The 115,343-nt window shown below is 34.8% G+C and carries 98 protein-coding genes and 2 riboswitches (1 of these 100 running past the window's edge); of the genes, 39 read left to right on the plus strand and 59 right to left on the minus strand.

Annotation, left to right across the window (positions count from 1 at the left end; genetic code table 11):
* Window positions 1-740 precede the first annotated feature (740 nt).
* Window positions 741-1,976: an ABC transporter permease gene (locus ACEN2F_RS08835; RefSeq protein ID WP_441738030.1), complete on the minus strand. Its 1,236-nt coding sequence runs from the start codon at window positions 1,974-1,976 to the stop codon at window positions 741-743.
* A gap of 5 nt (window positions 1,977-1,981) precedes the next feature.
* Between ACEN2F_RS08835 and ACEN2F_RS08840 the strand changes: the two genes are divergently transcribed.
* Window positions 1,982-3,313, plus strand: a complete 1,332-nt coding sequence (locus ACEN2F_RS08840) for an exo-beta-N-acetylmuramidase NamZ family protein (protein WP_441738032.1) — start codon at window positions 1,982-1,984, stop codon at window positions 3,311-3,313.
* 47 nt (window positions 3,314-3,360) lie between these two features.
* Here the strand turns inward: ACEN2F_RS08840 and ACEN2F_RS08845 are convergent, their stop codons facing one another.
* Window positions 3,361-3,855, minus strand: coding sequence for a YkgJ family cysteine cluster protein (locus ACEN2F_RS08845; protein ID WP_441738034.1), 495 nt, complete (start codon window positions 3,853-3,855; stop codon window positions 3,361-3,363).
* A gap of 73 nt (window positions 3,856-3,928) precedes the next feature.
* Here ACEN2F_RS08845 and ACEN2F_RS08850 point away from each other — a divergent pair, with 73 nt between their 5' ends.
* Both ACEN2F_RS08850 and ACEN2F_RS08855 read left to right on the plus strand, forming a co-directional pair.
* A complete protein-coding gene (locus tag ACEN2F_RS08850) occupies window positions 3,929-4,645 on the plus strand; it encodes a class I SAM-dependent methyltransferase (RefSeq protein ID WP_441738036.1) in 717 nt (238 codons plus the stop codon).
* 121 nt (window positions 4,646-4,766) lie between these two features.
* Entirely contained in the window at window positions 4,767-4,922 is a 156-nt protein-coding gene (locus tag ACEN2F_RS08855; RefSeq protein WP_441738038.1) for a hypothetical protein, read from the plus strand.
* A gap of 66 nt (window positions 4,923-4,988) precedes the next feature.
* Here ACEN2F_RS08855 and ACEN2F_RS08860 read toward each other — a convergent pair whose 3' ends face one another.
* The 7 genes from ACEN2F_RS08860 to ACEN2F_RS08890 form a co-directional block, all read right to left on the minus strand.
* Entirely contained in the window at window positions 4,989-5,621 is a 633-nt protein-coding gene (locus tag ACEN2F_RS08860; protein WP_441738040.1) for a 7-carboxy-7-deazaguanine synthase QueE, read from the minus strand.
* 220 nt (window positions 5,622-5,841) lie between these two features.
* The gene (locus ACEN2F_RS08865; RefSeq protein WP_441738042.1) at window positions 5,842-7,515 is read right to left on the minus strand and encodes a tetratricopeptide repeat protein; all 1,674 of its coding nucleotides are present in this window, start codon (window positions 7,513-7,515) and stop codon (window positions 5,842-5,844) included.
* A 16-nt stretch (window positions 7,516-7,531) separates the two neighbouring features.
* Window positions 7,532-8,458 carry a PstS family phosphate ABC transporter substrate-binding protein gene (locus ACEN2F_RS08870; protein WP_441738044.1) on the minus strand — a complete coding sequence of 309 codons (927 nt, stop codon included), beginning with the start codon at window positions 8,456-8,458 and terminating at the stop codon, window positions 7,532-7,534.
* 230 nt (window positions 8,459-8,688) lie between these two features.
* A complete protein-coding gene (locus ACEN2F_RS08875; RefSeq protein ID WP_441738046.1) occupies window positions 8,689-9,486 on the minus strand; it encodes an energy transducer TonB in 798 nt (265 codons plus the stop codon).
* 39 nt (window positions 9,487-9,525) lie between these two features.
* Entirely contained in the window at window positions 9,526-10,089 is a 564-nt protein-coding gene (locus ACEN2F_RS08880; protein WP_441738048.1) for an ExbD/TolR family protein, read from the minus strand.
* 19 nt (window positions 10,090-10,108) lie between these two features.
* The gene (locus ACEN2F_RS08885; protein WP_441738050.1) at window positions 10,109-10,720 is read right to left on the minus strand and encodes an ExbD/TolR family protein; all 612 of its coding nucleotides are present in this window, start codon (window positions 10,718-10,720) and stop codon (window positions 10,109-10,111) included.
* Between the two features lie 39 nt (window positions 10,721-10,759).
* On the minus strand, window positions 10,760-11,578 hold the full coding sequence (locus ACEN2F_RS08890; RefSeq protein WP_441738051.1) for a MotA/TolQ/ExbB proton channel family protein: 819 nt from the start codon (window positions 11,576-11,578) through the stop codon (window positions 10,760-10,762).
* 372 nt (window positions 11,579-11,950) lie between these two features.
* Between ACEN2F_RS08890 and ACEN2F_RS08895 the strand changes: the two genes are divergently transcribed.
* From ACEN2F_RS08895 to ACEN2F_RS08905, 3 genes are read left to right on the plus strand one after another with little or no spacing between them, the layout of a single operon-like run.
* The gene (locus tag ACEN2F_RS08895) at window positions 11,951-13,474 is read left to right on the plus strand and encodes a helicase HerA-like domain-containing protein (protein WP_441738053.1); all 1,524 of its coding nucleotides are present in this window, start codon (window positions 11,951-11,953) and stop codon (window positions 13,472-13,474) included.
* A 16-nt stretch (window positions 13,475-13,490) separates the two neighbouring features.
* Window positions 13,491-13,853 carry a cupin domain-containing protein gene (locus ACEN2F_RS08900; protein WP_441738054.1) on the plus strand — a complete coding sequence of 121 codons (363 nt, stop codon included), beginning with the start codon at window positions 13,491-13,493 and terminating at the stop codon, window positions 13,851-13,853.
* Between the two features lie 42 nt (window positions 13,854-13,895).
* Window positions 13,896-15,155, plus strand: a complete 1,260-nt coding sequence (locus ACEN2F_RS08905; RefSeq protein WP_441738056.1) for an NAD(P)/FAD-dependent oxidoreductase — start codon at window positions 13,896-13,898, stop codon at window positions 15,153-15,155.
* 31 nt (window positions 15,156-15,186) lie between these two features.
* Here the strand turns inward: ACEN2F_RS08905 and ACEN2F_RS08910 are convergent, their stop codons facing one another.
* Both ACEN2F_RS08910 and ACEN2F_RS08915 read right to left on the minus strand, forming a co-directional pair.
* Window positions 15,187-16,524: an FAD-dependent oxidoreductase gene (locus ACEN2F_RS08910; RefSeq protein WP_441738058.1), complete on the minus strand. Its 1,338-nt coding sequence runs from the start codon at window positions 16,522-16,524 to the stop codon at window positions 15,187-15,189.
* A 62-nt stretch (window positions 16,525-16,586) separates the two neighbouring features.
* Entirely contained in the window at window positions 16,587-18,977 is a 2,391-nt protein-coding gene (locus ACEN2F_RS08915) for a penicillin acylase family protein (RefSeq protein WP_441738060.1), read from the minus strand.
* A gap of 168 nt (window positions 18,978-19,145) precedes the next feature.
* On the opposite strand from ACEN2F_RS08915, the gene ACEN2F_RS08920 reads away from it, so the two are divergent.
* On the plus strand, window positions 19,146-19,787 hold the full coding sequence (locus tag ACEN2F_RS08920) for a flavin reductase family protein (protein ID WP_441738062.1): 642 nt from the start codon (window positions 19,146-19,148) through the stop codon (window positions 19,785-19,787).
* A gap of 3 nt (window positions 19,788-19,790) precedes the next feature.
* Window positions 19,791-21,323: a cryptochrome/photolyase family protein gene (locus tag ACEN2F_RS08925; protein WP_441738064.1), complete on the plus strand. Its 1,533-nt coding sequence runs from the start codon at window positions 19,791-19,793 to the stop codon at window positions 21,321-21,323.
* Between the two features lie 73 nt (window positions 21,324-21,396).
* Here ACEN2F_RS08925 and ACEN2F_RS08930 read toward each other — a convergent pair whose 3' ends face one another.
* The gene (locus tag ACEN2F_RS08930; protein ID WP_441738065.1) at window positions 21,397-21,813 is read right to left on the minus strand and encodes a glycine zipper family protein; all 417 of its coding nucleotides are present in this window, start codon (window positions 21,811-21,813) and stop codon (window positions 21,397-21,399) included.
* Window positions 21,814-21,906: 93 nt separating this feature from the next.
* Window positions 21,907-23,181 carry a kynureninase gene (kynU, locus tag ACEN2F_RS08935; RefSeq protein ID WP_441738067.1) on the minus strand — a complete coding sequence of 425 codons (1,275 nt, stop codon included), beginning with the start codon at window positions 23,179-23,181 and terminating at the stop codon, window positions 21,907-21,909.
* A gap of 391 nt (window positions 23,182-23,572) precedes the next feature.
* Between kynU and ACEN2F_RS08940 the strand changes: the two genes are divergently transcribed.
* Window positions 23,573-24,307, plus strand: coding sequence for an SIMPL domain-containing protein (locus tag ACEN2F_RS08940; protein WP_441738069.1), 735 nt, complete (start codon window positions 23,573-23,575; stop codon window positions 24,305-24,307).
* Between the two features lie 230 nt (window positions 24,308-24,537).
* Here ACEN2F_RS08940 and queA read toward each other — a convergent pair whose 3' ends face one another.
* The 11 genes from queA to ACEN2F_RS08995 form a co-directional block, all read right to left on the minus strand.
* Window positions 24,538-25,587 (minus strand): tRNA preQ1(34) S-adenosylmethionine ribosyltransferase-isomerase QueA, encoded by a 1,050-nt coding sequence (queA, locus tag ACEN2F_RS08945; RefSeq protein WP_441738071.1) that lies wholly within the window; start codon window positions 25,585-25,587, stop codon window positions 24,538-24,540.
* A gap of 199 nt (window positions 25,588-25,786) precedes the next feature.
* Window positions 25,787-27,010, minus strand: a complete 1,224-nt coding sequence (gene aroA, locus ACEN2F_RS08950) for a 3-phosphoshikimate 1-carboxyvinyltransferase (protein ID WP_441738073.1) — start codon at window positions 27,008-27,010, stop codon at window positions 25,787-25,789.
* Between the two features lie 100 nt (window positions 27,011-27,110).
* On the minus strand, window positions 27,111-27,437 hold the full coding sequence (locus ACEN2F_RS08955) for a nucleotide pyrophosphohydrolase (RefSeq protein WP_441738075.1): 327 nt from the start codon (window positions 27,435-27,437) through the stop codon (window positions 27,111-27,113).
* Window position 27,438: 1 nt separating this feature from the next.
* On the minus strand, window positions 27,439-27,891 hold the full coding sequence (gene dtd / locus ACEN2F_RS08960; protein WP_441738077.1) for a D-aminoacyl-tRNA deacylase: 453 nt from the start codon (window positions 27,889-27,891) through the stop codon (window positions 27,439-27,441).
* A gap of 132 nt (window positions 27,892-28,023) precedes the next feature.
* Entirely contained in the window at window positions 28,024-29,001 is a 978-nt protein-coding gene (gene rsgA, locus ACEN2F_RS08965) for a ribosome small subunit-dependent GTPase A (protein WP_441738078.1), read from the minus strand.
* 221 nt (window positions 29,002-29,222) lie between these two features.
* Window positions 29,223-29,873, minus strand: coding sequence for a hypothetical protein (locus tag ACEN2F_RS08970; RefSeq protein ID WP_441738080.1), 651 nt, complete (start codon window positions 29,871-29,873; stop codon window positions 29,223-29,225).
* 91 nt (window positions 29,874-29,964) lie between these two features.
* Window positions 29,965-31,047, minus strand: a complete 1,083-nt coding sequence (locus ACEN2F_RS08975) for a chorismate mutase (RefSeq protein ID WP_441738082.1) — start codon at window positions 31,045-31,047, stop codon at window positions 29,965-29,967.
* A gap of 78 nt (window positions 31,048-31,125) precedes the next feature.
* Window positions 31,126-31,983 carry a prephenate dehydrogenase gene (locus ACEN2F_RS08980; protein WP_441738084.1) on the minus strand — a complete coding sequence of 286 codons (858 nt, stop codon included), beginning with the start codon at window positions 31,981-31,983 and terminating at the stop codon, window positions 31,126-31,128.
* Between the two features lie 179 nt (window positions 31,984-32,162).
* Entirely contained in the window at window positions 32,163-33,332 is a 1,170-nt protein-coding gene (locus ACEN2F_RS08985; protein WP_441738086.1) for a pyridoxal phosphate-dependent aminotransferase, read from the minus strand.
* 64 nt (window positions 33,333-33,396) lie between these two features.
* Entirely contained in the window at window positions 33,397-34,224 is an 828-nt protein-coding gene (locus ACEN2F_RS08990) for a prephenate dehydratase (RefSeq protein WP_441738088.1), read from the minus strand.
* A gap of 375 nt (window positions 34,225-34,599) precedes the next feature.
* Window positions 34,600-35,847, minus strand: a complete 1,248-nt coding sequence (locus ACEN2F_RS08995; protein WP_441738090.1) for a dicarboxylate/amino acid:cation symporter — start codon at window positions 35,845-35,847, stop codon at window positions 34,600-34,602.
* Between the two features lie 200 nt (window positions 35,848-36,047).
* Between ACEN2F_RS08995 and gldA the strand changes: the two genes are divergently transcribed.
* Window positions 36,048-36,944 carry a gliding motility-associated ABC transporter ATP-binding subunit GldA gene (gldA, locus tag ACEN2F_RS09000; RefSeq protein WP_441738092.1) on the plus strand — a complete coding sequence of 299 codons (897 nt, stop codon included), beginning with the start codon at window positions 36,048-36,050 and terminating at the stop codon, window positions 36,942-36,944.
* Between the two features lie 170 nt (window positions 36,945-37,114).
* Here gldA and metF read toward each other — a convergent pair whose 3' ends face one another.
* The 18 genes from metF to ACEN2F_RS09090 all read right to left on the minus strand — a co-directional run bounded on the left by metF (window position 37,115) and on the right by ACEN2F_RS09090 (window position 58,337).
* Window positions 37,115-38,071, minus strand: a complete 957-nt coding sequence (gene metF, locus ACEN2F_RS09005) for a methylenetetrahydrofolate reductase [NAD(P)H] (RefSeq protein ID WP_441738094.1) — start codon at window positions 38,069-38,071, stop codon at window positions 37,115-37,117.
* Window positions 38,072-38,181: 110 nt separating this feature from the next.
* Window positions 38,182-40,863 (minus strand): methionine synthase, encoded by a 2,682-nt coding sequence (metH, locus tag ACEN2F_RS09010; protein ID WP_441738096.1) that lies wholly within the window; start codon window positions 40,861-40,863, stop codon window positions 38,182-38,184.
* Between the two features lie 169 nt (window positions 40,864-41,032).
* Window positions 41,033-42,034 (minus strand): homocysteine S-methyltransferase family protein, encoded by a 1,002-nt coding sequence (locus ACEN2F_RS09015; protein ID WP_441738098.1) that lies wholly within the window; start codon window positions 42,032-42,034, stop codon window positions 41,033-41,035.
* A gap of 271 nt (window positions 42,035-42,305) precedes the next feature.
* A riboswitch (SAM riboswitch) is annotated at window positions 42,306-42,425 on the minus strand.
* 92 nt (window positions 42,426-42,517) lie between these two features.
* Window positions 42,518-43,570 carry an NAD(P)/FAD-dependent oxidoreductase gene (locus tag ACEN2F_RS09020; protein WP_441738100.1) on the minus strand — a complete coding sequence of 351 codons (1,053 nt, stop codon included), beginning with the start codon at window positions 43,568-43,570 and terminating at the stop codon, window positions 42,518-42,520.
* A 150-nt stretch (window positions 43,571-43,720) separates the two neighbouring features.
* Window positions 43,721-44,311 (minus strand): precorrin-2 dehydrogenase/sirohydrochlorin ferrochelatase family protein, encoded by a 591-nt coding sequence (locus tag ACEN2F_RS09025; protein WP_441738102.1) that lies wholly within the window; start codon window positions 44,309-44,311, stop codon window positions 43,721-43,723.
* Window positions 44,312-44,313: 2 nt separating this feature from the next.
* Window positions 44,314-45,087, minus strand: coding sequence for a uroporphyrinogen-III C-methyltransferase (gene cobA, locus ACEN2F_RS09030; RefSeq protein WP_441738104.1), 774 nt, complete (start codon window positions 45,085-45,087; stop codon window positions 44,314-44,316).
* Window positions 45,077-47,170, minus strand: a complete 2,094-nt coding sequence (locus ACEN2F_RS09035; RefSeq protein ID WP_441738106.1) for a HEPN domain-containing protein — start codon at window positions 47,168-47,170, stop codon at window positions 45,077-45,079. The genes cobA and ACEN2F_RS09035 overlap by 11 nt, the downstream gene beginning before the upstream one ends.
* A 172-nt stretch (window positions 47,171-47,342) precedes the next feature.
* Window positions 47,343-48,587, minus strand: coding sequence for a sulfate adenylyltransferase subunit 1 (locus tag ACEN2F_RS09040; protein WP_441738108.1), 1,245 nt, complete (start codon window positions 48,585-48,587; stop codon window positions 47,343-47,345).
* Window positions 48,588-48,738: 151 nt separating this feature from the next.
* Window positions 48,739-49,638: a sulfate adenylyltransferase subunit CysD gene (gene cysD / locus ACEN2F_RS09045; RefSeq protein ID WP_113637736.1), complete on the minus strand. Its 900-nt coding sequence runs from the start codon at window positions 49,636-49,638 to the stop codon at window positions 48,739-48,741.
* A gap of 117 nt (window positions 49,639-49,755) precedes the next feature.
* Window positions 49,756-50,457, minus strand: a complete 702-nt coding sequence (locus tag ACEN2F_RS09050) for a phosphoadenylyl-sulfate reductase (protein ID WP_441738110.1) — start codon at window positions 50,455-50,457, stop codon at window positions 49,756-49,758.
* Between the two features lie 15 nt (window positions 50,458-50,472).
* Window positions 50,473-51,375, minus strand: a complete 903-nt coding sequence (locus tag ACEN2F_RS09055) for a sulfite exporter TauE/SafE family protein (protein WP_441738112.1) — start codon at window positions 51,373-51,375, stop codon at window positions 50,473-50,475.
* 117 nt (window positions 51,376-51,492) lie between these two features.
* A complete protein-coding gene (locus ACEN2F_RS09060) occupies window positions 51,493-51,903 on the minus strand; it encodes an RrF2 family transcriptional regulator (protein ID WP_113664375.1) in 411 nt (136 codons plus the stop codon).
* A gap of 192 nt (window positions 51,904-52,095) precedes the next feature.
* Window positions 52,096-53,268 (minus strand): trans-sulfuration enzyme family protein, encoded by a 1,173-nt coding sequence (locus tag ACEN2F_RS09065; protein WP_441738115.1) that lies wholly within the window; start codon window positions 53,266-53,268, stop codon window positions 52,096-52,098.
* A gap of 66 nt (window positions 53,269-53,334) precedes the next feature.
* Window positions 53,335-53,760, minus strand: coding sequence for an OsmC family protein (locus ACEN2F_RS09070; protein WP_441738117.1), 426 nt, complete (start codon window positions 53,758-53,760; stop codon window positions 53,335-53,337).
* A 145-nt stretch (window positions 53,761-53,905) separates the two neighbouring features.
* Window positions 53,906-54,262, minus strand: a complete 357-nt coding sequence (locus ACEN2F_RS09075; protein WP_441738119.1) for a hypothetical protein — start codon at window positions 54,260-54,262, stop codon at window positions 53,906-53,908.
* Between the two features lie 52 nt (window positions 54,263-54,314).
* A complete protein-coding gene (thrA, locus tag ACEN2F_RS09080) occupies window positions 54,315-56,729 on the minus strand; it encodes a bifunctional aspartate kinase/homoserine dehydrogenase I (protein WP_441738121.1) in 2,415 nt (804 codons plus the stop codon).
* 17 nt (window positions 56,730-56,746) lie between these two features.
* Window positions 56,747-57,709, minus strand: a complete 963-nt coding sequence (locus ACEN2F_RS09085; RefSeq protein ID WP_441738123.1) for an alpha/beta fold hydrolase — start codon at window positions 57,707-57,709, stop codon at window positions 56,747-56,749.
* 78 nt (window positions 57,710-57,787) lie between these two features.
* Window positions 57,788-57,895, minus strand: a riboswitch (SAM riboswitch).
* A 232-nt stretch (window positions 57,896-58,127) separates the two neighbouring features.
* Window positions 58,128-58,337: a hypothetical protein gene (locus ACEN2F_RS09090; RefSeq protein WP_441738124.1), complete on the minus strand. Its 210-nt coding sequence runs from the start codon at window positions 58,335-58,337 to the stop codon at window positions 58,128-58,130.
* A 759-nt stretch (window positions 58,338-59,096) separates the two neighbouring features.
* Here ACEN2F_RS09090 and metK point away from each other — a divergent pair.
* Window positions 59,097-60,347, plus strand: coding sequence for a methionine adenosyltransferase (gene metK, locus ACEN2F_RS09095; protein WP_441738126.1), 1,251 nt, complete (start codon window positions 59,097-59,099; stop codon window positions 60,345-60,347).
* 201 nt (window positions 60,348-60,548) lie between these two features.
* Here the strand turns inward: metK and ACEN2F_RS09100 are convergent, their stop codons facing one another.
* Together ACEN2F_RS09100 and ACEN2F_RS09105 are read right to left on the minus strand one after the other, a co-directional pair.
* Complete coding sequence (locus ACEN2F_RS09100; protein ID WP_441738128.1) at window positions 60,549-63,251, minus strand: carboxypeptidase-like regulatory domain-containing protein; 2,703 nt, start codon at window positions 63,249-63,251, stop codon at window positions 60,549-60,551.
* A gap of 60 nt (window positions 63,252-63,311) precedes the next feature.
* Window positions 63,312-64,160, minus strand: a complete 849-nt coding sequence (locus ACEN2F_RS09105; protein WP_441738130.1) for a GLPGLI family protein — start codon at window positions 64,158-64,160, stop codon at window positions 63,312-63,314.
* 117 nt (window positions 64,161-64,277) lie between these two features.
* On the opposite strand from ACEN2F_RS09105, the gene ACEN2F_RS09110 reads away from it, so the two are divergent.
* Both ACEN2F_RS09110 and ACEN2F_RS09115 read left to right on the plus strand, forming a co-directional pair.
* The gene (locus ACEN2F_RS09110) at window positions 64,278-65,867 is read left to right on the plus strand and encodes a sensor histidine kinase (RefSeq protein ID WP_441738132.1); all 1,590 of its coding nucleotides are present in this window, start codon (window positions 64,278-64,280) and stop codon (window positions 65,865-65,867) included.
* Window positions 65,860-66,540, plus strand: a complete 681-nt coding sequence (locus ACEN2F_RS09115; RefSeq protein ID WP_441738134.1) for a response regulator transcription factor — start codon at window positions 65,860-65,862, stop codon at window positions 66,538-66,540. The genes ACEN2F_RS09110 and ACEN2F_RS09115 overlap by 8 nt, the downstream gene beginning before the upstream one ends.
* Before the next feature lie 7 nt (window positions 66,541-66,547).
* On the opposite strand, the gene ACEN2F_RS09120 is transcribed toward ACEN2F_RS09115, so the two are convergent.
* Window positions 66,548-67,432, minus strand: coding sequence for a GLPGLI family protein (locus tag ACEN2F_RS09120; RefSeq protein ID WP_441738136.1), 885 nt, complete (start codon window positions 67,430-67,432; stop codon window positions 66,548-66,550).
* Between the two features lie 115 nt (window positions 67,433-67,547).
* Here ACEN2F_RS09120 and ACEN2F_RS09125 point away from each other — a divergent pair, with 115 nt between their 5' ends.
* Together ACEN2F_RS09125 and ACEN2F_RS09130 are read left to right on the plus strand one after the other, a co-directional pair.
* Complete coding sequence (locus ACEN2F_RS09125; RefSeq protein WP_441738138.1) at window positions 67,548-68,339, plus strand: hypothetical protein; 792 nt, start codon at window positions 67,548-67,550, stop codon at window positions 68,337-68,339.
* Window positions 68,339-68,953: a deoxynucleoside kinase gene (locus tag ACEN2F_RS09130; protein ID WP_441738140.1), complete on the plus strand. Its 615-nt coding sequence runs from the start codon at window positions 68,339-68,341 to the stop codon at window positions 68,951-68,953. The genes ACEN2F_RS09125 and ACEN2F_RS09130 overlap by 1 nt, the downstream gene beginning before the upstream one ends.
* Window positions 68,954-69,065: 112 nt before the next feature.
* On the opposite strand, the gene ACEN2F_RS09135 is transcribed toward ACEN2F_RS09130, so the two are convergent.
* From ACEN2F_RS09135 to ACEN2F_RS09155, 5 genes are all read right to left on the minus strand, one after another.
* On the minus strand, window positions 69,066-71,528 hold the full coding sequence (locus tag ACEN2F_RS09135; protein WP_441738142.1) for a sodium-translocating pyrophosphatase: 2,463 nt from the start codon (window positions 71,526-71,528) through the stop codon (window positions 69,066-69,068).
* Between the two features lie 111 nt (window positions 71,529-71,639).
* Window positions 71,640-72,170 (minus strand): inorganic diphosphatase, encoded by a 531-nt coding sequence (locus ACEN2F_RS09140; protein ID WP_441738144.1) that lies wholly within the window; start codon window positions 72,168-72,170, stop codon window positions 71,640-71,642.
* Between the two features lie 105 nt (window positions 72,171-72,275).
* Entirely contained in the window at window positions 72,276-72,878 is a 603-nt protein-coding gene (locus tag ACEN2F_RS09145; protein WP_441738146.1) for a DNA-3-methyladenine glycosylase family protein, read from the minus strand.
* A 98-nt stretch (window positions 72,879-72,976) separates the two neighbouring features.
* Window positions 72,977-75,463 carry a DUF5686 family protein gene (locus tag ACEN2F_RS09150; protein ID WP_441738148.1) on the minus strand — a complete coding sequence of 829 codons (2,487 nt, stop codon included), beginning with the start codon at window positions 75,461-75,463 and terminating at the stop codon, window positions 72,977-72,979.
* A gap of 132 nt (window positions 75,464-75,595) precedes the next feature.
* Entirely contained in the window at window positions 75,596-76,576 is a 981-nt protein-coding gene (locus ACEN2F_RS09155; RefSeq protein ID WP_066082989.1) for a pyruvate dehydrogenase complex E1 component subunit beta, read from the minus strand.
* Window positions 76,577-76,864: 288 nt separating this feature from the next.
* Between ACEN2F_RS09155 and ACEN2F_RS09160 the strand changes: the two genes are divergently transcribed.
* The 5 genes from ACEN2F_RS09160 (at window position 76,865) to ACEN2F_RS09180 (ending at window position 81,663) form a co-directional block, all read left to right on the plus strand.
* Window positions 76,865-77,611, plus strand: coding sequence for an electron transfer flavoprotein subunit beta/FixA family protein (locus ACEN2F_RS09160; RefSeq protein WP_441738151.1), 747 nt, complete (start codon window positions 76,865-76,867; stop codon window positions 77,609-77,611).
* Between the two features lie 73 nt (window positions 77,612-77,684).
* Entirely contained in the window at window positions 77,685-78,653 is a 969-nt protein-coding gene (locus ACEN2F_RS09165; protein WP_441738153.1) for an electron transfer flavoprotein subunit alpha/FixB family protein, read from the plus strand.
* A 137-nt stretch (window positions 78,654-78,790) separates the two neighbouring features.
* Window positions 78,791-79,420, plus strand: a complete 630-nt coding sequence (locus ACEN2F_RS09170) for a bifunctional nuclease domain-containing protein (protein ID WP_441738155.1) — start codon at window positions 78,791-78,793, stop codon at window positions 79,418-79,420.
* Window positions 79,421-79,524: 104 nt separating this feature from the next.
* The gene (locus ACEN2F_RS09175) at window positions 79,525-80,808 is read left to right on the plus strand and encodes an amidohydrolase family protein (protein WP_441738157.1); all 1,284 of its coding nucleotides are present in this window, start codon (window positions 79,525-79,527) and stop codon (window positions 80,806-80,808) included.
* Between the two features lie 30 nt (window positions 80,809-80,838).
* Complete coding sequence (locus ACEN2F_RS09180) at window positions 80,839-81,663, plus strand: thymidylate synthase (RefSeq protein ID WP_441738159.1); 825 nt, start codon at window positions 80,839-80,841, stop codon at window positions 81,661-81,663.
* A 23-nt stretch (window positions 81,664-81,686) separates the two neighbouring features.
* On the opposite strand, the gene ACEN2F_RS09185 is transcribed toward ACEN2F_RS09180, so the two are convergent.
* Complete coding sequence (locus tag ACEN2F_RS09185) at window positions 81,687-81,983, minus strand: isoamylase early set domain-containing protein (protein ID WP_441738160.1); 297 nt, start codon at window positions 81,981-81,983, stop codon at window positions 81,687-81,689.
* 236 nt (window positions 81,984-82,219) lie between these two features.
* On the opposite strand from ACEN2F_RS09185, the gene ACEN2F_RS09190 reads away from it, so the two are divergent.
* From ACEN2F_RS09190 to porT, 4 genes are all read left to right on the plus strand, one after another.
* Window positions 82,220-82,555, plus strand: a complete 336-nt coding sequence (locus ACEN2F_RS09190) for a 2TM domain-containing protein (protein WP_441738162.1) — start codon at window positions 82,220-82,222, stop codon at window positions 82,553-82,555.
* Window positions 82,556-82,567: 12 nt separating this feature from the next.
* Complete coding sequence (locus ACEN2F_RS09195; RefSeq protein WP_441738164.1) at window positions 82,568-83,050, plus strand: dihydrofolate reductase; 483 nt, start codon at window positions 82,568-82,570, stop codon at window positions 83,048-83,050.
* A 747-nt stretch (window positions 83,051-83,797) separates the two neighbouring features.
* The gene (ubiE, locus tag ACEN2F_RS09200) at window positions 83,798-84,529 is read left to right on the plus strand and encodes a bifunctional demethylmenaquinone methyltransferase/2-methoxy-6-polyprenyl-1,4-benzoquinol methylase UbiE (protein WP_441738167.1); all 732 of its coding nucleotides are present in this window, start codon (window positions 83,798-83,800) and stop codon (window positions 84,527-84,529) included.
* Between the two features lies 1 nt (window position 84,530).
* Complete coding sequence (porT, locus tag ACEN2F_RS09205) at window positions 84,531-85,235, plus strand: type IX secretion/gliding motility protein PorT/SprT (RefSeq protein WP_441738170.1); 705 nt, start codon at window positions 84,531-84,533, stop codon at window positions 85,233-85,235.
* Window positions 85,236-85,295: 60 nt separating this feature from the next.
* Here the strand turns inward: porT and ACEN2F_RS09210 are convergent, their stop codons facing one another.
* Window positions 85,296-86,021, minus strand: coding sequence for an RNA methyltransferase (locus ACEN2F_RS09210; protein WP_441738171.1), 726 nt, complete (start codon window positions 86,019-86,021; stop codon window positions 85,296-85,298).
* Window positions 86,022-86,058: 37 nt separating this feature from the next.
* Here ACEN2F_RS09210 and tamL point away from each other — a divergent pair, with 37 nt between their 5' ends.
* From tamL to accD, 3 genes are all read left to right on the plus strand, one after another.
* Window positions 86,059-88,626: a translocation and assembly module lipoprotein TamL gene (gene tamL, locus ACEN2F_RS09215; RefSeq protein ID WP_441738173.1), complete on the plus strand. Its 2,568-nt coding sequence runs from the start codon at window positions 86,059-86,061 to the stop codon at window positions 88,624-88,626.
* A 59-nt stretch (window positions 88,627-88,685) separates the two neighbouring features.
* Window positions 88,686-89,753, plus strand: coding sequence for a class II fructose-bisphosphate aldolase (gene fbaA, locus ACEN2F_RS09220; RefSeq protein ID WP_441738176.1), 1,068 nt, complete (start codon window positions 88,686-88,688; stop codon window positions 89,751-89,753).
* Between the two features lie 115 nt (window positions 89,754-89,868).
* Window positions 89,869-90,723 carry an acetyl-CoA carboxylase, carboxyltransferase subunit beta gene (accD, locus tag ACEN2F_RS09225; protein WP_441738179.1) on the plus strand — a complete coding sequence of 285 codons (855 nt, stop codon included), beginning with the start codon at window positions 89,869-89,871 and terminating at the stop codon, window positions 90,721-90,723.
* A 154-nt stretch (window positions 90,724-90,877) separates the two neighbouring features.
* Here accD and ACEN2F_RS09230 read toward each other — a convergent pair whose 3' ends face one another.
* Window positions 90,878-92,128: an ABC transporter permease gene (locus ACEN2F_RS09230; RefSeq protein WP_441738182.1), complete on the minus strand. Its 1,251-nt coding sequence runs from the start codon at window positions 92,126-92,128 to the stop codon at window positions 90,878-90,880.
* 195 nt (window positions 92,129-92,323) lie between these two features.
* On the opposite strand from ACEN2F_RS09230, the gene purH reads away from it, so the two are divergent.
* The 6 genes from purH to rodA all read left to right on the plus strand — a co-directional run bounded on the left by purH (window position 92,324) and on the right by rodA (window position 99,547).
* On the plus strand, window positions 92,324-93,850 hold the full coding sequence (gene purH / locus ACEN2F_RS09235) for a bifunctional phosphoribosylaminoimidazolecarboxamide formyltransferase/IMP cyclohydrolase (protein WP_441738185.1): 1,527 nt from the start codon (window positions 92,324-92,326) through the stop codon (window positions 93,848-93,850).
* 54 nt (window positions 93,851-93,904) lie between these two features.
* The gene (locus ACEN2F_RS09240) at window positions 93,905-94,933 is read left to right on the plus strand and encodes a rod shape-determining protein (RefSeq protein WP_126452939.1); all 1,029 of its coding nucleotides are present in this window, start codon (window positions 93,905-93,907) and stop codon (window positions 94,931-94,933) included.
* A gap of 103 nt (window positions 94,934-95,036) precedes the next feature.
* On the plus strand, window positions 95,037-95,861 hold the full coding sequence (gene mreC / locus ACEN2F_RS09245; protein ID WP_441738189.1) for a rod shape-determining protein MreC: 825 nt from the start codon (window positions 95,037-95,039) through the stop codon (window positions 95,859-95,861).
* Window positions 95,854-96,360 carry a rod shape-determining protein MreD gene (gene mreD, locus ACEN2F_RS09250; RefSeq protein WP_441738192.1) on the plus strand — a complete coding sequence of 169 codons (507 nt, stop codon included), beginning with the start codon at window positions 95,854-95,856 and terminating at the stop codon, window positions 96,358-96,360. The genes mreC and mreD overlap by 8 nt, the downstream gene beginning before the upstream one ends.
* On the plus strand, window positions 96,357-98,306 hold the full coding sequence (gene mrdA, locus ACEN2F_RS09255; RefSeq protein ID WP_441738193.1) for a penicillin-binding protein 2: 1,950 nt from the start codon (window positions 96,357-96,359) through the stop codon (window positions 98,304-98,306). The genes mreD and mrdA overlap by 4 nt, the downstream gene beginning before the upstream one ends.
* Window positions 98,307-98,311: 5 nt before the next feature.
* A complete protein-coding gene (gene rodA, locus ACEN2F_RS09260) occupies window positions 98,312-99,547 on the plus strand; it encodes a rod shape-determining protein RodA (RefSeq protein ID WP_441738196.1) in 1,236 nt (411 codons plus the stop codon).
* Window positions 99,548-99,710: 163 nt separating this feature from the next.
* Here the strand turns inward: rodA and ACEN2F_RS09265 are convergent, their stop codons facing one another.
* Together ACEN2F_RS09265 and ACEN2F_RS09270 are read right to left on the minus strand one after the other, a co-directional pair.
* Window positions 99,711-100,817, minus strand: coding sequence for an ABC transporter permease (locus ACEN2F_RS09265; RefSeq protein ID WP_441738198.1), 1,107 nt, complete (start codon window positions 100,815-100,817; stop codon window positions 99,711-99,713).
* A gap of 13 nt (window positions 100,818-100,830) precedes the next feature.
* On the minus strand, window positions 100,831-103,071 hold the full coding sequence (locus ACEN2F_RS09270) for a carboxy terminal-processing peptidase (protein WP_441738201.1): 2,241 nt from the start codon (window positions 103,069-103,071) through the stop codon (window positions 100,831-100,833).
* A 206-nt stretch (window positions 103,072-103,277) separates the two neighbouring features.
* On the opposite strand from ACEN2F_RS09270, the gene surE reads away from it, so the two are divergent.
* The 5 genes from surE to ACEN2F_RS09295 all read left to right on the plus strand — a co-directional run bounded on the left by surE (window position 103,278) and on the right by ACEN2F_RS09295 (window position 108,208).
* Window positions 103,278-104,057 (plus strand): 5'/3'-nucleotidase SurE, encoded by a 780-nt coding sequence (gene surE, locus ACEN2F_RS09275; protein WP_441738204.1) that lies wholly within the window; start codon window positions 103,278-103,280, stop codon window positions 104,055-104,057.
* On the plus strand, window positions 104,050-104,322 hold the full coding sequence (locus ACEN2F_RS09280) for a hypothetical protein (protein ID WP_441738207.1): 273 nt from the start codon (window positions 104,050-104,052) through the stop codon (window positions 104,320-104,322). Before surE ends, ACEN2F_RS09280 begins: the two co-directional genes overlap by 8 nt.
* Window positions 104,323-104,404: 82 nt before the next feature.
* Window positions 104,405-105,517: a lipid-A-disaccharide synthase gene (gene lpxB / locus ACEN2F_RS09285; RefSeq protein ID WP_441738210.1), complete on the plus strand. Its 1,113-nt coding sequence runs from the start codon at window positions 104,405-104,407 to the stop codon at window positions 105,515-105,517.
* Window positions 105,518-105,563: 46 nt separating this feature from the next.
* Complete coding sequence (locus ACEN2F_RS09290) at window positions 105,564-106,082, plus strand: C40 family peptidase (protein WP_441738212.1); 519 nt, start codon at window positions 105,564-105,566, stop codon at window positions 106,080-106,082.
* A gap of 89 nt (window positions 106,083-106,171) precedes the next feature.
* Window positions 106,172-108,208 (plus strand): ComEC/Rec2 family competence protein, encoded by a 2,037-nt coding sequence (locus tag ACEN2F_RS09295; protein WP_441738215.1) that lies wholly within the window; start codon window positions 106,172-106,174, stop codon window positions 108,206-108,208.
* A gap of 6 nt (window positions 108,209-108,214) precedes the next feature.
* On the opposite strand, the gene ACEN2F_RS09300 is transcribed toward ACEN2F_RS09295, so the two are convergent.
* Genes ACEN2F_RS09300 through ACEN2F_RS09315 form a run of 4 tightly spaced genes read right to left on the minus strand, consistent with a single transcriptional unit; the run spans window position 108,215 to window position 114,253 of the window.
* The gene (locus ACEN2F_RS09300) at window positions 108,215-108,673 is read right to left on the minus strand and encodes a thioredoxin family protein (RefSeq protein WP_441738217.1); all 459 of its coding nucleotides are present in this window, start codon (window positions 108,671-108,673) and stop codon (window positions 108,215-108,217) included.
* A gap of 44 nt (window positions 108,674-108,717) precedes the next feature.
* Window positions 108,718-110,523, minus strand: a complete 1,806-nt coding sequence (locus ACEN2F_RS09305) for a peptide MFS transporter (protein ID WP_441738220.1) — start codon at window positions 110,521-110,523, stop codon at window positions 108,718-108,720.
* A gap of 4 nt (window positions 110,524-110,527) precedes the next feature.
* Entirely contained in the window at window positions 110,528-112,072 is a 1,545-nt protein-coding gene (locus ACEN2F_RS09310) for a peptide MFS transporter (protein WP_441738222.1), read from the minus strand.
* Window positions 112,073-112,081: 9 nt separating this feature from the next.
* Entirely contained in the window at window positions 112,082-114,253 is a 2,172-nt protein-coding gene (locus ACEN2F_RS09315; protein ID WP_441738225.1) for a S9 family peptidase, read from the minus strand.
* A gap of 179 nt (window positions 114,254-114,432) precedes the next feature.
* On the opposite strand from ACEN2F_RS09315, the gene ACEN2F_RS09320 reads away from it, so the two are divergent.
* On the plus strand, window positions 114,433-115,343 hold the 5' portion of the coding sequence (locus ACEN2F_RS09320; RefSeq protein ID WP_441738228.1) for a hydroxymethylglutaryl-CoA reductase, degradative. 406 nt of this gene lie beyond the right edge of the window; only the first 911 of its 1,317 coding nucleotides appear in the window; its start codon is at window positions 114,433-114,435; its stop codon lies off the right edge, out of view.

A 115,343-nucleotide genomic window follows, 5' to 3' on the forward strand; every position in this document is an offset into this window, starting at 1 on the left:
GAACTTTGCGCGTTTTGCGGGGTGCAAAGATAACATCCGTTTTATAATCTCACAAGCTTTTTTTAATCTTTTTTTAGAAAATAAATTCCCTTTTCGATTTCTATGACTTGCCAGCATTTTAATGAACGTATGCCCTATTGCGGGTGCAAAACTACTGCGTTTATTCGCTTTTACAAGCTTTTTTTTTACTTTTATTTAACCTTTTCATGACTTTCTCTTTAAGTCGCTGGAAACATGATTCTTGAAGCGCTAAGTTTTTTACAATAAACAGCAATCTACATGCCGATCAATACAATTTTAAGTCAAAATCCCCTATTTCAGTATGATTGGACCATGTCAGCTACCCTTCTTTATTTATTAAAGCTTTCGAAATTCAATCTTTGTTGCTTTTTTTGTCATCCAATTGCATTTACCATCGTAAAAAGTTATCGCCTTCTATCATAAAAACAAAAAAGTCAAACCAGATAAAACATTTCATCCCTTGTCGTATATATAGTAAGCCAATGCTTTTCTAATTCCTACTTGATATAAGTAATATACCGTTCGTAGAAACAACAATATGCTCTGGGTACCGTGGTTCGCGTTAGGGATAGCAGCGAAAAGCCCGCAGGAAAGTGAAGTGAAACGCAACTTTTCGAGGACTTGTAGCGTATAGCCCGACCGTTTATAAAAAAGAGAGGCCATTACCTTTTCTGATAATCGCCTCTCTTTTTTATAAACGGGAACGCACTAATGAAAATCTAATCGAAACGAATGGCTTTGACCGGTGAAATTTTAGTTATTATGTAGGATGGAATTAATAATACAAGAAAACAAACGGTCACAGTAAGTAGATTTAATAAAAGTATATATCCCCAATTTAAATAAACAGGTGCTTGGTTCACGTAATAGTTTTCAGGTGGAAGTTGGATTACGCCAAATTGTTGCTGGATTAATAATAATGTAATTCCTATTAGATTTCCCCAGAAGAGTCCACGCACTATGAGATAAAACGCATTATAGAGAAATATTTTTCTAACCAACCAATTATTGGCTCCTATTGCTTTTAAAATTCCAATCATTTGAGTTCGCTCGAGAATCAGCACTAATAAAGCGACTACCATATTGATTGTAGCCACAAGTATCATGACAACTAATATAATGACGATATTGAAATCAAACAGTTGTAGCCACTCAAATATGTAACTATATTTCTCGATGATGGTTTTACTATCTAATGTTGATGCTGTTTGTGCGTACACCTGCTCTCCAGTTGATTCTATAGCATTAAAATCACTGACAAAAACCTCAAAAGCTCCTACTTGATCCGAGGTCCATTTATTGATCCGCTGCATATGACGTATATCTCCAATTATGTAGGTCGCATCAAATTCTTGAAAACCAGAATTGAAAATTCCGGTAATTTTAAATCTTCGAATGTTAGGCAACTTATTTTGACTTTCTTTGATGAAGAACGTATTGAATAAATCTCCTACCTTCAAATTTAATCGATTGGCCAGGAATTGAGATATTACTACTTCTTGACTAACATTTTTTGAAAAATCAGGTAGTTTCCCTGAAACTAGGTACTCCTTTATATTGTCCCACTTATAATCAGTCCCCACTCCTTTAAAAATAATTCCTTCAAAAGCAGTTTCAGTTCTAATAATTCCTGCTTTACTGGCAATGGCTTGAATATGATCCACTCCCGAAACTGAGGTAAACTTTGGATAAAAATCCTGCTTTTTAGAAATTGGAACTAAAGTAACTTCGGATTGATTATTATCATAATTCGAGATAATGATATGTCCGTTGAAAGCAGCAACTTTCTCTCGGATTTTTTGTTGCAGTCCAATTCCAGTCGCTACTGAAATAATCATCATAATCATACCAATAGCAATTGCTGAAATAGCAATTTTTATAATTGGAGCAGAAATGCTACTTTTATAATCTTTAGCAGTAATGAGACGTTTGGCTATAAAATATTCTAAATTCAATTTATATGGTATCTAATTTTGTTCTACTTCGCTTTTTTGCTTTTGCTAGTGTCAAAAATACGTTTTTATTATTGGTTTTGATCGTTTTATCAACGGCTTGTTCCACTTCTTTGAGCAAGAAAAAAGAATCGAATTGGGATTGGTCCCGCGACACCATTGCAACTGCAGTGTATTCCAATCAGGAGTTATTAAAATACGAATCAAACTTTACATTGAGTAGCAAAACGGGTGCAGATAATTCAGAAGCCTATTTATCAGTATTAAAAGACAAAAAAATTGGTATCGTAACCAATCAATCAGGAGTAGTTATAAATATTGAATATGGAAAAAATATATTTGATTATAAAAAGTCTCAAACGCATGTAGTCGATTTTCTATTAGAAAAAAACATTGCCATCCAGAAAATATTTGCCCCGGAACACGGTTTTCGAGGAACTGCTGATGCGGGGGAACATGTGGTTGATGGAAAAGATTCTAAAACAGGACTGCCAATTATTTCCCTTTATGGTGACAATAAAAAACCAAAACCACAACAACTCGCAGGAATCGACATCATGGTTTTTGATTTACAGGATGTAGGCGCTCGATTTTATACGTACATTTCTTCGTTACATTATATAATGGAAGCCTGTGCCGAAAATAACATTCCGCTTTTACTCCTTGACCGACCAAATCCGAATGGAAGTATTGTTGACGGTCCAATTCTTGAGCCAGAATTTACCAGTTTTGTGGGCATGCACCCAATTCCTTTGCTACATGGAATGACAATTGGTGAATATGCAAAAATGATCAATGGAGAGCATTGGCTGAAAAATGGTATACAATGCAAATTGACAGTAATTCCATGTATTTATTACAATCGAAAAATGGAATATAGCATACCTGTAAAACCATCACCGAATCTGCCAAATGATCAAGCTGTGAATCTATATGCCAGCTTATGCCTTTTTGAAGGTACAAATGTAAGCGTGGGAAGAGGAACTGAAAAGCAATTTCAAATTTATGGCTCTCCTTATTTACCGAAAAGTAATTTTAGTTTTATTCCAAAACCAAATTTTGGCGCACAAAATCCCGTTTACAATGGGACAGCATGTTACGGAGAAGATTTATCTGCAGTTACAAAGGTAAATCGACTGGAATTAAAATGGTTAATTAAAGCCTATGAAACTACTGCTGACCAATCCAAATTCTTCAATCCTTTTTTTACAAAGCTCGCAGGAACAAAAATTTTACAACAGCAAATAGAAAATGGAACTTCGGAAACAGAAATAAGAGAAAGTTGGAAGAAAGGCTTGGTTGAGTTTAATGAAATGAGATCGAACTATTTGATATATTAGTCCTCACCCCAGCCCTCTCCGAAATAGAGGGAAGTGGATGGAAAATTTTAAAGAGGCAATTTTTTCTTCATTTCTTCAACAATGTTAAATGCTGCGGGACAAATAGCCACGTTCTTTAAAGTTAGGTCTGAGATTTGTTGGAACTTTTTTCTATCCGTATGAGGGAATTCTCTACACGCTTTTGGACGAACATCATAAATCATACATACATTTTCATTATCAAGAAAAGTACACGGGACGCTTTGCAATACGTAATCTTTGTCTTCGTCAATACGAAGATATTGCTCGATAAACTGTTGAGGCTTTTGTCGTAAATACTTTGAAACACGCTCAATATCCGCATCCGTGAATAATGGACCAGTGGTTTTACAACAATTGGCACACGTTAAACAATCCGTTTTCTTGAATTCGGCATCATGCAAATCCTGCATCACATAATCTAAATTCTTTGGCGTCTTCTTTTTCAGCTTATCAAAATACTTTTTATTTTCGATATGCTTATCTTTGGCTTCTTTAGGAAGATTGTTTAAAATATGTTTCAAGTTTAAAATTTAAAGTTGGAATCACAAAAGTAACAAACTTGAATCCTGAAACCTTAAACTTTAAACAAAAAAGATGAAAGACCTTTTTGGCAAAGCCATACTTGATTTTCAAACGAATAATTCTCCGGAAGATTTAATTACAGAAACCTCAATTTCTGACGAGGACGAAATGAGTGTTGAGTATTTATTTCGTTCCTACGGCGAAATGCCAAAACTAGAACAGAAAGCTTTACAACTTGCTAAAGGAAAAGTTCTCGATGTAGGTTGTGGCGCTGGAAGTCATAGTTTGTGTTTACAAAACGAAAGAAATCTGAATGTTTACTCGATTGACATTTCTCAGAATGCAGTGGAGGCCTGCAAACTTCGCGGATTAATAAATGTTCAAGTTCAAAATATTCTTGACATGGACTCTAATAATCCTGAAAATAAATTTGACACCATTTTATTATTGATGAACGGAACCGGTATTTTTGGAACTCTGAACGAAACGACTAAATTTTTACAAAAACTACGAACTTTACTTAATCCGAACGGACAAATTTTAATTGATTCTTCGGATATTATTTATATGTTTGATAATGATGAAGATGGTGGAAAATGGATTCCAGGTAAAGGATATTACGGCGAATTGACTTTTACGATACGTTATAAAAATGAAAAAGAAGACGAATTTCCTTGGCTATACATGGATTATAACACTTTACAAAATGCGGCTTTCGCCAATGGATTACAAAGCGAATTAATTCTTGAAGGGGAACATTATGATTATTTAGCGAAGCTTTCGATTTAAAAGGAACACGATAATTTGGAAAACTCAACATTAAAAATTACGTTATTTTTTCTGAAAATTTGTCGACCAAAAATTTAGTATTCCTTTTTTGGAAGGTTTACAATTTCGCTTGGCATATTTAATGAATAGTTTATCTAAATCAGATTTAGATAAAACTTTTATTCATCCTGAAGATAACAAGCAATTTGTAATTAAGGAAATAAAAGGAACTTATGCTTGGCATGGAAGCCATCATATAGAACATATTACGGAATTAAAAAAGAAAAATGGTTGGTAGTGGGACGCTTACACTCTCTTTTTGAAATATTTAAAATGCCAAATACAAACAGTATTTGGCATTTTTCTATGGAATATTCAAATATTTATGGGTCTGCAAAGAAATTCGCCATTTAGGATTATTCATTACATACTCTACAATAAGTGGTGTCATTTCTTCATTTTTACTCCATTCAGGCTGAAGAAATAAAATTGCTTTACCATTTACTTTTTCAGCCTGCTCTTCGGCAAAAACAAAGTCATGTTTATTGTAAATAATTACTTTTAACTCTTGAGCATTATCGTAAACCGTTTGTGTTGGTAATTTATTTTTTTTTGGGGACAAACAAATCCAATCCCAATCCCCGGTAAGTGGATACGCGCCTGAAGTTTCAATATGCACTTTTCTATTATTTTCTTTTAACTTTTGCGTTAGCAAGGACATATCCCACATCAAAGGTTCACCTCCGGTAACAACAACAGTTTCTGAAAATTTGCTTGCATTAGAAACAATTTGGTCAATACTTGTAGGAGGATGTAATTCCGCATTCCAACTTTCTTTGACATCACACCAGTGACAACCTACATCACAACCGCCTATTCTAATGAAATAGGCTGCTGTGCCTGTATGAAAACCTTCTCCTTGAATCGTGTAGAACTCCTCCATCAATGGCAACATAGCGCCTTTATTAACTTCTAGTTGTATTTCTTTTGATAACATTATTTAATTTTAAAGTGCAAAGATAGCTAATTAGAAAAGGACTAGATTTGAAAACGCAGACTAAAATGATAAACTTTCAACGCGATTAACTAGTAGAAATCCCATTTCACTGAATAGCGACATATATTAGACCCTTGTTTCTAAATAAAAATCTAAACGTATATAACAAAAAAACCGATGGCCAAGAGACCATCGGTTTTTGATATAAAACAAAACTATATTATTTTAAAATCTTTATTGATTCCGTTGCATAATTGTTAGCAGGATCCAAAGTAAGCGTTTTCTTGAAAAATTCAATAGCTTTAAGTTTGTCAGTATTAGCATAGCTAGCCGCTATATTATTGTAACATTCAATAATTTTTGCTTTTACTGCAGGTTTTGCCATTTCTTCAGCTCCTAATTCCATTGTTTTAGAAACATAATCTTCATAATTCTTAACCATTAAGTCATCTCTTTCACGTAACCTATTGTTTCTTGCCTTGTACAAATACGCTTCTAAGTAAGAAGGAGAAGCAACTAAAATTTTATCAAAAGCTGCATCTGCATTTTGCAAAGCAATGGCATCAACTTTTTCACCTTCAGCTTTGTTAATATTAGCGTAATAATTAGCTAAACCATAATAAACATTGTCATCAAGGAAATTTGTTGATTCTGGTGATTTTGCTCCAAATTCAAATATCGCTGCAGCTTCTTTGTACAATTTTTGAGAAAAAAGCTTCTTAGCTACATCACTCAAATCTTGAACAGCTAAAGGTTCCATTTCAATTGCAGTTTTTAAGCTCTTCATTCCTGATACAAAAGCTAAAGAGTCAATCGCTAATCCATCAGCGCTTGTTCCTTTTTTGATTTTAGTCAAAGCCAAATACAAATGATCTTTTGCAATTACTTTATTTGTTGGTGTATTGATAAAACCTTCTAATGATTTCAAAGCTAAGTCAACATTACCGTTTTCATAAGCCGCATATCCTAGATAACGATATATTCTTGGATTGACTTTATCCAATTCTGTCATTTTGTTAGCTTCTGCTTCAAGAGCTGCATAATCTTCTATTAAAATAAGAAAATCGGCACGACGCATTCTAGAATTAATAGAATAATCTGTTAATGACATATATTTGTCATAATATCCCATTGCTTTTTTATAATTTTCTGGAGCTTGAGAAGGTTTGTTACGAGCAATTTTATAATACGTCTCGGCTAATTCTCTATATACCGGACCATAATTCGGATTTAAAGCAATAACTTCATCATACGCTTTTAAGGCCTCATCATAGGATTTTGCTCCTTTTAATAAAACACCTAACTGCATTTTTGCTCTTAGTAACGAATTATCGGCTTGAAAAGCACTTCTATACGCAACATAAGCTTCATTTTGCTTCCCATCACCGTAGTAAGCATCCCCCAAGGAAAGTTGCAATTGAGCATCATCCCCATTTTTAATCGCCGCACGAGTCAAAACAGCAATTGCTTTTTTGTAGTCAGGATTATCAGCATTCATATAAGCTCTTGCTTGATACACATACTCCTCAAAATCTTTTCTTCTCATGTCATTAGTCGCTAAGACGAATTTTGCTTCAGCGGCAGCAACATCTTTCTTATCTAAATCAAGTTGACCTAAACCAATATAATTCAAATTAGCATCATCAGAAGCTGAAAGTCCATTTTGAAAATAAACCTTTGCTGAATCATCAACATTTTGCGTTAAATATACATTTCCCAAAGTAAAATAAGCAGCTCCTTCAGAAGGCTTATTTTTTATGATTGATTTTAAAATTGATTTGGCACTTTCAAACTGTTCTGCATCGATCGCCTTTTTTGCTTGATCTAAATCTTGAGCTTGAGCACTAAAAGCCGAAGCTACTAATACAACACTAAAAGTTTTTAATTTATTCATTTTCATTATAGTTAATTTAATTTTTATTATTTTTTGTTTTTGTTCTTATCTGAATCAATCTACTTGGTGTTCTAACAGGTAGTAATCCAGATTTAAGAATTATCCGCTGCCCTCTTTCGCCTGCTATAAAAGAAGCAAACCCCATTCCTAATCCAGAAGATCCTTGACAATTAATTATAAACAAATCACGTGCCAAAGGATACTTTCCTTCTGCTATATTATTTTGTGTTGGTGCATAAAATTCCTTTCCTGCCTCACTTTTCACACTTAGAACGTTAACTTTTTTTACAATCTCCTTCATATTTCCAGATGGTTGATATAGCCAATTTACACCAACCACACCAATCATACCTTCATTTTCTGCGACGTATTTGATAACTTCTTCATTTGTTTTAAAAGAAAATACGCCCTTTTCAGGAAGTTGCAAAATGCCTGCAAGCTCATTCATGAAACGCACTGTACTAGAATTGGGATTGTCAAAAACCAACCCCTTTATCGTAGTCTGTGATTTGCCTTTCATCAAGTCAAGTACATCCGTTAAAGCTATTAATGTATCCCTACTTTTTCCATTTGATATTAATGCAATCCCGTCCGTAGCGAAAGGCGTAACTTTTGGGATAATTTTTTTCTCCTCAAAAATCTTATTTTCCAAAACGGTTAATTTTCTGGACAAGATCGCTATACTCAACGTATCATTTATCAGCGAACGAATGACCTCTTTTTCAGATTTGGCTTTCATAGTTATTTTGGCTGGGTAAACACTTTCAAAAACTGCAATCTGATCCTCAATCACAGGCTCCAATGTCTCATCAACAAGAATAACTGTTGCGCCTTTCAAAATAGTGTCTTTCTTGCTCTTGGACCCATCGGCATCTTTGCAAGCAAAAACTACTGCAAATAAGGAAAGAAAAACAACATACGGAAATATACTTAATTTTTTCATAATCTAGTTGTTACTATTAATAAGTCTAATGAATCTAAAAAACGAATATACAATAAGGATTACACCAAATCCAATTCTGTATTGGATGTCCATCCTGATTGGAAATTCTTTCATAAAGATAATAAATAAACCTAAAATAAGATAAACTAAAAAAAACAAAATTCCTAAAACGAGAAAAAATCGCTCTTTGAGCGATTTTTTCTGTATGCTAATTAGTATGCTCTTTAACATTAATTTGCTGTTTGGATTGTAATTGGTAAAGAATAAAGTACTCTGACTTTTTTACCGTTTTGTTCTCCAGGACTCCATCGCGGTGACTTTTTCAATACACGAATGGCCTCTTTACCTGTGCCATAACCAATGTCTCTTATCACTTTGATATCAGTTAGACTACCATCCTTTTCAACAACAAAGGTTACGTAAACTTTACCATTCAATCCGTCTTCTTCTGGTGTTTGATAATTATCCCCTACGTATTTGTAAAATTTGTTAATTCCACCTGGAAAATCTGGTTTAACTTCAATTCCAGCGGTGTTGTAAATCTGATTATCAACCTCTTCAACTACTGCGGCAGTACCAGTTCCTACTGGTTCAACAGTCAGTACTGCATCTGGATCTCCTTTGATAGTAACTGCACCTAATTTTTTGTCTTTAATTTCAACAATTTTTGGTGGTTCCTCTGTAACCTCCGCTGCTTTAGCCACAACAGGTTTGACAAACTTAACTTGGTCTACCTTTGGTGGCGGTGGCGGTGGTGGTGGAAGGTTTTTAATTGGCTCTTCTTTTTTAGGCGGCAATTTTATAGCAGTGATTTTTATATCTCTGTCTATTTCTTCCTCTTCGCCTGAAGGAATTAAATTTATGATAAGCGGAGCCGCAACAGCTAAACTAAAAAATAGTGCTCCAAGAATAAGCGCTTTTATAGTAGTCTTTCTATTTGACTTTCTTAATTCATAAGCTCCGTAAGTTTTATTACGTCCTTCGAATACGATTTCAAGCCATCGGTTTTTTAATATGTCTAATTTCATTTTTCTTAATTATTAGGTTATTGGGGAATAAGCATTGACTTATTTTCCTTCTAACAATTTTTGTTCTTCAGCAGAAAACTCAGGAACGATAGCGTAATTACCAAAATCCCCTACCCCAACAATTGCCATTTCATCAAGTATGTCAATTAAATTTTTATAATTTGATTTTTTACTTGGTTTGATGATTACAATTAATCCGTTTTTAGGCTTCCCTTTTGCTGCAGAATATGCTAAAACAGATTTTTGTCTAGACAATAATTCTTTACGTATACCATCTTTTCCATAAGCAAGATCTTTCGGTCCAGCTATTGGTGTAGCAAGCAAACCAACATAATAAACTAACTTATTATTATCACCTAACATAACTGTCATCGTACGATTTTCGTCAACTTTCATATCGACATTATCTTTGTTAGGATCCTTGTCTGGCAACCCCAAGCTCATCGATTGTGGTTTTGACAACGTCGTGGTCAACATGAAAAATGTGATCAATAAGAAAGCCAAATCCACCATAGCAGTTAAATCTACTTTTGCATTTGATTTTTTACTTCTTACTTTACCACCTTTTCCGCCTCCACCGTCGCCGGTATTTAATTCAGCCATTATAGTGTATGTTTTTTAATTAAAAATCTTCTCCTCTTAATCCAGTAACTAAACTAAAGCTATTGATTTTTTGCTCTTGCAAAATATCCATCACTTTTCTTATGGCTGGATACTCTTCTTTTGCATCTCCTTTTATGGCGATTTGCAATTCTTTATCGTTAACTTCAATATTTGCCTTACGAGCGTTGTAAACCCACTCTTTCAACTGATTGTCTAGTGAATCTGTAGGAATACCTGGCTGTCCTGCTTTACTTCTATCTGACGCTTTCATCTCAATGATTTGCTTCAAACTTTGAATAGGCACACCAAAATCATCCATCAAAGAGAAAGTCTTTTTGTCAACATCACTAAAATTAACGTTGTATTTCTCTGACATCAATTCTAACGTTCTCATTCTAACTTCTCTTCCTTTTAAATCGAAGAATACCTTCCCTTTTCCAACCGTTAACGTAGCTAAATCCGTTGCTGGCAATTTAGTTTGTACTGTTGAACTAGGAGTATCCACAGGCAATGCTTCCGGAATTTTGGCTGTAGAAGTCATTACAAAAAAGGTAAGCAAAAGAAATGCAACGTCACACATCGCAGTCATGTCTGTAGACCCTGGATTTTTATTTATTTTTATTTTAGCCATTCTTTTTGTTTTTTATTTGATATAAAAATCAACCTAATATTATTGCTTCAAACTACCTCTGAATCTTCTGTAAGAATTTACGATAGAAACGGCAGCTTCGTCAATTGAATAGGTTAAATCATCAATTTTTGAAGTAAAGAAATTGTAAGAGATAATCGCTACAGCTGAAGTTCCAATACCTGTTGCTGTGTTAATAAGCGCTTCAGAAATACCACTTGCAAGTGCAGCCTGATCTGGTGTTCCAGCAGAAGCCAACGCACCAAAGGCTTTAATCATACCTGATACAGTCCCTAATAAACCAATAAGAGTACCCAAAGAAACCAAAGACGAAATAATAGTCATGTTCTTTTGTAACATTGGCATTTCAAGTGAAGTAGCTTCTTCTATTTCTTTGTGAATAGTCTCTGATGCTTCTTCGCTATTGAATCCTTCTTTCTTAACCTCCTGATATTTTACTAACGCAGATTTAATTGCATTTGCTACTGAACCTTGTTGCTTATCGCAAGAAGTAATAGCTTCTTCAATTTCACCTGATTTAATACTTGCTTGAATTTTTGTCATAAAAGTATCTAAGTTACCTTTACCAGCTGCTTTTGATATTACAAAATATCTTTCAATAGAAAAAACAAGTACCATCAATAACATCCCCAATAATACTGGAACAATTGCTCCTCCATGATACACCTGTCCTAAAGCATTCAATGGGTGTCCTGTTTCAGGATTTCCTCCTTCAAAATTCGTAGGAGAACCCATAATGAATTTCCAGATCAAGATACCAACAAATACGCATGCAACAATAATGATACCTGAAACCATTCCTCCACCGTTTGAACTGCTTTCTTTTTTAACGTTTGCCATTTTTTTTAATTTTAATAGTTTTAAATAATTTATTTTAGTTGTAATAAACTTGTAGTGGAGCAAATTTATATTTTTAGTTCAAATAAAAAAACTTTTTTTAATTTTATTGTAATTAATTTTATTTCCAGCTGTCATTTACGAATTCACTTATTACACATAAATCAAAATCTACCAGCAAATCATTGGTTTTACAAAAAAAAATCTATATTTTTATGAAAAATTAACATAATATTTCAACAACCATTTAAAAGTAGTTGAAAATATTTTTTTTTGTTATTAACAATAAAAAAGCAGGAAAACTGCATTATACACCATAATTTTATGTTTTACAATAGTAATAACTTCGTTTAATAATTTTAATTTAAACTTATCATGACTAGGAAAGAAGAGTTCACAAAACACGTAACTGATGGTTACCTTTCAAAAGGAGCGAGTATTACTATAGGAGGCGCAATATTAGACGGTAAAGCTGTAGCAAATACGCACATAAAAATCCCATTAAAAACTTTAAATCGTCACGGATTAATTGCTGGAGCTACCGGAACTGGAAAAACCAAAACGATCCAAGTCCTTTCAGAACAATTATCCACCTTTGGGATTCCTGTTCTAATGATGGATATAAAAGGGGATTTTAGTGGAATTGCAAAAAAAGGGGAAGAAAAACCGTTTATAACGGAACGACATGCCAAAATTAGCATTCCCTATGCAACTGCGGGCTTTCCAGTTGAGTTACTAACTTTATCAGAACAAAATGGTGTGCGGCTTCGGGCAACAATTTCTGAATTTGGACCTGTTTTATTTTCTAGAATTCTGAACCTAAACGATACACAAGGCGGAGTTGTGTCCGTAATCTTCAAGTTTTGTGATGACAACAAAATCCCACTTTTGGATTTAAAGGACATTAAAAAAGTAATACATTATATAACTGAAGAGGGAAAAGATGAAATCGAAAAACACTACGGTAAAATTTCGACCGCAACAACAGGAACTATTCTTAGAAAAATAATAGAACTTGAACAACAAGGAGCGGATCTTTTTTTTGGTGAAATGTCTTTTGACATTGGTGATCTAATGCGGATAGACGAAAATGGGCAAGGATACATTAATATCTTGCGATTGACCGACATTCAAGACAAACCAAAACTGTTTTCAACATTTATGTTAAGCTTACTCGCCGAAATCTATCAGCAAATGCCTGAAAAAGGAGATTTAGAGCAACCGGAATTAGTTATATTTATCGATGAGGCTCATTTAATTTTTAATGAAGCTAGCAAAAACTTGTTGGAACAAATAGAAACTATTGTAAAACTAATTCGTTCTAAAGGTGTTGGAATTTACTTTATCACTCAGAATCCAATGGATGTCCCAAGTGGCATTTTGGCACAATTAGGTTTAAAAATCCAACATGCTTTAAGAGCCTTTACGGCCAATGATCGAAAAGCAATTAGACAAACGGCTGACAATTATCCTAGTTCCGATTATTACAAAACGGATGAAGTTTTGACCAGCCTTGGAATTGGCGAAGCGCTAGTCACCGCATTAAATGAGAAAGGAATCCCAACGCCACTTGTTGCAACAATGATGCGTGCGCCAATGAGCCGAATGGACATCCTTACCGAAAGTGAAATTCAGGAAATTAATTCTACATCAAAATTGGTAAAAAAGTACAGTGAATTAATTGATCGTGAAAGTGCCTATGAGATGCTAAATCAAAAAATAAGTGTTGCAGAACAAGAAGCTACACGTCAAACCCAAGAAAAAACAACTGAGAAAGAGTATCAAAAACAAACGGACACAGCCAGCATGATAGGAAAATCAGTTATGAAAGTCCTAACTAGTGCCACTTTCATAAGAGGTGCTTTTGGAGTTTTAACAAAAATGTTTAAAAATAAATAATTCAAACAACAACAAAATGAAAAAATATTTTATTCAAAATTCTCCTTTTATCGTTCCTACCACCGACGGAAAACTAATAGAAGAGCATCATGGATTAGCCGCTACAAACAATCCTGAAATTTCAATTGCACACATGATTGCCCCGCCACAGTGGAGCGAACCGTTTCAAACACCAACTTTTGATGAGTACACTTACATCATTAAAGGCAAAAAGCAATTTATAATTGATGGTGAAATTGTACTTCTTTCAGAAGGACAGTCCATAAAAATAGAAAAAAACACTCGCGTTCAATATTCTAACCCTTTTGAGGAACCTTGTGAGTATTTAGCTATCTGCAAACCTGCATTTTCTATAGAAAAAGTTAATAGAGAAGACTAACCATTTTATAATTTGTACCTTTAAACTTTCAATAAAAAAAGTATGAAAGTTCAAAAAAAAATTATAATAGTTGGTGCCGGATTTGCAGGATTACGCTTGGCTCAGGATTTGGAAAACACCGATTTTGATGTATTACTAATTGACAAAAATAACTACCATCAATTTCAACCTTTGATGTACCAAGTAGCAACAGCAAGGCTAGAACCTGCGAGCATTTCATTTCCATTAAGAAAAGTGTTTCAACACTCAAAAAATGTTCGCATACGAATTGCTGATGTACTAAAAATAGATTCTGCACACAAAACAGTGAAAACATCAATTGCTGATTTTGATTACGATCATTTGATCATTGCGTTTGGATGTACGACCAATTATTTTGGAAATGCTGAAATAGAAAAATTTGCTTTTCCCATGAAATCGGTGCCGGAGGCGATCCAACTTCGCAACCAGATTCTACAAACTTTTGAAGATGCCTTGATCGCTTCGCCAGAAGAGTTGCAAGCACTTATGACTTTTGTAATCGTTGGAGGTGGACCTACCGGAGTGGAACTTGCTGGTGCTTTGGCCGAAATGAAAAAAAATATTTTGCCAAAGGATTATCCAGATAAAGATTTTTCTAAACTAACTATTCATCTGCTCGAAGGATCTCCAAATGTATTAAATCCAATGAGCGAAGAATCCCAAAAAACGTCACAAAAATATTTAGAAGAATTAGGCGTTGTTGTAAAAACCAACACAATAGTAAGTGCGTATAATGGCACAACTGTTACGCTGAAAAATGGAGATACAATTGCCTCTAAAAATGTGATTTGGGCCGCTGGAATAACTGGAAATTCTCTAGAGGGAATTCCTAAAGAAAGCATAACCAGAGGGAATCGCTATATTGTTGACAGATACAATAAAATAGAACACCTCGAGAACATATATGCGTTAGGTGATATTGCTTTCATGACCACCCCCAAATATCCAAATGGTCACCCACAAGTAGCTAGTGTAGCCATTGAGCAAGGAAAAGTATTGGCTACAAACTTCAAACTTAGCTTAAAGAACAAACCTAAAATTGAATACGAATACCACAATAAGGGTTCCATGGCCACCGTAGGAAAACGGAAGGCAGTAGTTGATTTGCCAAAGTTTAGTTTTCAAGGAAGATTAGCTTGGTTTACTTGGATGTTTATCCACTTAATGTTGATATTGAGCGTCAAAAATAAACTATCTATTTTTGTCAATTGGATGTTTAGTTATTTCAACAATGACAGTACTTTACGAGTATTATTGAAACCGGCAACAAAAGACAAATAAAACTAAAAAGGACTCTAATCAGAGTCCTTTTTTATTTCAATAAACTTAAAATCTTATTTTCAACTTTTGCTGAATCCCAGATTTCTTTAATGTTGTCTATTTTTAAAATTTCTTCCATAATTGCATTTTGATAATCTCCTATAGCTAGTGCTTCCGAATAAGGTCGATCACTAAAAGTTACTCTACTATAAAGAGGAATCCATTTGTCAGGGTGTTTATCTGAAAATGATTTTTCAATTTTCTTTTGCAAAAGGAAATTTTCATCGGCAGTCTTGGAACTCATTTCAACAAAATTTCGATACGACAGTTCCGCTATTGCATCAGCATCAGGTTTACGCGATTTTTGATATTCAGAGAAAATAGTTTTCCAGTCATCCCCATACTTTTCAATCATTTCATACAAAACAGAAATATCTTCAAAACCGGCATTCATTCCTTGTCCGTAAAAAGGAACAATAGCATGACTGGCATCACCAATCAAGGCTACCTTATCCTCATAAGTCCATGGAAAACACTTCATGGTTACCAATGTACTGGTTGGATTCTTGAAGAAATCCTCTGCTAGTTTAGGAATAACATCAATAGTATCTGGTAAATTCTTTTCAAAAAAAGCTTCTACTGTCTTTCTATCTTTTAAGGAGTCAAAAGAATTTTCTCCTTCAAATGGCATAAACAAAGTACAGGTAAAACTACCGTCTAAATTAGGCAAAGCAATCAACATGTATTCACCTCGTGGCCAAATATGAAAGGAATTTTTATCTAATTTATGACTTGCATCCGGATTTGCAGGAATATTTAATTCTTTGTAACCAATGGGCAAAAATTCTTGCGAATAATCAAACATACTTTGGCGTTGCATACGGTGTCTAATTCTTGAAAAAGCACCATCTGCACCAAAAACTAGATCGTATTTTTTATCTTCCCATGCACCTCTTTCCGTTTCGCCTATATGTAAGGTAGCATCTTCAAGTGTTACATCCCAGATTTTGTGTTCAAAGAAGAACTCCGCTCCTGCGGCTTCGGCCAAATCAATCATTTTTCGATTTAAGATTCCTCTCGAAATTGAATCAATTGATTCGCCTTCCTGACCGTAATTCTGAAAATTAAGTTTGTCAACTAAATGAATCGCTCGTTTTCCCATGGGGATTGCAATCTCTCGAATTGCATTTCCTATTCCCACACCATCTAAGGCTTTCCAACCTCGATTAGACATTGCTAAATTAATAGAGCGTCCTGAAAACTGTATCTTTCTGATATCCGGACTTCTATCGTAAATATGAACGGTGTGACCCGCTTTGCGAAGGTAAATAGCCAATAAAGATCCAACTAGTCCAGAGCCTACAATTGCTATTGTTTTGGGAGTTTGCATTAATTTTCTATAAAAAGTTAAGCAAAATTACTGATTTAATATTTTAGTAACTTTAAAAAAGATCATTTTTTAAGGGGTACAAATAGCAACTTTGTCGAAGTCCTTATAATTTCTTTTTCGTTCAGTTTCATTCTTCTGAATTTTCCCGAATTATACAGCTCAGCCTGATCTTTATAATGTGCGCTGAATGGATTTCCGGATTGTCCTGTAGGCAGGATGGCCCAGCTATTTTCAATATCGGAGAAATCAATGATTCTTCTTGTTGAAGGACCTCCTTTTACTTGATATTGACCAGTTGCCGTATAATCAAAAAACAAATTATTAATAACTTCTGTTGAGCCGGAAACCTCAAAAGGCCCAACGTTAAAAATTGTTCTTAATGCCGCAATTTTACCCAACGGATGCTCATGTTCCAGGGTGTGTACTTTGTTCCAAGTCCACTCTGGAACTGAATTGCCTAATTGTTTTTCTAAAGCTGTAATTGATTCTTGGAACGATTGAGAAATAATTTCACCTCTTGTCTCCTTATGATTTTTTGTATTTATATTATCCCACCAAAGTGAGTTTTCTTTTTTAAGATGTTTAGCGATCATTTGCTTCATGATATGAGTGCCTAAAAACTGCTTAAAATTATCGGCTCCCAATTCATCTTCAAAAGTATTTTTTAAATAATTAAAAATCCATTTATTGTAGATTGTGGGCGCCACATCATCAAGATTATTAGAACCTTTCCATTTTTTTAAGATAGCAAATGCTTCTTTTTCATTTTTCGAAAGCGAACTGTACTCCAGATTCATAAGTAAACTTGCAACAACATCAGGTGCAACAGCTGATGTATTATCAAAAATCATACTGCCCACAGTTGCCTTATTCCATTTTATTCTTCTGTTCAATAACTGTGTGATTCGTTTGGCTCTGTCTTCGGGAAGGTAATACCCTGGATACAAAAATCCGTCTATAGCTTCGGGCTGATTATTGGCGGAATACACGTAGTTCCATTTTGGATTGACAGCCGAAGGATTTTTGGAGAAATCCAAATATTCTTTGATATCGTCTTTCCCGCTCGCACCATCTAAAATAAAATTAGGATTTACGCCCTCATTATGCTTGTATAATTTTCCCGTTGCCCACCAAGCGATATTTCCTTTAGCATCACCATACATGACATTCAATCCCGGTGCGGCTATCAGTGCCACTCCTTTTTGAAAATCTTCCTTGTTTTTGGCATGTGAAAGCCTATAAACGGCATCCAGAATTTGAATGGGTTGTTGCGTATAAATCCATGACATTGCCACCGGTTTATCAGCATCTAAACCCACAAGCAAGTCATTCATGATTGGACCGTGACGACTGACTTTTACATTCAAAACCACATCGGTAGAATCTTTTACTTTTATTATTTTTTGGCGAACTTCAAACGCTCTAAAACCAGTTGGTGTTTTATAAAGGGAAGCATTTCCGGGATTACTCACCTCTTGGTATAAATCAATATCGTCATTTTCAAACATGGTCAATCCGTAGGCATATTTTCGGTTATGCCCTAATAATGGAAACGGCGTTCCGGCTAAATAGCAGCCGTACAATTCAAAATCTGGCGTTACTACATGCGCTTCATACCAAGTTCCAGGTTGCGAAAACCCAATATGTGGATCATTGGCAAAAATAACTTTCCCTTTTTTAGTTTTCTTTGGAGAAAGAACCCAACTGTTACTTCCTATAAAAGGCGGAATTGGAGATTGGTCTAAAAGAGAAGCTACTGCTTTTGCAATTGCAGCGTATTCTTGTGGCCTATGTTTTGCATTTTTAATTTTTGTGGTGTTGAACGAACCGTCAATTCCAAAATCCTTGAGATACTCCATTCCGTACTTGTTCCTAATATCTGTCAACAATGGATCTGATTTATGTGCCATTGCAAAACTAAAAGACATGTATCCAAAGATGTTATAGACGTCTTTTATAGTGAATTTCTCTTTTTTAACACCAACCAAAGTAAATTCTATTGGCGTGGTTCCTTCTGCCATATATTGATTAATCCCGTCTAAATAAGACATAGTCAATTGATAGCTAGGGCCATTTTTATCTAGGGCTGCAATCGCTTTTGCAGAAGCTTCCTCAATTCCCAATCCAGCAAAAAACGTATCATTCTTTAAGGCAACTGAACCAAAAATTTCCGATAACCGGCCAGGAGCAATACGTCGCATCAACTCCATTTGCCACAATCGTTCCTGCGCATGTACATAACCCAGCGCAACCATGGCGTCCTTTGAGTTTGTAGCATAAATATGAGGCACTCCAAATTCATCAAAATAAACTGCAGTTTCTTTTTCTATGTTTTTAAGTTCCAGTTTTCCTTCATATTTTGGTTTTAAATAAAATCCGTAAACAACAAGAGTTATTGCTAATACAACCAGAATCGAAAGTATACCTAAAAGAACTTTATTTAGTATTTTCATCAGTAAATAAATTAGAAACAAATATATGGGATTTGAAAGTTAATTCTAGTTTTATTCTAGTAATGAATTTATTCCAAATTAAAACAAACGAACGACTGCGTTAAATTTTTGTTTGATTTATTCTGAAATTAATTAAACAAAAAGTATATTTGTTTAAAATTAAAAAAGATGAAACACATTTCTAAAGATGATATTTCCCAAATGGAAAAAATTGAAAGACTGAATTTAATCAATTCATGTACCGGCTATAAATCAGCTAATCTTCTTGCTACAAAATCAATAGACGGAAACGCTAATGTAGCTATTTTTAGTAGTGTCACACATTTAGGAAGTAATCCCGCTATGATTGGATTCATAATGAGACCTACAACGGTTACCAGAGACACCTATAAAAACATAAAAGAGACCGGATATTTTACCGTAAACCATATAACTGCTGACATGATTGCCGATGCTCATCATACCTCCGCAAATTATGATATAGGTATATCTGAATTTGACAAGACAAACTTGCAAGAAGAGTATAAAAATGACATTGCCATCCCATTTGTCAAGGGTAGTCCTGTTCAATTGTACTGCAAATATTTGAATGAATATTATATCAAAGAAAACGAGACAATTCATATCATTGCATCGATAGAAAATTTGTTTTTTGATGAAGAGTTAGAACATAAAGATGGATGGTTACAAATTGACAAAGGCAATGTTGTTGCGCTAAATGGGCTTGACGGCTATTGTTTACCTAAACTGATTGACCGTTTTGAATATGCCCGACAAGAAGTTCCCACTACTTCCTTTTACAAAAAATAAAACATGAAAAAGCTTCGATTAATCCTTGGGGATCAACTAAATTTAGAACACACTTGGCTTCAGGAAAAGGATGAAAACACAATTTACCTACTTGCCGAAATGCGTCAGGAGACAGATTATGTAAAACATCACATCCAAAAAGTAGTAGCATTTTTTATGTCGATGCGCAACTTTCATGCAACAATTCAATCACTGGGGCATCAAACCATCTATTTTCAAATTACCGACAAAGAGAATCAACAAGATTTAGAAAAACTCATTGCTGCTAGTCTCGAAAAATATAATATCGAAAAATTTGAATATCAATTACCCGACGAATACAGACTGGATCAGCAGCTAAAAACGATTTGTTCCAATCTGAAAATTGAATCAGAAGCTTTTGACTCCGAACATTTTTATACCACGCGAAGCGAACTTTCTGATTTTTTTCAAGGCAAGAAGTTGTTTTTGATGGAGAATTTTTATCGCAGCATGCGTAAAAAACATCATTTATTAATGGATGGATCAACACCGTTAGGAAACCAATGGAATTTTGATGCCGATAATCGCAAAAAATACAAAGGAGAAGTCCCAGTTCCTATTGAAAAAAATTTTCACACTAATGTTGCTGAAGTTGTTGCACAAATAAAAGATGCTGGTATAACAACTTTTGGAAATATCGATGTCAATAATTTTAGTTGGCCCACTTCACGTGAGCAATCTTTGGAGGTACTAAATTATTTCTGTACTCATCTGCTGAAACATTTTGGGGATTACGAGGATGCGATGCATACTGATGAAAAATTTCTTTTCCATTCCCGTTTGTCTTTTGCTATGAATAGTAAAATGCTTTCGCCAAAAGAAGTAATCGATACCGTGATTACTTTTTACCACGCTAATGAAACTGAAATATCGATCTCACAAGTAGAAGGATTTGTAAGACAAATTCTAGGTTGGCGCGAATACATACGAGGAATTTATTGGAAAGAAATGCCTAATTATGCCCAAATGAATGCCTTGGAAAACACCAATAAGTTACCTGATTTTTTCTGGACAGGTCAAACCAAAATGAATTGCCTGAGCCACGCGATAAATCAAAGTTTAGATGAAGCTTACGCCCACCACATACAGCGACTGATGATTATTGGGAATTTTACATTACTGACACAAATTCATCCTGATGAAGTAGATGCTTGGTATCTTGGGGTATATATTGATGCGATTGAATGGGTCGAAATGCCCAATACCCGCGGCATGTCACAATATGCCGATGGTGGAATTATTGCTACAAAGCCCTATGTTTCTTCCGGGAGTTACATTAATAAAATGAGTAATAATTGTACCAAATGCCACTACAATGTGAAAGAGAAATTTGGAGATAAAGCGTGCCCCTTTAATACGCTATACTGGAATTTTCTGGATGAGAAAAAAGAGTATTTCAAAGGAAACCAACGCATGGGAATGATGATGAATTTATTAAAAAAGATGAATCCTGAAGAATTATATAAAATCAAAGTTAAAGCAAACGAAATCATAACGGATATAAATTCGTATTAACGAAATTAATCAAAAAAAAGAGTAGTTAAATTCTACTGGAACTTAAACACTCTTTTTCATCTCAATACTATATTTATTGTTTTTTGTTTCCGTCAATAATTGCCCCGGTTCCGGCTCCTATACCAGCTCCAGCTACTCCGCCTATTATTGCTCCTTGTACTTTTTTCTTGCTAATAATTGCTCCTGTCGCAGCTCCTACTCCTGCTCCAATCACAGCTCCTTTAGCCGTACTGCTCCAACCTTTCTTCTTCGCAGTTGTCGTCGTACTAGCTCCCTGTTGATCACCGGCTGAAACTTCCTTTTGAGTTTCTAATTTAGTCTCTTCAATTTTAACCATTTCTACCTGCATAGAATCTATAACTCGTTGCTTCTCCATTGCAACTTTCATAGAATCTATGGTGGCTAATTTAGCTTTTTCAATTTCCATCTTGCCTTGGTTTTGACAAGACACCATCACTAAAGATAGTAGTATAAAATATAGTGCTTTCATAATTTGTTTTTTTAATTTGTAATAATCTAAAAGGCTTAAACCGTAAAATCTAGTTAAAAATAAAAACTTTTTCTAACTAAATTACAGAAAATTCTAACTTAAAATTCCTGCTTTTAAAATTTGACCAAATTCGTACATATCTTCAAAAGAGCTGTATAAAGGAACGGGGGCTAGTCGGATAACATTTGGTTCCCGCCAATCTGTGATAACACCATGCTTCATCAAATAATCAAATAAACTGCGGCCTTCTCCATGAAGTAATACAGATAATTGTGATGCTCTTTCTGATGGATTTGATGGCGTTATAATCTCAAAACTACTATCCACTTCTTTATCTATTTCATACAGAACGAATTCTAAATAGGAGGTAATTGCATCTCTTTTTTGAATTAAAGCATTCATTCCAATTTCATCAAACATTTCTACAGACGCTAAATATGGTGCCAAAGAGAGTATTGGAAGATTACTAATTTGCCATCCATCAGCTCCTTGAACAGGATCAAAAGTTTGCTCCATCTTGAAACGACGTTCTTTATTATGTCCCCACCAACCCGCAAACCTTGGCAATTGTGGATTGTTATGGTGTTTTTCGTGAATAAAACATCCTGATGCATTTCCTGGCCCAGAGTTCATGTATTTATAACTACACCAAGCTGCAAAATCCGCATTCCAATCGTGTAATTCAAGCTTGACATTTCCTGCAGCATGCGCTAAATCCCAACCTACATAGGCACCCGCTTTATGACCAGCGGCAGTAATGGTTTTCATATCAAATACTTGTCCCGTGTAATAATTGACACCGCCAATTAAAACTAACGCTAGCTCATTGCCTACTTCTTCAATTTTGGCCAAAACATCTTCTAAACGGATGTTGTGTTCACCATCACGACGCTTAATTTCAACAATTGCATCTTCTGGTTTGTATCCATGAAAATGAACCTGACTTTGAAACATATATTGATCCGAAGGAAATGCTTTTTCTTCGCAAATAATTTTATATCTTGTTTTTGTAGGTTGGTAAAAAGAGACCATCAACAAATGGAGATTCACCGTTAACGTATTCATAACCGTAACTTCGCTTGGAAGCGCACCCACAACCTTACTCAACGGAATAGCAAATCGTTCGTGGTAATCCCACCATGGTTTTTCGCTATAAAAATGTCCTTCAACTGCAAGATTTGCCCAATCATTCATAATTTCATCTACAAAGGCTTTCGTGCGTTTGGGTTGTAATCCCAAAGAGTTTCCAGTGAAATAAATTACCTTTTTACCATTTACCTGCGGAAAAATAAATTCTTCCTGGTATTTATGTAAAGGATCTTGTGCATCTAGTTGTTTTGCAAATTCAAGCGTATTTTTAAAAGTCATGTTTTGTATTTTGTTTTGTAAAAGTAATAAAAAATGACTGATTGCTAATAATCATTTAGCCAATAAAGACCCAATATTTACACTTACTTGCCACTGACTCCTTGATTTAAAGCCGTATTACTATCTAAAAACAGTCGCTTCCTGTTTCTATGTTGCAAGTATTGCTCGCTAATTAACAAAACTTTTTTAGCTCTCCATTACCAATAATTTCAGGTCTTACACCAATTCTCAAAAACTCTTTTTCTGTTTTTACAGTAGTACTAAACTGAGTCATTTAGACATTAAACAGTCAAAAAAACTACTGAACTATGAAATGACATAAGTAATCTATACCAAATTCCTATAAAATCCGTTAATGCCGTATATTTGACAGATCAAAAAAATTAAAGACATGATTAAAAACAGTTTAAATGTTATTATTATCGCTGTCGCAGTGGTAATTTCCTCGTATTTATTTTCAAATGCTTTCCAAAATCGAAATAAAAGTAGTGACACGATAAGTGTTACTGGATCCGGAAAAAAGGATTTTGTATCGGATTTGATTGTTTGGAGCGGTTCTTTTTCTAAAAAAAGTGCCACACTAAAAGAGGCATACGCTGCTTTAGATGCAGACAGAGAGAAAATTAAAAGTTACTTATCCGGCAAAGGAATTGCACCGAATGAAATGGTATTTTCAGCAGTAAATTTTAATAAAGATTTTGAAATAATCTACAACGAAAACGGAACAACCAAACAACAAACTTTTACTGGATTTAACTTGACCCAAAGCGTCAGTATTCAATCTAAGGAAGTAAATAAAATTGAAGAATTATCCAGACAATCTAGTGAATTGATTAACTCTGGTGTAGAATTTTATTCAACGCCACCAGAATATTATTATACAAAACTGGCGGAACTAAAAATAAAGATGATTGCTGAAGCTACAAAAGATGCTAGTATCAGGGCCAAAAGTATTGCTGAAAATGCTGACTCTGGTTTAGGAAATCTAAAAAAAGCAGATATGGGCGTTTTTCAAATTACGGGTCAAAACTCCTCGGAAGATTTTTCGTATGGTGGATTGTTTAACACGGAATCCAAAAACAAAACAGCTAATATTACAGTACGACTGGTGTACCAAGTGAATTAGAATTGATTTCCAATGCAGTATAGTTTAGACTAAAATACTTGATATACAAAATATCGTGTGAGGGATGGAAGCGGCATCCTTTATTTTCCTTTAAGAAAATAAAGATACAGCGCACAGCCCGACCCTTGGGGCACACCCTAAGAAAACTGTGCTAGAATAAAACAAAAAATCTCGCCATTACTGACGAGATTTTGTTATTTAGAATCTAATTTTCAAAATTCCAGAGCGCATTAGATGATCAACATTGCATCACCGTAAGAATAAAATTTATATTCTTTTTCGATTGCTTCTGCGTATGCTTTTTTCATTAAATCATGACCACAAAAAGCAGAAACCATCATTAATAAAGTTGATTTAGGCGTATGAAAATTAGTAATCATACAGGTTGGAATTGTAAATTCATGAGGCGGAAAGACAAATTTATTGGTCCATCCATCAAAAGGATTCAGCGTATTATGTGAACTAACTGAACTTTCTACAGCGCGCATGGATGTTGTTCCTACAGTACAAATTCTTTTCTTCAAAACCTTAGCGTTGTTAACGATATCACATGCTTCTTGAGAGATTTTTAATTCTTCAGAATCCATTTTGTGTTTAGATAAATCCTCAACCTCAACCGGATTAAAAGTTCCCAATCCTACGTGAAGCGTTACTTCGGCAAATTTGATTCCTTTGATTTCCAGTTTTTTCATTAAGTGTTTGGAGAAGTGCAATCCTGCAGTTGGTGCTGCAACAGCACCTTCTTCTTTAGCATAAATGGTTTGGTAACGTTCTGCATCTTCTGGAGTGACATCTCTTGAGATGTATTTTGGAATTGGAGTTTCTCCAAGTTCTGTTAATTTATTTCTGAATTCTTCATAGGAACCGTCGTAAAGGAAACGCAATGTTCTACCGCGAGACGTAGTATTATCAATAACCTCAGCGACTAATGAATCGTCATCTCCAAAATACAATTTGTTTCCAATTCTAATTTTTCGGGCTGGATCAACTAAAACATCCCAAAGTCTTTGTTCTGCATTTAGTTCTCTGAGTAAAAAAACTTCGATTCTTGCTCCTGTTTTTTCTTTATTTCCATACAAACGCGCTGGAAATACTTTGGTATTATTCAGAATTAAAACATCGCCTTCGTCAAAATAATCGATAACATCTTTGAACATTTTATGCTCTATAGTTCCTTTCTTGCGATCAATAACCATTAGACGCGCTTCGTCTCTGTTTTCAGCTGGATATTCGGCAAGAAGTTCTTTTGGTAAATCGAATTGGAAATGTGATAATTTCATCTTAAAAAGTTATAAGTTATGAATTATGAGTTATGTCCTTCGTCTGAGCTTAGGATGACAATCTTAATTCGAGAGTACAAATATACGATTGTGAGATAGGCGTTGTCAAGTGTTTTGCTATTTATTTTTCCTCAGCCCAGCACTCTCCAAAGGAGAGGGAGAAGGAAAACATCTTTTCGCCCAATGAATTATGGAGATGTTACGAAATTTTGAAGCCTAAACTTTTTAAGTCATCCCAAAAATCAGGATAGGATTTAGATACTACTTCGGCGTTTTCGATAATTATTGGCACTTTTAGCGCTAATGGTGCAAATGCCATCGCCATTCTGTGGTCGTTGTAGGTTGCAATTTTAATATTAGGATTAATTTTATTTGAAGCCACAAGCGTCAGGCTATCATTAGTAACTACAATATTTGCCCCTAGTTTTGTGAGCTCAATATTGAGTGCTTCTAACCTATCGGTTTCTTTAATTTTCAAGGTATGCAAACCTGTTAGATGGCAACCTATTCCTAACCCTAGGCAAGTAACTACAATGGTTTGGGCAATATCTGGCGTGTTGTTTAACTCAAGGTTTAAAGTTTCAGGTTTAAAGTTACTATCCTTTGTAAGTGTTAACGAGTTATTTTCGAATCGAGAATCAACACCCATTTGTTTGTATATTTCCACCAAAGCAGAATCACCTTGTAGGCTGTTTTCTTTGTAACTATTTATAGTAACCGAAGCTGTATCGGCAAGGGCTACCAAACTAAAAAAGTATGAAGCCGAACTCCAATCGGATTCTACGGTCATTACTTTTGATACTACTGCTTGTTTTGGATAAACGGTAATTACATTTCCTTCAAAACTAGTTTTAATATCCAAATCATTCAACAAAGCCAGGGTCATTTTGATATAAGGAACCGAAGTAATTTCGCCTATTAAGGTAATTTCAATACCGTTTTCTAATTTCGGCGCTACTAATAACAATGCAGATATGTATTGACTACTTACATTTGCAGGAATACTCACTTTATGATTCGTTATTTTTTGTCCTTTGATCCGTATTGGAGGATATCCAACTTCTTTTTCATACGAGATTTTTGCCCCTAATTGTTCTAAGGCCTCCACTAAAACTTGTATGGGACGCTCGGTCATTCGTTGGGAGCCAGTCAATACTACTTCGCGACCTTCATTTACAGCAAAATAAGCTGTCAAGAAACGCATTGCTGTTCCCGCATGATGAATATCAACTATTTGCTCGTTCCCTTTCAATGCTTTTTGCATGACTTCACTGTCGTCCGAGTTGGAAGTATTGGCCAATGCAATATTTGGAAACAAAGCTTGTAATAAAAGTAGTCGGTTAGTTTCGCTTTTTGAACCTGTAATATTTAGTTGTGAATTATCAATTGTGAATTGTGAATTCGTGCTTAATTTTAAATTCATGTGATGAATTATGAGTTGTGAATTATGAATTATCAGTAGTTTAATTCAAGTGCGCAATTTAGCACTCCGCATTTATAATTCATAATTTAAAATTCACAAATTATTTGAGTTTTTCATTGTTTTTGTGACGATCTTTATCTCGAATGGATTTCAGATCCATTTTTTTATCAAAAGCGTCTTGTAAATCGATTCCGGTTTGGTTAGCCAAACACATCACTACAAAAACTACATCGGCTAATTCTTCGCCAAGATCTTTGTTTTTATCGCTTTCCTTCTCAGATTGCTCGCCATAACGACGGGCTATGATTCTGGCAACTTCGCCTACTTCTTCCGTAAGTTGTGCCATATTGGTCAATTCGTTAAAATAACGAACGCCATGTTCTTTGATCCAAGTGTCAACGTCTTTTTGGGAATTTTTTAAGTTCATTTTACTCTTTATTTTTACTGTCAATTACTATTGTTACAGGACCATCATTTAATAAAAGTACTTTCATATCAGCACCAAATATGCCTGTTTGCACTTTTTTACCCAATTCTTTTTCTAACTGAAGTACAAAATTTTCATACAACGGAATGGCGGTTTCCGGTTTAGAGGATTTGATATAGGATGGGCGATTTCCTTTTTTGGTAGCGGCGTGCAGTGTAAATTGACTTACCACAATGATATCGCCATTTATATCTTTGACAGATAAATTCATCACGTCATTTTCATCACCAAAAATGCGAATATTGGCTATTTTTGTTGCTAACCAATTAATATCTTCTTGATTATCTATATCTTCAATTCCAACCAAGACCAATAATCCTTTCTGAATATCGGCTACGATTTTAGTATCTATAGTTACGGAAGCGGAAGAAACTCTTTGAATTACAACCTTCATAGCCCTCTAATCCCCGAAGGGAAAATTACAACGTGAATAAAAAAACCAATCATATTTCAAAAATTAAGAAAGTCATTAAATGCCAACCTATTTAATCACTACTTTTAGAGTTCTCCCTTCGGGGGTTAAGGCTTATTCCCTCGTTTTATCGCTGATTATACGATCCTCATTATAAATATCTGTACGGTAATTTTCATCATCTCCTTCCAGAATTTTGAGGTAACTTTTATAACGTGACCAAGCTATTTCATCTTTTTCTAAAGCTGATTTTATAGCACAATGTGGCTCGTCTTTATGTAAACAATTGTTGAACTTACATTGGTCTTTCAATTTAAAAAATTCAGGAAAATAGCCACTGATTTCTTCTTTTTCCATATCTACAATTCCAAAACCTTTGATACCTGGAGTATCAATAATTTTAGCGTCAAAAGACAAATCGTACATTTCAGCAAAAGTTGTCGTGTGTTGCCCTTGTTTGCTGGCTTCTGAAATTGTTTTAGTTTTTAAATGCAAAGAAGGCTCCATTGCGTTTACCAATGTTGATTTCCCCACACCAGAATGTCCAGAGAACATGCTCACTTTTCCAATCATCATTGCTTTCAATTCTTCAATTCCTTTCATTTCAGTCGAAGAAACACGCAAACATTGATACCCAATTTCTTGATAGACATGTTGCATGTACAATTGTTCGTCTAGCGTAGCATCATCAAAAGTATCAATTTTATTAAAAACTAATATTGTTTCAATGCCATACGCTTCGGCTGTAACCAGAAAACGGTCAATAAAATTAAAAGTTGTAGGCGGATTATTTATTGTAACCAACAAGAAAACACGATCAATATTAGACGCAATAATATGCATCTGATGCGATAAATTCACTGATTTCCGAACGATATAATTCTTCCTATCATGAATTTTATTAATCGTTCCCGTCACAGTATCGGATGATTCTTCTAGTTCATAATCCACAACATCGCCTACAGCAATAGGATTGGTACTTTTGATCCCTTTAATACGAAACTTCCCTTTCATACGGCATTCAATAAAATCACCTTGTTCGGATTTTACGGTGTACCAACTTCCTGTAGATTTATAAACGAGTCCTGTCATAGAGGATTAATTGATTGAAGATTAACGTATTTAAATTTCTGAATATAAATCTAATACTTTGCAAAGATAATTCTTTGTTTTAGGTTTTTCCTGCAGCTTTCATATAAAGTTTATTATTTTTTACTACCAACAAAATGACGCCCTTTAAAACAGAAAAAATCCCCATAACTTGAAAAATCATGGGGATTTATACTTAGAGAAACACTCTAATAATTTTCTTTTTATTTTTTTATTCCATAAGGAAAATTGCGACCTACTTTTCGCATCATTCTTTCCATGACAGCATTTGCAGAACTCATTACGTCTTCATTCATTTCTTTGTAAAACCTCCATAGTAGATCTCCATCAGCTCCATTGTAAACATTCATTGTCATTTCTCCACTGGCAACTTTTCCCGTTCCAAAACCAATTAAAAGTGTTTTTGCTATTGCTAATCCCTCACTACTAGTTTTTTCATAAGCATAACCACATTTTATTACTGCATCAACGCCCAGGATTTTAGCAAGTGCATCCGGAGTCATTTCGTCTATTTTATCAAAAACTTCGCTTTGTTTCAACAGTACATTTGTTCTTTCTACATCCTGAACGGTAACCGTATAGTCAGCAGATTTTCTCAAAAGATAGGTGTACATTCCTGATTGTAGGTTGGAACCTAATTTTCTTTCTTCGTCTCTGTTTGTTTGCGCATCGAAATTTTTAGGCAATCGTTTGTACGAAATTGATGCTTTAAATGGCAAAATTGCAACCGTTTTATGTTCTGACGTTAACTGAACTAATTTAGGAGATTCAAAAATTTGTTTTGAGCCTTCAAATTGCGCTAACATTAGGGTTGTAGTCAACAAGCAGCTAAGTAATAATGTGATTTTTTTCATAATAGTAAATTGGTTTAAGGTTACCACAATACTACAAAAAAACCTACAAACATTTGTAGGTTTTAATAAAAAATTATTTACTTAAATTTTTTTACGAATTCAATACTTTTTCTTGATGTCCAATACTTTCCTGGTGGATCGCTTTGAACATTTTAAGTACAAACTCCTCTGTCAAGCCTTTTTTCTCACCCTCTAAAATCATTTTTCCTAAGATTTCGTTCCAGCGATTGTTTTGCAACACAGCAACATTCGCCTCTTTTTTCACCTGTCCTATTTGATCCGCAACTTTCATTCGTTTGCCCAACAGTTCTACTAAGTTAGAATCTAAAACATCAATATTTGCTCTCAATTTTGTCATTTTTTTGGCAAATTCATCCGTTTCATCATTTACTTTTCTCACTTTCAAATCTTTGAAAATTTGTTTCAAAGCATCTGGTGTTACTTGTTGCGCTGCATCACTCCAAGCATTATCTGGATCAATATGAGTCTCGATGATCATTCCATCATAGTTCAAATCTAATGCTTCCTGAGTCACTTCAAGAATCATATCACGGTTCCCTGTAATATGGGATGGATCAATGATCAAAGGTAAATCAGGAAATTTATTTTGTAATTCGATCGCAATCTGCCATTCAGGAATATTTCTATATTTTGTTTTTTCGTAGGTAGAAAAACCTCTGTGAATAACACCTAAATTTTTAATTCCTGCAGCATGCAAACGCTCCACACCACCCAGCCACAAAGCCATATCTGGATTTACCGGATTCTTAACCAATACAATTTTATCAGTTCCTTTTAATGTATCTGCAATTTCCTGAACTGCAAACGGATTTGCTGTAGTACGAGCACCAACCCACAAAACATCAATATCATGCTCCAAAGCCAATTTACAATGAGCTGCAGTAGCCACTTCAGTTCCCATTAGCAATCCAGTTTCTGCTTTTGCTTTTTGCAACCATTTCAATCCTATTGCTCCTACTCCCTCAAATCCTCCCGGACGCGTTCTTGGTTTCCAAATTCCTGCTCTAAAAACACTCACATCAGAGTCTTTCAATTCATGTGCAATTTTCAGCACTTGGTCTTCTGTTTCAGCACTACATGGCCCTGCGATCACAAATGGATGAGTCAAATTGAATTCATTCAACCAATTTCTCATTTCTTTCTTATTTTCCATCTTTTCTAATTTTATTGTTTTATTGTGTGTTGTTCTTTTTGCTGTTCACTGTTCCCAAAACTTCGGGATAAACATTGATTACTTGTTTATATTAATTCCGTTTAATATTTCCTTTATTTTATTGACACTTTCCATTTCATTGTAAATTGCCTCGTAATCTTCTTTTTCTAATAAATCCTTAAATTTTGACAAATTCAAAATATATTCTTCTAATGTTTTTACCACCTGTTTCCTGTTTTGTCTAAAAATAGGCGTCCACATGGCAGGAGAACTTTTAGCCAAACGAACGGTACTTTCAAAACCAGAACCTGCCATATCAAAAATATCTTGCTCATCCTTCTCTTTGTCAATTACCGTTTTTCCTAACATAAAAGCACTAATGTGCGATAAATGTGATACGTAAGCAATGTGTTTGTCATGTGATTTTGGATCCATATATCGAATCCGCATTCCCATTGCCTTAAATAATTCCAGCGCTTTTTCTTGTAATTTGAAAGTCGTTTTTTCAACCTCACAAATAATATTCGTTTTTCCCTGAAACAAACCTTTGATTGCGGCCGCAGGTCCTGAAAATTCTGTTCCCGCGATAGGATGCGTCGCTATAAAATTTCTTCTTTTGGGATGATTAGCAACAACCTCACAAACAGGAATTTTAGTCGAACCTACCTCAAAAACAATCGTTTGATCCCCAATAACATCCAACACTTTTGGTAAAACCATCAACGTTGCATCCACCGGAACCGAGACGATCACAAAATCCGCGTCAGATAAATCTTCAATTGTAGCGGCTTCATCTACAACTCCTAACGCAATGGCTTCTGCTAAATGACTTTCGTTACTGTCAATCCCATATATTGTGGCTTCCGGATACAGCGCTTTAATGTCCAAAACCATCGAACCACCTATTAATCCTATTCCTATTACGTATATTTTCATTTCTTATTTTTTGTAGCTAATCCTGCTATTCGTTGCAATCTTTTACTTTTTAAGGAAAAAGTAAAAGGATTTCCACTGCTATCAGGGCTAGGCATCTCGTGATCCTGAAATTTATTTTTCTTTAAACGATTTCACTTTTCTTGAACTATAATAAAACACCATACAATCACGTCTCTATCTCATTCCCCGTCGGGAGTCAGCGGGCTAAATCTATCAATTGCCTCTTGCACTTTTTCCTCTTTTACGCACAACGCAAATCGAACGTAACCTTCCCCATTAGAACCAAAAATAGTCCCCGGTGCAATAAATAGATGTTTTTCATATAATATTTCATTAATAAACTCCTCCGAAGATGTAATGCCCTCTGGCAATTTTGCCCAAACGAACAATCCAACGCCTTCCTTATATACTTTACATCCCAATTTTTCAGCTAATAGTTCCGTCAAAATCCTGCGTTTTTTATAAATCACATTCATTGAATCAAACCAAGTCGTGTCACTTTTCAAGGCTGCAATCGCTCCTTTTTGAATTCCATAAAACATGCCGCTGTCCATATTGCTTTTCACCTTCAAAACAGCATCAATACAAGCAGCATTTCCTAACAACATTCCTACTCTCCAGCCCGCCATATTAAAGGTCTTGCTCAATGAATTCAATTCTAATGCCACGTCTTTTGCTCCTGCAACCTGCAACAAACTCATCGGATTGTCATTCAAAACAAAACTATACGGATTATCATTAATTAATAGTATCTGATTTTTTTTGGCGAAAGCCACCAAAGTTGAAAATAACTCTAAACTTCCTCTGGCTCCCGTTGGCATGTGCGGATAGCCAATCCACATAATTTTCACTTTAGACAAATCTAATTTTTCTAAAGCTTCAAAATCTGGCTCCCAGTTATTTTCTTCTTTTAAATCATAATAAACAGGTACTGCTCCCACTAAATTTGTCACCGAAGTATACGTTGGATATCCTGGATTTGGAATTAAGACCTGATCTCCTTCGTTCAAAAAAGCCATCGAAACATGCATAATCCCTTCTTTGGAACCCATTAAAGGCAGAATTTCATTGACTGGATTTAGTGCTACATGATAATTATTTTGATAAAAATCAGCAACCCCTTGTCGCAATTCCGGCAACCCCTGATAACTCTGATATTGATGTGCATTTTCATCCTGCATACCCAAAACCAATGCCTCAATCACGGCTTGGGATGGATGCAAATCCGGACTTCCAATCCCCATATTGATAATTGGTTTCCCCTCGGAGGCCAGTTGTCTTACCTCTCTCAATTTAGAGGAGAAATAGTATTCTTCAATTGTATCGAGACGTTTTGCTGTTGTAATCATTATTTTATTTTAAATTTCATCTAAATCAGCCTTACCCTAATGCTCCATTCGGAGGTTACGGGCCTTATAATTTGGTGTTTTTATATTCGCCTAATACTTTGAAATATTCGGCCATAATAATTAATAACGACTTTGCTTTTGCATAATCCTCATACTTCTCAAAAGTAATATCTACAAAAAAGGAATATTTCCAAGGTGTTTCTATTTTTGGCAACGACTGTATTTTGGTTAAATTCAATTTACAATCGCTCATTACATTCAATACGGCCGCAAGACTCCCGCGCTTGTGATCCAATTCAAATTTAATAGACGCTCTGTTAATTTCTTTTTCGGGCACAAAAGAATTCTCTTTTTTGATCACCACAAAACGTGTCATATTGTTTTTTATGGTTTGAATATCAGGTGATAAAATTTCTAGATCATACATAGCAGCAGCTGTCACACTTGCTATTGCAGCAATTCCTTTCAATTGTTTTTCCTGAATTCTACGTGCTGTTTCGGCAGTATCTTTATCTTCAACTAATTTTATATTTGGATATTTTTTCAGGAATTCCATACATTGCAAAATAGCCATAGGATGTGAATGTACTTCTTGAATATCTTCTATTTTTTGACCTTTTAAGGCCATTAAATTTTGATGAATTGTTAGATAATGCTCTCCTATTATGTGCAAATTATTCTTGTCAATTAATGCATAATTTGGAATAATTGGACCTGCAATAGAATTTTCTATCGCCATAACTGCCTGATCTGATTTGCCAGAGAGCAAATTATCTACTAATTCTTCAAAGGATAAACATTCGTCAATAGCAACCGCCTGACTGAAATATTCCTGTGCCACCTGATGGTGAAATGAGCCTATTATACCTTGTATTCCAATTATCTCATTCATTCTTTACCCTTTTAAACAAAAAAAATCCCGATTCACATCGGGATTGTATATTTATAGTATCAATTTAATTTTATAATCAAATAACCATACAACAATCCCTTTCAACTTTCCAGAAGAAATAATAAGAGTTGCTAAAATAAAATCGGTTACTCAACATGCTGTTGCTTTTTTGGTATTATTTACTATGCGAATGTATACATAATTTCCAGCTATCCAAAAAAAAAAGCTGATTTTATTAAACAAAAAAAGGATTCGCTAAAAAACTGGTTATTAATTATGTAATAATTAAAAAAAGACTATTAAAATACCGATTAGTTGTTGCCGTATTACTGTTTTTAGAACTGTACCATTGAAACCAGCCAAAAAAGAATGGTTTTATAAAACTACTTTTTCAGTAAGCCATTTTTTTCCTTCCGAAATTCGGGCAACCATCATTGCCGAAACTAAATCACCATTCGCATTCAGCAATGTCGCCATTGGATCTACCAAGGTTCCTACAATCATTGCAGCCGGAAGCGCCTGTTCCATTGGAAAACCATAAACGGTAATCGCAAGAATTTCCCCTATGTACCCTCCGTTTGGAATTCCGCCCTCAACCACTGAAACAATTACTGTAATTCCCAACGCCATTAGTAACATATTCGGATCCGTTAAATCTTTCCCGAACATGGCGAAAATTACCGCAATTTTCACAATAGACGACATACTCGATCCGTCTTTATGCAACGGCGCTCCCAGTGGAATCACTACATTTCTGATGTGAGCCGGAATATTCATTTTTTCGGCACCTTCCAGATTGGCAGGAATTGTTGCAATGCTACTACAAGTTCCTAACGCCGTTAATGAAGGTGTAATATTATTTTTCCAAAACACTTTAAATCCTAATTTTCCTCCAGCGATAAAAGCATAAAGACTAAAAAACACGACAAAATAAAACGCACAAACCGCATAGTAAAGTCCCAAAGGTTTTGCATAAGCGCCAAATAATTGCGGTCCAAATATTCCAACCTGATACGCAAAATAAGCACCCAATCCTATGGGAGCCGTTTTCATGATCAGATGCAGCAGTTGTTTCATCACTTCATTGCCTGAATTTAAAAACCGACTGAAATCTTTTCCTTTTTCTCCAGAACGCAGGGCAGCAAATCCTATCAGAAAGGAAAAAATGATTAAGGCCAACATACTTTTTCGAGAAAGCAACTCATAAAAATCACCCGCTGTAACTAATTGCGCAATTTGCGAACCTGTAGAGGCAGTTTGTATACTTTCCAAAGGCATTTTTGAAATAATGACGTCTTGATGAATGGGAAATAACAGCACGCTAATTAGCATCAAAATGGCAGATATCAAGACGGTGCTTAAAAACACGCCCATGACAATTACAAATAACTTTCCCAGTTTCTCTGATTTTTCTAAACTAGCAATCGATGATGCAATCGTGAAAAACACCAAAGGAATAATGGCGGTAAACAATAAATTCAGAAATATATCGCCCAAAGGTTTAATCACTTCTACTCCTTCTCCAAAAACTAAACCCAATATACTTCCTGCCAAAATCCCGCCAAGCAGCAATAAAATACTTTTGTAGTTTTTCAAGAAACTGCCCGATTGTAAATTTGCCATACTGTATCTTTTGGTGTAAATATATAAATCTATCCAACCAATACTAAAATATTTTTTATCGTCAAACAAGCAAATCAACGAAAGCAGAAAAAACAAGGATTGAAATTATTTATAAAAACCCTCAGAAACCTTTAAATCTGTGGCAAAAGAAATAACAAATCAATCCTTTTTCTGTTTACTTTTGTAACAAATAAAATTCCATGTCAATAGAAGTTACTAACATCTCCAAAAGCTACGGTGCACAAAAGGCACTCGATAATATTTCATTTTCCATTAATAAAGGAGAAATCGTTGGCTTTTTAGGTCCAAACGGAGCCGGAAAATCGACTTTGATGAAAATATTGACTACCTATATCAATGCCGATGAAGGCTCCGCAATTGTAAATGGATATGATGTAAACAGCCAACAAAAAGCCGTTCAGCTTTCTATTGGTTATTTACCGGAACACAATCCGTTGTACCTGGATTTGTATGTACGTGAATATTTAGCTTTTAACGCTGATGTATATAAAGTAGCTAAATCCAGAATTGATGAAGTAATTCAATTGACTGGTTTAACCTCTGAAAGTCATAAAAAAATTGGACAATTGTCCAAAGGATACCGGCAACGTGTAGGCCTTGCCAATGCTTTATTGCACAATCCCGATGTTTTGATTTTGGACGAACCAACCACTGGCTTAGATCCCAACCAATTGATGGAAATTCGTAATGTGATTAAAAACGTGGGGAAAGACAAAACCGTTTTCCTGTCTACGCACATTATGCAGGAAGTCGAAGCCATTTGTGACCGCGTTATTATCATCAATAACGGTAAAATTGTTACCGATAAAAAACTGGATAATTTAATTTCTGAAGACAAAGAGCAAGTTATCGAAGTAGAATTTGATTTTAAAATAGAGGAACAAGCCATTGCCAAAATCGAAAATCTTGTTTCTTATAAAAACATACATGATATGATTTGGGAATTGACTTTCAAAGCCGATAAAGACATGCGACCAACAGTTTTTGATTTTGCCAATGCAAATGGTTTGAAAACATTGCAACTGAATCAGAAGAATAAAAACTTGGAGGCGGTATTTAGAGAGATAACGAAGTAGTTGGCAGTGTTCCGTTTGTAGTGTTCAGTTAAGTTTTCGAATAAAACACAAACTGTTTTAAAATACAAACCCTCATTTTTTTCCTAACCTCCTTCGTCGGAATGACAAAACAATAAAAAAGCTTCCAGGCTTTGGAAGACTGGAAGCTTTGGATATAATAGTATAAATTTCTAAAAAACCTTACTCGCTATTTGTTTGATATTTTCCGATTTTCCCATAGAATAATAGTGCAACACAGGGACTCCGGCTGCTTTCAACTCTAATGATTGTTGAATTGCCCACTCGATTCCTACTTGTCTGATATCCGCATTATTTTTACACTGATAAACGGCATGAATTAAATCTTCCGGCAAATCAATTCTAAAAATTTGAGGCAAAACTTGCAAGTGTCTTTGCACGGCAATGGGTTTGATTCCCGGAATAATAGGAACGGTGATTCCCATTTCTCTGGCTTTCAGAACAAACTCAAAGTATTTTGCATTGTCAAAAAACATTTGCGTCACCACATAATCCGCTCCTGCATCTACCTTTTCTTTCAGTCTTTTCAAATCTGAAATTAAGGATGGCGACTCCAAATGTTTCTCCGGATACCCTGCAACACCAATACAAAAATTAGCTTTATTATCAACATCCATAACCTCATGCAAGTACTTTCCGCAATTCAGCTGGTCAATTTGTTTGACTAAATCCACGGCAAAATCATTTCCCCCTATTTTAGGAACAAAAGACTGTTCGTCTTTCATCGCATCACCACGCAAAGCCATCACATTATCAATTCCCAGATAATGACAATCGACTAATAAATACTCGGTTTCTTCTTTCGTAAAGCCACCGCAAAGAACATGAGGGACCGTATCTACGTTGTATTTATGCTTGATCGAAGCACAAATCCCAAGCGTTCCGGGACGCATTCTGGTTAGTTTTTTTTCCAATAAACCATTGCCTTTATCCACATAAATAAATTCCTCGCGAGAAGTGGTTACGTCAATAAATGGTGGTTTGAACTCCATCAACGGATCAATATTATCGTATAATTCCTGAATGCTTTTTCCTTTTTGAGGCGGAATAATTTCGAAGGAGAATAACGTCTCTCCTTTTGCAGCTTCTATATGTTGTGTTACTTTCATGATCCTCCCCCGACCCCTCCAAAGGAGGGGAGAACTCGGGTAATTTTAATTGAACAATATTTTTTTCTTCCTTTTCGGTTCCTCCCCTTCGCGGAGGCGGAGTGGGGATTTTAATCTGCAATATTCGGGTTCAGCCATTTCGTTGCTATTTCGGTAGAAACACTTCTGCGTTTGGCGTAATCAATAACCTGATCTTCTTTTATTTTTCCAAGTCCAAAATACTTGCTTTCCGGATTCCCAAAATAATATCCTGAAACCGATGAAGCCGGCCACATTGCCATACTTTCGGTCAAAGTCACTCCTATTTCTTGCTCTACATTTAGTAATTTCCAGATCGTAGGTTTTTCTAAATGGTCTGGACATGCCGGATATCCAGGTGCAGGACGAATCCCTTTATACTCTTCGGCAATCATTGCCTCGGCACTGATATTTTCATCAGATGCATACCCCCAAATTTCTTTACGGATTTTTTCGTGCAAATATTCGGCAAAAGCTTCTGCAAAACGATCTGCTAATGCTTTTACCATTATCGAATTATAATCGTCTAAATCTTTTTCGAATTCAGCAGCCCATTCATCCACACCAAAACCGGTCGTTACACAAAAAGCACCCATATAATCCGTTTTACCGCTGTCTTTTGGAGCAATAAAATCAGACAATGCGATATTTGGAGCCCCTTTTGTCTTTTGTGATTGCTGACGCAAAGTCAAAAAAGTTTGTAATGGCTTTCCGTTTTCGTCACTTAATTCGATGTCATCATCATTGACTTGATTCGCCGGAAAAATGCCATAAATTCCTTTGGCCGTCAGTTTCTTTTCTTTCAAAATAACATCCAACATTCCTTTTGCATCTGCAAAAACAGCAGTCGCCTGTTCCCCAACTACCTCATCCGTTAAAATCGCTGGGTATTTCCCGAACAATTCCCAAGTTCTAAAAAATGGTGTCCAATCAATATAGGGAACCAAAACATCTAGGTCCACCTCGATCACTTGTTCGCCTATTATCCTTGGCTTTACAGGAGTAAAATTCCCCCAATCCAACTGCAATTTATTTTTGCGTGCTTGCTCAATAGTCAGGAAATTTTTATCTCGTGAACGATTCAAAAACGTTTCTCTAAAGGCATCATATTCCGCTCTAATGTCGCTTGCGTAGAGTTTTTTATCCTTGTTTAATAAACTTCCAGCTACCGTTACAGCTCTTGAAGCATCATTTACATGAATAACCGTTTCTCTATATTGTGGTGCAATCTTTACGGCTGTATGCGCTCGTGAAGTAGTCGCTCCACCAATCATTATTGGGATTTTAAGTCCTCTTTTGTCTAGTTCTTTAGCAAGAAAAACCATTTCGTCCAGTGATGGTGTTATTAATCCGCTTAGTCCAATAATATCTACATTATGTTCAATAGCCGCTGCAATAATTTTTTCAGGAGGTACCATTACCCCTAAATCCACGATCTCATAATTATTGCACGCCAATACCACACTTACTATATTTTTTCCAATATCATGTACGTCTCCTTTTACGGTCGCCATCAGGATTTTTCCGTTCCCTTGCTTGTCCCCGGCTTGCTTCGATGCTTCGATGTAAGGCAGAAGATACGCCACCGCTTTTTTCATCACCCGCGCTGATTTTACCACCTGAGGCAAAAACATTTTACCCGAACCAAATAAATCACCCACCACATTCATTCCTGCCATTAAGTTGATTTCGATTACTTCGATAGGCTTCGTGGCTGCCAGTCGTGCTTCCTCAATATCCAGAAGAATAAATTCGTCAACCCCTTTTACTAAGGAATGTGTCAATCGCTCCTGAATAGTTCCTGAACGCCATTCCTGAATCGCTTTTTCATTACTCTTTAGATCTCCTTTTACATTCTCGGCAAAGTCCAGTAATCGCTCTGTAGCATCCTCTCGTCTGTTCAGAATTACATCTTCCACGCGCTCTAAAAGATCTTTTGGAATCTCGTCATAGATAGAAAGCATTTCCGGATTCACAATTCCCATGGTCATTCCGTGTTGGATGGCATGATATAAAAACACGGAGTGCATCGCCTCCCTGACCGTGTCATTTCCTCTAAACGAAAACGAAACATTACTCACGCCGCCACTAATGTGTGCGTGAGGAAGATTTTCTCTTACCCATTTAGTTCCTCTGAAAAAATCCAATGCATTCAGACGGTGTTCTTCCATTCCTGTTGCTACTGGAAAAACATTTAAATCGAAAATGATATCCTGCGGAGGAAAACCAACTTTGTTTACCAAAATATCGTATGATCGCTTGCAAATTTCTACTCGACGATCGTAATTATCCGCTTGCCCTACCTCGTCAAAAGCCATGATAATAGCCGCCGCTCCGTAGCGCTTAATCAATTTAGCGTGATGAATAAATTGTTCTTCTCCTTCTTTCAACGAGATAGAATTTACCACACTTTTTCCTTGCACCACTTTTAGTCCTGCCTCAATAATATCCCATTTTGAGCTATCAATCATGATTGGCACTCTGGAAATATCCGGTTCAGCAGCAATTAGATTCAGGAATTTTGTCATGGCATATTCGCCATCAAGCATTCCTTCATCCATATTAATATCAATGATTTGCGCACCACCCTCGACTTGCTCTTTTGCAATACTTAGTGCTTCTTCGTATTTTTCTTCCTTGATTAATCGAAGGAATTTTCTAGAACCGGTAACATTCGTTCGTTCTCCAATATTCACAAATACGCTTTCCGGCGTAATGATCAAAGGCTCTAATCCTGATAATACAAGGTTTCTTCTGGTTTCTGCTTGTGCCATTTTTATTTTGTTTGATCCTTCACGATTTCAGTAAACGTTCAGGTTTCGTATATCTTATTATTATTTTGGGCGTGACCCAAAAAGGGTCGGGCTATTCGTTGCAAGTCCTCGCTCTTCCTTCGTCAGGCTGTGGGCTTTTCACTGCTATCCCTCACGCTGGCATTCTTGGTTACATCGTCGCCGTTGAAACTCTTGGTTTATAATCCTTTGCGATATCCGCAATCAACTTGATATGTTCCGGGGTTGTTCCACAACAACCGCCTATGATATTGACTAAATTATCGTCTAAATATTCTTTGATGAAAGCTTGCATCTGTTCTGGTGTTTCATCGTACTCTCCAAAAGCATTTGGCAATCCTGCATTAGGATGCGCCGATACATTGAATGAAGTATTTTGTGACAACGTTTGCAAATAAGGCTTTAGTAAATCAGCTCCTAAAGCGCAATTGAAACCTACACTCAACAATGGAATGTGCGAAACCGAAACCAAAAAAGCTTCTACGGTTTGACCTGAAAGTGTTCTTCCTGATGCATCCGTAATCGTTCCGGAAACCATGATTGGAATATCGATATTGCGTTCGTCTTTGACTTCTTCGATGGCAAAAAGTGCTGCTTTAGCATTTAGAGTGTCGAAAATAGTTTCTACTAAAAGCAAATCACTTCCTCCGTCAATCAACGCTTCTACTTGTTGTTTGTAAGCAATACGCAAATCATCAAATGTAACAGCTCTGTAGCCAGGATCATTTACATCTGGTGACATGCTTGCCGTACGGTTTGTTGGTCCTATTGAACCCGCTACAAAACGAGGTTTTTCTGGATTTTTGGCTGTGAATTCATCGGCTACTTCACGGGCAATTCGTGCCGATTCGTAGTTGAGTTCATACACCAAATCTTCAAGATGGTAATCAGCCATTCCAATTGTGGTTCCTGAGAACGTATTGGTTTCTACAATGTCTGCTCCTGCTTCAAAATAAGCGGCGTAAACGGCACGAATTGATTGTGGTTGCGTCAATGACAATAAATCATTGTTTCCCTTTAAGGAATGTGGAAAATCTTTGAAACGTTCGCCTCTAAAATCTTCTTCGGAAAAATTATAGCGTTGCAACATGGTTCCCATAGCTCCATCGAGTACGAGTATTCTTTTTTTAATGGCTTCTTGAATGCTTGACATATCTATTTTTTTGCTCGCAAAGACGCAAAGGCGCAAAGCTTTTTTATGGATTAAATAATTTAAAAAGTTCAATATAGTAGCTCTTTAGCCCCGATTACTTCACTTAATTTCTATTCTCATAGGGGTTCAGTGAACTTCGTTTGCAACGGAAAGCGGGAACAGTATTGGCAAAAAAACGCCAATTGTCCGCTCCTGATACTGAAATTAATTCAGCAGGCTAAAAATATATGTTGTCAAGAAAAGATTTGAGAAATACTAAGTGAGTATTCGTGTGTTATCTATCTTAAATACAGAAACTGGTTCAGTATAAAGTAGAATGTAGCACCTTCTTTAAAGATAAAGGGTTGCTAAGGTTTCGTTGGGTCTTTCCCTCCGCCTTTCGTGATAACTTTCAATAAAATTATGAACACTGCAAAGTAAAGAAATAGCGCTAAAACTTGCAAGTTTTAGCGCTTTATTTTTTAACTAGTTTGTAGTAAGTTGTTAAACAATGGCTTTCACCACCGCTTTTGGAGCCTCTTTACGAGTTCCGTCAAATCCATCAACACCAGCAACTGTAGTGTATTTCAACACATATTTTTTACCTGGATTGATGATTTGATAGGCTGCCTGACACATTAAAGTGGCTTCATGGAAACCACAAAGAATCAATTTAAGTTTCCCTGGATACGTATTTACGTCGCCAATGGCAAAAATTCCTGGGATATTGGTTTGGTAATCCAGTGCATTATCTACTTTGATGGCATTTTTTTCAATTTCTAATCCCCAGTTTCCTATGGGACCTAATTTTGGCGTTAAACCAAAAAGAGGAATGAAATAATCAGTATCGATAGTTCTGTTGGCTCCATTTTCATCGATAACTATCGATTCAATGTGTTCTGCACCATTTAATCCGACAACCTCCGCTGGGGTAATCATACGGATTTTTCCCGAGTCTTTTAGTTCTTGAACTTTTTCAACAGAATCTAAGGCGCCACGGAATTCGTTTCTACGATGTATCAAAGTCACCTCAGAAGCAACATTCGATAAGAAAATACTCCAGTCCAATGCTGAATCTCCTCCACCAGCAATTACAACTCTTTTATTTCTAAACTCTTCTGGATCTTTTATGAAATATTTAATTCCTTTGTTTTCGTAGAAATTAATTCCATCAATTAGTGGTTTTCTAGGTTCAAAACTTCCTAATCCGCCAGCAATAGCAACAACTTTAGCATTAAATTGGGTTCCCTCGTTTGAAGTTATTATAAAACTTCCGTCTTCTTGTTTTTCAATAGTTTCCGCGCGTTCTCCAAGCGTGAATCCAGGTTCGAATTGCTTGATTTGTTCCATCAAGTTATTCACTAAATCTCCAGCTAATACTTCGGGGAAACCCGGAATATCATAAATTGGTTTTTTAGGATATAATTCGGATAATTGTCCTCCCGCCTGTGGCAAGGCATCTAAAATATGGCATTTCAATTTTAATAATCCCGCTTCAAAAACGGCAAATAAACCAGTAGGTCCGGCTCCTATTATAAGGATGTCTGTTTGAATCATTTTTTTATTCTTTTATTCTTCCCGCCAACCCCATTATTTGGAAGGACTTGGGAGCGTTTTTTTATACTTGTTCTTACTTCTTATTCTTTTCACAAAGGAACGAATGATTCTCTCAAAAATAAATGATAAATATCAGTCGAATTCTTTATTTTATTCTCTTGGTTCTTTATGCTTCAACGACTCGGTAATTTCGTTCATTTTCTGCACTTTTTCTTCGAAATTCCCTTTTAGCGTTTTGCGATATTCATTCAGGTTTTCGACCATTTTATTGATATCGTCCGGGATTATTTCTTCAAAAAACTCCCGTAATCTTTTAGCAGTTGTCGGTGATTTCCCATTGGTTGAGATAGCAATTTTTACATTCCCTTTGGTTACAATTCCACCTAAATAGTAATCACATAATGGCGGCGTATCCGCAATATTGCAAATCAAATATCTTTTTCGGGACAAATCATATATCCTTTTATTCACTTTCAGATCATCGGTGCAAGCAATAACCATGTGGCGTTTGCGGAGCATCCAGCGATTGAATTTTCTAAAAGTCAATTGAACCGAAGGATGTTTTGCAGCCAAGCTTTCCAGTTCTGGTAAAAACTTTGGTGCAACAACCTCAACATTGGCATTTGGACTTGATTTCAAAAGAAATGATAACTTTTCTAAACCCACATTTCCTCCGCCTACAATAAGTACATTGAGGTTGTGTAATTTTAAAAATATTGGATATAATTCGTTCCTTTCCACAATTACTTTATTTCTTTGGCTATGAATTCTTCGTAAAATCCTTTTAATTTATTGCTTTCTTTGACCACTTCCCCAATGACAATAATCGCAGGCGAACTTAATTTATTTTCCGCCACAACTTGTTGAATTGTATTGATTGTTCCAACACCAATTTTCTCGTGTACAGTAGTTCCGTTTTGAATAATTGCAACAGGAGTTTCTCCTTTGGATTCTTTTTGGAATAAATCAATAATCTGCGACAGTTTGCTCATACCCATCAAAATGACAACAGTTGCGGATGATTGTGCTGCTAAAGCCACATCATTTGATAATTTTCTGTCAGAGGTTGTACCCGTAATTACCCAAAAACTTTCCGAAACACCTCTTTTGGTCAACGAAATTCCCTGATAAGCGGGAACGGCAATCGACGATGAAATTCCAGGCACTACAAATGTAGGTATCCCAAAACTTTCTACAAAGTCTATTTCCTCACCGCCTCGACCAAAAATAAATGGATCGCCACCTTTTAACCGAACTACATGTCCGTAAGTAAGCGCATTATCTACAATTAATTGATTGATTTGATCTTGCGTATACTCATGACAGCCTTTGCGTTTACCAACGAATATTTTAATTGCTTTTTTGGGAGCATAACTTAAAATTTCTTCATTTGCCAGAGCGTCATACAAAACAACGTTGGCCTCAGCAAGTGCCTTTGCCCCTTTGATTGTCAGTAAATCCGGATCACCTGGACCCGCACCTACTAGTGTTACTATTGGTTCAATTTTATTTTGCATCCGCTAAATCTTTAGTTCTATAGTCTTCTATAATTTCAAAAAATGAAATCGCATCTTGAAGGTACTTTTGGGCAAACTCCTCAGAAGGTTCATTTTGATTAATTTGAAACACTTTATCTTTTAAAGTCGATTTTAAATCTATTTTATTCGTTTCGGTAAAAACGGTGTCAAACAAATCAATAATTCCAGCTTGATTGTTTGTTTTTTGATTTTCAGAAAGTAATAAAGCTTTTGCGCCATTTACATAACCTGCATAAGCATGATAAATCGCATCTGACCATTTTTTCTCTTCGAAAGCTTCTTGCGCAAACGTTAATTTGTCTTTTGCCTCGAGCAATAATGTAGCTACTAAATCAATTACAACCCCAGCACATTCACCGATACCGACAGCTTTTACATAATTATCAGCATTTCCCCAATCAACAAAATCAGCTTCGCTAAGATTAGTCGTATCTGCTAAAGGTTTCAGGAATTCGTAGAAATACTTTTCTCCTTTGGCATCGTAATAGTTTAAAAAACTAAGTCCGTTTGCATTCGCTTCAAAATCATTTAAAATATATCGCAAAGCATCAGGACCTCTTCTACTTGGAATTTTAATCACTTTGTCTGAAAATCGTCCGCTTCCGTTTCCTAATATTCCACCACCCAATAATACTTGAAGTGCCGGTGCTACTAATTTTCCTGCATTAATCGACATCCCTTGAAAACCAATTTCGGACATATTGTGTTGACCGCAAGCATTCATACAACCACTAATTTTAATCGAAATTTCTTTCTTATTCACATATTGTGGGTATTCTGCTTTTAAAACCCTTTCAAGCTCTTCCGCAATACCAGTACTGCTTGCAATTCCTAAATTACAAGTATCTGTTCCCGGACAAGCCGTAATATCTAAAGTGGAATTATAACCTGGATCTACAAAACCTAGCTTTGCTAACTCTTGATAGAAAAAAGCTAAGTTTTCTTCCTTGATATGACGAAGAAGAATGTTTTGCCTTAGTGAAAAACGCAATTCATCTGCCGCATAATTCTTAATTAAATCGGCTAATGGTTTTGCCTTATCCGTATAGAAGTCTCCTAAATGTACTTTGATTCCAATGGCTACATAACCCGCTTGTTTTTGTGTAAGTACATTTGTTTTTTTCCAAGCTTCAAAAGCCTCTTGGTCTTCAATAACTACTTTTGGAGCAACCAATAAAGGTTCTGGAATAGGACCATCAAATGCTGTTGTATCAATTTCGATGATATGATTTGCAACCGCGTTTTTCTCTTCTTCTACTAATTTCAAAAAAGCTTCGGCACCAATGTCCTTAATTAAAAACTTCATCCGTGCTTTTAACCTTTTAGCTCGTTCTCCATAACGGTCAAAAACTCTTAAAATCCCTTCTGCTGTTGGGATGATTTGGTTAACCGGAATGAATTCTGAAAGCAATTCAGCATGACTGGGTTGAGAACCCAATCCTCCACCTAACATTACTTTGAATCCTCTTTCACCATTTACAATTTTCGGAATAAATCCTAAATCATGGATGTAACTCAAGGCGGTATCTTTATCCGAAGAAGAAAACGAAATTTTAAATTTTCGTCCCATTTCTTGACAAATAGGGTTTCTCAATAAGAATTCAAACATCGCATGGGCATAAGGCGAGACATCAAAAGGTTCATCAGGATCGATACCCGCAGTTTCACTTGCCGTAATATTTCGAACCGTGTTTCCGCAAGCTTCCCTTAACGTGATATCATCTATAGCCAATTGTGCCCAAAGTTCTGGAGTCCTGTCCAAACTCACGTAATGAATTTGAATATCCTGACGCGTGGTAATATGCAAACGTCCCGTTGAATATTCATCGGAAACTTTTGACACCCGCAACAATTGCTCGCCAGTAACTCTTCCGAAAGGTAATTTAATACGGATCATTTGTACACCTTCCTGACGCTGACCGTAAACACCACGCGCTAAACGAAGGCTACGAAAACGCTCATCATCAATTTTTCCGTCACGGAATAATGCAATTTTTTTCTCTAAATCGATTATCTCTTTTTGAACAATCGGATCTTCTATTTCGGTTCTAAAACTTTCCATATAAACTATTTTTATCCTCCCCTCCCAGCCCCCTCCAAAGGAGGGGGAGCCGAAACTGGGAATATTATTGTATTGTTGTTTTACTCTTTTATCAAGGATTAACCTGTTAACTCTTAGAAAACTTACTATCCATTATGTCACCCTTCCTTTCGGGGAGGGCTGGGATCGGGGTTTAATTTATAAATCCAACTCCTGCAGTTGTGTTTGTAGCGACATCAATTAAAATAAAAGCACCATTGGATTTATTGTCGTTGTAGGCATCAAAATACAACGCCTTACTCAATTTAATATTCACTTCGCCTATCTCATTAATGCTTAATTGTGTCGCTGGTGTTATCCCTGAATAATCAGTAGCGATTACATTTTTCACGCTTTCAATTTTTGCCAAAACTCTGTTGGTATTGTGTTGTACCAAATATTTAGCTCCTGGAACTAACTTTTTGTTGTCCATCCAACAGATCGTTGTATTGATATCCTTTTCAATTTTAGGAAGCTCATTCGATTTTACAATCATGTCCCCTCTTGTTACGTTGATATCATTTTCCAGTTCCAAAGTAATAGAAGAACCGGCAGTTGCTTCATCAAATTGCTGATCAAAAAAGTGAATATTAGCCACTTTCGATGCTGTCAAAGAAGGAAGAACTGTCACTGCATCGCCAACTTTAATAGTGTTACCGTATAATTTTCCGGCATATCCCCTAAAATCATGATAATCATCCGTTTTTGGTCTGATTACCGTTTGAACTGGGAAACGGGCTTGTCCTTTTTCATATACATCTGCAGGCTCTAAAGCTTCTAAATGTTCCAAAACCGTTTGTCCTGTGTACCAAGGCATATCCTCTGATTTATCAGCAACATTTCCCCCATTAATAGCACTCAACGGAATGTAACTTACGTTTTGCTCTTTGAAGGAGCTTTTGCTGTTCAAAGCCTGAAAATCAGCTTTGATTTTGTTGTAAACTTCTTCGGAATAATCAACCAAATCCATTTTGTTTACCGCAACAATCACTTCTTTTACACGCAATAAATTATTGATGAAAAAGTGACGGTACGTTTGCTCAATAACTCCTTTACGGGCATCAATCAAAATGATCGAAACCTGCGAAGTCGAAGCTCCCGTAACCATATTCCGTGTATATTCTACGTGACCTGGAGTATCGGCAATAATGTAACTTTTCTTGGCTGTCGAAAAATAAATATGCGCCACATCAATCGTAATTCCTTGTTCTCTCTCTGCAACCAAACCATCAGTAGCCAATGAGAAATCTAAATAATCGTATCCTTTTTGTTTGCTGCTTTTTTCTATTGCTTCAATCTTATCTGTAGTCAACGATTTTGTATCGTATAATAATCTCCCGATTAAGGTACTCTTTCCGTCATCTACACTTCCTGCTGTTGCTATTTTTAAAACTTCCATCTGAATTTTGTTTAAAGTTTAAAAGTTTAAGGTTTTCAAAAAGACCTACATAAACTTCTAAATTTGATTTTTTTATTTTAAATGTTGAATTTTAAATTTTAAATGTCTCGGAACAATTCATAATTTATAATTCATAACTTATAATTGTTTTCTAAAAGTACCCTTGTTGTTTTCTTTTCTCCATCGCAGCTTCAGAACGTTTGTCATCAATTCTGGCTCCTCTTTCTGAAATAGTCGAAGATCTGATTTCGCCGACAACTTCCTGAATTGTTGCTGCGTAAGAATCAACAGCTGCCGTACAACTCATATCTCCAACGGTTCTAAAACGAACAATTCTTTCTTCAATTTCTTCATCTTCTTCTTGGTACACAAAAGGAGAATGTGACCAAATCATACCGTCTCTCAAGAATACTTTACGTTTGTGCGAAAAGTAAATCGATGGAATTTCTATTTGCTCTTGCTCAATATAACTCCAAACATCAAGCTCAGTCCAGTTTGAAATTGGGAAAACACGAACGTTTTGACCATTTTCAATTTTTCCGTTCAAAATATCAAATAATTCCGGACGTTGGTTTTTCTCATCCCATTGACCAAAATCATCACGAACAGAGAAAATACGTTCTTTGGCTCTTGCTTTTTCTTCGTCACGACGCGCACCACCAATACAAGCATCAAATTTAAATTCTTCGATTGCATCCAAAAGTGTAGTTGTTTGCAAACTGTTTCTGCTAGAATACTTCCCTGATTCTTCCACCACTTTACCTTCGTCAATAGCATCCTGAACATTACGAACGATTAGTTCCAACCCTAATTCAGCAACCAATTTATCTCTGAAAGCAATAGTTTCTGGAAAGTTATGTCCCGTGTCTACATGCAACAATGGAAAAGGAATTTTAGCAGGGAAAAATGCTTTTTGTGCTAAACGCACCAATGTAATCGAATCTTTCCCACCAGAAAAAAGCAATACTGGTTTGTCAAATTGAGAAATGACTTCTCTAAAAATGTATATCGCTTCGCTTTCTAAAGCATTTGTTTTTAAAATGGTACTCATTATTATTAGTTTAAAAGTTTAAAGTTTAAAGTTTAAAGTTTAAGGTTATTGGAACCTCATTTAAAATCTCTTAACTATTATTATTTTTTCTTTTCTCTTTATTCTAACTTCTGTTTTCTATTTTTGGTGTAAACCACATTCTTTATGACTGGATTCCCACCACCATCTTCCCGCTCTTATATCTTCGCCAGGTGTAATGGCTCTTGTACAAGGCGCACAACCTATACTCACAAAACCTTGTTTATGTAGTACGTTTTGCGGCACATTATTATCATCTATATATTTTTGAACCTCTTCTAAAGTCCATTTTAACAATGGATTAAATTTAATAATGTCAAAATGAGCATCATATTCAAGAAAGGCTAAGTCACTTCTGTTCTCTGATTGTTCCGCTCTCAAACCGGTAATCCAAATCGCATTTCCTTTCAAAGCTTTAGTCAATGGTGCTACTTTTCGAATGAAACAACATTCTTTTCTATTTTCCACCGATTCGTAAAAGCTGTTTGGACCTTTTTTATTCAATAATTCCTCGACAGCTGTTGTGTCCGGAAAATAAGTTTTAATATCGATTTGATACTTTTTCAAGGTCTTTTGAAAAACATCATACGTTTCCTGAAACAGTCTTCCGGTATCTAAAGTAAAAATGGTAATTGGTAAATCATTTTGGCCAATTAAAGCCGTAATCACTTGGTCTTCTTGTCCAAAAGAAGTCGAAAAAACCACTTTATCTTTGTATTCATTAGCTAAAAACGAAAGTGTTTCCACGATGGTTAAGCTTCTTGTTTTTTCTAATAAAGTATTTGTTATCGTTATGCTCATAATTTCGTTTCTCTTTTATAATAATTTAGACAGTGTTTTTAAACTCAAAATAATAATTAAAATCCCTACCAAAATCATCATAGGTTGTCTCTTTATTCTATTGACTAAAATAGCGGCAATTGGAGCAGCAATAACACCTCCCAAAATCAACCCTATAATCACTTGCCATCCTTGTATTCCTCCAAAAAGCATGAACGTTACACCACTCGCAAAAGCTACCGCAAACTCCGCTGCATTAACAGAACCAATAGTATATCTTGGATTTCTACCACGCCCTAATAAAGTCGAAGTCACAATTGGTCCCCATCCACCACCACCAACAGCATCCATAAAACCTCCAAAAGAAGCTAAAATATTTAATCGCTTGGTTTTCTTTTTAATGATGTTTTTCTGCATTGCTTTTCTGATTATTATAATTGCCAACCCTATCATATACACCGCAATAAAAGGCTTTATTGCATCCCCATCAATTACATCCGACAATAAATAAGCACCTGCAATAGAACCTAAAACACCCGGAATCAATAGATGTCTTACTAGCTTTTTATTGATGTTCCCAAAGCGATGATGCGAAATCGCCGAAGCTCCTGTTGTGAACATTTCAGCAACATGAACTCCTGTGCTACTTATCGCTGGTGGAATACCATACGCCAATAAAAAAGAAGTAGAAGTTGCTCCATAGCCCATTCCTAATGTCCCGTCGACTAATTGTGCAAAAACACCAATACAGAAAAAGATTAAAAATTCCTGATTAAAGCCTGATATTAGGCCATTCCACGAAAATTCAGCATGATGATTGTATACCAATGTAGAAATTAATCCTACCAATAAAACAACAGGGATAACAACCCATAAGCGTTCTTTAAAAGTCGTTTCCGATTTTTCATTGATAGTAATGGCTTTCAATTCTTTGCTCATGCTTTAAAATTCAACAGTTTTTTTATCATTAAATCTACTACCCTATCGGAATAGTAGATTATTACGCAAAAATAAAACTTTTAGCGTAACTACAAAATTTATTTTGTGATTTCTTTTTTAAAATGCAATGTCGGCCAAAGTATTGCTCTCTAAAATTTTCAGAGTATTATCGCGCACTTCGATCATTAGTTTCCGAACGGCGCAAGTAGCTTCATCAGAACAGTCTACGCAAGGCTCATAAAAATTATGGCTCGCACAAGGAAGTAGTGCTATTGGCCCTTCAAGAATGCGGTATACATGGGCCATATTAATGTCTTTGGGATCTTTTATCAAATAATAGCCACCGCCTTTTCCTTTTTTGGCGCCTAAAAAACCGGAATGGCGCAGTAATAATAAAATACTTTCTAAAAACTTGATCGAAATAGTCTCACTCTTGGCGATCTCTGCTATTTGCACAGGAGAATTATCTTTTTGGCGTGCCAAGAAAGTAAGTGCTTTTATTCCGTATTTTGTTTTTTTAGACAGCATTTAAAAATATATAAGATTGAAGATTAACGATTTTTGATTTTACACAATCAGAAATCTATTTGTCTTTTATTGTAGCAACAAAAATATACTTTTTGAATGAAAAATGGCGCAAGGAGATTAACGATTATTGTTAGATTGGAAATCTGCTCCCGAAACTTCGAGACAAAATCGTTAATCTCAAATCAAAAATCATTAAGACAAAGCCTGCTCTAAATCAGCAATAACATCTTTTACAGTTTCCAATCCAACGGAGACACGTACCAAACCATCCGTAATACTCACTGCCAAACGCTCTTCAACTGATAACTTACTATGTGTAGTTGAGGCTGGATGTGTAACAATAGTTCTGGTGTCGCCCAAATTTGGTGATAAAGAACATAATTTTATTTTGTCTAAAAAAGCCCTTCCAGCCTCAAGACCGCCTTTTATTTCAAAAGCTACAATGTTTCCGCCCAACTTCATTTGCTTTTGAGCAATTTCGTATTGCGGATGCGATTTCAAGAATGGATATTTCACTTTATTAACCTGAGGATGCTGCTCTAAAAACTCCGCTACTTTCATGGCATTTTCGCAATGTCTATCTAAACGAATCGCCAACGTTTCAAGGCTTTTTGACAACACCCAAGCGTTAAAAGGTGACAAAGCAGGCCCTGTCAATCGAGAAAACAAATAAATTTTCTGCATCAATTCAGCATTACCCACAGTGATTCCGCCCAAAACACGACCTTGACCATCCATTAGTTTGGTCGCTGAATGGATTACCAAATCAGCTCCCCATTTTATAGGTTGTTGTAGATACGGCGTTGCAAAACAGTTGTCAATAATTAAAATCAAATCGTGCTTTTTGGCAATTGTACCAAGCAATTCCAAATCGATAATATCTACCGCTGGATTGGTAGGCGATTCGGCAAATAGAATTTTAGTATTTGGTTTTATAAAATTCTCGATAGTTTCGGGTTTATTAATGTCGAAATACGTAGTTTCAATATTCCATTTCGGAAAATAATTAATGAACAACGAATGTGTGGCCCCAAAAACACTGCTGGAAGAAACGATATGATCTCCCGATTTCAATAAAGCTGCCATGGTTGAATACACCGCAGCCATTCCGGATGCAAAGGCGAAACCAGCTGCTGCACCTTCCATAGCACAAACTTTATCAACAAACTCGTTGGTATTTGGGTTGCTATAACGGCTGTAAATATTTCTGTCTTTTTCTTCGGCAAAAGAAGCACGCATGTCTTCGGCATCCTCAAATACAAAACTGGAAGTTAAGTACAAAGGAACTGAGTGCTCTAAATATTGCGTTCTTTCTAGTTGGTTGCGTATGGCTTGGGTTTCAAAACCTAATTCTTGATCGTTCATTTTTTTATCGTTTAAGGTTTAAAGCTTAAAGTTGTTGGAATATTAAATCCAATCACTTTGCTTAAACTACAATGGTTTATTATTCAAAACTACTTTGTAATGTATCGTTGCTGTTGGTTCTAATGTTTTAGAAACCGAACAGTATTTTTCGAAAGAAAGTTGTGCCGCTCTGGCTGCTTTTTCTTCATTAATTGGCCCTTCCAAATAAAACACAAGGTGAATATCTTTGAATGGTTTCGCTTCTCCAACTTGTACACGTTCTCCTTCTACCTCCGCTTTGAAAGAAGTGATTTCCTGACGCTGTTTTTTCAAAATCGAAATCATATCAATAGCGCTACAACCTGCAACTCCCATCAATACTAATTCCATAGGACTTGCGCCCATATCGTTTCCACCAAATTCTGGTCGGCTATCAACATTTACTAAATGTCCTCTTTCGTTTTTTAATTCGAAATGGAAATTGTCGTTTACTCTGTTTAATGTTATTTTCATATTATTCCCCTCCCCAACCCTTCCCGAAGGGAAGGGAGCCAAGACTGGAGGCAGTCCCTTTTTAATTAATTATGTTATTGGACACAGATGAAACGGATTTGCTATCGCAAAACACAGATTTTTATTTTTTTATTTTAATTATTCGTCACAATACAAGCAAAAACAGTAAAATTGAAACCACCCAAAATATATAATTGAACCATCCATCTATAAATAAAGACCTATCCATTGTCCAAAAAGTATCAACACTGTTTCTTTTATATTTTACGTAGAATAATTTACTTAAAACATAATATAAAAACTGTGCAATCAATGGTATAAATAATGAATTAATAGCTGTATTTATTCCAACACCTACTAAAACACTTGTCAAAGCAATTAAAAACAAGATACCATTGAAAATTAATAGTTTATAAAACCATTCTTTATCATCTAATTTACTTTTATCAAATAAAAATAGAATTGAAACATTCATTCCAATAATAATAAAGATAACATTCATATTAATTGTTGTTTTTTACTGATCACTCAAAACTGATCACTGAACACTATCATTACCCTTTATCCGACAACCTTAAAATATCTCCAAAAACCCCTCTCGCTGTTACTGCTGATCCTGCTCCTGCACCTTGAATCACAATTGGTCTGTCACCGTACGATTCTGTGTAAATTTCGAAGAAAGAATCAGAACCTTTCAATCCTCCCAGCGCCGTATCAGATGGTACAGAAACTAATTTCACTTCCAGATTTCCTTTGTCATTTTGCAAATCGCCTGACAATTCACCTATATAACGCAACACATGATTTGGCTTTTGCTCTGCTTTTATTTTAGCATAAATCGGATCAAACTCCGTCAATTTATTTAGAAAGTCAGACACATCTCCTTCACGTAAATGTTCTGGAATTAAATTTTGAATGTTAATTTCTTCAAACTCATTTTGCAAATCTAATTCTCTGGCCAAAATCAATAATTTCCTGCCTACATCATTCCCGCACAAATCCTCTCTTGCATCTGGTTCGGTATAACCGTTGTCAATTGCTTCCTTTAATATTTCGCTGAACGGCGCATCATTTGCAGAAAAATTATTGAACAAATAACTTAATGTCCCAGAGAAAACGCCCTTAATTTTCGTGATATTTTCACCTGAAAGGTGCAATAACTTAATTGTATCAATCAACGGCAATCCGGCTCCAACATTAGTTTCATAAAGATAACTCTTTTGATTAACCGCTAATACTTTTCGTAATTTTTTATAAAAACTATAACTTAATGTATTGGCAACTTTATTAGAAGAAATCAAATCAAAACCATTTTCGGCTAATTTTATATAATTTCCAACAAATTCAGCACTTGCCGTATTATCAATTGCAATCAAATTTTCTAAGTGATGCTCATTTGCGTAAGCAATTACATCATCGATAGTGTAAGAAAATCCATTGTTTTGAATTTCATTTTTCCAGTTTGGAGTAACGCCGTTCTTATTTAAAAGTACATTACTGGAATTGGCAATCGCAAAAACATTCAACTTAATGTCTTTTCTTTTTTCGATGGTTGCAGCTGATTCCAATATCTGGTTGATCAACGTTCCACCAACTAATCCATGTCCAAAAATAGCGATATTGATTTTCTTGGATACTCCAAAAATCTCCCCGTGAATCACGTTTAAGGCTTTGTTCAGTTGCGATTTTTTTACTACCAAACTCACGTTTTTACCTGTAACCGTATTATTGAAAAGAATCGGGACAATTTTATTTTTTATCAACGCAGTGTATGGCTTGTGAAATGTACTCAAATCTTGGCCAATGATAGAAATCACCGAAACATCGTCCGTCACCGTGATTTTATTCACATCTTTCGAATAGAAATCATTCTCAAATTCTTTCTCTAGTTCAATCATGGCTTTAGTCGCTTTATCAGCAGCTACCACTAAACCAATTCCTCGTTCTGAAGAACCTTGAGAAATAATACTTACACTGATATCATTGTCACCCATCACTCTGAAAATACGGGCATCAACGCCAGTTTTTCCCAGTAATCCCCTTCCTTCCAGATTAACTAACGATACATTTTCAAGTACGGAAAGTGTTTTAATTCCTTCTTTATTAGAATTGGATGTTATTAAGGTTCCTTTATTTTCGTGGTTGAACGTATTCAAAATACGAAGCGGAATGTTTTTTTCCAATAAAGGAATAATCGTTTTGGCATGAAGAATCGTCGCACCAAAATTGGCTATTTCATTGGCTTCGTTAAACGACAAATGGTCAATTTTTTTGGCATCAAGCACTAAGTCAGGATTAGCGGTATAAATTCCGTCTACGTGTGTGTAATTCTGTAATTCGTCCGCATTTAAGTAATTCGCAATCAACGAAGCGGTGTAATTACTGCCGTTTCTTCCTAAAGTGGTTGTGTCATTATTATTGTTCGAACCGATGAAACCTGTAATAATATTCACGGTAGTCCCGCTACTTTGCTTGAAATAATTGATGACATTTTTCTTTGATATTTGTTCCAAAGGTTGGGCATCACCAAATTTAGAATCGGTTTTAATCAATTCTCTGGTATCTGCAAAACGGGCATTTATTCCGTTTTCAACCAAAATAGCTGTCAATAATTTGGCAGAAAGCAATTCTCCTTTTGACAAAACCTGATCTTTTATTTTGTTGCTGTAATCGCCAATTAAACTGACACCTTCAAATAATTTCTCCAAAACATTAAATTCCACTGACAAATCCACGTTTTGATAATCGCCTTGTTGGTATTTTTTGAAATTCTCAAAAAGTGGTTTATAATCTTTGTTAATAGCCGCAGTCTTTAAAATTTCTTCCAGTTCATCCGTGGCATTCCCTCTTGCCGAAACCACAATTGCAATTTCCTCGCCTTGATTTACTTTATCAGTAATAATTGCAACCACTTTATTTATTCCATCGCCATTTGATAACGATTTACCTCCAAATTTTAATATTTTCATTGTATTGTTTTTTTGGCTTAGAATATATCCTGAAGCAAATTGTGTAATTGTTTGTATTCTATCAAAAAAGCATCGTGTCCGTGAATGGAAACAATTTCCTGATAGCTGACCTTATTTTTATATCTTTTTAATTCCTCGTAGGTTGCTTTATTTTCATTTGCCGTAAAAAACAAGTCTGAATTGATTCCGATAATATGAATATCAGCTTCAATTTTTGACGTTATTTCTTCGAATGAACCACGATTTCTGGTAATATCTATCGTCTTCAATAATTGATTCATCATTTTGTACGATGAAATTTGAAAGCGTTTCTGCAATTTTTCACCATGATGCAACAACCAACTTTCTACATTAAAAATAGATAATTCTTCATTGGTGGTTCGCTGAAATTTAGAAGCAAAAGATTCCGGAGTTCTATAACATAACATTGCATGAGTACGGGCGTCTTCAATAGGTTTTGAAGAATTTTTCAAAATTTGCTCTTGTAAAAAGCAATTGGCAATAAGCCAGTCTGTGGATTTCCAATCGGTTGCAATAGGAATTAAATGTTGTGTAATCTTTGGCTCCAATGCAACCATTTCCCAAGCAATTCCTCCGCCAACAGAACCGCCAATAATGGCGTGTAGTTTTTTAATTTCAAGAAACCAAATCCCTTCAATAAAAATTCTAGCAATATCTCTGGCATTAAAGTCCGAATAATTTTCGATGCTAAAACCATCAAAGCCATTTCCGGGAACATTAAAAGCGAGTATCGTATATTTTGTAGTATCTATAGTTTTATTAGCGCCAATTAAATCATTCCACCAACCATTTTCTCCCACAACTTGTGAATTTCCGGTTAATGCATGATTGACCAAAACGATTGGAGCAGTATGCAATTCAGGTCCAAAAACTTGAAAACTTAAGTTTAAGACAGCATAAAAAGCGCCACTTTCGGTGGTGAAATTTTGTAATGTAATGGATGTTGATTTATTTTCCAATTTCAAATCTTTTATGATTTTTGACTTGTGTTTGGAAATATTAGAAAGAAAGCTAGGAGTTATCTAGACAAATTCTTAGTGTTATCTTTCCACGATGAGCGTGGTAGAATGCAGCACCTTCTTCGATAAATCGAAGGGTTGCTAAGGCTTCATCGGGTCTAATCCCTCTGCCTTTCTTTATAACATTTCAATACGGTTGTGAACTTATAATTGCAAATTAAGGACTATTTTTTGTAACAACCAAATTTTTATGCGCAATCGATTATTTGTGTGGTTCCAATAAAAACCTGAAAACAATAAACATACAATTGCTGTTTTGACGAAGTATCATAAAACTAATTATAGTTATTACCTCGTCAAAACAACAATTTTAAATACCTTTTTGAGAATCTCAAAACCGAAAATAAATTCGGATTTCTTAAATAAAAAGGGCTTCATTCTCTTGTGAATACATTAAAAAAAGCAAAGAATTAGGCACTGTTTTTTGTGCCAATGCATCGTTTTTTGAAATTTCAAATCTAGGATGAATCAATTCGTTTTTAGAATCGTTTTGCTTTTCTTTTCTGTTGTTAAAACTAATACGTTCTAATAACGCTACTGTCTTTGGGAAATGCTTTGTCGTGCTCATGATTTTTGGGTGTTGGGTGTTGGGTTTTTGGTGTTACACTTCATTTATGAAATTATTTACATGCTACTTTTTAAATAAGGGCTTAAAACAAAAAACCCTTTTAGATACATATCCAAAAGAGTTTTCAAGTTGTTTGTAAACTTATACTTTTGGAATCAACAGACGTACATAAACGTAATCGCAATGACGCACATCACCTTATTAACTGTTGAATTATTTGAATGCTGGAATTTTAGGTTATTCATTTATGCTTTTATTTCTGTAAAATTTATTATTGATATTCAAAAAAAAAGCTTCCCGTTATCTGGGAAGCTTTTGCTATATAATTTAATTTAAAAATTATGCAATACACTGCCCTTAGGAATTATCCTTTGTGACTTTAAACATATTACAAATATCAAATCTCATTTTTTACTTTTTTATTGAAACTCAAATTTCTAAATTATTTTTTAAATATCCAAATAAGTTTCAAAAATAATAGTAAAAACAGTTTCACACTTAATTTTTAAATTGATTAAACCCACAAAAAGATTTATCAGCAAAAAAAAGTTAAGATTAATTTGCAATTCAAAATGGTTTCATACATTTGCATCCGAATATAAGAGGAAAAATTTGAACTGATTGCAACCTCTTCATAATGAAACAAATTCATTATGGATGCTGAAAAATTTTCAGTAGAAAAAATGCTAAAGCAGGAACCCTCCTTTAGTCCTTTTCAGCAATTATTTTTTCTCACTTAATTTTAAAATAATAATTATTATGGCCTATTTATTTACGTCAGAATCTGTAAGCGAAGGACATCCAGACAAAATTGCAGATCAAATATCAGACGCATTAATTGATAATTTTTTGGCATTTGATGCTGACTCAAAAGTAGCTTGCGAAACCTTAGTGACTACAGGTCAAGTAATTTTAGCGGGTGAAGTAAAATCAAATACCTATTTAGATGTACAGCAAATCGCTCGCGATGTAATCAAAAGAATTGGTTACACCAAAAGCGCCTATATGTTTGAAGCGGATTCTTGTGGTATTCTTTCTGCCATTCACGAACAATCAGCTGACATCAATCAAGGTGTTGACAGAGCAAATCCTGAAGAACAAGGGGCCGGTGACCAAGGAATGATGTTTGGTTACGCGACAAATGAAACTGAAAATTATATGCCTTTGGCACTTGATTTATCTCATAAATTATTAAAGGAATTAGCGGTTTTAAGACGTGAAAATAACGAAATCACCTATTTACGTCCTGATGCTAAATCTCAAGTAACATTAGAATACAGTGATGATAACAAGCCAACTCGAATTGAAGCTATTGTAATTTCGACACAGCATGATGACTTTGAGGAAGAAGCAACAATGCTTGCAAAAATCAAAAAAGACATCATCGAAATTTTGATTCCAAGAATCATTGCAAAAAATCCAACGAGTGCTCATTTATTTAATGATCAAATTAAATACCACATCAATCCAACTGGAAAATTTGTAATTGGAGGACCTCACGGCGATACTGGACTTACTGGAAGAAAAATCATCGTAGATACTTACGGTGGAAAAGGCGCTCACGGTGGTGGTGCATTCTCTGGTAAAGATCCAAGTAAAGTAGACAGAAGTGCGGCTTATGCTACTCGTCACATTGCTAAAAACTTAGTTGCAGCAGGTGTTGCTGACGAGATTTTAGTGCAGGTTTCGTATGCTATTGGTGTTGCTAAACCAATGGGAATTTTTATAGAAACTTATGGCACTTCAAAAGTAGAATTAACTGATGGAGAAATTGCTAAAAAAGTAGAAGCTATTTTTGACATGCGTCCTTACTTTATCGAGCAACGTTTGAAATTAAGAAATCCAATCTATAGCGAAACTGCTGCGTACGGACACATGGGACGTACTCCAGAAACCGTTACTAAAACTTTTACTGCACCAGGCGGCTTAACAAAAACGGTTACTGTTGATTTATTCACTTGGGAAAAATTAGATTTTGTTGACCAAGTTAAAACAGCTTTTGGATTGTAATCCTCTAAAAATACTTATTTCTAAAACCCGCAATTCAATTGGATTGCGGGTTTTTTTTAGCCCTGATAGAAATGGAAATCCTTTGCTGAAAAAAAATTAATTTTTTCTTATAAAAAAAGAGCGACCAGCGGAAGCTCCTTTATTTATTTAGAAAAATATTTTTTTTTTGGCAAAGATTGAAATGTATAGCAGGATTAGCTCCTACAAATTATACTTTAAAGAGAAAATCACATAACGCGGTTGTACTGTATATTGTGAAGTTCTGGTGGCAAACTGACTGAAATTATCGTCATTTAATGAGGTGGTGTTCAACAAATTTGTTCCGCTTACTTTGTATTCTAACTTACTGCCTTTCTTTTGATAAATCAAACTGGCAGTCAGGAAATCATATTCATTATTGACCGTTTTAGTGTCGTTATAATAATGATAGAATTCATACTCCGCTACGAAAGAAAAACTATTCAAAAAGAAATAATCCAACTTAGCGAAGGGTCTTTCTGTGTAAAAAATAGCGTTATTGTAATCATTCGTAACCACATTATATCCTATTTCCAGATTAGGCATTTTCTTGTAATTTGTTGACGCTTTTAAGGTATAGTTTTGGGTAAAACTCTCATTTGCGGACAACACATTATTTTGGATGTTATTGAATTTGGACCAATTTAGAGAAGCTGCCAAAGATGCTTTGTAATTCTTTAAGAAAGAACGTCCGTACGAACCGTTTCCGGATAAGGTCTCATCTGCAAAATCAGAATTGAAAGGCGATGAGGTTTGATTGACTCCGTTGAATACGGCACTAGTTTTTATTGCATCCACCCTTTTTGAGTAGGAAGCTACCGCAGAAATATTTTCAAAATTAAACATGTTGTATTTAAAATAACGCAACGAATGTACTTGAGCTGTAGCGTTCTCTAAAAATCGGTTTCCTCTAATCAGGCTGTTGTAATTGGAAAAAATAAACCCTTCAGCAAGTTGATTTATATCAGTAAAATTATTGGTATACGAAAAATTATAGGTTAATGTTTCCGATTTTTTTAATTGGTAAATTGCCAAGAAATCCGGCAATGCTCGGAGGAAATTTTGACTGTTACTGGTCGCTAATTGCTCATTTGTCGTATTGTAACTGTGCAGACTTACTCCAAGAGTAAACGTGAATTTTCCAGTCAAAATCTTATAATGCAATCCTAAAAACGTGTCGTTGAAATTGTAAGTTACATCATTGGTATTGGCAGTATTAGTCAGATTATTAACTGTTTCATTATCCAGAATTTGAAAAATACCGGAATTGAAATTTTGATGGGAATACGTATTTCCTAACGTCACATTGATATTGCTTTTTGGTGTAATCATGTAATAATAATCCAATTTGGAGTCTATTTTATTGGTTTTTACAAAACGACTCTGATTGATGTTATTTCTGTTTTGTCCAGTAACATATCCGGCCAAACTAAAAGGTTGAAATCTTAGATTCGCATTATAAAAAGGATCTTCCTCTTGGTACAAATGCTGCATTTCAAAAGCAAAAATATTCTTGTCGCTTTGCGTAAAATACAAACTCAAGTTTTGATTTACTGAAATTGGATCTTGATTTTTTATCGAATTAATATTTTCAAGTGCTGAGTTATTCCCCACAATAGATTCTCTTAATAAAGAATTGCTCTCGTCTTGTTTGGATAATTTAGTCAAAACATCATAATCAAATTGAAACCGCGCATTGGGTTTATAACTGGAGCTCAATTTGAATAATCCCAGGTTACTTTTTTGGTTTGCCATTTCCTGACGGTTCTCGGTCGAAAAAATTTCAGAGGAATTAGGCTGTAAAATATTTGTTTGTGACTTTGTTTCTAAATCCGTTAGCGAAGAAGAAAGAATCCCAAAACCGCTTAAAGTCCATACTTTATTCACATTGTAGGAGAAATTTGTAGCTCCAAATTTAGTTTCAATTTCCTTGGCGCGATTATTTCTAAGCAGTGAAATTCCTAAATCGTTTGAAGACACATTAAAACTGGAACCGCCTTTTTGCATCATCCCGCGAAAACCACCTGTGAATTTAAAATAATCCTGAATTGTCAACGGTAGTTCGCCAATATTATTAAAATTCGTGATTATGTTAATGCTGTATTTTGGATTATAATAAAATAATTTCGGGTTTATCAAATAACGGCTTTCCTCGTGTGCTACTCCAATTCCAGCGGTCATATCGCCAAACCAGAAATTTTTCTTTCCTGATTTGAGTTTGATATTCATTGCAATATTATCCTGATTATTCTCTACTCCTTTTAGGATTGAATTTTCGTTATAGTTTCGCAACACTTGGATTTTGTCAATGGCATCAGCCGGAATATTTTTGACTCCTAACTTCGTATCCCCATCAAAAAAGTCTTTTCCTTCTACCATTAATTTAGTTACTCGTTTCCCCTCCACTTCAATTTCGCCATCGGCATTGACCTCAACTCCTGGTAATTTTTTCAGAATATCTTCAAGTTTTCGCTCGGTTCCAGATTTAAAAGAATCCGCATTATAAACAATAGTATCTCCTTTTATCGAAACTGGCATTTCCCGAACAATTTCAACTCCGTCGAGTTCAATTCCACCTTCTTCAAGCGCAATATTTTTAATGCTATTTTCTGAAGTTGTGGTAATTTCCAATTCTTTATTCTGCATTCCCAAATAACTGATTTTGATATTATACGCTGTATTTGGTTTTAGATTAAGAAGAAATTTTCCTTTGTCATTTGTTATGGCGTAAGAATCCATTGCTTTTGTAGTTTTGTTTACCGCCATTACATTGGCCATTTCGAGACCTGTAACTTTTGAATCGGTTATGAGACCTTCTAATTTAACGGATTGAGCAAAGGAAAATGAAGTAATTAAGAAAAATAAAAAAAGGTACTGTTTTTTCATTGAATGGGTTTGTGAGTGTGACTAGTTAGTCATAAAAAGGTTTAATTCGTTACAAAACAACTAATTCGTGAAGGTTCTAAAAATGATATTTCCATCCTTATCCTTCATGCTGTCCATTTTCTTTTTTTCTTCTTTATCGAATTCTTTTTGAGTTAACACTTTTCCTTCCTTTGGAACTTTAATTTTTTCTTTATCCTCACTATTTAAAACTACTTTAGAGCATAAAAATGTAACTTCTCCATCATTTAATTCCAAAATTAAACCTGGTAGACCTGAATATTTATCTGGTCCATGATTAACCGGGATTTCTAATGTATACCAAGCAATAACAATGTTGTTTTTGGGCTCATCCATTTCAAATAAATTTGTTTTCTGTTTAAATTTATTTTTTAAATAATCCTGATACTCTTCTTTTTGAGCAGCAGTAACCTGAATTACAATCTCAGCTTTATAACATAGGTAATCGCCTATTTTTTTAGTTTCTTCTTTTAATTTCCAATCCCAATTCGTTAATTCATCAGTAATAAGATATTTTTTTTCGAAAATTTCGCCTTCAAAAATTTGTTTTTGCACCTTCCGATTCATGTACTTCTTTCCATCTCCTGAAATGGTAATACTAATAGTCATTCCGCTATCACTTTGTCCCACAGGCTCAAGCTTTTGTTCTTCTTCAAATAAAGATTCTGTTTTATTAAAACTTAATGAATATGTTTTTTGTGAAACTTTCTCCCATTCTTTTTGCAATGCCTTGTCAAATTCTGCATCTTTTTCAGACTTGATCTCAACGACAGTTTCCTCGGATTTGATTTTAGATTGATAAATTGCTTTGCCTTTAAAGTTTTGAGCAACGGTTAAATTGACAGTAGTTAAAATTATTGTTAAATAAATTACTTTGAATAAATTTTTCATTTTATAGCTTTTAGGTTAGATGACAAATAAAGTTCTAAATAACCACAATAATAGTTAACCAAAGTTAACGATTGTTAATGGGTCAATTCAAAAGCATTTAGTTCTTATATTTGAAAAATGAAAGTGAAAAATTACACCGCTATTATTTTTTTTGTAAGCCTAACTATTTTGGCGACCATCAGTTTACAAGTATATTGGAATATTAAAAACTGCAAAGAAAACAAACAACGATTAATTAATGATGTACAAATTGCTTTTGACAATAGTACTGAATACTATTATATCGAACAGTCGAAAGAAAATTATATCGCTTTTGTAAACCGAGATGATTCCATATCCGACGAGCAATTTATGGATGACTTAAAACTTGATACCGTTTTTAAAAATTATAAAGCAAAAAGAAATCATCATAAAATTTCAAAAGTTGATTCAATAAAATCTACAAAAAAATCATCTGTAACTACATCTTTAAAAATTTCAGAATCCAAAATTCGTTCGGTACCAGATACAAATAATTTAATGAAATTGGATTCAAAAATCATTAAAAACGAGAAAGAAAATGACAATAAAACAGTTACCTACACTAAATCAAAGTCTAAAACGAATTCCTCAGTATTAATATTACGAGGAAAAAAAGCAACAGATAGCCTCTTACAAATAAAAGATTCTAGAAGTAGAATTGTAATATCTATGAATAAAGATTCCGTTGCATTCAATAAATTGAGTAAAATTTTAGATAACGAACTTTCACGAAAAAAAATTGTTGTTGATTATACTTTAGAGCATTTCAAATTAAACACTCTTTTTGATAAATTTAAAAAAAACACTTCAGTCAAATTAGTAAAACTACCTCTTTCTACTTTTTCAAAATCAGTCTATCTTCCCATTAACGACAAACTGAAAATTTCATTTTCTGATCCTACAGTACTACTTTTAAAAAGAAGCATGATTGAAATAATTCTTTCGTTACTGTTATCGTTTTCCATTGTCGGTTCTTTATTTTATCTTTTGAGAATTATAAACCGTCAGAAAAAAATTGATGAAATCAAAAACGATTTAATCAGCAATATTACTCATGAATTTAAAACACCGATCACCACCATTTCATCGGCAATAGAGGGAATCAAGAATTTTAATTCCGTTAATGATCCTAAAAAAACACATCGCTATTTGGAAATAGCAAGCCAGCAATTAGAAAAATTAGCCATTATGGTTGAAAAACTTTTGGAAACTGCTTCGTTAGAATCTGATAATCTTGCGCTAAACAAAGAACCGATTGATATAGTTCAATTATTGAAGAAAAATGTTGAGAAACACCAATTGAACACCTCAAACAAAACCATTGATTTTATTTCTAATCAGGAAGAATTAATATTGGACGTAGATACATTTCATTTTGAAAATGCAATTTCAAATCTAATCGACAATGCTATAAAATATGGAGGTCCTCAAATTGAAGTTTGCTTAAAATCAGATAAAAAAAGGATAGAAATAACAGTTCAAGATAATGGAACTGAAATTGATAAAAATCAACATGAAAAGATTTTCGAAAAGTTTTACAGAATTCCAAAAGGAAATATCCATGATGTAAAAGGCTTTGGAATAGGTTTATATTATTCCAAAAAAATCATAGAGAAACATCAGGGAACACTTGAACTAATCGTAAACTCAAAAAACATCTTTAAAATCACATTAGCTCATGTCTAAAAAAATAAAAATAATCCTAGCCGAAGACGAACCTGCATTAGCACAAATCATTAAAGAAAGTTTAGAAACTAGAAATTTTGAGGTCATTCATTGTAAAGATGGCGAAGAAGCTATTGAAGTTTTTAAAAATGAAAAAATAGAATTACTTGTTTTAGATGTCATGATGCCTAAAAAAGATGGTTTTTCAGTAGCTAAAGACATTCGGAAATTAGATAATAAAACTCCGATAATTTTCCTTACTGCTAAATCACAAACACAAGATGTGGTCGATGGATTTAATTCTGGAGGCAATGACTATCTAAAAAAACCTTTTAGCATGGAGGAGCTAATCGTTAGAATCCACTCTCTTCTTGGCAGAAAAACTGCTATTAAAAACGAGGATAACATTACGATTGGCATTTATATTTTTAATCTTACTAAACAAACCTTACAGTACCTTGATACTACAATCTCCTTAACGCATCGTGAAGCAATTCTATTAAATATAATGTCTGAAAATAAAAATAAAATAGTTGAACGTTCCTTAATTTTAAATAAAATTTGGGGAGAAGATGATTTTTTTAATGGTAGGAGTATGGATGTTTTTATTACAAAGTTGAGGAAAAAATTAAGCCTTGATCCCAACATTCAAATTATAAATGTTCGTGGTCAAGGCTGCAAATTAATTTGTTAAAATTAGTTTACCCTCCAATTCTCATTCGCATTCCTCCATTTCCACCACGTCCTTGGTTCATGTCTCTGAATTCCTCCATTTTTTTCAAAACAGTTTCATCAAATTCTTTTTGAGATGTTAATTTTCCTTTAGTTGCCGCTTCTATTTCGGTTTTAACTTTCGGATTCAGAACCACTTTCGAACATAAAATAACTGTTTTACCGTCATTCACTTCCAATATTAAACCCGGTAATCCCCAATAGTTTTCTGGCCCTTGACTCACCGGGATTTCCGGAGTATACCAAGCCGTAATTACCGTTTCTTTCGGCATATCCAGTTCATCTAGAATACTTGTTTTCTTGGCCGCATCCGCTGGCTTTGTTGTTGCATCTTCTTTTTTAGGTCTGATGTTTCTAAAATCTGTTTTACTCGCAGGACGTACGGCAGTTGCTTTGAAACAATTGTAACCACCAATAACTCGGGTTTCTCCTTCCATTTTCCATTGTAAATTAGGGAGCGAATCTTTTACCAGAAACTCTTTGCCCATAAATTCCTTATCAACGGTATACGATTTCTCTTTTACGTTTTTATAATACGTTCCGCCACCGCCAGTCATAGACATCATCATTCGCATTCCACCACCTTGACCTGGAGCATCGAGTTTTTCTTCTTCTTTGTATATCGATGCCGATTTATCAAAATTAAGAATGAATGTTTTTTCGAACATTTTCTTCATTCTTTCCTCAATCATTTTTTGCATATCTGGAGTCATATCCTTATTGCCCTCCATTCGTGTTTTGAAATCAGAGGTACTTGTTTTCGATTCATATACTGCCATTCCTTGGAATTCCTGAGCTTGCAGTCCCAAAAATGATGCGATTGTTACTATTATTGCGAAAATTACTTTGTACATAACTATTGGATTTTATTAAATAAGAGTGAAAAATACTATTTTTGTTACAAGTAATCTGTTAAAATAATAATAAAACAATCAAAATTATATACCGTTTAATTGTAATTTCGCTTTTATGAAGAAATTAGTGCTTTTGCTATTTATTATGTCGTTTTCAGTTGCTTTTAGTCAGAACCAAAAACTGACGGCTGTTAAAATCGATTCTATTCGTTTTGATGGAGATGCATTTTTAGGTTATGATTCATTTGGTTTTTATTACACCATCAAAAACAATGTTTTTTCTAAAATTGGAAAGCAGGATACTTTAGAATATAAGAATATTTCATTGGGCAAAATCACCAAAGTTGACTTCCAAAACCCCCTTAAAATTGTATTATTTTACGAAAATTTCAATACTGTTGTTATTTTGGACAATCAACTGAATGAGACCCAAAAAATAAATTTTTCAGAAAGTCTAATTCCAATTGTAGCCACTGCAGTTGGAATTGCTTCTCAAAATCAGTTGTGGGTTCATAACAGTATGAATCAGCAATTGGGATTATATGATTATTTAAACAACCTTTTAAAGACGATTTCAGTTCCGTTTACAGAAAGTATCAAGAATTATTTTTCAGATTTTAATTCATTCCATTGGATTGACAATGAGAACAACTGGTACATTTGCGATGTTTTTGGAAGAATTACAAACAACGGAAAAGTTCCTGATTTCGCATCGATTGCAATTATTAATGAGAATCAATTTCTTTATTTGAAAGACGGAATTTTAGTTTACCACGATTTGGAAAAAACCCAAAAAAGCGAGATCAAAATAGCCGAAAAAAGCTCAAAAAAATTCTCTTACAAAGACCAAATTTTATCTATTTTTACAGCTGAGGGAATTACAAATTATAAAATCATACTACCGTAATGCACATAGCAATAGCAGGAAACATAGGATCTGGAAAGACGACTTTGACACGATTACTAGCGAAACATTTCAAGTGGGAACCACATTATGAAGACGTTGTTGACAATCCTTACCTAGATGATTTTTACCACCAAATGGAACGCTGGTCTTTTAATTTACAAATTTATTTCTTGAATAGTCGTTTCCGTCAGGTAATGCAAATTCGCGAAAGTGGCAAAAAAATCATTCAGGACCGCACTATTTATGAAGATGCACATATTTTTGCTCCTAACCTTTATGCAATGGGTTTAATGACCAATCGTGATTTCCAGAATTATTCTTCTCTTTTTGAATTAATGGAATCTACGGTTAAAGCGCCTGATTTATTGATCTATTTAAGAAGCTCTATTCCTAATTTAGTCGGTCAAATACACAAACGGGGTCGTGAATACGAAAACTCAATTTCTATTGATTATTTGAGTCGACTGAACGAAAGATACGAAGGTTGGATTCATACCTACAATAAAGGAAAATTATTAATTATTGACGTAGACAACATAAATTTTGTTGACAATCCTGAAGATTTAGGAACTATTTTTAATCGTATCGATGCAGAATTGAACGGGTTGTTTTAGGATTCTTTCCCTAACCCTCTCCGAAGGAAAGGGAGTACAAACTGGAGATAAACACATAAAAACAAAAATGCCTCGCAAATTGCGAGGCATTTATTATTTACAAGACAGTTAATTACTTCAAAGCATCAATCTTAGCCTGAACTTCTGCATCAGTTCCTTCAAAACTTTGAATGTCTTCTTTTCCGTTTACAGTTGTTTTAATGGTCGCTTTTACTTTTCCATCTACATTCATTTTTTCGATAGAAACTTCTTTAGACATCATATGATTTGGCATTACTACTGCATTCATATGTTCACAAGTTTTATTTGTACAGCCTTTTGCTTTGCATTCTTCCGCTGACATTGAAGTGCATTTTCCTGTTGTTATACAGCAAGTCGCCATATTTTCAGATATGGTGTGGCTTCCATTTCCTAAAATTGGTGCAATTACAAGTCCTATCAAACAGGTCAATTTAATTAAAATATTCATGGATGGCCCAGAAGTATCTTTGAACGGATCGCCAACCGTATCTCCGGTAACCGCCGCTTTATGTGCATCAGAACCTTTATAGGTCATTTCACCATTAATCAGCACACCTGCTTCAAAAGATTTTTTAGCGTTGTCCCAAGCACCTCCGGCATTGTTTTGAAAAACAGCCCAAAGCACACCCGAAACGGTAACTCCAGCCATATAACCTCCCAGCATTTCGGCAATTAACTGGTTGTTATCTGAATACACCAACTTCCCTAAAAGAACAATCGCGATTGGGAAACCAATAGTCAGAATTCCGGGCAGCATCATTTCGCGCAAAGCGGCTTTGGTAGAAATATCAACACATTTTGCATATTCCGGTTTTCCGGTTCCTTCCATAATTCCTGGAATTTCTCTAAACTGACGACGCACTTCATACACCATATCCATCGCGGCTTTCCCAACAGAATTCATGGCCAAAGCCGAGAAAACTACCGGTATCATTCCACCCACAAATAACATCGCTAAAACAGGTGCTTTGAAAATATTAATACCGTCAATTCCCGTAAACGTGACATAAGCAGCGAATAAAGCCAGTGATGTTAATGCCGCCGAAGCGATAGCAAATCCTTTTCCTGTTGCTGCTGTAGTATTTCCTACGGCATCAAGGATATCTGTCCTGGTGCGTACTTCTTTTGGTAATTCGCTCATCTCTGCAATTCCACCGGCATTATCCGATATGGGTCCAAAAGCATCGATTGCCAATTGCATCGCTGTTGTTGCCATCATCGCTGAAGCAGCCAAAGCAACACCATAAAATCCTGCAAAAGCATAAGAACCCCAAATTGCCGCTGCAAATAAAAGTACAGTCGGAAACGTAGAAATCATTCCCGTAGCTAAACCTGCAATTACATTTGTTCCTGCGCCAGTTGACGATTTTTGTACAATCGCCATAACGGGTTTTGTCCCTAGTCCTGTGTAATATTCTGTAACAGAAGAGATAACGGCTCCGACTACTAATCCAACAATTGTGGCGTAAAATACACGCATTGATGAAATTTCTTTAGTCCCTTCGCCAAAGAAATCCATTTTCATGGTTTCCGGCAACATATATTGCACTAAAAAATAACATGCAACAAAGGTTAATCCTATTGATACCCAGTTCCCTATATTTAATGCTTTTTGAACTTGTGCTTCCTTCGCATTATCATCTGTAATTTTCACAAGCATCGTTCCGATAATAGAAAATAAGATTCCAAAACCGGCAATTGCCATTGGTAATAATATGGGTCCAATTCCGCCAAAAGCATCTTGAATATTTCCTCCCATATCTTTAATTACATAATTCCCAAGAACCATCGCTGCCAAAACGGTTGCTACATAAGAACCAAATAAATCGGCACCCATTCCAGCAACATCACCCACATTATCTCCTACATTATCCGCAATTGTGGCCGGATTACGAGGATCATCTTCAGGGATTCCAGCTTCAATTTTCCCCACTAAATCAGCACCTACATCGGCCGCTTTCGTGTAAATCCCTCCACCAACTCTGGCAAACAAAGCAATAGATTCTGCTCCAAGAGAAAATCCGGCTAGCGTTTCCAATACAATGGTCATGTCTTCTGTAGAAGTCCAAACTCCATTCATAAAAAAGTGAAAGAAAAATATAAAGAAAGTGGTCAGTCCTAAAACCGCTAAACCTGCAACCCCTAATCCCATTACGGTTCCACCACCAAAAGACACTTTTAAGGCTTGTGGCAAACTCGTACGTGCAGCCTGTGTAGTTCTAACATTGGTTTTTGTTGCAATTTTCATTCCCATATTTCCTGCTAAAGCCGAGAAAAAAGCACCAAAAACAAAGGCAACTACTATTAATATATGTGTTGTAGGAACAATAAATGAAATTCCGGCTAAAACAACACTTGCTCCAATGACGAAGAAAGTCAATAACCTATATTCTGCTTTAAGGAAAGCCAATGCTCCTTCGTAAATGTAATCTGAAATCTCTTTCATTTTACCGTCACCAGGATCTTGTTTTAAAACCCATGCTCGCTTCGTAAACATAAACGCCAGTCCAATAAATGCCATGGCTATTGGCAAATAAATCATTATTGTATTCATAATTTTGGTTTGGTTTTTGGTTAAAATTAATAATGTAACGAAACGAATTTAAACAAAAAAGCAACACTCTTAACAGAATATTGCTTTTTTTGTAAAAATTGTGGTATAAAATTATTTAATACTAAACAATCCCTCCGGTTTATTTTCAATTGCATTGAAACGGTCTGTACATTCTTTGATAATGGCATAGGCTTCATTTACATCACCCCAACCACCAACATCTACTGTTTTGTTTTCAAGATCTTTATATACTTGAAAGAAATGTTCAATTTCTTTTAGTAAATGCGGATTCATATCTGACAAATCATTTAATGAATTCCAAATTGGATCTGAAACTGGTACACAAATTACTTTTTCATCAGGTCCTTTGTCATCTGCCATATGGAAAACACCAATAGGTTTTACTTCCATTACACATCCAGGAAAAGTAGGTTCATTTACTAAAACCAAAACGTCTAGTGGATCTCCATCTAAGGCTAATGTTTCGGGGATAAATCCGTAATCAGCCGGATACATCATTGAAGAAAATAACATTCTGTCAAAACGCATTCTTTTTATTTCGAAATCATATTCGTATTTATTTCTACTTCCTCTTGGTATTTCGATTAAGACATCGAACGTTGTTAATTTGTCTGCAGTCATTTTAGTTTCTTTTCTATATTTTATGGTTGCAAAAATAAGTAAAGAATCCCTTTCAACAATATAAAATCTATTTTATCTATTGATTAAATTTTAAGAGACAGCACTTTAGTAAAAAACGGTTCTATTTCTCTTCTTCAAATAATAATGCCATAATACATAAGTTGCAAAAGATCGATACGGACTCCATTTCAAAGTATGCAGCTGCATCCCGTCCTTGTCATGAATATCCAATAATTCTTTTATTGTATTTACAACTGCAATATCTCCTAATGGCAATAAATCCGGTTCTTGCAAACAAAACATTAAATAGATATCAATGGTCCAGTTTCCTATTCCTTTAATTTTAATCAGCTCTTCTCTAACTTGTTGAGCTGTTTTGTCTGGCAAACTTTCTAAATCAAGTTCTTTATTTAATATGGCTGTTGCCAAAGCCTTGATATACGACGTTTTTTGACGACTTACGCCAAGATTCCTAAATTCGGCATCCGATACGTCAAGAAGAACATCGGGTATTACGGCTTTTTGACTGGCTTTGATTTTCAAAAAAGTGGCTTTTGCCGAATCTATCGAAACTTGTTGTTCTAAAATCAACAGTACTAAAGTCTCAAAACCTTGCGGTCTTTTAGGAATAACAGGTAATCCATATTGGTCAATAATAGCTTTGAAAATAGTGTCTTTATCTGAAAGATAGTCAATGGCTTCTTGCATAAGTAACTGTTTTTTAGCCCGGATGGAAACGGCATCCTTTTTATAAGGCGATTTTTATTCGCCTTATAAAAAGATATAGTGTACAGCCGGAATAGCTCCTAAAAATTAAACCCAAACGACCCTTTTACTGTAAAACGATTTGTGTCAGGTACGTTTAGATAATTGCCGCGCCAAGCAAAATCGATACGAAACACTTTGAAGATATTCCCAATTCCGGCGCTGTATTCCCAATATCCTTTTTCAGGGGCATTATAAATGAGTCCAGAAGCATTAATAGCTCTGTTTTCATCAGAAATACTTCCATAAACCCCTTTTACGGAAACAATTTCTCTCCAATTGAGTTTGCGCATGAATGGAATTCTGGAAAAAAGACGCCCATTGAAATTGTGATTCCACTGCAAAGTGGCGTATTGATCTGATACAAATTCATAGAAATTAAGATTGCTAAACGTGTTTTCTATGGTGAAAAAAGTTTGATTTCCCGGAATCACACTCATCAATCCCAAAGGAACCGTTCCAAAGGTTTTACCCACTTCCATAATAATATTAGTTCTACCTAAGGGGCCAATTATTATAGGTTGTTTGTAATACAATTGTACTTTGTCATATTTGAAATCACTATCTAAAAGTCCTTTAAATCCATGGCTATAATTAATAAAGAAACGACTAAAAGGGCTGTCTACATTGCTTCTTTCTACCCCAAAACCAATTGTTTTCCGATTTGGAGAATACTCGATCTGGAAGTTCGCTTCGGATTGCTTCACATCACTTTTAGTAACTGTTTTGGCTGCATCCGTGTAATAATCCAAACTAAAAGTAGGCGATGCAGACTCCAGCGTACGATACGAAATCCCCGCCTGAAACGTTAAATTCTTTACAGGTTCCACCTCGATGGCAACATTAGTCAAATTGATATTGGTCAATTTCCCGTTGCTGCCGGAAGAGAATACAGATGACGAAGCAAAACTCCTGCCCAAAACATCATTTGTGGTAGTCAAACTGGCACCAATTTGTTCAATATCGCGCCTATTTCCTCCAGATAAAATGATGCGGTTTTTCTTGTCGACCATCCATTTTCCGGAAATTCCATATTTGAATTTATCATCATTAAAACCATACGCAGTGTAGGCCTGAATACGCCAAGGATCGTTAGGTCCAAAATAAGTTCTTCCACCTACTCGCAGGCGTACACCTTCCACTTCATTGTATCCAAAAGTGGAAAAAACAGGTCCATAATCAAAGTTATTAAACTCCACATAACCACTTCCCAAAATGGAAACCAAACTATATAATTGTTTGAATTTGTTTACAGTTTGTAACGTATCCAGCATTTTGTAAACACCCAATTCATCCTTGCTTAATTTTTCGAAACGGTTTTCTTTCCAGTATTCATCGGATTTATTGTAGACTTCGTCATCCATATAATTGACTTCGTCTCGATAAAAAGCTGCAGGCAGTTCTTTATTGAATTGATGATCTCTATAATAACTAGTACGTTTTCCATAAACGCCTTTGGAATTTTCTTTTTTGTTCAAAGCAAAGTCGGACATCAAATAATCCTTTGTCAATAAGAAAACCGAGTCACTAACCACTTCAAATTCCTGCTCTAAGTAAATGTCTTTTACCCAATTGATATTGGCGCTTTTGGTCACTGCCATATTAATTTTCTTGATGGCAAACGTGGAATCATTGACCCAAAAATCTCCTTTGAAAGTCAATTCATTTTTACGTCTTGGATAAAAAACAATATTAAAACACCATTTATCATCAATATACGCACTGTCTTTCAAAACGTAATTATAAACATCGATCCCCGTTGTAGATAGCGGACTGGTAAAGCTTTTATCAAAAAAAGTCAAGTAATTGTTGTAGATATTATAATCCGAATACAAGTCTTTTACAAAGGTTAAAATTTGTTGGTTTCCATTAAATCCAGATGTTTTATTGGCTTTAATATTTTCCTTAACTTTCTTTAATTTATTATCTCCATAAACATCATTAAGGGATTCATTTATAAAAATAGGCAAGTAGGTTTTCCCGGTTACTCGAGAAGTATCCATTTGATCGAATATAAATTCCATTCCTTTGAAAAGCTTGCTTTTCATAAAAGCACTATCAATAGAATTCATATCAAATTCTATTTTCTCATACTTTTCCATTTGGTATTGGTCAAACATGTACAATCCGTTTTTGCGTTTTCTTTCCCAAATTTTCCTAAGAATTTCGAGCGCAGGATTGTCCTTTTTTGATGTTTTACCGGCAAAAACAATTACCTCTTTTAAACTTTCGGCTTCATTGAGCTGAATCTTAAAATTATAATTCACCGTTTTATCTAAGTTGATTTCTTTTTCAGAAAACCCAACCGAAGATATAAGTAAAGTAGTGTATATTTTTTTTGATTCTAGGTAAAACTTACCGTCTTCATTAGTTACAATTCCCTCGCTGGAACCTTTGAAAACCACATTTGCAAACGGAATGGGCAAGTTAGATTTATCGACCACAACACCACTCACTTTTGTTTGCGCAAAAACAGTAGTTGCCGAAACCACCAAAAAAAACAGAAAAAACAAGAAATTCTTTTTCATAGTCATTCAAAAAAAAACTTCATCAAATTAAAAAAATTGATGAAGTTTTAAATATGGTTAATTTATACTTCCAAATTATTTGATCTAAAAATTGATTGTTTCAATTTATTCTTAATCAAACAGCTCGAAAGGTTATTTTTTATACATTACTTTTTTAACCGCCTTTACAACGTCACCAGCATTTGGCAACCATTCTTTCAATAAAACTGGAGAATAAGGCGCTGGCGTATCTGCTGTTGTGATACGCTGTATAGGTGCATCCAAGAAATCAAAAGCACGCTCTTGAACAATATAGGTAATTTCAGAAGCCACACTTGCAAAAGGCCAAGCTTCCTCAAGAACTACTAATCTATTTGTTTTTTTAACCGAAGTTAAAATCGTCTCATAATCCATAGGACGCACGGTTCTCAAATCGATAATTTCACAAGAAATTCCTTCTTTGGCTAATTCATCCGCGGCAATATGTGCTTCTTTGATGATTTTTCCAAAAGAAACGATTGTTACATCCGTACCTTCACGCTTGATATCCGCAACCCCTAACGGAATTACATATTCACCATCTGGAACTTCACCCTTATCGCCATACATTTGTTCTGATTCCATGAAAATCACAGGATCATTATCACGGATAGCCGCTTTCAACAAACCTTTAGCATCATAAACAGTAGATGGAACTACCACTTTAAGACCCGGAGTATTCGCAAACCAGTTTTCTAATGCTTGCGAGTGCGTTGCGCCTAATTGTCCTGCCGAAGCTGTTGGACCACGAAAAACGATTGGTACATTAAATTGCCCACCTGTCATCTGACGCATTTTGGCAGCGTTATTTATAATTTGGTCAATCCCAACTAAACAAAAATTGAATGTCATGTATTCCACAATCGGTCTGCATCCGTTCATAGCTGATCCTACTGCAATACCCGTAAAACCAAGCTCAGCGATAGGAGTATCAATCACTCTTTTCTCGCCAAATTCAGCAAGCATTCCTTTAGATGCTTTGTAAGCACCGTTATATTCTGCAACTTCTTCACCCATTAAGTATATGGACTCATCGTGACGCATTTCTTCACTCATCGCTTCGCAAATGGCCTCTCTAAATTGTATCGTTCTCATATTATATGTTGTATGTCTATTTTTCGAAAAGCAAAAATAAATATTTTAAATCACTTAAAAGCATAAATTATCCTAAATTAATTCAGGATTTACTACCATAATTTTCAGGAGCTATTTCCGGCTATCCGCTGTATCTTCCTGTGGTTAAAGAAACCACAGGAAGGATGCCGCTACTATCCGGACTACGAAATCGAAATAGTAACAAAAAATATTATGCATGCATAGTATATTATTCGAATTAATATTTTAAATTTGTAAAAGAAATTACGAATAATAAAATATATAAGTATGAAAATATTAGTTTGCATCAGTCACGTTCCTGATACTACTTCAAAAATTAATTTTGTCAACGGAGATTCTGAATTTGACACTAATGGAGTACAATATGTAATCAATCCAAATGATGAATTTGGTTTGACACGTGCCATTTGGTTCCAAGAACAACAAGGCGCAACTGTTACTGTTGTAAATGTTGGTGGCCCAGAAACCGAGCCTACTTTAAGAAAAGCGTTAGCAATAGGTGCCAATGAAGCCATTCGTGTAAACGCTACTCCTACTGACGGATTTTTCGTTGCCAAGCAACTTGCTGAAGTTATTAAAAACGGAGGATACGATATAATTATCGCCGGGAAAGAATCTTTAGACTATAATGGCGGAATGGTTCCTGGAATGATAGCTGGAATTTTAGGATACAATTTCCTAAATTCTTGCACAAGTCTTACTGTTGATGGAACTAACGTAAAAGCAGTTCGTGAAATTGATGGTGGAAAAGAAACAGTTGCTACTACTTTGCCTTTAATCATTGGTGGACAAAAAGGATTGGTGGAAGAAAAAGACTTGCGTATTCCAAACATGAGAGGAATCATGACTGCAAGAACAAAAGCATTGACAATTCTGGAGCCAGTTGACGCTACTGTAAACACAAAAGCAGTAAAATTTGAAAAACCAGCTCCTAAATCAGCCGTGAAATTAATCGCTGCTGACAATTTAGATGAATTAATCAATTTATTACACAACGAAGCGAAAGTAATCTAGTAATCAGTGTTCAGTTGCAGTTTTCAGTTGCAAAACTTTAAACTTTAAACCTGAAACTTTAAACAAAAAAATCATGTCAATATTAATATACGCGGAATACGCAGAAGGAAAATTTAAAAAAGTAGCATTCGAATTGGCTTCTTACGCAAAAAAAGTAGCCGAAAGTTTAGGAACTACCGTTACAGCGGTAACCGTAAATGCTGGAGATGTTTCAGAATTATCAAAATATGGAGTAGACAAAGTATTGAAAGTAACCAACGATAAATTATCGGGATTTACTGCAAAAGCATACGCTGATGTAATCAAACAAGCGGCTCAAAAAGAAAACGTAAAATTAGTTTTGCTTTCTTCTACAACAGATAGTATTTATCTTTCGTCACTTGTTGCAGTAGCTTTAGAAGCTGGTTATGCATCAAATGTGGTTGGATTACCGGTTTCAACTTCCCCTTTTCAAGTAAAAAGAAATGCTTTTTCAAACAAAGCATTCAATACTACTGAAATTGCAACAGACGTAAAAGTGCTTGGACTTGCAAAAAACTCGTATGGAGTTTTTGAAACGCCTTCATCATTAACTGAAGAAGATTTTAACCCAACCATTGGAGATAATGATTTTGGCGTAAAAGTAGAATCAGTTGAAAAAGTTTCCGGAAAAGTTTCCATTGCGGATGCTGATATTGTAGTATCGGCTGGTCGTGGTTTAAAAGGTCCGGAAAACTGGGGAATGGTAGAAGAATTAGCAACCGTTCTTGGCGCTGCAACCGCTTGTTCAAAACCAGTTTCTGATTTAGGATGGAGACCTCACGGAGAACACGTAGGACAAACAGGGAAACCAGTAGCAACAAACCTTTATATTGCAATTGGAATTTCAGGGGCAATTCAACACATTGCGGGAATCAACTCATCTAAAGTTAAAGTGGTAATCAACAGCGATCCGGAAGCTCCCTTTTTCAAAGTGGCTGATTACGGAATTGTAGGTGATGCGTTTGAAATTGTCCCACAACTAATTGAGAAATTTAAAGTCTTCAAAGCTCAAAATTCATAAATAATAGCATACCATTAATTTAAATGCTACTTAAAAACAAGATTTTGTATCTTTGCTTTTAAGTAGCATTTCTTTTTGGAAATCGCCACTTAACTTTTAGTAAAAAAAGTACCTTGTACTTTCCCTTAACAACAATTATGAGCTTAGTTAAATTATCCATAAAAGGAATTTCATACAGTCAAACTCAAAACGGAGCTTATGCTTTGATCTTGAATGAGGTTGACGGTGAAAGAAAATTGCCCATCGTCATTGGCGCTTTTGAAGCCCAGTCCATCGCTATTGCATTGGAAAAAGAAATAAAACCACCACGTCCTTTGACCCATGATTTATTCAAAAACTTCGCAGAACGTTTTGATATTGTGGTTAAGCAAGTCATTATTCACAAGTTAGTTGACGGTGTTTTTTATTCAAGTATCATTTGCGAAAGAGATAAAATTGAAGAAATTATTGATGCCAGAACTTCAGATGCAATCGCACTTGCGCTGCGTTTTAATGCACCAATTTTTACGTACAAAAACATCTTAGACAAAGCTGGAATATATTTAAAATCAAACCCTTTAGATCCTAATAAAGATTCACAAGAACTTGACGATGTACTTTCTAATCCAGACACTTTTGGTCTTGAGGAAGAAAGCAACCAATCCGGAGAAACGTATTCTAAACACAGTTTACAGGAATTAAATGAACTGTTAGACCAAGCAGTATCTCAAGAAGATTATGAGAAAGCAGCTAAAATTAGAGATGAAATTTCAAAAAGGGAATCATAATTTTGTTTTATATTAGTGCATTATTTAATATGTAACCGATTTTCTGCACAAAAAAAGAGAAAATTGATACTATATTTTATTGTAACCTATTATACAACCCATCTATGAAAGCAAAAATTATCCTTCTTGCCGTCTCGCTTTTTATTTTTACAAACGTGTTTTCTCAAAATTATTATTTGCACTGCGGCAAAATTCTAAACACGCAATCCGGTAAAGAATTGTCCAATCAGACCATCATTGTTTCTAAAAACAAAATTGTAAGCATTAAAAATGGTTTTGTTTCTAAAGCTACTCCTGCTGACATTGAGATCAATTTGAAAAATAAATATGTTTTACCCGGTCTTATTGACTTACATGTTCACATAGAAGGTGAACATGACACCAAGAGCTACATGTCAAAATATTTAGACAACGAGGCTGATATTGCATTTCAGGCAGTTCGCTGTGCCGAAATCACACTTCAATCTGGATTTACAACAGTACGTGATTTAGGGGGAACTGGAGTCAATGTTTCGCTACGGAATGCCATTAACAAAGGCATCGTAAACGGACCCCGAATTTTTACTGCAGGAAAATCAATTGCTACAACAGGCGGTCACGCTGATCCCACAAACGGAAGCAATAGAAAACTTGTAGGCGATCCTGGCCCACATGAAGGTGTGATCAATTCTCCCGAAGAAGCGGTAAAAGCAGTAAGAGAACGATACAAAGAAGGCGCCGATGTAATTAAAATTACAGCCACTGGTGGTGTATTAAGCGTTGCTAAAAGCGGTAAAAACCCGCAATTTACGTTAGATGAAATCAAAGCTATTACAGCAACTGCCAAAGATTACAATATGCTCACCGCAGCCCATGCCCATGGAGATGAAGGAATGCAACGCGCTATATTAGGCGGTATAAAAACCATTGAACACGGCACTTTTATGAGTGAAGAGACAATGGAGTTGATGAAAAAATACGATGCCTATTTAGTTCCTACCTTAACAGCTGGAAAAGAAGTAGAAAAAAATGCAGAAATTGATGGTTTTTATCCTGACATCGTAGTGCCGAAAGCTAAAGAAGTTGGTCCACAACTAAAAGCTACTTTTGCAAAAGCATATAAAAAAGGAGTCAAAATTGCTTTTGGAACTGATGCCGGAGTTTTTGCCCATGGAACAAATGCAAAAGAATTTGGATATATGGTCGAAGCCGGAATGCCTGCATTAGCCGCGATACAATCAGCAACAACAACTAATGCTTTGTTATTAGGTATTGGAAACGAAGTAGGCCAAATCAAAGAGAACTTTTTAGCAGATATTATTGCAGTGGATGAAAATCCCTTGAATACAATCACAACATTAGAAAAAGTAGTTTTTGTGATGAAAGACGGAAAAATATATAAAAACTAAATTGCTGACCGCAAATAGAATAAACAAACAATGAAGCAATATTTAGACTTAGTGCAACACGTAATGGAAAACGGTTGTCAAAAAGGAGATCGTACGGGAACAGGAACAAAGAGTGTGTTTGGATACCAAATGCGTTTTGATTTGAATGAAGGTTTCCCAATGGTTACCACTAAAAAATTACATCTAAAATCTATTATCTACGAATTGCTTTGGTTTTTAAAAGGGGAAACAAATATTAAGTATCTTCAAGAAAACGGCGTCAAAATTTGGGATGCTTGGGCAGATACAAATGGTGATTTAGGACCAATTTACGGTCACCAATGGCGCAACTGGAACAGCGAAGAAATAGATCAAATATCAGAATTGATTAAAGAATTAAAAACCAATCCTAACAGCCGCAGAATGTTAGTTTCAGCATGGAATCCTTCGGTTCTTCCTGACACTACAAAATCATTTGATGAAAATGTAGCAAACAATAAAGCCGCTTTACCACCTTGTCACGCTTTCTTTCAGTTTTATGTTTCTGAAGGTAAATTGTCGTGTCAATTGTACCAGCGAAGTGCTGATATTTTCTTAGGAGTTCCTTTTAACATAGCTTCCTACGCATTACTAACGATGATGATTGCTCAGGTTTGCAACTTAGAACCCGGTGAATTCATTCACACTTTTGGCGATGCACATATTTACAATAATCATTTTGAACAACTGGAATTGCAATTGTCACGAGAACCAAAACCATTGCCTAAAATGATTTTGAATCCTACTATAAAAGATATCTTTGCATTCGATTTTGACGATTTCACGCTAGAAGGTTATGAACCACATGCCTTGATAAAAGGCAGTGTTGCCGTATAATACACTAAAAAATGGTGTTTTAGTTAGACTACTAAAACACCATTTTCATTTCCTGCAAACTCGTTCCAAATGAAAGAATCTGCTTCTTGATCATTGACAAACTCACCATCAATCAGGTATTTGAATTCATAAGACGCATCTTTGCTTACATCAAAAACCCCTTTGAAGGTGCCATTTTTTAATTTGCTTAAAGCGCCTTCAGTAGCATTCCAGTTATTGAAATCTCCTATAACCGAAGCTCTACTGGCCTGCTTTGCCGCCACTGAAAAAGTAACTTTACAAACTGGTTTTGATTTTACAAATTGTTTTTTAATAGCCATAACTAATTCATTTATAGATTTATGCAACAAAGAAAACAAAACATTTTGAAGTTTCAAAAATCTTTTAAAGTTTTAAGACAATGTGGTAAAGTATGTTAATTTTTGATAAATACACTAATTTAACGATCGGAAATTTACTATTCAAAAATCAGAAAACGTTTTCTCCAAAAATAATACAGAAGCAAAATAGTGACTTTGCAAAATAAATTTTACCTTTATAAACTAAAATTAAACCGATGGAAAAAGAATTACATGAACAATATGAATATGCTCGAAGAAGAATAAAACAAAAGAAACGACTGTATTTTCATTTTGTGGTTTTTGTTTTAGGAAGCCTGCTATTATTTGTTGCTCATAATTTTCTGGACAGTACGGTAGTCAGTGATTGGTACCTATGGATTATCATAATATGGCTTTTCTTGTTTATTATGCATTTTATAAAAATTTTTATTACTGATCGGTTTATGAATAAAGATTGGGAAAGAGAACAAATAGACCGTCTTGTTGCTTTGCAAAAAAAGAAAGTGGACCAATTAGAAACACAAGTTTCTAATGATGAACTAAAACACTAGCAAATAAAGATTATGATAATAATGATTGCGGCTGTTGCCGAGAATAATGAACTGGGAAAAAATAACGAATTAATTTGGCATTTACCTAATGATTTCAAGAGATTTAAAGCACTAACCTCTGGACATCATATCATAATGGGCAGAAAAACATTTGAAAGTTTTCCTAAACCATTGCCAAACAGAACCCACATTATAATTAGCAGACAAAAAGAGTATCAGGCAGAAGGGTGCTTAATTGTAAACAGCATTGAAAAAGCACTTGAATTATGCCCTAAAGATGAAGATTCTTATGTAATAGGTGGAGGAGAAATTTATAATTTGGGACTTCCTTATGCTGACAAAATAGAAATTACAAGGGTACATAATACATTTGAGGCGGATGCTTACTTTCCTGAAATTGATCCTGATCAATGGAAAATAACAATATCTGAACACAACATAAAGGATGATAAACATCTTTATGATTACACCTACCAAACTTTCATTAGAAGATAAGTAGTTGGAACTATTTAATGTTATACTAAAAAATGAGTGAAATAATATTTAACATATAAGTCATATAAGAATTAAACCTTAAATGACCTTATGATTATTTAAGTTACATAAGGCTAACACAATCGAAACTTAAACTTACATGACTTATATGGTAAGAAAAATTCGACATTGTTATATTCTTATTGCTTAAAACAAAAAAAACATCCTTTCTACAGGATGTTTTTTTTTTAACCATTGATTAAGAGAAATGACCTACTCTTGAAAGAGTATTTGATAACATAAAAAAAAAATCACAAATACTAACAATACTCCAGAGATGGAGATTATAATATTTGATGTTTTTTGAGAATACATCTCAAAAAAGCCTTTAATACCAAATACCACGAAGGTACTAAAGACGAAAAAAATTAAAATTTCCAAAAACAAATTTAATCCTAAGAACGTGTGTTGCGCTTTAATTACAATACTGCTTTGTAAAACAGCATTTTCAAAACAGCTAACAAGAACAAATGAGATGATTAACGCTAAAAACATCCATTTGATTAGGTTCACTGACTCTCTTTTAATCATTTAGTATGGTTATTTCTTGAATTACAAATTTGTACAATAAAAACGGGAGTTACAATACCCACTTTTAGTGATATTTCAAATAAAAGCATATTCTATTTTTACCAAAAATAAACTTATCTTGAATTTAAAAACTCATTTTTAGTTTCTCAAGTTTATAGTATATTTGCATAAAAAAAAATGTCAGAAAAAATAACTCCCTATAAAGATTCTGCCTTAGGCAAAAAAGAACAAGTTGCTCAAATGTTTGATACAATTTCTGGGAATTACGACAATCTTAACCGTGTAATTTCTTTTGGTATTGATATAAAATGGCGTAAAAAAGTATTGCAAATGGTTGCCAAATCTAATCCACAAATTATTTTGGACATCGCGACCGGAACTGGAGATTTAGCAATTTTAATGGCACAAACTAATGCTAAAAAAATTATCGGTTTAGATATTTCTGCAGGAATGCTAGAAGTGGGCGTTCAAAAAATTGCTGCCAAAAATCTTGCTAGCACTATTGAAATGATCTTGGGCGACTCCGAAAACATGCCTTTTGAAGACAATTATTTTGATGCGATTACGGTTGCTTTTGGCGTTCGTAATTTTGAAACCTTAGAAAAAGGATTAGCTGAGATTTTAAGAGTGCTAAAACCAAATGGTATTTTTGTGATCTTAGAAACTTCAGTACCAGACAAAACACCCTACAAACAAGGATACACTTTTTACAGTAGAAACATATTGCCTTTAATTGGGAAATTATTCTCTAAAGATGACGTTGCTTATGGTTATCTATCAGAATCTGCAGCTGCTTTTCCTTATGGCGAAGCGCTAAACAATATTTTGAGAAAAACTGGGTTTATAGATGTTGTAGCTTTACCACAAACTTTTGGCGTAGCTACTATTTATTCAGCGTCTAAAAAATAATATGAGAAAAATAATTGCCTTTCTGTTTTTTGCTTTTATTCTAAACGGATATGCTCAAAAATCTAAAAATATTTTTAGCCGGGATCCTATTGTCAATCTAGAGAATTTTCAAAAAAAGAAAGTTTATTATGGCTTTTATTTAGGTTTCAATTCTTATGATTTCAAAATTGATTATAAAGAGGAAACACCAGATATACTAGTCAGCAAAACAACTGGTTTCAACGTGGGAATTATTGGTGATGTGAAACTACAAGAGTACATAAACTTGCGCTTTGAACCAGGTTTATATTATACAAAGAGAGACTTGAATTATCCTGATTTTTCTAATAGTGGCGATGCGTTAAGAGAAGTAAATAGCACTTATATTCATTTTCCGTTATTATTAAAATTATCTTCTTTGAGAACTGGAAATATTCGTCCTTACGGATTAGCAGGATTGTCTGCTACTTTAAACCTATCAAGTAATGCTAAGTTGGTGGATGATAATTTGCAACAGCGTTTCCGAGTCAAATCATGGACAACGAACTATGAATTAGGTTTTGGAATTGATTTTTTTTCAGAGTATTTTATATTTTCACCTTCCATAAGAGGTGTTTTTGGATTTAATGATGAGTTAATTAGAGATAACGACCCTAACAGTCCTTGGACAGGAAATATTGAATCTCTTAAAACTAGAGCTGTTTTTATCAACTTTTCTTTCCACTAGAAAGACTGCTTAATTCGCTGTATTCATCTCTTAAAACACCCAATAAGCAAGACCTGAATATTATCCTCGACAAAATTCACTTAAAATAATAGCAGTTGCGGTAGCAACATTTAGACTTTCCGTTTTTTGAAGGTTTCCAAAACGAGGAATAGTAAGTCTGCTAGTTACCTTCTTTTCGAGTTCGGGTGAAATTCCGTTTGCTTCGTTCCCCATAACAATGATTCCTTGTTTAGGCAACGCCAATTTATAGATATTTGTGCCATCCATAAAGGTTCCAAAAACGGGAAGTTTTGTCTGCGCTAAAAAAACAGTTAAATCAACATAATTAATATTTACCCGAGCAATGGAACCCATGGTCGCCTGAACTACTTTTGGATTATAAAGGTCAACTGTTTCCTTCGAACACAAAATTTGTTCTATTCCAAACCAATCACACATACGCACTATTGTACCTAAATTTCCCGGATCCCGAATAGAATCAAGTGCTACAATCAAACCAGTTTCAAAAATTGCTTTTTCTGCTGGCATCTTGAAAACTGCTAAACACGAATTAGAAGTGGCTAATGCTGTAACTTTTTTTAAATCATTTTCTGAAATAATAGTTTTTTTTTCTTTAGAAACTGAAATGAAATCATCTTGTGTGGTATACAAATGTTCCAATTCAAAATTAGAATCCAATAGTTCTTGAATTCCCTTTACACCTTCAGCAAAAAATAATTTATTGGCATTTCTATATTTTTTTTGTTGCAAACTCGTTATAAGTTTTATTTGGTTTTTACTAACCATAAAATAATGTACTTTTGAATTAAATATTTTAGAACACTTGAAAAAAATTTCTACAAAAATAACTGCATTTATTGTAATTGCAATATTAATTTGCGCTTGTGACGCTGTAAAAAGAGTTCCTGATGGTAAACTGCTGCTTACAAAAAACGAAATATCAGCCAATGGCAAAAAAATAAAGGAGGAAGATGTTTTCAATCAATTGTATCAAAAACCAAACAGCACCTTGTTGGGCTACCGTTTGCGCTTAAACCTTTACAATCTTGCTAATTTGAATCCAGACTCAACCTATCAGGCGAAGTTTACCAACAATCCAGAAAAATTCAAAAGACAATCCAGATGGCTTTCTGCAAAACAAGTAAACAGACTAGGAAAATCTTTTTTTTACTATGGCATTCATGAATTTTTGAAAAAAACTGGAGAACCTCCTGTGATTTTGAATAAAGAAAGAACTGACAAATCACTATTGCGATTAAAATATTACTATTTTAACAATGGTTATTTCAATGTAGATGCAGCTTATACAATTGACACTTTAAGCATTAAAAAGGCCAAAATAAATTACGCAATAACTCCTGGAAACGCATTTTTTTTAGACACTTTAAAAACAACTATTTCAACTCCAGCATTAGATTCGTTGTACCAGATCAACAAGGAAAACACCTTTATAAAATCTGGAAATCAATATAATACCGAGGATTTTGAGAATGAAAAGAACCGAATTACTACTCATTTTAGAAATAATGGGGCCTATTATTTTCAGTCCAATTATGTGACTTTTGATATTGATACGATTAAAAAAGTAAATCAGGCCAATATAAATTTAGTCATTAATGATTATTCATATCAGGATCAAGATTCGACTAAAACAACTCCTTTTAAGATTTATAAAATAAGTGATGTAAACATTTATACCGATTATTCCTCTCAAACCAGTAAAAGAGAAATTACAGATAGTACAACTTACAAAAATTTCAACTTATACAGTCATCAAAAATTAAAGTACAATCCTCGCGCCATAACCAATGCTATATTTATTACTAAAGGAGGTTTATATGCTGATAACAAAACCGTCCTGACTACGCGTTACTTAAGCAACCTTAAAATTTTTAACTACCCTTCGATACAATATGAAGTTGACAAAAGGGATAGCACCGCACAATCGCTGATCGCAAAAGTATATCTGACTCCCCGAAAAAAGTACAGTTTTGGAACTACGTTAGATATTACGCATTCAAATATTCAGGATTTTGGGATAGGATTAAGTGTTTCGGAAACCATCAGAAATGTTTTTAATGGTGCTGAAACACTAGAGCTTGCAGCCCGTGGTAATATTGGTTCTTCGCAAGATCTGGCTAATCCTAACAATAATTTTTTTAATGTATCCGAGTATGGACTGGATTTAAAATTAAATATTCCTAGAATTTTTATTCCTTTTACAACTGAAAAAATCATTCCTAAAAGCATGATTCCTTCCACATTAATTACGGTAGGTTTTGCAAAACAAAGAAATCTGGGATTAGACAAAGAAAATTTTACAGGCGCTTTGTCTTATAATTGGACTCCTAAAATAAATCATACTGCCCGTTTTGATCTTTTTAACACACAGTTTGTACGCAACCTAAACCCTAACAATTATTTCTTTGTATACAATTCTTCTTATAAAGCACTAAATGCCATCGGAAAGCAATACAACATAAATCCTGACTATTACAATAATGACATCGATAGGGATTTAGTTATTGAAAGAGGAACAACGGGATTTACGAGCGATGTTCTGTCCGGAAATGCTAGTTTCTTAAAACCATTAGAAATTGCTGATTTAGAAAGTGTAAAAAGTATCGAAGAACGCAGACTCCGACTGACGGAAAATGACTTTATTCTTGCCACGAGTTTTACATTTTCAAAAACTACAAAAAAAGATTTATTAGATAATGACTTTTATCTCTTTAGAACTAAAATAGAGTCGGCTGGAACATTGTTATCTGCTATTGCAAAGACTACTAGTCAAAAAGAAAATGTCAAGGGCAATTATGAAATATTCAATTTAGAATATTCTGAATACATAAAAACAGAATTTGAGTACATCAAACATTGGGATTTGTCTAAAGAAAAAATAGTGGCTTTCCGATCCTTTTTTGGGATTGCTGTTCCGTTTGGAAATTCAGATTACATTCCATTTTCAAGGAGTTATTTTTCAGGCGGATCTAATGACAATAGAGCTTGGCAACCCTACGGCTTAGGTCCTGGCAGTAGCGGAGCAGTAGATGATTTTAACGAAGCTAATATGAAAATTGCCATCAGTGGTGAATTTAGATTTAAAGTACTTGGCAATTTAAAAGGCGCTCTTTTTGCTGATGCAGGAAACATTTGGAACGTATTAGATAATATTACCGATGAGAAATCAACATTCACCGGTTTAGGAGACTTACAAGAGATTGCCTTAGGCACAGGGTTTGGTCTGCGCTATGATTTAAGTTTTTTTGTAATCCGTTTTGATTTAGGATTTAAAACCTACAATCCGGCCAACGAAAGTGGTAAACGGTGGTTTCAAGAATATAATTTTGGCAACTCTGTTTTAAATTTTGGAATAAATTATCCGTTCTAATGCTAAATAATTCTTATTTTTGCAAGACTAAGAACTAAAATATAACTAAAAAAAACACAATGGCACACACTATAAAACCGGGCGTAGCTACAGGAGATCAAGTACAAGAAATCTTTAATTATGCAAAAGAAAAGGGCTTTGCACTTCCTGCAGTAAACGTAACTGGATCAAATACAATCAATGGTGTTCTTGAAACTGCTGCAAAATTAAACGCTCCAGTGATCATTCAATTTTCTAATGGAGGAGCACAATTCAATGCTGGAAAAGGATTGTCAAATGTGGGCGAAAAAGCAGCTATCGCAGGCGGAGTTGCTGGTGCATTACACATTCATACTTTGGCGGAAGCCTACGGAGCAACAGTAATTTTACACACAGACCATTGCGCAAAAAAATTATTGCCTTGGCTAGATGGTTTATTGGACGCTTCAGAAGCACATTTTGCCAAAACTGGAAAACCATTGTATTCTTCACACATGATCGATTTATCGGAAGAGCCAATCGAAGAAAACATCGAAATTTGCAAAGGCTACTTAGCCAGAATGAGCAAAATGGGAATGACACTTGAAATAGAACTTGGAATTACAGGTGGCGAAGAAGACGGTGTAGACAACTCTGATGTGGATAGTTCAAAATTATACACACAACCAGAAGAAGTTGCGTATGCATACGAAGAACTTTCTAAAATAAGCCCAAGATTTACAATTGCTGCTGCTTTTGGAAACGTACACGGAGTTTACAAACCAGGAAATGTAAAATTGACTCCAAAAATCTTGAAAAACTCTCAGGACTTTGTTCAAAATAAATTTAATACAGGTCACAACCCAGTAGATTTCGTTTTTCATGGTGGATCTGGTTCTACATTAGAAGAAATCAGAGAAGGTATAAGCTACGGTGTAATAAAAATGAATATTGATACTGATTTGCAATTTGCATTTACAGAAGGTATTCGTGATTACATGGTAAAAAACATCGACTATTTAAAAACTCAAATCGGAAACCCAGAAGGTGCTGACGTTCCTAATAAAAAGTATTACGACCCAAGAAAATGGTTGCGTGAAAGTGAAATTACTTTTAATACTAGATTAGAGCAAGCTTTTGCTGACTTGAACAACGTGAATACACTATAAAAATAGTGGTCAGTTTCCAGTTTTTAGTGTTCAGATCTCAAATGCTGACAATAGAGCACTAAAACTGATTACAAAACACTGAATACTTGATTACTGAACACTGAATACTAAATAAATGGCTTGGTTTAAAAGAAAAGAAAAAGGAATCACGACTGCTACCGAAGACAAGATGGATATTCCAAGAGGGCTTTGGTACAAATCTCCAACAGGAAAAATTATTGATGCCGATGAACTAGCTCGTAACTTATTTGTAAGTCCCGAGGATGGTTTTCACGTCAGAATTGGAAGCGCTGAATATTTTCAAATCTTATTTGACAACAATGAATTTATTGAATTAGACAAGAATATGACTTCTAAAGATCCTTTGCACTTTGTTGATACCAAAAAATATGCAGACCGATTAAAAGATGTTATGGAGAAAACGAAACTCAAGGACGCTGTGCGCACCGGAGTTGGAAAATCTAAAGGGAAAGAACTTGTTATTTGCTGTATGGATTTTGCCTTTATCGGCGGTTCGATGGGCGCTGTTGTAGGAGAAAAAATTGTAAGAGGAATTGATCATGCTATCAAAAACAAAATGCCTTTTGTAATGATTTCTAAATCGGGTGGAGCACGAATGATGGAGGCTGCTTATTCATTGATGCAGCTAGCCAAAACATCAGTAAAACTAGCTCAACTTGCCGAAGCAAAATTACCTTACATTTCGTTGTGTACGGATCCAACAACTGGAGGAACAACTGCTTCTTACGCTATGCTAGGAGATATTAATATTTCTGAACCCGGTGCATTAATTGGATTTGCTGGGCCAAGAGTAGTTCGAGACACCACCGGTAAAGATTTACCAGAAGGTTTCCAGACTGCCGAGTTTCTTCTTGAACACGGCTTCTTAGACTTTATAACACCCCGGAAAGAATTGAAAGACAAAATTAATTTGTACATCGATTTGATTCAGAACAATGATATTAGATAATGAAAATCCCGAGCAATCGGGATTTTTTTTTGTACTATTTCTTTCTTTTTAGGCAAAACAAAAACAGCTTCCTATATTTGGAAGCTGTTTTTTTGTACATCAAAATTCAAAATTAAGTTTTCTTAGAAAATAGGATTTGCAGTAGCATACCTATTTACATTCCTGTTCGAATTGCCTCCACCGGATCTAGTTTAGAGGCTGCAATTGCTGGAAGAATTCCTGAAATTAATCCAATTATAGCAGCTAAACCTGTACCTAAGATAACATTGCCCATACTTAAAACAAACTCAAAGTCTAAAACTTTTGTCACAATAAGGGTAATAATCCAAACTAAAAGTAATCCTATTAAACCTCCAATAACGGACAATATTATCGCTTCAAATAAAAACTGAAATAAGATAAACTTGTTTTTAGCTCCCAATGATTTCTGGATCCCAATTAAATTGGTTCTTTCTTTTACAGAAACAAACATAATATTAGCAATTCCAAAACCACCTACAAGCAGAGAAAAACCACTGATAACCCAGCCTACAAGATTCATTTGGCCTAGAATACCATCAATAAGATCTGTAAATCCAGAAAAAACATTGATGAAAAAATTATCTATTTCACCTGCTTTTACTCCTCTGAAACTTCTTAATTTTTGAGATATTTCTTCTTTATAAGCCGCCATGTCAGCTCCGTTTTCGGGCTTCAAAATAATAACATTTGTTAATGAAGTATTATTATCCCCATATAGTTGTCGCACAAAATTGACCGGGATATAAGCTGATGTATCATTACTATCCCCAAATAAACCTGCGCCCTCTTTCTTTAAAACACCAATAACCGTAAAACGATTTCCATACAACCGCACATTTTTACCTAAAGGCTCAGCATCATCAAAAAGCGATTTAGCTATTTCATTACCTAATACAATAACTGAAGATCCAGAGTTGGCTTCAGATTCATTGTAAAATCGGCCTCTTTCAAACTCAAGACCCTGAATATCTATAAACTCCTGAGAAACGGGCACTATATTGACATCACTAACTGTTTTTGAATCAAATTTAATAGATTCTCTTCTGGTAAATATTTGATACGCCATTTGATCCGTGTTAGTCATTGCCCCTTTCATGTAGGTGTATTCATCATACTTGACATTGGGAAACTGTTCTCTTTTCCATTGCGGAATTTCCGAAGGCCCGAAAGAAAATTTCATCAAATAAATAGTGTTTTTATCTAAACTACTTAAATCCTTAGTAATTTTTCTATCTAAAGAATCTACAGCAGCGAGCACCGCTATAATGGAAAAAATACCAATAGTAACGCCTAATAAAGAAAGCAGGGTACGTAACTTATTGTTGCGTAATGCATTCATAGCAAAGCTAAAACTCTCTTTTAATAACCGAAGATAAACTAACATACAATCTATTTAGTGTTAAGTAAAATTCTATAAATATTAATCAAAAACCTAATGAATAATCAATTCGTTACCATGATAAAGTACTATTTCATGTTTACAACTGCAATAGTCGTAAATATTACAATTATCTCAATTTCAAATGCCCTTTTTTTGACATAAAAAACTATTTTTGCATTTTATAACTATAACTACATAATGAGCACAACTAAAACAATCCAATCAGCATTAATCTCCGTCTTTTCAAAAGAAGGATTAGAACCTATAGTAAGACAACTAAACAGTCAAAATGTTACACTTTATTCTACCGGAGGTACAGAGGATTTTATAAAAAATTTAGGAATCCCTGTAATTCCTGTTGAAGACGTGACTTCATATCCCTCAATTCTAGGAGGCAGAGTAAAGACTTTACACCCAAAAGTTTTTGGAGGAATTTTAAACCGCCAAGATAATGAAAGTGATGTTCAACAAATGAAGGAATACAACATTCCACAGATTGATTTGGTGATTGTTGACTTATACCCTTTTGAAAAAACAGTTGCTTCCGGGGCAAGTGAAGCAGATATCATTGAAAAAATAGATATTGGTGGCATTTCATTAATTCGTGCTGCTGCAAAAAATTTCAAGGATACCGTTATTGTGGCTTCAGTAGATCAATATGGTTTGCTTTTAGATTTAATTACCGATCAAAACGGCGCTACAACATTAGAAGATCGAAAACTATTGGCAACAAAAGCCTTTCATGTTTCATCACATTATGACACTGCTATTTTCAATTACTTCAACACTGACGAGACTATTTACAAACAAAGTATTGCTAACGGCCAAGTTTTAAGATATGGTGAAAACCCACATCAAAAAGGATTTTTCTTTGGCGATTTTGAAGCCATGTTCAACAAAGTTCACGGAAAAGAATTATCATACAATAACTTATTAGATGTGGATGCAGCTGTAAATTTGATTGCTGAATTCAATAATGACGGACCTACATTTGCAATATTGAAACACAATAATGCTTGTGGCCTAGCAACGCGAACAACAATTAGTGACGCTTATTTAGCTGCATTAGCTTGTGATCCAACATCTGCTTTTGGAGGTGTTTTAATTTCCAATACTAAAATTGATACCGCAACTGCAAATGAGATAAACAAATTATTTTGTGAGGTAGTCATTGCTCCGGAATATGATACTGAAGCACTCGCTATTTTACAAGAAAAGAAAAATCGTATTATATTAGTTCAAAACGAAGTTGAATTACCCCAAAAAACAGTGCGATCTTGCTTAAACGGACTTTTAGTTCAAGAAAGAAATACAATAACTGACAATAAAGAAGCTCTAAAAACCGTTACAGTAACAGCTCCAACTGAACAAGAAATTCAAGATTTAATTTTTGCTTCCAAAATTTGTAAAAACACCAAATCAAATACGATTGTTTTTGCTAAAAACGGTACACTTATTGCTTCAGGGACAGGACAAACATCGAGAGTAGACGCTTTAGTACAAGCTATAGAGAAAGCTAAAAATTTTGGATTTGACTTACATGGAGCTTCTATGGCAAGTGATGCCTTTTTCCCTTTTCCTGATTGTGTTGAAATAGCTAAAAATGCAGGTATTACAGCAGTAATTCAGCCGGGCGGATCCATCAAAGATGAATTGAGCATTAACTATTGTAATGAGAATAAAGTTGCAATGGTATTTACGGGAACGCGTCATTTTAAACATTAATTTGTTTAACTTTGTGCGTTTCAAATTTATAACTTTTTAACCCCTAAAAAATTTATGGGATTTTTTGATTTCATGACCGAGGATATTGCGATAGACCTTGGTACCGCTAATACTTTAATCATACATAATGATAAAGTTGTAATAGACAGTCCATCAATTGTTGCCAGAGACAGAGTTTCTGGTAAAATCATTGCTGTGGGAAAAGAAGCCAACTTGATGCAAGGTAAAACGCATGAAAACATAAAAACAATACGCCCTTTAAAAGATGGTGTTATTGCTGATTTTGATGCATCAGAAAAAATGATCAGTATGTTTATCAAAAGCATCCCGGCATTAAAGAAAAGAATGTTTACGCCAGCACTTAGAATGGTTGTTTGCATTCCGTCTGGCATTACCGAAGTGGAAATGAGAGCGGTAAAAGAGTCCTGTGAGCGAGTAAACGGTAAAGAAGTATATCTGATCCACGAACCTATGGCAGCGGCAATTGGTATTGGTATTGATATCATGCAACCAAAAGGAAATATGATTGTAGACATAGGTGGTGGAACAACTGAAATTGCAGTAATTGCTTTAGGTGGTATTGTTTGCGATAAATCAGTTAAAATTGCTGGTGATGTCTTCACAAATGACATCGTATATTACATGCGTACCCAGCACAATCTTTTTGTAGGAGAAAGCACCGCTGAAAAAATAAAAATACAAATAGGTGCTGCAATAGAAGATTTAGAAACTCCTCCTGAAGACATGTCCGTTCAAGGTAGAGATCTACTGACTGGTAAACCAAAACAAGTAGAAGTATCTTATCGAGAAATTGCAAAAGCATTAGACAAATCAATCCAAAGAATAGAGGATGCTGTTATGGAGACGTTATCGCAAACTCCTCCAGAATTAGCGGCCGACATTTACAACACCGGGATATATCTTGCTGGTGGAGGATCCATGTTACGAGGACTTGATAAACGAATTTCTCAAAAAACAGACCTGCCAGTTTACATTGCAGAAGACCCATTAAGAGCTGTAGTAAGAGGAACTGGAATGGCACTTAAAAATATTGCTAAATTTAAAAGTATTCTAATTAAGTAATTTGCTGTGCGACGTTTGTCTATTAACACAAACAAAAACGCATTAAATCACTTGTCAGATTCCAGAATAAAACATACAGTTATTTATATTATACCGTCAGAAAATGCAGCAAATATTTAATTTTATTTTTAAAAACAGTAATCGGTTACTGTTTTTGCTGCTTTTGGGTATTTCATTATCGCTCACGATTCAATCTCACTCCTTTCACAGAAGTAAAATAATCAGCTCTGCTAACTTTTTAAGCGGAGGTGTTTATGATAAGGTAAATAATCTGAATGAATATTTAAATTTAAAAAACGAGAATGAAATCCTTGCTCTTGAAAATGCTAAACTAAAAAGCCTCTTATTTAAAGATAAGGACACAGCAGAAGTAAAAAAATTAGATAGTCTTAAAGGTATTGAATCAGGTGATATTTTAGTGTCTAAGGTAATACATAATTCCTATAGTGCTCACGACAATTACTTAACGTTAAATTCCGGAGAGCTAGAAGGTGTAAAACCGGACATGGGTGTCATCAATAGTTTAGGTATTTTGGGCATAATTGAAAATACTTCACCAAACTATTCCACAGTAATCAGTATTTTAAATAAAAAATTTCAAATTAATGCCAAAATCAAAAAATCAAACCATTTTGGTTCATTGATCTGGAATGGAAAAAGTACCGGTTTTGTTCAATTAATAGATGTTCCCAGATTAGCTGCAATAAGAAAAGGAGACACGATTGTTACAGGAGGACAGTCGGTAATATTTCCAGAAAACATCAATATAGGAACTATTGACAAGATAGAGATTGACAATCAAACAAATTATTATACTATAAATGTAAGATTATTTAATGATATGACTAATCTAGGTCACGTATACATCATAACACGTAAAGACCGTGAAGAAATTATTAATTTAGAAAAAAGAAATAAGGATGAATAGCGCATTGTTAGTCAATATTTCCCGATTCATTTTGTTATTGGCAGTTCAGATTATCATATTCAATAACATGAATTTTTTTGGCTACATAAGCCCGTATCCGTATCTACTATTTATCATACTCTATCCTGTAAATGGCAATAAATCCGGACTGCTAATTGCTAGTTTCTTACTTGGACTTGTCATGGACTTGTTTAGTAATTCAGGAGGTACTCATGCAACAGCTTGCTTGGTATTGGCCTATTTTAGACCTTCTATTTTTAAATTTTCGTTTGGATTAAGTTATGAATATCAAACTATTAAACTAAATGATGTACTAACGCCGGAAAGGTTTTCGTTTTTATTACTAGCCGTTACGGTACATCATTTTACGATGTTTTTACTTGAGGCTTTTCAATTTAGCTTTCTCTTAGATATTCTAATAAGAACCTTATTAAGCACCGTTTTTACACTTCTTATTTGCATAATTATAATATACCTTATCAAGCCTAACAAAAGATGAGAAAAGCATTATTACCTTCTTTAATTATTATCGCTACTTTTTTGCTAATAATGCGGATTTTTTATTTGCAAATAGTTGATGACACCCTAAAGTTACAGTCTGAAAATAACGCGATTAAAAAGAAATTTGAATATCCTGAAAGAGGATACATTTACGACCGAAAAGGAAAGTTATTAGTTGCCAACCAAGCCTCTTATGACATCATGGTAATTCCAAGGGAATTAAAAAATACAGATACATTAGAATTTTGTCAATTGTTAGACCTTTCTAAGGAGGAATTTATCAAAAGAATTAAAAAAGCAAAAATATATAGTCCCCGATTACCCTCTGTTTTTTTATCACAATTGAACAAAAGTGAATTTGCAGCTTTTCAAGAAAAAATCAGAAAATACGAAGGCTTTTATGTCCAAAAACGTTCTCTCCGTGATTACGAAGTTGCCTTTGGCGCTAATGTATTTGGGGGTATTACTCAGGTAAATGAGAAATTAGTTCAAAAAAATCCATATTACAACAGTGGTGATTTAATAGGAAGACAGGGAGTTGAAGAAAGCTATGAAGATATTTTGCGCGGAGTAAAAGGAGTCAAATACATTCAAAAAGACAAATACAATAGAGAAATAGGCGCCTATAAAGAGGGAAAGTATGATACCATTGCAGTACAAGGCGAAGATATAAATCTAACCATTGATGCAGAGCTTCAAAAATATGGCGAGGAATTAATGATTAATAAAAGAGGAGGAATTGTTGCTATCGAGCCTGCTACTGGGGAAATTTTAGCTCTTGTTACAGCGCCATCTTATGATCCAGGCATACTAGTAGGCAGACAACGGTCTAAAAATTATACCCAACTATATCATGACTCAATAGCAAAACCATTATACGATAGAGGCTTATTAGCGGAATATCCGCCTGGTTCTCCATTCAAAATTTTAACAGGTTTAGTAGCCTTACAAGAAGGAATGATAGATGAAAATTTAACTGTTTCCTGTAATCACGGTTTTAGTTACGCACGAGGCCGATTTATGAGATGTCACTGCAGCGGAGGTTCACTTCAATTGCATAGAGCCATTTATGAATCCTGTAACTCTTATTTTGCAACAGCATATATGAAGACCATAAATAAATATACTAAACCAGCACAAGCAGTTGATATTTGGAGTAACCATATAAAAAGCTTCGGACTAGGACAATATATGGGATATGACTTACCTACTGGAAAAAGAGGAAATATTCCAGATTCAAAAACATATAAGCGAATTTATCCAAATGGCGGCTGGAGAAGCACAACTATTATTTCTAATTCAATCGGTCAGGGTGAAGTTTTAATGACTCCCATCCAACTTGCTAATATGATGGCTACGGTTGCTAATGAAGGTCATTACTACACGCCACATATCATCAAAAAAATTCAAGGCCGCGAAATTGACGAAAAATTCACTACGAAACATGTCACTACGATAGACAAAAAACACTTTAAACCCATGATAAGTGGACTATTTGATGTATATAATTTAGGGACTGCCAGAGCTCTTAAAGTAGAAGGGATTGATATTTGTGGCAAAACCGGCACAGCTGAAAATTTTGCAAAAATTGGGGGCAAAAGAATTCAACTTAAAGATCACTCCATTTTTGTAGCTTTTGCACCAAAGGACAATCCTAAAATTGCGATCGCTATCATGGTTGAAAACGGAGGATTTGGGTCAACGATAGCCGGACCTATTGCGAGCTTGATGATCGAAAAGTATTTACGCCAAAAAGTTACAAGGCTAGATTTAGAAACAAGAATTCTTGCTACGAGTTTACAAGGCGAATATGCTAAATTAGGAGGCCTTTCTGAAAAAATAAAATTACAATTAAAAATCGCTGATTCTCTTTTAAATAAAAGAGCAATTCCTGCGGTACGGATTAAAACAGATACTTCTAAAGTGAAAAAACAAGTTATTTAATCCCAATGAAAAACCAAAGCATAACAAATAATATTGACTGGATAAGCATAATCATCTATGCGTTATTAGTTATTTTGGGCTGGTTAAATATCTATTCCTCCTCCATGTCTTCAATGCAAGACACTTATGAAAAACAGCTGATTTTCATCATACTGACGATTCCATTAATACTGATAATAGTCTCTGTTGACGGGAAATTCTATGAAAAATACGCTAGCATTATTTTTGGAGTTTCCCTTCTAACCTTAGCTGGATTGTTTTTATTTGGTAAAACGATAGCGGGTCAACGTTGTTGGTATGCTATAGGTAGCTTCACAATACAACCTTCGGAATTTGCAAAAGCGGCTACTTCATTGGCTTTAGCCAAATATTTAAGTGATCCACAAATTAATCTAAAAGAAGTCAATAGACAAGTACAAGCTCTTGCTATAATTTTCTTACCGGTTTTACTTATATTACCACAACCAGATCCTGGGAGTGCATTGATATACAGTATCTTTATCATTGTTTTATATCGTGAAGGACTTCCTGCTTGGTACGTTTGGACGGGATTCATTACGATTGTTTTATTTGTACTAACACTATTATTGGAACCAGAATATGTAATACTCATAGGCTTAGCCGTCATTATAATAGTACACTTCAAATCAAGATTAGCAGATAGGAATATTATTTTGAGCAGTATACTATTTGCTCTAATTTCTGGATTTGTACTGTCAGTGGATTATGTGTTTGACAATCTATTTAAACAACATCATCGCGATCGTTTCAACATTCTTTTAGGCAAAGCTGTTGATCTAAAAGGAATTGGATACAACACCAATCAATCCGAAATCGCTATAGGTTCAGGAGGCTGGTTTGGCAAAGGGTTCCTTGAAGGAACACAAACTAAAGGAGGTTTTGTCCCAGAGCAACATACGGATTACATCTTTACAACCGTGGGCGAAGAATGGGGCTTTCTGGGTTCTCTGGTTGTAATTGCTCTTTTTGCCTGTTTGCTACTTCGAATAATATATCTTGCCGAAAGACAAAAGACTAAGTTTAGTAGAGTTTATGGATATTGTGTTGCTGGTATTCTATTTACCCACTTCTTTGTAAACATAGCAATGGTTGCCGGTATTTTCCCCACTATTGGAGTACCATTACCCTTCTTTTCCTACGGCGGATCGGGTCTTTGGGGGTTTACAATATTATTGTTTATATTTATAAAAATGGACGCCAATAAAGTGAATGAATGGTAACTAAATTGCTGTTTGGTGATGCATAAAAAACTTCTCTTCTACTTAAAAATAAAGATCTCGAAGCTTCTTTATTCTTAAAAAGTAACTTCTACTCAGTAGAATTTTCAACAAACGTTACTAACCTAATTTTTATTGTAAAAGATAAATTTAGCCTAATATTGAATTATTCTTTTACATCTAATGCATCCCGTAGCGCATTACCCATCATCATAAACGCTAACGTTAATAGCATAATTGCAACACCTGGAACCATTGCCAGATATGGTTTTCCTAATATTATGTAACTGTAATGATCCTTAATGATACTGCCCCAACTAGGAATAGGCGGTTGTGCTCCTAGCCCAAGAAAACTCAAACCACTTTCCACTAAAATAGCCGAAGCAAAATTTGCAGCAGAAATCACTATTACCGGAGCCATAATATTAGGCAAGATGTGGTTGAATATAGTTCTGAAATCACCAAAACCAAGAGCCCTTGCTGCAGTGACATATTGCATTTCTTTAATACTGATTACTTGACCACGAACTACACGTGCCACTTCGACCCACATCGTCAAACCTACAGCAATAAAAACCTGCCAAAACCCTTTACCTAATGCGAGAGTAATTGCGATTACCAACAGAAGTGTCGGAATTGACCAAATTATATTCACCAACCACATGACAAATGCATCTATTTTTCCTCCAAAGTAACCACCAATTGCACCAAAAAAAAGGCCAACAATTAATGAGATAAAAACTGCCACAAAACCAATTGAAATAGAAACTCTTGATCCTACGAGCATCCTGCTCAACAAATCCCTGCCGTATTTATCAGTTCCTAAATAAAAAATTTGCTCTTTTATATAGGTATTAGCTGCAATTTTAATATCCGTTTCTCCTGAAAATTTATCTAAAGCGATCTGTTTTACCACTTTCAAAGAAGATTCACTAGTGTATTCAACATATTCTATTGTATCACTAACGATGGAATAACTTTGAATTGGAATTTCAGTAACGGTATTGGGAAATCCTTCAATATAATTTAAAAATGAAGTAATTGGTTTTTCATCAAGAGGCACCACTAGCATTTGCACCTTAAAACCAGGAGGTTTCGAATTAATGGACAAATGCATTTGATTCGCATTTTTTGAGTTGTCAGGTGCCAACACATACGCAAAAACCGATATAAATAGCAGAACTACAATGTAGCCAAAACTGAAAACGCCCCAGAAATTTTTTCTAAATTTCTGAAGCGCTATTACTGTTAATGATTGTGTACTATTCTGCATTAAAAAAGGTTACTTAGGATTTGGCTAATTTATCCTTTTTAATTTTAACAGGGATGTTTTTTTTAGAGACCGATTTTGACTGAAGGTCTTCTAAAACGTTGAGAGCTTCCTCAACATACACATCCTTTGATAAAGCTTCGTGCCATATTTCTCTTTTTTCTTTTAAAGATGCGTCTTTATTAATTGCATCCGCTTCGTGAGGCAATGACATAAAGGTCAGTAAGTTTTTATAATCTACAATTGGTTTGTACTTTTTTGCTTTAGCTTCAATTTCGGATTGTGCAATTTTAAACTTATCCATATTTAAACTGTACACATTATCCTCACTTCTACTATCAATCCATTTTGCATTATCTTCAATCAATTGAAACTGTGCATTGGCACTAATACGATTTTTACTATTAGCGATCACTTGATTAAAATTAGCATTACTAGACCATACACTATATTCGGCTCTATCAATTTTGTCCCAAGGCATCGCATTATCTATATCGCGTTCTCCCATTTTCAAATAAGCATAACGATCCGGCATGACAACATCACTTCGCACACCTTCTAGTTGGGTAGAACCACCATTTATTCTATAAAATTTTTGTGTAGTCGTTTTAATTGCGCCTAAATCTCCAACAGAACTGCTACGTACAAATTGATTTAGATCAATTACATTTTGAACGGTTCCTTTACCATAGGTTTGTTTGCTTCCAATAATGATTCCCCTCTTGTAGTCTTGTATTGCTGCTGCCAAAATTTCAGAGGCTGAAGCAGAAAAACTATTTACCATAATCACCAGTGGTCCATCCCATTCTATTTTTTTATCTCTATCGTAGAGTACTTCCTTTTTTCTTCCTGCTGATTTAATTTGAACAATAGGACCTTGTTCAATAAATAAACCCGCAATATCAACAACCGTTGACAATGATCCACCACCATCATCGCGAACATCAAGCACAATTCCATCAACACCGGCATCTTTCAATCGGTTGACTTCAATTGCTACATCCTTACCAGCGTCTCTACCATCTTTATTTTCAAAATCAATATAGAATTTCGGCAAATAAATCACCCCGTATTTCAATCCGTTTTTATTTACAATACTAGACTTAGCATACGTTTCTTCAATTTCAACAATATCTCTGATAATAGAAATAATTTTGATTGTTCCGTCCACTTTTTTAACGGTAAGTCTGACTTCAGAACCTTTAGGCCCTTTAATTTTCTTCACCACATCATCAAGACGCATTCCTACTACATCTACTGATTGGCTTGCACCTTGCCCAACTTTCATAATTAAATCACCTGCTTCAAGCTGTTTTCCTCTCCATGCTGGTCCTCCAGAAATGAGCTCAGAAATTTCAGTTAAGTCATTTTTCTTTTGGAGACGAGCACCAATACCCTCTAATTTTCCGCTGATACTTACATCAAAACGCTCTTTTTCTTCGGGAGCAAAATAATTAGTATGTGGATCAAAACGCGCTGTGATTGAATTTATGTAAACTGAAAACCAATCATTTCGATCTAGATCATTAACAAAACCAAAATATTCATCTAATGATTTTCTAGAGTTTTTTCTAGTTTCCTTCTCTAATTCTTCAAAAGTCTTGGGCTTTTCCGGGGTTACCGTACTGTCTTTAATTACTTTGTTGATAGGATCCACATTTACCTTTTCATCAACTGATTCTATTTTTTCAGGTTTACTTTCTTGTAGATCCATACGATCCACCAAAGAAGAAAGAGTAGACAATTTTATTTGTTTGCGCCACTTATCCTTTAATTCTAACGCACTACTCGCATACGGTGATTTTTCGTAATCAATATTAAAACTTTCATCAATGGAATAGTCAAAGGGCTCACTTAAAACATCCTTGTAAATCTTTTTACTTTCTTCCATTCTCTTCATCAAACGATCATAGGTAAGATTAAAAAAGGACAAATCTTTATTCAACAATTGATCGTCTAATTGCAATTCAAATTTTGAAAACTCATCAATATCAGATTGCAGGAAAAAACGTTTAGAAGGATCTAAAGCACCAATATAATCTTTATAAATACCTTTTGAAAAGGTGTCGTCAATTTCGGCAGGACTATAATGTCCTTTCTGAATTACAAAAGTTAATAGCTCTAATAGCAACTTGTCTTTTTCAGGATCGTTCGCTTTAGTTGCATTAAATTTAAAGGCAAATAATGTCACCGAAAGACAAACAACAACGAGTATAATTTTATAATTTCTTTTCATAAAGTTAAGAATTGTATTCATGAATTTTTAATCTAAGTTATGGTAAAAACTATGCCAACAGCAGCAATAGCCCCACAAATTTTTGTTAAAGATATAAATTGTTTTTTTTATTTTAAGTTAAATCAATGAACATAACTTATTTTTATATTTTGTTTAGGGATTTCATTCTGAGACATTATATTTGTTCAGGAAATCATAAATAATCAATCTTTTTACAGCAAAAAATAATGAAAAAAGCAAGACCTTTAATTTTAATAACCAATGACGACGGAATTTCAGCACCCGGGCTTAGAGCTTTAATAGCCGTTATGGCAGAAATAGGCGAAATTGTAGTGGTTGCTCCTGACACGCCTCAAAGCGCTATGGGGCATGCGATTACCATAAACAGTACGTTGTATCTGAACAAAATATCAAAAGACACAGATTCTTTTTTAGAATACAGTTGCTCCGGAACACCAGTTGATTGTGTAAAACTAGCGGTAAACGAAATCCTAAAAAGAAAACCTGATTTATGTGTTTCAGGCGTAAATCATGGTTCAAATTCTTCCATAAACGTGATTTATTCCGGAACAATGAGCGCCGCAGTTGAAGCAGGAATAGAAGGAATTCCCGCTATTGGGTTCTCGCTTTTAGATTATGACTGGAACGCAAATTTTGAAACAATCAAAAATTTTATCCGAAAAATCGCTGTAGAAGTTTTAGAAAACGGGCTTCCTGAAGGCGTAGTTTTGAATGTTAATTTTCCGAAATTAGATGAAAAAGATATCAAAGGAATGCGCATTTGTCGTCAAGCTAAAGCACTTTGGGTAGAGAAATTCGACAAGAGAAAAACACCGCAAGGAAGAGATTATTACTGGCTTGCTGGTGAATTTGTAAACCAGGATAAAGGACAAGATACGGATGAATGGGCTCTGAGAAATGGATATATTTCCGTTGTCCCTGTGCAATTTGACTTAACCGCACATCACGCCATACAACAACTTAACACCTGGAAATGGAATGAATAAAAAAGACTTATTGTTCGGATTTTTAATAGGATGCGCAACTACACTGCTTGGATCGTATGTTTTTATTACTTTTTTTACGGAATTCAAATTTATTGCAGGTCTCCAAATCATAAAATCACAAGGAAATTTAGGTAAAATAATCACATTAGGATCTATATTGACGCTGCTGACATTTGGAATTTTGTTAAAACTGAACAAAGAAATGATGGCTCGTGGTGTTGTTCTGGCAGTCATTGTCTTGGCGATAATCACTTTATTTATTTAAGTTTATCTTTGCAGCAGCATAAAATGATTGCAGCGACAATGATTTTATCTATTTGATTTTAAAAAATCCAAATCAAAAAAATATGAAATATTATATACTTGCGGGAGAAGCTTCAGGTGATTTACATGGTTCTAATTTAATGAAAGAGCTGTACAAAAAAGATCCTAGTGCTGACATCCGGTTTTGGGGTGGTGATTTAATGAAAAATGTTGGCGGAACTTTAGTGAAACACTATCGTGAATTAGCATTTATGGGATTTATTGAAGTAATTTTCAATCTAAAAACCATTCTGAACAACATCAAAATCTGTAAAAAAGACATTCTTGAATATCAGCCTGATGTTCTTATATTCATTGACTATCCTGGTTTTAATTTGCGAATTGCCAAATGGGCGAAAGCATTGGGAATGAAGACCCATTACTATATTTCTCCGCAAATTTGGGCTTGGAAAGAAAGTAGAATTATAGATATCAAGCGTGATATTGATAAAATGTATGTGATTTTACCTTTCGAAAAAAAGTTTTACGAAGACAAACATCATTTTCCAGTAGAATTTGTTGGTCATCCACTGATTGATGCCATCCACAACCAGCCTGAAATGGATCCAGTACTTTTTAGAAAAGAAAATCAATTAGACGAAAAACCAATTATCGCTATTTTGCCCGGCAGCCGAAAACAGGAAATCACTAAAATGCTATCAGTAATGCTGAGCGTAGTACATGATTTTCCGGAGTATCAATTCGTAATTGCGGGGGCTCCAAGTCAGGAATTCTCATTTTACAAAGAATTTATTACCCAAGAAAACATAAAATTTATTTCTAATAAAACTTACGATTTATTGCGAAATGCAACGGCGGCATTAGTTACCTCCGGCACCGCAACACTAGAAACGGCATTATTCAAAGTTCCCGAAGTAGTTTGTTATAAAGGCAGTTGGGCTTCGTACCAAATAGCGAAACGAATCATTACACTCAAATACATTTCATTAGTGAATTTGATTATGGATGAAGAAGTGGTAAATGAGTTAATTCAAAACCAATGCACCACAAAACGCATTCGGGAAGAACTCAAAAAAATACTTAAACCCAATCATCGCAATACGCTTTTAGAAAAATATGCGTTATTAGAAGAGCAATTAGGCGGAAATGGAGCCAGTGAAAAAACGGCTGCATTGATTGTAAATGATTTAAAATAATCTGCAATTTATTTCCACATTTTAAAATCATCTAAAAAAAACTCTTTTGAAACGTTTATTATACATTTTGTGTCTTGGCCTCTTATTTACGGCTTGTAAATCGACATCGCCCATCGTAACTTCGAAAAAAGGAGAGCCAAAAGAGAAAATATCTCGCTCCGAAAAGAGAAAATCAAATCAGCTCGCCGAACAATTAATTGATGCTGCTACTGAAAATTTAGGTGTGAAATACAAATATGCCGGCACAACAAAAGCTGGTTTTGACTGTTCAGGTTTAATGTATACTATATTTAATTCCGAAAATATAAGTCTTCCTCGAAACTCGTTTCAACAATCGAAAATAGGCATTGTTTTAAATCCAAAAAGAGATCAAGCTCAAAAAGGCGATTTAATATTTTTTAAAACCAATAAGAACAAAGAAATAAATCACGTTGGTATCGTGATTGAAGCTACCGATGAAGAAATAAAATTCATCCACTCCTCCACTTCAAGAGGAGTAATTATTTCCTCGACCAGAGAAACCTATTACAAAAAAACCTTTGTCCAAATCAACCGCATACTTTAATTAATTATCCTTTCTAGGGGGAAATTTAGTTTTTAAAAATCTAGGAATAAATAAATCTGTTTGTTACTAAAAATGTGTACTTTAGAGTCATGAAAGTACTACAATTCCCACTCGCTAGAATAACAATCGGGTTTATTATAGGATTGCTTTTTGGACATTATTTCCAGATTTCTATCACGTCACTTTTTGTTGTTCTTTTTGTATTTATCAGTGTTTTTATATTGCTGTATTTTTTATCCAAAAGAAATAACAAAGCCTCTCTTTATTTTGGAATCGGCACTTATTTTCTTTCCGTGATTATTGGTCTTTCAACACAAATTGTTCATAGCGATTACTTTCAAAAAAACAACTACATCCACAACAAAGAAATTTTTGAAGAACCCCATTTCATTTCATTAACAATTAGAGAAAAGCTAAAAAATTCCCCGTTTAGCGACCGCTATTTAGCCATTATTAATCATGTTGACCAAAAAGAACAAACAGGAAGAATCATATTGAACATTCAAAATGATAGTTTGCATCCCGTTCTTGAAGTTGGGAATTCTTTGTTGGTAAAAGGAGCTTTAACAAAAAACAAACCGCCAAATAACCCAAACCAATTTGATTACAGCAAATACCTTGAAAACAAACAAATCTATGCGCAGCTTTATGCTGATATCGACGAAATAAAAATTGGATCAGAAATAGAGAAAAACATTTGGTATTATTCATCCAAATTACGGACAAGGATTATTAGGAATTTAGAAAAAAACAACTTCAACAAAACAGAATTAAATGTTGCCATAGCCTTAATAATGGGACAACAACAAGATATTTCACCAGACATTATTCGGGATTATCAATTTGCCGGAGCGGTTCATATTTTATCCGTTTCAGGATTACACATTGGATTTATATTGCTTTTTGTAACCTTTATTCTAAGACCAATTCCCAACACCAAGCGAGGATCTTTTATCAAACTAATCACAATCCTTATCTCATTATCCATGTTCGGGATTATTGCGGGTTTAGCACCTTCTGTGGTTCGTTCCGTAACGATGTTTTCCTTTGTCGCCATTGGAAATCATCTTCGCCGCAGTGTCAATATTTACCACACTTTATTAGTTTCTGTATTGCTGATCCTACTTTTCGAACCTTCTTTCTTATTTGATGTTGGTTTTCAATTAAGCTATATCGCGTTGTTTTTCATCATTTGGCTGCAGCCACTTCTATCCTCCATTTGGAAACCAAAATACAAAGTTTCAAAATACATTTGGGATATATTAACCGTATCTTTTGCCGCCCAAATAGGCACTTTGCCACTCAGCATTTATTATTTCCATCAGTTTCCAGGTTTGTTCTTCATCACTAATCTGATTATAATTCCACTGCTTAGTGTCATCATGATATTGGGTGTTTTGGTGATGCTTTTAGCGGCATTCAACATGATTCCCATATTCTTGTCCCAACTATTGGAATGGAGTATTTATTATTTGAACAAAATCATCAATGTAATTGCCTCTTTGGAACAATTCATTATTCAGGATATTCCACTTCATTTTTATCTGTTGCTAAGTGGCTATTTGCTATTGTTCACGGTAATTTTTTGGTTCAAAAAACCAAGCTTTTATAGATTAGCTGTGATCTTAATATCTATTATTATTTTACAATTCTCGTATTTCAAAATACAGTATAAAATTCAAAACGAAAAGGAATTAATCGTTTTCAGCAGCAGAAAAAACACCTTGATTGCGGAGAGAAAAGGAGAAAATATTTTGGTTTATGCCAATGACAGCATTTTAAAAACGATTAAAAAAAATAGCCTTTTAAAATCTTATAGCATTGGAAACTTTAGCACTTTAGAACAGAAAAAACGACTTCAAAATTTCATGTTCTTTGATGGAAAAAAGATTTTTGTATTAGACAGTTCGGGAATTTATCCTAAAAATATCAATCCAGATATAATCATATTGACACAATCTGCTAAAATAAACGCAGACCGTTTGTTCCAAGAAATGAAACCAAAATTAGTTATTGCTGATGCATCCAACTTTAAAAACATACAAAAACTATGGAAAGCCAGTTGTGATAAACAGAAAATCCCTTTTCACGCAACTGGTGAAAAGGGATTTTATAAATTGAATTGAGAATTTTTATTTTTTCAGAAAACCATTTGCTACAGCTAACCAAGCTGAAGGTCCACCGGCAACATAACCTGTACTTCCAATGCCTTCAAAATTGACTTTACCGTCTTTTGTAACACCATTTGCAAGTATAATCGTGGGAAATCCTTGAATTCCAAAAGCCATTTGCAATTCATTATTTTGTTTTTTAATTTCCTCTGTCTGTGGCGCTTTTCTTGGATAATCTAATTCAACTAATACCACATTTTCATTGGCCCAAGCCGCAAATTCGGGAGTTCGCAAAACTTCTTTTTGCAACCGAATACACCATCCGCACCAATCACTTCCAGTAAAAAACAGCAATAGTGGTTTCTTGGTTTCAGTGGAAATTGCCATTGCCTTGGTGACATTGGTTTCCCAAACTAATTCTTGTGCTTCGGCGGCAAATGAGCCAGCAAATAATAATAAAGCAACTATGATTTTCTTCATATTTATAATTTTATTCATTCAAAACCAAAAATCATGCCTAAAGTTTAACGAACACCGTGCATCAATTTTTTAATAACCGGAGTCATCACAACAGAGAACAAAGCAACGGCCAAGGAGATGATAGTCAACATCCAAAAGAAGTAACTTAATCCGTGTTCATTAGCAATTTTATCAATGTTTTCTCCAAACATACCAGCACCTTTCATCCCAATTGCTACTGCTAAATACCAAACACCAAACATGAATGCAATCATACGCGCCGGAACTAGTTTACTTACATAAGACAATCCAACTGGAGAGATACACAATTCAGCCATCGTATGGAAAAGATACACCAGAATCAACCAGATCATACTTACTGATGCAGTTTTTGCACCTGCTTCAATCCCGCTTGCGCCAAAAGCTACACAAGCCATACCAAGTGCCAATAATCCCATTCCGATTCCGTATTTCAAATTGGCAGAAGGATTGTATTTACTTTCCCACCATTTAGAAAATAACGGCGCTAATGAAATAATAAATAAAGAGTTTAAGGTCGAAAACCAAGTTGCAGGAACTTCTGTCAATGCCGTGGTAACTTTGTCAATTTTTAATGCTTGCAAAGTTGAATCTGATAATGATAAATATCCTGCTGTATAATAATCTTTTGTCAACATCCAGATTGCTATAGCCCAAATAATAATAAAACTAATGCTTAGAATTACATTTGCAACAGCATAGAATTTAAAAGTCTGCTTGAATAATAAGATTAAAACCCAAGTGATTATAACTAAAGGTAAAATAGTAATCAATGAATTCGTCACTAAAAAGACCACACTCCAATTCCCTGTTAATACCCGATCCGTGTAATCGCTGGCAAAAATGGTTAAACTATTTGGTGACTGTTCAAAAATAGCCCAGAAGAAAATAGTCAGAAATGCGAAAAATGTCACAGCAATTAATTTTTCTTTAGTTATTTTAGAATACTGCGTAAATCTGTAAACAAGTAATATGATAAATACGACTAAAGCGGAAATAATAGCAATTGCGTTTCCATTAGGACCTAGGAAAGAAAAAATATTCACTTTACCTCCTGATATTTTAGATGCAGGATCGTTTACAAGCCATAATAATGCTAAAATAGAAGAGAATGCGATCGCGGCCAATTGTATTGGAGAAAAAGGATTTCTTTTATCCGTATCCAATGCTTCTGCTTTTGCTTTGCTTTCTTTATTTGGTTTCAAACCAATATCTCCAAAGATATCTTGAGACAACCAAAACTGTAACATCCCAAAAAACATAAAGATTCCGGCCAAACCAAATCCGTAGGTCCAACCCACTTTTTCGCCTAAATAACCACAAAGTAAAATCCCAAAGAACGCTCCGGCATTTACACCCATATAAAACAAGGTATATGCCCCATCTTTCTTTTCAGGACGGTCTTTGTACATTTCGGATACGATTGAAGTCATGTTTGGTTTAAAGAAACCATTTCCAAAAACCAGCAATACTAATCCTAAATAAATAGAAAATTCAGTTTCGACAGCCATAGAAGCATGTCCTAAAGTCATTAAAGTGGCTCCTACAACAACAGCCCATCGGAAACCAATTACTTTATCGGCGAAATACCCCCCAAGCATGGTAGACAAATACACCAACCCTACATAGGATCCAAATAATGCAGAAGCATTTTCACGAGTCCACTCCCAACCACCATCTGTAAAGGACGCGGTTAAAAATAATATTAACAAAGAACGCATTCCGTAGAATGAGAATCGCTCCCACATCTCTGTAAAAAACAAAACGAATAATCCCGCAGGATGCCCTAAAACGGTGCTTTTAAAAAATTGATCTGTTGTATTTTCGCTCATCCTATTAATTATTTAATTCCTTATCAACTCCGTGCATTAATTTTTTAATGACTGGTGAAAGTACTAATAAAACAACTCCAAAACCAAGTCCCGTATAAAATAAATATTCAAAAAGTACTAAATAACTCTGTTTAGCTAGGTTCAAATCTGGTGCTGTTCCATTCGATGTATCCACCGAGGCGATATTTGCTAAAATGGAAGCAATAAATTCAGAACTGGCTGTTGCCAAAAACCAAACACCCATCATGAACCCAACGATTTTTACTGGAGACAACTTGGTCACAGCAGAAAGTCCAACTGGTGATAAACATAATTCCCCACAAGTATGTAAAAAGTAAGTTAGAATCAACCAAATCATCGCTACTTTTCCTAAACCTGACAAACCTATTCCCAACACTAACGATCCAAAACCAAGCCCTACGAGCATTAGTGCCAATGAAAATTTCACGGCAGTATTTGGATTGTATTTCCCTAGTTTTACCCATAACCAGGCAAAAACAGGTGCTAATAAAATAATAAACAGCGCATTAAAACTTAAGAATTGTCCAGCAGATATGGTGTATCCAAAAATATTTCGGTCTAGAATTCGGTCTGCAAATAAATTTAATGATGTATACGCTTGTTCAAATAATGCCCAAAAAATAATCGTAAAAACAATCAAAATTGTCAAGGCCATCAATTGCTCTCTTGCTTTTTTATCCAGTTGTGTGATGGCATAATAAACAATATAAACAAACGAAATTGCACCGGCAATCATCAAAGAATAAGAAACCACTTCATGACGCTGTACCATTTGCCAAAAAATCAAAGCCGAAGAAACGCTCACTAAGTAAATCAACCATTCATTTTTTATACCCAGTGATCTTTTAGCTAAAAGTTCCGGTACTTTTGACTCTCCTTTTCCCATTAACAACTTTCTTCCGGAAATGAATGTTAATAATCCAAAAAACATTCCAACACCAGCTGCGCCAAAACCATAGCTCCAGCCATACGTTTCCCCGAGCCAAACACAAATTAATGTAGCTAAAAAAGAACCCAAGTTGATTCCCATATAAAACAAGGTAAACCCAGAATCTCTTCTTTTATCTCCTGGTAGATATAATTCTCCAACTAACGAAGATATATTGGCTTTTAGAAAACCAACTCCCACAATTATCAGCGATAATGAAAAGTAAAATATTTGCAGCGCGATTTCATCTCGTGTAATTTCACCAGTCATAGATTGTGTAGCAGCATTTCCTTCAAAGGCCATTCCTATGTGACCCAGAACCAGCATAATCCCACCAAAAACGATAGCTTTTCTAAATCCTAGATAGCGATCCGCAATAAATCCGCCTATAACTGGCACCGCGTATACCAATGCAGCATAGCTCCCAATCAATAAATTTCCCGAAGAATCCGAAAAAAGATGGTATCGAGTCAGATAGAAAATCAACAATGCTTTCATACCGTAGAACGAAAATCGTTCCCACATTTCAGTAAAAAACAATATAAAAAGAGCCTTTGGATGTCCAAAAAATTCTTCTTTATTTAATGTGTCGTTTGTCATAAAGCGCTATTATAAATTTTCTTTAATAAAATTAGTCATTTTTGTGTACAATTGAATTCTGGTTTTCCCACCGTAAATCCCGTGATTATTATCTGGGTAAATTTGGGAATCAAATTGTTTGTTGGCCTGAATCAAAGCTTCCATCATTTGCATGGAGTTTTGAACATGAACATTATCATCTCCTGAACCGTGAATCAAAAGAAATTTTCCTTTCAATTTATCCACATGATTTATTGGTGAATTGTCATCGTAACCGCTCGCATTTTCCTGCGGTGTTGTCATGTAACGTTCCGTGTATACACTGTCATAAAAACGCCAGTTCGTTACCGGAGCTACAGCAATAGCCATCTTGAAAACATCATTTCCTTTCATGATACAATTAGATGCCATAAAACCACCGTACGACCAGCCAAATATACCAATTCTAGCTTTATCAACAAATGAGTAATTTCCTAATACTTTAGCAGCATCAATTTGATCTTCCACTTCGTATTTTCCTAATTGCAATTGGGTCACTTTTTTGAAATCAGCTCCTTTAAAACCAGTTCCGCGTCCGTCAACACACGCTACAATGTATCCTTGTTGTGACAACATCATAAACCAATAATCATCGGTACTGTTCCATTCATTATTCACTTGCTGTGAACCCGGACCAGAATATTGATACATGAAAACTGGATATTTTTTTGTCGGATCAAAATCTTTCGGTTTAATCATCCAAGCATTTAGTTCATTCCCTTTTGCTGTTTTCAAAACAAAAAACTCTTTTGAAGGTAAATTGTAGCTTTTTAGCTTTGAAGCCAAAGATTCATTGTTTTCAATAACCTGAACTTGTTTTCCTGCTTTAGCTTCGTTCAATGTGTAAGTTGTAGGTTGAAGCGCACTAGAAAAAGTATTGATGTAGTATTGAAAATTTGGACTGAAAGTCGCCGCATTAGTTCCTGTATTTTGTGACAAACGCACTTTATTTTTTCCGTCAAGTCCTATTCTATAAACATCTCTGTTGATAGATCCATTCTCCACTGACTGATAGAAAACCGTATTGGTCTTTTCGTCCAAACCATAATAATTAGTCACTTCCCATTTTCCTTTGGTCACTTGATTTTTTAATTTTCCGTTGTTATCATATAAATAAATATGATTGAAACCGTCTTTTTCGCTGGTCCAAATAAAACTGTTGTCTTTCAAGAACGTCAAATTATCTGTTACATCAACGTATGCTTTATCTTTTTCATTCAAAACTACTTTTACTGCTCCTGAATTACCGTCGATAAACAATAAATCTAAATTGTTTTGGTGGCGGTTCAATACCTGCGCAGATAATGTGTTGGTATCATTTGTCCATTTCAATCTGGCAATATAAAAATCGTTATAATTCCCAAGATTTATGTTTTTTACCGCATTCGAATTAACATCATAAATATGTAAAGAAACCAACGCGTTTTTCTCACCAGCTTTTGGATATTTAAAGGTTTGCATCGTTGGATACAAGTCTTTTCCAAACATGGACATCGAAAATTCCGGAACTTGACTTTCGTCAAAACGAATGTAAGCTACTTTTTTGCTGTCAGCACTCCAATCAAAAGCTCTAACAAAAGCAAATTCTTCTTCGTAAACCCAATCCGTAATACCGTTGATAATGCTGTTTTTTTGTCCATCTGTAGTAATTGGAGTTGATTTATCAGAAGCTAAATCATATACATACAGATTATTTTCTTTGGCGTAAGCAATCTTTTTTCCATCAGGTGAAAAAGTAGGTTCCTGAACCTGAAAATCGAATAGTTTTCTTAATTTTTTATTGGCAATATCATATAAATAATAATCCGCAGTAAACGAGTGTCGGAAGATTTGATTGGTGTTGCAAGCCAATAAAATCATTTTCTCGGAAGCGTCAAAAGTGTAACTGTCAATCCCGCCAGACAATTCTCTGTGCGATTTTGTATCTATTAATGTGGACACTTTTTTTAATGTTGCAAAATCATATAAATCAATCTGCATAGTTCTGGACTGTCTGTCGGCATTCAAAACCGTGTACTGGTTTGTGTTTTTCAAAGACTGCAATTCATCCATTCCCTGAGCCCGAAATGTACCGTTGTAAATTTCGTCAATTGTGATTTTTTGCTGTCCAACAACCGTAAAACACAAGAATAAAAATAATGCTATAATTTTTTTCGAATACATATTATTTATTTAAAGGTAAAAACCTTCAATTTTAGTGAAAAAATTACAATTAATGGTCATTTAAAATGTTAAATGTAAAAAGTAATATAAAAAACAACCTTCCGCTGAATATAATTTGATTGTAAATAAAACGGCTAAAACCGTATCTTTGCCACTAATTACACCATAATCAATTGAGAATGAACAAGGCTATTAGCGGATTTTCTAAATTATCCAAAGAAGAAAAAATTAAATGGATTGCCGATCAATATTTTTCAACACCCGCAGAAGCCATCATCTTGCTGAAAAACTACTGGAATTCTGATGAAAAAATACAGAAATTACACGATGAATTTATCGAAAACACGATAACCAATTTCTACATTCCGCTGGGAGTTGCTCCTAATTTCCTAATTAATGGAAAATACAGCACGATTCCCATGGCAATTGAGGAAAGTTCGGTCGTTGCCGCTGCCGCAAAAGCTGCTAAGTTTTGGTCCACGCGTGGCGGATTTAAAGCAACCGTAATCAACACCGAAAAAATTGGTCAAGTTCATTTTATCTACAAAGGTGATGTTTCAAAATTGAATTTGTTTTTTGCCCAAAACAAAAGTAAATTTTTCTCAGAAACCGATTCGATTACCACCAATATGCAAAAACGCGGTGGCGGAATTTTAGACATTGTTCTAAAAGACAAAACCGATTTATTACCTAATTATTTTCAGCTGCATGCTACTTTTGAAACTAAAGACAGTATGGGTGCAAATTTCATCAATTCGTGTCTGGAACAATTTTCCAAAACATTGAAAGAGGAAGCACACAATTATGCGTTATTTACAGAAACTGAGAAAGAGATTGAAGTCGTAATGAGCATTCTTTCGAATTATGTTCCAAATTGTATCGTAAGAGCCGAAGTTTCTTGTACAATAGAAGAATTAGAAGAAAAACATATTCTAAATCCACAAGAATTTGCCGAGAAATTTATACAAGCCGTTCAGATCGCCGAAGTCGAGCCATATCGTGCGGTAACGCACAACAAAGGAATCATGAACGGAGTGGATGCTGTAGTTTTAGCAACAGGAAATGATTTTCGCGCTGTCGAAGCAGGAAT

Origin of the sequence: Flavobacterium sp. W20_MBD1_R3 (assembly GCF_052119725.1) — a bacterium.
Lineage (GTDB): Bacteria > Bacteroidota > Bacteroidia > Flavobacteriales > Flavobacteriaceae > Flavobacterium.

Bases quoted from the DNA above. Each gene is read 5' to 3' on its own strand.
- ACEN2F_RS08840 (WP_441738032.1), top strand. From the start codon at position 1,982: ATGGTATCTAATTTTGTTCTACTTCGCTTTTTTGCTTTTGCTAGTGTC.
- ACEN2F_RS08850 (WP_441738036.1), top strand. From the start codon at position 3,929: ATGAAAGACCTTTTTGGCAAAGCCATACTTGATTTTCAAACGAATAAT.
- ACEN2F_RS08855 (WP_441738038.1), top strand. From the start codon at position 4,767: ATGAATAGTTTATCTAAATCAGATTTAGATAAAACTTTTATTCATCCT.
- ACEN2F_RS08860 (WP_441738040.1), bottom strand. From the start codon at position 5,621: ATGTTATCAAAAGAAATACAACTAGAAGTTAATAAAGGCGCTATGTTG.
- ACEN2F_RS08865 (WP_441738042.1), bottom strand. From the start codon at position 7,515: ATGAATAAATTAAAAACTTTTAGTGTTGTATTAGTAGCTTCGGCTTTT.
- ACEN2F_RS08870 (WP_441738044.1), bottom strand. From the start codon at position 8,458: ATGAAAAAATTAAGTATATTTCCGTATGTTGTTTTTCTTTCCTTATTT.
- ACEN2F_RS08875 (WP_441738046.1), bottom strand. From the start codon at position 9,486: ATGAAATTAGACATATTAAAAAACCGATGGCTTGAAATCGTATTCGAA.
- ACEN2F_RS08880 (WP_441738048.1), bottom strand. From the start codon at position 10,089: ATGGCTGAATTAAATACCGGCGACGGTGGAGGCGGAAAAGGTGGTAAA.
- ACEN2F_RS08885 (WP_441738050.1), bottom strand. From the start codon at position 10,720: ATGGCTAAAATAAAAATAAATAAAAATCCAGGGTCTACAGACATGACT.
- ACEN2F_RS08890 (WP_441738051.1), bottom strand. From the start codon at position 11,578: ATGGCAAACGTTAAAAAAGAAAGCAGTTCAAACGGTGGAGGAATGGTT.
- ACEN2F_RS08895 (WP_441738053.1), top strand. From the start codon at position 11,951: ATGACTAGGAAAGAAGAGTTCACAAAACACGTAACTGATGGTTACCTT.
- ACEN2F_RS08900 (WP_441738054.1), top strand. From the start codon at position 13,491: ATGAAAAAATATTTTATTCAAAATTCTCCTTTTATCGTTCCTACCACC.
- ACEN2F_RS08905 (WP_441738056.1), top strand. From the start codon at position 13,896: ATGAAAGTTCAAAAAAAAATTATAATAGTTGGTGCCGGATTTGCAGGA.
- ACEN2F_RS08910 (WP_441738058.1), bottom strand. From the start codon at position 16,524: ATGCAAACTCCCAAAACAATAGCAATTGTAGGCTCTGGACTAGTTGGA.
- ACEN2F_RS08915 (WP_441738060.1), bottom strand. From the start codon at position 18,977: ATGAAAATACTAAATAAAGTTCTTTTAGGTATACTTTCGATTCTGGTT.
- ACEN2F_RS08920 (WP_441738062.1), top strand. From the start codon at position 19,146: ATGAAACACATTTCTAAAGATGATATTTCCCAAATGGAAAAAATTGAA.
- ACEN2F_RS08925 (WP_441738064.1), top strand. From the start codon at position 19,791: ATGAAAAAGCTTCGATTAATCCTTGGGGATCAACTAAATTTAGAACAC.
- ACEN2F_RS08930 (WP_441738065.1), bottom strand. From the start codon at position 21,813: ATGAAAGCACTATATTTTATACTACTATCTTTAGTGATGGTGTCTTGT.
- kynU (WP_441738067.1), bottom strand. From the start codon at position 23,181: ATGACTTTTAAAAATACGCTTGAATTTGCAAAACAACTAGATGCACAA.
- ACEN2F_RS08940 (WP_441738069.1), top strand. From the start codon at position 23,573: ATGATTAAAAACAGTTTAAATGTTATTATTATCGCTGTCGCAGTGGTA.
- queA (WP_441738071.1), bottom strand. From the start codon at position 25,587: ATGAAATTATCACATTTCCAATTCGATTTACCAAAAGAACTTCTTGCC.
- aroA (WP_441738073.1), bottom strand. From the start codon at position 27,010: ATGAATTTAAAATTAAGCACGAATTCACAATTCACAATTGATAATTCA.
- ACEN2F_RS08955 (WP_441738075.1), bottom strand. From the start codon at position 27,437: ATGAACTTAAAAAATTCCCAAAAAGACGTTGACACTTGGATCAAAGAA.
- dtd (WP_441738077.1), bottom strand. From the start codon at position 27,891: ATGAAGGTTGTAATTCAAAGAGTTTCTTCCGCTTCCGTAACTATAGAT.
- rsgA (WP_441738078.1), bottom strand. From the start codon at position 29,001: ATGACAGGACTCGTTTATAAATCTACAGGAAGTTGGTACACCGTAAAA.
- ACEN2F_RS08970 (WP_441738080.1), bottom strand. From the start codon at position 29,873: ATGAAAAAAATCACATTATTACTTAGCTGCTTGTTGACTACAACCCTA.
- ACEN2F_RS08975 (WP_441738082.1), bottom strand. From the start codon at position 31,047: ATGGAAAATAAGAAAGAAATGAGAAATTGGTTGAATGAATTCAATTTG.
- ACEN2F_RS08980 (WP_441738084.1), bottom strand. From the start codon at position 31,983: ATGAAAATATACGTAATAGGAATAGGATTAATAGGTGGTTCGATGGTT.
- ACEN2F_RS08985 (WP_441738086.1), bottom strand. From the start codon at position 33,332: ATGATTACAACAGCAAAACGTCTCGATACAATTGAAGAATACTATTTC.
- ACEN2F_RS08990 (WP_441738088.1), bottom strand. From the start codon at position 34,224: ATGAATGAGATAATTGGAATACAAGGTATAATAGGCTCATTTCACCAT.
- ACEN2F_RS08995 (WP_441738090.1), bottom strand. From the start codon at position 35,847: ATGGCAAATTTACAATCGGGCAGTTTCTTGAAAAACTACAAAAGTATT.
- gldA (WP_441738092.1), top strand. From the start codon at position 36,048: ATGTCAATAGAAGTTACTAACATCTCCAAAAGCTACGGTGCACAAAAG.
- metF (WP_441738094.1), bottom strand. From the start codon at position 38,071: ATGAAAGTAACACAACATATAGAAGCTGCAAAAGGAGAGACGTTATTC.
- metH (WP_441738096.1), bottom strand. From the start codon at position 40,863: ATGGCACAAGCAGAAACCAGAAGAAACCTTGTATTATCAGGATTAGAG.
- ACEN2F_RS09015 (WP_441738098.1), bottom strand. From the start codon at position 42,034: ATGTCAAGCATTCAAGAAGCCATTAAAAAAAGAATACTCGTACTCGAT.
- ACEN2F_RS09020 (WP_441738100.1), bottom strand. From the start codon at position 43,570: ATGATTCAAACAGACATCCTTATAATAGGAGCCGGACCTACTGGTTTA.
- cobA (WP_441738104.1), bottom strand. From the start codon at position 45,087: ATGCAAAATAAAATTGAACCAATAGTAACACTAGTAGGTGCGGGTCCA.
- ACEN2F_RS09035 (WP_441738106.1), bottom strand. From the start codon at position 47,170: ATGGAAAGTTTTAGAACCGAAATAGAAGATCCGATTGTTCAAAAAGAG.
- ACEN2F_RS09040 (WP_441738108.1), bottom strand. From the start codon at position 48,587: ATGGAAGTTTTAAAAATAGCAACAGCAGGAAGTGTAGATGACGGAAAG.
- cysD (WP_113637736.1), bottom strand. From the start codon at position 49,638: ATGAGTACCATTTTAAAAACAAATGCTTTAGAAAGCGAAGCGATATAC.
- ACEN2F_RS09050 (WP_441738110.1), bottom strand. From the start codon at position 50,457: ATGAGCATAACGATAACAAATACTTTATTAGAAAAAACAAGAAGCTTA.
- ACEN2F_RS09055 (WP_441738112.1), bottom strand. From the start codon at position 51,375: ATGAGCAAAGAATTGAAAGCCATTACTATCAATGAAAAATCGGAAACG.
- ACEN2F_RS09060 (WP_113664375.1), bottom strand. From the start codon at position 51,903: ATGCTGTCTAAAAAAACAAAATACGGAATAAAAGCACTTACTTTCTTG.
- ACEN2F_RS09065 (WP_441738115.1), bottom strand. From the start codon at position 53,268: ATGAACGATCAAGAATTAGGTTTTGAAACCCAAGCCATACGCAACCAA.
- ACEN2F_RS09070 (WP_441738117.1), bottom strand. From the start codon at position 53,760: ATGAAAATAACATTAAACAGAGTAAACGACAATTTCCATTTCGAATTA.
- ACEN2F_RS09075 (WP_441738119.1), bottom strand. From the start codon at position 54,262: ATGAATGTTATCTTTATTATTATTGGAATGAATGTTTCAATTCTATTT.
- thrA (WP_441738121.1), bottom strand. From the start codon at position 56,729: ATGAAAATATTAAAATTTGGAGGTAAATCGTTATCAAATGGCGATGGA.
- ACEN2F_RS09090 (WP_441738124.1), bottom strand. From the start codon at position 58,337: ATGAGCACGACAAAGCATTTCCCAAAGACAGTAGCGTTATTAGAACGT.
- metK (WP_441738126.1), top strand. From the start codon at position 59,097: ATGGCCTATTTATTTACGTCAGAATCTGTAAGCGAAGGACATCCAGAC.
- ACEN2F_RS09100 (WP_441738128.1), bottom strand. From the start codon at position 63,251: ATGAAAAAACAGTACCTTTTTTTATTTTTCTTAATTACTTCATTTTCC.
- ACEN2F_RS09105 (WP_441738130.1), bottom strand. From the start codon at position 64,160: ATGAAAAATTTATTCAAAGTAATTTATTTAACAATAATTTTAACTACT.
- ACEN2F_RS09110 (WP_441738132.1), top strand. From the start codon at position 64,278: ATGAAAGTGAAAAATTACACCGCTATTATTTTTTTTGTAAGCCTAACT.
- ACEN2F_RS09115 (WP_441738134.1), top strand. From the start codon at position 65,860: ATGTCTAAAAAAATAAAAATAATCCTAGCCGAAGACGAACCTGCATTA.
- ACEN2F_RS09120 (WP_441738136.1), bottom strand. From the start codon at position 67,432: ATGTACAAAGTAATTTTCGCAATAATAGTAACAATCGCATCATTTTTG.
- ACEN2F_RS09125 (WP_441738138.1), top strand. From the start codon at position 67,548: ATGAAGAAATTAGTGCTTTTGCTATTTATTATGTCGTTTTCAGTTGCT.
- ACEN2F_RS09130 (WP_441738140.1), top strand. From the start codon at position 68,339: ATGCACATAGCAATAGCAGGAAACATAGGATCTGGAAAGACGACTTTG.
- ACEN2F_RS09135 (WP_441738142.1), bottom strand. From the start codon at position 71,528: ATGAATACAATAATGATTTATTTGCCAATAGCCATGGCATTTATTGGA.
- ACEN2F_RS09140 (WP_441738144.1), bottom strand. From the start codon at position 72,170: ATGACTGCAGACAAATTAACAACGTTCGATGTCTTAATCGAAATACCA.
- ACEN2F_RS09145 (WP_441738146.1), bottom strand. From the start codon at position 72,878: ATGCAAGAAGCCATTGACTATCTTTCAGATAAAGACACTATTTTCAAA.
- ACEN2F_RS09150 (WP_441738148.1), bottom strand. From the start codon at position 75,463: ATGAAAAAGAATTTCTTGTTTTTTCTGTTTTTTTTGGTGGTTTCGGCA.
- ACEN2F_RS09155 (WP_066082989.1), bottom strand. From the start codon at position 76,576: ATGAGAACGATACAATTTAGAGAGGCCATTTGCGAAGCGATGAGTGAA.
- ACEN2F_RS09160 (WP_441738151.1), top strand. From the start codon at position 76,865: ATGAAAATATTAGTTTGCATCAGTCACGTTCCTGATACTACTTCAAAA.
- ACEN2F_RS09165 (WP_441738153.1), top strand. From the start codon at position 77,685: ATGTCAATATTAATATACGCGGAATACGCAGAAGGAAAATTTAAAAAA.
- ACEN2F_RS09170 (WP_441738155.1), top strand. From the start codon at position 78,791: ATGAGCTTAGTTAAATTATCCATAAAAGGAATTTCATACAGTCAAACT.
- ACEN2F_RS09175 (WP_441738157.1), top strand. From the start codon at position 79,525: ATGAAAGCAAAAATTATCCTTCTTGCCGTCTCGCTTTTTATTTTTACA.
- ACEN2F_RS09180 (WP_441738159.1), top strand. From the start codon at position 80,839: ATGAAGCAATATTTAGACTTAGTGCAACACGTAATGGAAAACGGTTGT.
- ACEN2F_RS09185 (WP_441738160.1), bottom strand. From the start codon at position 81,983: ATGGCTATTAAAAAACAATTTGTAAAATCAAAACCAGTTTGTAAAGTT.
- ACEN2F_RS09190 (WP_441738162.1), top strand. From the start codon at position 82,220: ATGGAAAAAGAATTACATGAACAATATGAATATGCTCGAAGAAGAATA.
- ACEN2F_RS09195 (WP_441738164.1), top strand. From the start codon at position 82,568: ATGATAATAATGATTGCGGCTGTTGCCGAGAATAATGAACTGGGAAAA.
- ubiE (WP_441738167.1), top strand. From the start codon at position 83,798: ATGTCAGAAAAAATAACTCCCTATAAAGATTCTGCCTTAGGCAAAAAA.
- porT (WP_441738170.1), top strand. From the start codon at position 84,531: ATGAGAAAAATAATTGCCTTTCTGTTTTTTGCTTTTATTCTAAACGGA.
- ACEN2F_RS09210 (WP_441738171.1), bottom strand. From the start codon at position 86,021: ATGGTTAGTAAAAACCAAATAAAACTTATAACGAGTTTGCAACAAAAA.
- fbaA (WP_441738176.1), top strand. From the start codon at position 88,686: ATGGCACACACTATAAAACCGGGCGTAGCTACAGGAGATCAAGTACAA.
- accD (WP_441738179.1), top strand. From the start codon at position 89,869: ATGGCTTGGTTTAAAAGAAAAGAAAAAGGAATCACGACTGCTACCGAA.
- ACEN2F_RS09230 (WP_441738182.1), bottom strand. From the start codon at position 92,128: ATGTTAGTTTATCTTCGGTTATTAAAAGAGAGTTTTAGCTTTGCTATG.
- purH (WP_441738185.1), top strand. From the start codon at position 92,324: ATGAGCACAACTAAAACAATCCAATCAGCATTAATCTCCGTCTTTTCA.
- ACEN2F_RS09240 (WP_126452939.1), top strand. From the start codon at position 93,905: ATGGGATTTTTTGATTTCATGACCGAGGATATTGCGATAGACCTTGGT.
- mreC (WP_441738189.1), top strand. From the start codon at position 95,037: ATGCAGCAAATATTTAATTTTATTTTTAAAAACAGTAATCGGTTACTG.
- mreD (WP_441738192.1), top strand. From the start codon at position 95,854: ATGAATAGCGCATTGTTAGTCAATATTTCCCGATTCATTTTGTTATTG.
- mrdA (WP_441738193.1), top strand. From the start codon at position 96,357: ATGAGAAAAGCATTATTACCTTCTTTAATTATTATCGCTACTTTTTTG.
- rodA (WP_441738196.1), top strand. From the start codon at position 98,312: ATGAAAAACCAAAGCATAACAAATAATATTGACTGGATAAGCATAATC.
- ACEN2F_RS09265 (WP_441738198.1), bottom strand. From the start codon at position 100,817: ATGCAGAATAGTACACAATCATTAACAGTAATAGCGCTTCAGAAATTT.
- ACEN2F_RS09270 (WP_441738201.1), bottom strand. From the start codon at position 103,071: ATGAATACAATTCTTAACTTTATGAAAAGAAATTATAAAATTATACTC.
- surE (WP_441738204.1), top strand. From the start codon at position 103,278: ATGAAAAAAGCAAGACCTTTAATTTTAATAACCAATGACGACGGAATT.
- ACEN2F_RS09280 (WP_441738207.1), top strand. From the start codon at position 104,050: ATGAATAAAAAAGACTTATTGTTCGGATTTTTAATAGGATGCGCAACT.
- lpxB (WP_441738210.1), top strand. From the start codon at position 104,405: ATGAAATATTATATACTTGCGGGAGAAGCTTCAGGTGATTTACATGGT.
- ACEN2F_RS09295 (WP_441738215.1), top strand. From the start codon at position 106,172: ATGAAAGTACTACAATTCCCACTCGCTAGAATAACAATCGGGTTTATT.
- ACEN2F_RS09300 (WP_441738217.1), bottom strand. From the start codon at position 108,673: ATGAAGAAAATCATAGTTGCTTTATTATTATTTGCTGGCTCATTTGCC.
- ACEN2F_RS09305 (WP_441738220.1), bottom strand. From the start codon at position 110,523: ATGAGCGAAAATACAACAGATCAATTTTTTAAAAGCACCGTTTTAGGG.
- ACEN2F_RS09310 (WP_441738222.1), bottom strand. From the start codon at position 112,072: ATGACAAACGACACATTAAATAAAGAAGAATTTTTTGGACATCCAAAG.
- ACEN2F_RS09315 (WP_441738225.1), bottom strand. From the start codon at position 114,253: ATGTATTCGAAAAAAATTATAGCATTATTTTTATTCTTGTGTTTTACG.